Consider the following 92010-nt stretch of genomic DNA (forward strand, 5'->3'; position numbering starts at 1 on the left):
GCAGCAGGGTGCGGCCGGACACGCTCTTTTCAGGAACGATGGGCGCCGTGCCCTTGCGGATCGGCAGGACAGCCAGAATGCGCTCAATCATGGATCACCAACTCGCCCTTGCTGAGCAACATGCGGGGATAGCTGAACTTGTCGAGCAGCGGCAGTTCGTGGGTCGCGAGAATAATGGTGGTGCCCAGGGTGCGGTTGAGCTCGGCAAACAGGTGCACGAGGCGGCTCGAGAGGTCCGGATCGACATTGCCCGTGGGCTCGTCGGCCAGCAGCACCTTTGGGCGCGCAATCACGGCGCGGGCAATGGCGGCACGCTGTTTTTCGCCACCTGAAAGCAGCGATGGCGGCGCGTTCATGCGCTCGCCCAGGCCAACCCATTCGAGCAGTTCGGTGACGTTGGGTCGATATTCACTCTCGGCCTGCCCGAGCACGCGCAGCGGCAGGGCGACATTTTCAAAGGTCGTCAGGTGGTCGAGAAGACGAAATTCCTGAAACACGATCCCGATATGGCGTCGCATCTGCAGCAGCCGATCCTGGGTCAGATTGGTCACGTCCTCGCCGAACATGGTGACCTGGCCACGCGATGGTTTGAGCGACAGCAGCAACAGGCGCAGCAGGCTGGTTTTGCCTGCGCCCGATGGGCCGGTGAGGAAATGGAATGAGCCGGGTTCGACCGAAAAGGTCAGGTCTCGCAGAATTTCGGGACCATTGCCGTAACGCAGGCCGACATTGGAAAACTCGATCAAGAACGCTGGCTCCCCAATTAGTCCGCAACGACGCGAATCAAATGTTGCACGCATCATAACAGTCGGGCGCGCCACCACGGTCCTTACGTCGATGATAGGGGCACAAATGTGGTGGATTGCCGGGACGTGGCGGAGAGTTTGAGGAGTTTTAACCTAGCACCGCTACATTCGGGGACTGCCCATTCGTCTTTTTTTGTCTGGCTCAATGATCATTACCTGCCCACATTGCCAGACGAAGTACCAGGTGAGCTACGAAGCCATCGGGTCGGCTGGTCGAAAGGTGCAGTGCGCCCATTGCCAGCAGGCCTGGCAACAACGCCCCATGGCCCGGGATAAATCGACCGTCGACGAGATAAAAGCCTTCGAAGCCATCGTGGAAGATGGCCTCGATGAGGTGATGGAGCAGGAAGAGCGCGAGGTCGCCGCCGAGACGGCCAAGACCGTCAAGAAAACCGAGGCGCAGGAAAAATGGGATCAGGAAGTCGCGCGCGACACTGATTCGACCATTGCCGGTAAGGTTGATCCCGCCGTCATCCGCAATCGCCAGCGCGCTTTCAAGCAGCGCAAGGAAGCCATGGAGGCGCATCTGCCTCTGGCCCGCATGCGGCGCGGCCTGCGCTGGGTTGGCGCGCTGCTGCTGATTGGCGTGCTCGGCACAGCCTATTTCGGTCGGGTACAGGTGGTTGAGCAGTTCCCCGCCATGGCCGGTCTTTATCAATCGGTGGGCCTTGGCGTGAACGTCGTCGGCCTCGATTTTTCCGACGTGACGACGCTGCACACGACGCGCGACGGCAAGGACCTGCTGATCGTCTCGGCCCAGATCGTCGGGCTGATGCCCGATCCGGTGCATGTGCCGGCCGTGGTGGTGACGCTGCTCGGCGCCGATGGCAACAGCCTTTACGAGTGGAGCGTGGTGCCAGCCGTGCGCGATCTGATGGGGGGCGAGCGGGCGACGTTCAACACCCAGCTGGCGCTGCCGCCCGGACCTGCCGAACGCGTCCGCCTGAGTTTTGCCAATGGGCAGAAACAACGAACAACAACAACCGATGGTGCCGTTACGGCGAAAGCCGTCGATCCCGTGGCGCAGAGTGCGCCACCAGACCATTCTAGCCCGGAGCACCATTGATGGCCCGTATTCTGGTTGCCGAAGACGATCCATCGGTGCGCGCCTTCGTGGTGAGCGCCCTGACGATGAAAGGGCACGAAGTCGTCGCCGAAGAAGATGGCGGGCTCGCTGCCGAGACGGTCGACGCCGAGAACGGGCGTTTCGATCTGATGCTCAGCGACATCAAGATGCCCATCATGGATGGCATCGGGCTGGCGCTGCATGTCGCCGCCAAGTTCCCCGATATCATCATCGTGCTGATGACGGGCTTTGCCGACCAGCGTGAGCGCGCGCATGGGCTCGATGCGCTGATCTATGACGTGATCGTCAAGCCGTTCACGCTGATGGATCTGCTGACCAAAATCGACGATGCGCTTGAGGGTAAGCCCGTGGAAGTCGTGTCGCTCGGGCGGCAGGCGCGGGCGGGCGAGCAGTAGGGTTTTGCTGCTTTATGATGGCGCCATGGTGCCAAGGTCACAGAACGGTCCCCTCGCCCCTCAGGGGAGAGGGCTAGGGTGAGGGGTGAAGCCTCTCGGCTCCAGCACCACGCCTGACCCCCTCACCCGACCCTGCGGGTCGACCTCTCCCCTCAGGGGCGAGGTGAAAATCGCGCCGAATTTGAACCAAGATCTAGCGTCACACCCAGTCCGGAACGCTATCCAACCCAATCAACTCATCAATCGACTTGCGCGGCCGGATGACGTGGAATTTCTCCCCATCCACCAGCACTTCCGGGATCAGGGCCCGTGAATTGTAGGTCGATGCCATCACGGCGCCATAGGCGCCAGCGCTCATCACTGCCAGCAGGTCGCCTTCCTTGACGCCAGGCATGGTGCGGGCCTTGGCGAGGTAATCGCCCGTCTCGCAGACCGGGCCCACGATGTCGGCGGTGATCGGGGCAAGGTTGGAGTGATTGACCGGCACCACATCGTGGTGGGCTTCATAGAGCGTGGGGCGGATCAGATCGTTCATCGCCGCATCGACGATGACGAAATTGGTGCCGCCTTCCTTCACATATTCGACCTTGGTGACGAGGATGCCGGCATTGCCAACCAGCAGGCGGCCAGGCTCGATAACAAGCGTCACGCCGAGCTGGCCGACCTTGTCGCGCACAACAGCCGCATAGGCGGTGGGCAGCGGCGGCGCGGCTTCATCGACATTGTAGGGAATGCCAAGGCCGCCGCCGACATCGACGTGCTTGATATTGTGGCCATCGGCACGGAGCGAGGTGACCAGTTCGGCCATCAGGCCAAAGGCGTTGCCGAAGGGTTCGAGATCGGTGATCTGGCTGCCGATATGCATGTCGACGCCCACGGCCTCGACATTGGGCAACTCGGCGATGCGGCGGTAGACTTCGCGGGCGCGGGCATAGGGAATGCCGAACTTGTTCTCGGCCTTGCCGGTCGAAATCTTGGCATGGGTGCGGGCGTCGACGTCGGGGTTGATACGGACCGACACCTTGGCGGTCAGGCCCATATCGGCCGCAACCATCGACAGGCGTTCCAGCTCGGGTTCGCTCTCGACGTTAAAGCACTTGATGCCGACTTCGAGACCCCGGCGCATTTCGCCGATGGTCTTGGCGACGCCCGAAAACACGATCATCTCGGGCTTGATGCCAGCGGCCAGCGCGCGTTCCAGCTCGCCGCCAGATACAACGTCAGCGCCGGCACCTTCCGATGCCATGAGCTTAAGCACAGCCTGATTGGAATTGGCCTTCATCGCATAGGCCAGCAGCGTCGGGATGCCCTCAAACGCCGCCTTCACTACCCGTACGTGGCGGCGCAGCGTGGCGCTGGAATAGACATAAAACGGCGTGCCCACCTTGGCGGCGAGATCGTTGAGATTGACGTCCTCGGCAAACAGAGTGTCGCCGCGATGTTCGAAATGGTGGACCAAGGCAATTCCTTTCTTCCCCTCTCCCCTTGTGGGAGAGGGTGCCCGAAGGGCGGGTGAGGGGCTTTGTTTACCCCGGCCATTCGAGCGTAGCTCTCGTGGCCTTCTTGCCTAAAATTGCTCCACCGGAGCAATTTTTATGGCGCGAAGCCCCCTCATCCGGCGCTATCGCGCCACCTTCTCCCACGAGGGGAGAAGGGGACTCGGTGATCTAAACCGATGGCGCCAAAAACGAAAGCAAGACTTAGCGATCCGGCTCATAAGCGGCTTCAATGCGGTCGGCGACCAGCGATTGGAGCTCCCAAAGATGCGGATCGTGGATGCCCATCTCTTCGAGGTGGCTGACCGTCGCATAGAGATATTCGGCCATCGAGCCGCGCGAGCCGACGGCCTTGGCCAGTACGCTCGCCACGTCTTCCACCGACAGCCCCGAGACATAGCGCCCCGAATTGCGGTCGATGCAAAAGGTGATGGCACGGATGATGCGGTCGCCGCTTTTGACGTTGACCCAGCGCGGTGGAAAGGGCGAGGGCTTCCAGCCCATTTCGCGCTCGAACAGCTGGGTGAGTGACTCAGCGATCTTGCCGGGCGGCAGGCGATAGAGCACGCCATTGCAAGCGCCGCCGCGATCGAGCGCCAGCATCAGGCCGGGATTTTCGTCACTACCCCGAAAGCGGTTGTTCCAGCCCAGGCAAAACGAGCGGTGCCAGCCACGCACCAGGCCCTTGCGCATTTCCACATAGTCGCAGGCCGGTTTCCAGATCAGCGAACCATAGGCAAAGATCCAGACCTCTTCCTGCTCGGGTGTGGGGCCCAGAAATTCGGTAATGGTGCGGTCGTAGTCGGCTTGGGTCGATGGCTGCATGCCCTCGGGCGGCGGGGGCATATCCTCATCGGGATTGGGTGGCTGCAAATAGCCGACATGGCGCTCGGTGAGGCGCATCTGTCGGGATGGTCTGGGCATGCAGCGGTCTCCCTGGCGGCGCATGGCGCCGGATGAGGCATTGATCTGGACGTTGCAGCCAAATCAACGTGAAGGCCATTCGAGCATAGCTCTCATAGCCTTCTCATCTAAAATCGACCCAAGGGAAGGATTTTACCTCAAGCGACCGGTTTGCAGGTCATTCGACCCCGCCGTCGCCATGCCCGCCATGTTTCTTTTTACCCAGCGGCTTTGGCTCGTGTGCCTTGCCGGTCAGTGCGGTCTTCCAGCGGGCGGCCTGGGCCAGAACGTTGATTGGCGCGGTGCCGCCATAGGACTTGCGGGCGGCAACAGATGCCTCGACCGTCAGCACCTTGTGGACGCGGCTATCGATGCGCTCGTCGACCGACTTGAAGTCCTCGATGGTGAGGCCTTCCAGCCCGCAATTCTTCTTTTCGGCAACCGCCACGATCTGTCCGGTAATGTGGTGGGCGTCGCGGAAGGGGATGTTGAGCTCGCGCACCAGCCAGTCGGCAATGTCGGTGGCAGTCGAAAAGCCAGCCGCGGCCGAAACGCGCATGCGCTCGTGGTTCGCCGTCATGTCGCCGACCATGCCGGTCATCGCCGCCAGCGACAGCGACAGGGAATCGAGCGCGTCGAAGGCGACTTCCTTGTCTTCCTGCATATCCTTGGAATAGGCGAGCGGCAGGCCCTTCATCACGACGATCAGGCTGGTCAGTGCACCGACGATGCGGCCGATCTTGGCGCGCACCAGTTCGGCGGCGTCAGGATTGCGCTTCTGCGGCATGATCGAGCTGCCGGTGGTAAACTTGTCGGAGAGGCGCACAAAGCCGAACTGCGCCGAGCTCCAGATCACCATTTCCTCGGCAAAGCGCGACAGATGCATGGCGCAGATCGACGCGGCAGCCAGCGTTTCCAAAATGAAATCGCGATCTGACACGGCATCGAGCGAATTGGCGGTCGGGCGGTCAAAGCCCAGCTTTTCGGCCGTCATGTAGCGGTCGATGGGGTAGGGGGTGCCGGCAAGAGCAGCCGAGCCCAGCGGGCTTTCATTGAGGCGCTTGCGCGCATCAGCGAGGCGACCCGCATCGCGGCCAAGCATTTCGACATAGGCCAGCAGATGATGGCCAAAGGTCACCGGCTGGGCGCTTTGCAGATGCGTAAAGCCGGGCATGATGGTCTCGGCTTCTTCCTCGGCCTTGGTGACCAAAGCGAGCTGCAGCGTCTGAACCTGGATCACCAGCGTATCGATGGTGTCGCGGACATAGAGCTTGAAATCGGTCGCGACCTGATCGTTGCGCGAGCGTGCGGTATGCAGGCGCCCCGCAGCATCGCCGATCTTTTCGCGTAGGCGGGATTCGACATTCATGTGAATGTCTTCGAGCGCCCGCGAGAACGTGAAGGTGCCGCCCTCGATTTCGGCTAGCACCTCGTTTAGACCGGCAACAATGGCGTCGCGGTCTTCATGCGTCAGAATGCCCGTCTCGGCGAGCATTGTGGCATGGGCTATCGATCCTGCAATATCCTGGCGGAACAGGCGTTGATCGAATCCGATCGACGCGTTGATTTCCTCCATGATGGCGTCGGGTCCGGTAGCAAACCGTCCGCCCCACATCTTATTGCTCATCGAATACCTCGGAGAATGTCTATGACCGATACGCACGCGCCCCGCCCTGGAGCTTCGAGCCGCGTCCGGCTGGCGATTGTCCTGGGGTTGGCGGGATTGGGCGTAGCTATAGCGGCGTGGGTGTGGCTCGGCAATGCCAGTCAGGCCAAGGAATGCCCGGTCCAGGAACAAGCGGCGGCCCTGATCGACGCGGCGGCCAAGGGTGAACTGGCCGCACTCAACGGCACCGGTGAAGGGCGCGGCTACGCGACCATGGCGTTCAAGGATGCCGCTGGCACCGACATGACCATCGGCGATTTCAAGGGTAAGGCGCTGCTGGTCAATTTCTGGGCAAGCTGGTGCGTGCCATGTCGCGAAGAAATGCCGGCGCTCGATGCGCTCGCCACCAAATACAATTCCGACGCCTTCATGGTGCTGCCGATCAATCTCGACATCGGCAATAGCGGCAATGAAAAAGCGCAGGGTTTCCTCGACGAAAACGACTTCGCCAACCTGCCACTCTACGCCGATAACACCTTCGCCGCCTTCGAGCGCCTCAAGCAGCAGGCCGTCGCGGTTGGTCTGCCAGCCACACTGGTACTCGACGAAAATGGCTGCGAACTCGCGGTGCTGCAGGGCCCCGCCCATTGGGACACCCCCGATGGCGAAGCGGTCATCGAAGCCCTGATCGGCCTCAAGAGCTAAATCAGCCGATCCACTACGGCGCCGGTGTTGATCACTGGCGCCTCGGCTTCGCCCGTGGGGCTGAGGCCAGCTTCCTTGACCTGCTCGGCATTGCCGGCGACTTCGAGCTCCAGCCGCAATTGGGCGACTTTGGCCAATTGCGCGTCAAGGCCGGTGCCGGTGCGGTCAACGAGGCGATTGATCATGACCGATGGGGATATGCCGAGAGCGTTGCTCATCGTGCAATCTCCTCAGGCGAGCTTGTCGACCTTGGCGCCCTGCCCCGGAGGGGGAGCGGAAAGAGCCGTCTGCATCAGCACGTCGAGCGTTTCGGTCTGCATCTCGTGGGCTTTTTTGAACAGCACCATCTGCATATTGGTTTGCAGCTTGGCGGAGTTCATGGCCATCATTTGCATCGAGAGATCGGTATTCATGCCGGACCTCCTTTTGCTGACTGTCCACGCTCAACAATAGGGCGCGGATGTAAACAAAACCTTCGGAAATCGTGGCAATTTGGTGAAATGTGACTCCAGCTCAGCGCCCGCCAAACAGCGCCACTTCCCGCCGTTTGAAGGTTGCTGCCAGTATCACGCCGGCGATGAAGCCACCAATATGGGCCCACCAGGCTACAGGTTCATTCGATCCGATCAGCACGTAGAAGAACTGCGTCGCGACCCAAAAACCGAGCATCCAGAAAGCTGGCACCGGCAGCGGAATGGGGATGATGATGCGGGCCAGCACGAAGACGCGGGCATGCGGATAGAGCACGATATAGGCGCCCATGACCCCGGCTACTGCACCTGACGCGCCGATCAGCGGGCCATTGTCGTTGAAGTTGAACGCCATATGGGTGAGCGCGGCCAACACCGCACAGGCAACGTAAAACAGCAGATATTTGAAGTGCCCGAGCGCGTCCTCGATGTTGTCGCCAAACACCCAGAGGAACAGCATGTTGCTGAGCAGATGCAGCCAGTCGGCATGGAGAAACGCATAGGTGACCAGCGTTGCCCAATCGGGCAGCCATGGCACGGGCTGCGGGTAGACGTTGCGCACGACAATGGGGATCATGCCGAAGTCTATGGTGGCCTGATCGAAGGCGCCCGGCGGCAGCACCGCCTGCACGCAAAAGCACAGGATGGTGAGGCCGATCAGCCCATAATTGACGTAAGGAAACGCCACATGGCGCATCGGATTGGTGTCGTGCAGCGGCAGAAACATTAGGGGCCTAGCCGCCTTTCTTGACGTCACCGTAATTGCCCGGAACCCAGAGCAGGTCGCGCGCCCCATTGTTGTTGGCGACGCGGGCCAGCACGAACAGCATGTCGGAGAGGCGGTTGAGATAGCGCACCGCTTCGGGATTGGTGTCGGGTTCGACCGAGGCCAATTCTACCGTAATGCGCTCGGCGCGACGGGTTACCGTCCGCGCGACATGCAGCGCGGCCGACAGCGGCGTGCCGCCGGGCAAAACGAAGCTTTTGAGCGGGGCGAGATCGGCGTTGAAATGGTCGATCTGTTTTTCGAGAAAATCGGTCTGCACCGCACGAACGCGGAGCGACGGAAACTGGGCATCTGGATCATCGGTGCCGGGCGTTGCTAGGTCCGAGCCGACATCGAACAGATCGTTCTGGACGCGGCCAAGCAACATGTCGATGCGCGGCATGGATGTGGTCAGCAGGCGACACTGGCCGAGCAGCGCATTGGTTTCGTCCACCGTGCCATAGGCCTCGACGCGCAAGTCGAACTTTTGGCGTCGCGGGCCGCGCACCAGGCCGGTGGTGCCGTCATCGCCGGTCTTGGTGTAAATGCGGTTGAGCTTGACCATGGTTCGGGCTTAACCGCGACCGCCGCCGCCGAACAGGAACAGCGCGCCGAGCAATAGAATCAGTGCAACGGCCTGGCCCATGACGCGCAGGCGCATCAGCCTCTGGCTGGTATTGCCCGGACCGCCTTTGACCATGTTCCACAGGCCCATGCCCAGCACGATAACGACAAAGAGCAGGGCGAGAGCGATGGCGATATTAAGGGCGGTTTCCATGATGTCCTACCGTAGGGAGTGTTGCCCGTTGATATAGGTCGAGAGACCATCAGCCAACGCGTCATAAATGGCACGAATTCGGTGCGAGGTGAACAATTCCCTGTGTGTGGTCAGCCAGATCTCGAGTGGCGGTAGCTTGAGATCGAGCGGCAGGGCCACCAACCCGGGCGTCAGCGGCACAAGATTGGCCTGACCGAAGCCGATGCCGAGCCCTGCCTTGATCAATTCCCAGCCCTGCGTCTGATTGTCCGAACGCAGCGCGAAGGCATCGCGGGTGATGTCAAAGCCAAGGTTTTTGGCATGGGCGACGATGGCCTCGGAGCGGTCAAAACCGATCAGGTCATGTGTCCAGAGTTCGGCCGCCGTGGTCGGTCTGCCGCGCCGGGCGAGGTAACGCTCATGGGCGACGGCCACCAGCGGGATTTGCCCCAGATGGCGCGTCACCAGTTCCAGTTGGGTCGGGCGGAACATGCGCACGGCAATGTCGGCCTCGCGCAGCAGGAGGTTTTCGGCTGAGTCCGAGGGCACGCTTTCGATCGCGATACGTGGATGATGGGCGCGGACCGAGGTCAGGATGGTGGGGAGCACATAATTGGAAATCATCGTGCTGGCGGTGATGCGCACCGTGCCGCCGCTATCGTCCTGCGCGCCATCGGCCAGCATCGAGGCTTCGGCAAAAGCCGTGCGGGCGGCGGCGACCGGCTCATATAGACGCAGTGCGGTGGCGTTGGGCCGCAGGCCTGCCATGGTACGCTCGAACAGCGTGAGGCCGAGATAGGCTTCAAGCGCCTCGATATGGCGGCCAAGCGTCGGCTGGCTCAGGCCCAGCGCCCGCGCGGCGGCGGACAGCGATCCTTCGGCCACCACGGCCGCAAAACTGCGCCACAGAGTCCAGTCGGGTTCTTTATTCATAATTGAATGTCTGACCCCTGATTTTGGCGAATGGATATACGTTATCGTCGAGCGCAACATGATGTCCATCGAGAACAGGAGAACATCATGTCCAAGGGAAGCGTTACGGTTCTGGGAAGCAACGGCCATCTCGGCAATGCCGCGATGTGGGGTTTTCGCGACGCCGGCTGGTCCGTCACCGGCCTCGGACGCACCAATCGCCGCCCGGTGCCAGACACCGCATTCATCGCCGGTGATGCCGACGATATCGCGGTGGTTCGTGCCGCCATCGCCGATGCCGATGTGGTCGTTTACGGGTTGCATCTGCCTTACGACAAATGGGGCGCTGGTCGTGCCGAAGCCCAGCTTCAGGTGGTGATCGACGCCATGGCGGGCAGCGGCAAGACGCTGATGTTTCCTGGCACAATCTACAATTACAGCGCCGGTGACCGGACGCTGTCGCCGAGCCTGCGCCAGAAGGCCGAAGCGCCACGCGGCGATATCCGCATCACGCTCGAACGCATGCTCAAGGACGCGGCCCTGGCCGGGCAGTTTCAGACCATCATCTTGCGTGCCGGCGATTTCTACGGTCCGGGCAATCGCAGCGAATGGTTCGAACAAGCCATTTTGATGGATCAGGCCAAGGGCAAAGTGCATCACCTCGGCGATCTCAACCTGCGCCACAGCTGGGCCTATCTACCGGACCTCGGCAAGGCTTTCGCCATGCTGGCCGAGCGCCGGGCTGAGCTGGGCAGCTTTGAGAACTTCCACTTTGCCGGCAATTGGGTGTCGCATGGCCAGATGATGGCGGCGATCAATGCTGCGGTGGAGCACCCGCTCAAGGTCACGCCGATGGCGTGGTGGGTGCTGGGCGCCATGGGGCTGGTCAACCCGATGATGCGCGACATCTATCGCATGCGCTATCTGTGGCAGAACGAGATGGAGCTGGTCGACCCGCGCCTCGATGTCCTGCTGGGCGCAGGCTTTGCCACCCCGTTCGAAGATGCGGTGGCGGCAACAGTCACCGAACTGGTCGATAGCGCGGGCGCCAAGGCCGCCTGAAGGAGCAATTGAGATGACCCATTTTGTGCGGTGGCAGCGTGTTGAAGGTCTGCTGATATTGCTCGCCGGGCTGGTGATTGCCTGGCAGGTCGATAGCAGTCTGGCCTGGTGGGCGGCGTTGCTGCTGTTCTTTGCGCCAGACCTGAGCTTTCTAGGCTATGGCCTCGGCCCGAAGTTGGGCGGCGCGATCTACAATAGTGTTCACGTCTATGCGTTCGGCGTCATCGTGCTCGCCGCCGGCATGGTCCTCGCCATGCCATTCGTCGCGGCGATGGGCGCCCTCTGGTTCTCCCATTGCGGCTTTGACCGGGCGCTTGGCTATGGCCTCAAATCACCCGAGAGCTTTTCCGACACCCATCTCGGACGCATCGGCAAACACAAGCCTTAGAGCCCGACCGCGCGCCGCACATCGTCTGGCGTCCAACCCTTGGCTCGGAGATCCGTAAGGGTTTCCGAGCCTTTCGATTTGGCGAGCTTTTTGCCCTCGTCATCGAGGATCAGCTTGTGAAAATTGTAGATCGGCGAGGGCAGGCCAAGCAGCATTTGCAGCAGCGCATGGATATCGGTCGCCGCTTCCATGTCCCGGCCGCGCGTCACGTGGGTAATGGCTTGCGCCGCGTCGTCCACCACAACGCTCAGGTGATAGCTGGTCGGCGTGCCCTTGCGCTGCAGCACCACATCGCCCCAGCGTTCGGGCCGCGCGTGGCGGATTTGCGGGCGGTCGGTCACCAACGGGCCAACGACCGAAAATGTCAGCATGCCGACGCGGTCCATGGCGCGTTCCGTATCGAGGCGAAACTGCACCGGATCGCCGCGCTCCAGCCGCTCGATCTGCTCGCCGCGATCAAGATGGCGGCACGTGCCGGGATAGAGCGGCGCGCCGTCCGGGTCGCTGCCCTCGGCGCTCGCCGCAATATCGCTGCGTGAACAAAAGCACGGATAGAGCAGGTTTTCGTCGCGCAGCACATTGCCGGCTTCGGCATAGGCGTCGAGCCGGTCGGACTGCTGCATCACCGGTTGCGGCCAGTCGAGGCCCAGCCAATGCAGATCGTCAAAGATCGCCGTGACAAAATCGGGTTTACTGCGTTCGGCATCAATGTCTTCGATCCGCAGCAAAGCGGTGCCACCGAGCAGCTTTGCCGCGTTCCAGGTATAAAGCGCGGAATAGGCGTGGCCGAGATGCAGCCGCCCATTGGGGCTAGGCGCAAAGCGAAGGACAGAACTGGATGATGAATTTGGCACGAGGCGTTTCTACATGACTGGCCTGCTCGCGTCACCGCGTCTCGATAGCGTCGAAGCCATCGCCGCCCATATCGATCTGCTCGTCGGCATGGACCCGCGTCTCGCCACAGTCCGCGACCGGGCAGGGCCGGTGCAGCCGCGTATCACCCAGCCGGGCTTTGTTGGTATCGCCAAGGTGATCTGCGGCCAGCAATTGTCGGTTGCCAGCGCGCGGGCGATCTGGTCGCGCTATGAACTGCTGCCGGGTGCGCTCGATCCGGTGACCTATCTGGCGCTGAGCGAAGAAGACGTGCGGGCGACCGGGTTTTCCGGCGGCAAGTTCCGGACGGTGCGGGTGATCGCCGAGGCGATGGCGGCGGGGGACCTCGATTTCGACCACCTCGAAACGCTCCCTGCCGATGACGCCGTCGCCTATCTCGTCGCCCATAAAGGCATAGGGCCGTGGACGGCGCAGGTCTATCTGATGTTCTGTGCCGGCCATCCCGACGTCTTTCCGGCCGGCGATCTGGCTTTGCTCAAGGCCGTGCAGCATGGGCTCGGACTTGACGCGCGTCCAACCATCGCGGCAATGTCCGTTATTGCTGAATTCTGGTCGCCCTATCGCTCTGCGGCGGCATTACTCTTCTGGCGCTATTTTGCAGTTTTGCGAGACCGCGATGGCATTTTGCTATGAGGGCCGAAACGCGTGAGCGTTGTCGATAGAATTTACGAAGCCGCTTTTGTGCCCGAGATGTGGCCGAAGGCGCTCGCCGAAATTACCGACCTCAGCAGTTCTTCGTCTGGTGCGATGTTAATCGTCGACCGTCGGCTGCCCCCACTCTATTCGGCCACCGAAAATGTAACTGATACGCTGGAGGCCTTCGCACAGTCACCGGGCTGGTATGATAATTCGCGACTGCATAGAATTCAACGCAAGAATTATTCCGGTTTTCTTGAAGTCAGCGAGTTCTCGACCGAAGAAGAACGTCGGCTCGACAAGTCGCAGCAGCATATGGAAAGCCTGGGCATAAGCTGGCAAATCGGGTCTGCAGTGTTGATGCCGGGCGGTGAGACGGTGTTGTTCACCTTCGAACGCATGTTGGGCATGGCCCGATTTTCACCCGAGGATGTGGCGCTGTTTAACGATTTGCGACCGCATCTTGCCCGCGCCAGCCTGATGGCGGCGCGCCTTAAGCTCGAGCGCGCACAGGCCAGTGTCGATGCGATGGATGCGATGGGTGTTCCCGCCGCCGTGATCCTGCCGTCTGGCGTGGTCATCACGACAAATACGCTGTTCGAGCAACTGGGTGATGTGCTGCGGCCTGCAGCTTTCGGGCGCCTGATGGCGCGTGACCGGCAGGCCAACCGGCTGCTACAGGCGGCAATTCCCGGGGGTGATCAGGGTTTTGCACCGCAAACACGCTCCATCCCTATGCAACTTTATGACGGCGAAAGAGCTATCGTCGTCCATGTCATTCCCCTGCACCGCTCGGCCAGCGATGTGTTTGACCGGGGTGCCGCTTTGGTCGCCGTAACCGGATATTCTGTTGAGGGTAACACGCCCTCCGACGCCGTTTTGCGGGGCTTGTTCGACCTTTCTCCCGCCGAAGCAGGCATTGCTACCGATCTGTCCTCTGGTCAAGCCATCAAGGACATCGCCACCCAGCGCGGCGTCGCGGTCTCCACCGTACGCACCCATCTGGCGCAGATTTTCCGCAAGACGGGTACCAGCCAGCAGGGGCAGCTGATCGCACTGCTCAAAGGCATCAGCGGCTATCCAGTGCCCTAGCCGTCGTGTCCGGTGTGGCTCCCAAACCACAATCGGCCATTCCATCCATCTCCTCTCCATCAAATGAATGATGTGCCCATTGCACGCTTGCCCGAACCTGCTCCCCAAGCAAATCGGGAGAATGGCTGTGCGACTGAAGAATTTGGGTCTGGCGGGTGGGTTGGTGAGCGTGCTGGCGTTGGGCGGGAGCGCTGTGGCGCAGGAAACGACCGACTGGACCGGCTTTTATGCCGGCATTTTTGGCGGCTATGGTCTTGATAGCGACAGCTCGTCGGGTAGTTCCATTGGTCCGGCGAGCATCACAATTGGCGGCACTGCGCTAGACGGTTCGCTTGCGTCGTCCACTGGCCGTATTGATGGTATCTTCGGCGGGGCAACCGCCGGCTACAATTATCAGCACAACAACATCGTCTTCGGCGTCGAGGGCAATGTCGGCCTCGGACAGCTGGGGCAAACCAATAGCTCCGATCTATCAGTGAGCTTTGCGGGCGGCGGCAACTCCGTTTCACTCAATTCTTCGGAGCGGACGCAGTATGATATCAATTGGTATAGCAGTCTGGTCGGACGCTTAGGCCTGGCCCATGGCAGCTGGCTTTTCACTCTCAAGGGCGGTGTTGTGCTGGCTGATGCATCCGTCGATGCCACGTCACGTCTGATCGTCGAAGACCCCAACAATGTGATCGGTATCGCCCCCGGCATTGATGTTCCCGGCAGCTCGAATGCGTCACAGGTTCTGGTCGGTACGACTTTCGGCTTTGGTGCCGAAACCATGATCGCCGACAATGTCTCGATCGGGGCTGAATATGCCTATGTCGCACTGCCCGATCTGTCGGCGCCCTCGCCCGGCATTGGCGGGCTGCTCGGTGGCGGTGGTGGCTCGACCTTTGGCGGCGGCATTCACCAGATCAAGGCCAGCCTCAATTACCATTTCTGACTTAACTTGGCCCGGGAACGACCTCCATCCCGGGCCTTTCTTTGGCGTTGCGCCAACAAGTGTGCTAGCCCCAAGGCAGTTCAGAAATCTGCTGAGGTCCAGCTCAAGTGTCGATTAAACTCTCCGGCCCCATGTTGCCACCGGTTTCCGGTGGCGCACCCAAACAGGCCGTTGTGCTGCTGCATGGCTATGGCAGCGATGGCAATGATCTGATCGGCCTTGCGCCGCACTGGCAGGGTCTGCTGCCCGACGCAGTGTTTATTTCGCCTAATGCGCCCGAGCAGTGCCGCCAAATGGCATCGGGCTATCAGTGGTTCGACATTGCTTTTGAGGGCGACCGGCTGGCTAGCCGCCAGATCGGCGTCGTCAACGCGCGGCCCGTGCTGGTCGAATTTCTCAACGACCTCTGGAGCCAGAGCGGCATCACGCCGGACAACACCATTCTGGTCGGCTTCAGCCAGGGCGCCATGATGGCGCTGCATGTGGGACTGTCGCTCGAAACGCCGCTGATGGGCATTATCGCTTTTTCCGGCGCTTTCGTGCCGCCCGAAGGGTTTGGCGAAACGCTGATGGCCAAGAGCCCGGTCTGCCTCGTGCATGGCGATATGGACGGGGTGGTCGATCCCGAACTCAGTGCCGATGCCGATGTGGCACTGCGGCTGGCTGGCTACGATGTCAGCTACCACGTCAGCCCCGGTGTCGGGCACGGTATTGCGCCGGACGGGCTGGCTTTTGCCTCTGAGTTCATCACGCGAATTTCACATAAATAAGCCTTACGCCCCCGCTTCACAGCCCTGACACAAAGGGCCTAGTATAAGGGGGCTATGGACTTACTCGATTCCCGATCCGGGAGACTCTAGTGACCATCCACGTGTCGCCTGAGGCCTGTCCCGCGCTTGTGTTGAACGCCGATTTTCGGCCGCTCAGCTATTACCCGTTATCGCTCTGGTCGTGGCAGGACGCGATCAAGGCGGTGTGTCTCGATCGGGTCAATATCGTCAGTCTCTACGACACGGTCATCCACTCGCCCAGCTTCGAAATGCGGCTGCCCAGCGTCGTGTCGCTCAAGGATTATGTTAAGCCCGCGCGCCATCCGGCGTTCACCCGCTTTAACGTCTTCCTGCGCGATCACTTCCAGTGCCAATACTGCGGCGCCAAGGATGATCTGACCTTCGATCACGTCATTCCGCGCTCCAAGGGCGGGCTGACGACCTGGGATAATGTCGTGGCTGCCTGTGCGCCATGCAATCTGCGCAAGGCCAACCGGATGCCCAGCGAAATCCGCATGTTCCCGCATCAGGCACCGTATCACCCGACGGTGCATGACCTGCACAATAATGGCCGGGCCTTCCCGCCCAACCATCTGCATCAGAGTTGGCTCGATTACCTCTACTGGGATATCGAACTGGAGCCGTGATCCTTGCAGCTTTCGCGTCCAATAACTATTATTGGTGGCACTAGATCGTGGAGGCAGCAATGGCCATCAGCGCGGAACTGGGCGAAAATCTCGAAAAGGTCGTGGCCGACCTCGTCGAAAACGGCCGCTACAACTCCAAAAGCGAAGTGCTGCGCGAAGGCGTACGGCTCGTGCAGGAGCGCGAGGCGCGGTTCAAGGAATTGTCTGCCCTAATTCAAGAAGGCGAGGATGATATCGCCGCCGGCAGGGTGTACCCGGCTGATGAGGTTTTCGACCGAGTTCGAGAAGCTATTGCGAAAGTTGCGGCTGCAAAGAAAGCTTCGTGATGCGAGTGCAGATTTCAGGCGTCGCAGAGCGCGACCTTCTGAATATCGCCTTGTATATCGCTGCCGATAACCCTGAACGAGCCTTCAGTTTTGTCGATGAGTTGCAAGCGTCCTGCAGGGGCCTTGGGGACGGCCCGCTGCGTTTTGCGCTTATTCCCGGCTTTGAGAAGCGCGAATTTCGTCGGCGGACTCACGGCCGGTACGCCATCATCTACCGTGTCGAAGATGACGTGATCCGTGTCGTACGTATTCTATCATCTTCTATGGATCTGAAGTCGGTGCTCGACGACCACTAAACCCGCTTGCCCCGGCGCGTTTGGGCCCAGATCGAAATGCCCAACAGAACCACGATGGCAACCGAGATCAGTGCGTTGTAGCCGGCGAGTGAAATGCCGAGGAAACGGAACTGCACGACGTCGCAGCCGATGACCGGGGTCAGGTTGCTGAGCGCATTGAAGTCCATCATCTCGCCGACGCCAGTGCAGGCGGTTGGGCCGGGCCAGAAGCCCCATTCGACGCCCGCGTGGTAGCCGCCCATATAGGCGCCCCAGACGAAAATGGCGATGACGATGGCCATGGCCACATACCATACAGCCAATGGCAGACGGTTCCATAGTACCAGGATCGCGAGCAGGATCGGCAGGCCGTAATAATAAGACAGCCGCTGTTCGAGGCACAGTTCGCACGGCACCAGTCGGCCAATATATTGTGAGCCCAGTGCGCCCAGAATGGTGGCGAGGCCCAGGACAAAAGCGAGGCCTGCCGACTTCTTGTCGAGCGGCTGGAAAATCGATGCGGCCATGGTTTGGACTTTCAGATGACGCTGCAGTTCGGATGTGGATAGACCGCGATTGCGGCAAATTCCAGCGCTTAAACAGGCTGTGATCAATCACCCGCCAAGGTGATGCCAGCCGCCTGCCGCAGGGCAATGGCATTGTCTGGCGCGTGCAATTTGTCCTCGTGCACGAAGTAGGCAAAGACGTCCTTGCCGCCATCCGCCCAGCCTTTGACCGTTTTGGCCCAGTCGGCAATGTCGCCGGTCTGATAGCCTTGCCCATCACCGTGAGCGGGGCCCTGCAGGCGGCAATAGGCGAAATCGGCGGTCAGTTCGCGCGATGGATTTTCGGCGGTATCGGCGATGACGCGGGCCACATTGTGCTCGGCAAGCAGGGCCGCGACTTCAGGATTGTCGAAGCTGGCATTGCGCAGTTCGATCGCGTGCCGAATGACGCTGACCCCGGCCACGTCGAGATAGGGCGCCGACTTCAGCCGCGCATCGGACTTGCCGGCGAGCGCCACGTATTCGGACGTGGTCTTGGGCAGCAGGGCGAGGAAGCTCGCAAGCACGTCACGGTCATAGCTGACATTGGGCGGCAGTTGCCAGACGAAGGGTCCGAGCTTTGCGCCCAATGCCAGCGGACCCGAGGCAAAGAAATTGGCGAGCTCGATTTCGCAATTCTTGAGCCGCTTGATGTGGGTCACCAGTTGCGGGCCCTTGATCGAGAACACGAAGCCGTCGCGCGCTTCGCCGGCCCATTTGGCAAAGCTTTCCGGCTTCTGGTTGGCGCGGAAGGTGGCGTTGATTTCGATGCTGCCGAGGCGCGAACTGGCATAGGCCAGCTCTTTTTTCTGCACGAGGCCATCGGGATAAAAGCTGCCGCGCCAGGGTTCAAATACCCAACCGGCCGTTCCCGTGCGGATCGCGCCCGTCTTGCCCATGCGAAGGTCCTCAATGGCTGAAAATCTGCCGCAGTTGAGATCCTTTAATCGGCCAAGTCAATTACGGCCCCGCTTGATGCTGCAAGCGAGGCCGTGGAGGTTGATCGGTGTGACGCTAAGCCTAGAACTTATAGTTCAGGCCAGCGCGAACGACGCTGAAGCGGTGGGTCGCGTCGATGCCATTGAGGCCGCCGAGTGGGCCGGCATAGGTCTGGGTGCCGAGGTCGACATAGAGATATTCGGCCTTGAAGCTGATGTTTTCGGTGGCCTGGGCCTCAAGACCCGCGCCGACGGTCCAGCCCATATGGTTGGCCGATTCCGAAGTGGTCACATTGCCCGAGGTGACGCTCGAAGTGCCACGGCCAGCGGCAAAACCACCGGTGACATAGGGCATGACCTGACCAAAGGCGAAGCCGGCACGGCCACGGATGGTGCCGTAGAAGTCGATGCCCGACTTGAACGAACCGACATTGGCGATGTCTTCGCTATAGCCGATATTGGCCCACTGCAGGTCCGCTTCGGTGCCGAGCACGAAGCCGCCGAGATCGAGGTTGTAGCCAACCTGACCGCCGAGGCTGAAGCCGCCGCTATTGTTTTCGTGCTTTGGGCCGCCAGCGGATGGTTCACGCGTCAGCGTGCCCCAGCCGTAGCCGGCGTTCACGCCTGCGTAAAAGCCTGACCAGTTTGCGGCCGAGGTGGGGGAATAGATCGGGCTCGCGCCGCTGTTCCAGCCGAGGTCGGCCGCCTGCGCGCCAGTGGAGGCCAAAAGGATGGCGGAGAGCATGATGCCGAAACGCTTCATGGTAGTCCTCGTCTGCAATTAAGGAATAGATCGAATTTCCTGCAAAATGCGTCCGAAGAAATTAACACCGCGGTAAGGAACAAGGTTAACGCCATGTCCGTATGCATGGCTGCCGATCACAAATGCGCGGGACGGCCCAAAACAGGCAAATATGCCTAGAATTGCGGGATAATCGGGATCGTGCGGACGCGGGATCGCAAGCGTTGGTCAGCACACGATGTGGCAGGGCAGGGTTAGCGCAGAGGGTTAAAAACTCGGGCGCGGTCGCGGGAATGGGACAGTTCCAGCGGTCGCCGCAACGGGCAGGCCGGGGCGCAGGTCGACGGCAACTGCCGCTTCTGCGGTCGAAGCTGGGAAGGTCGGGTTGTGCGGTGGGCGCGGGCGCGGCAGGCTGACGCCGACGGCGAGACGACCCAGATCGGTCGCGACATAGGAATTGGCCGCGACGGTGTCGGTCAGGTAGCTCGGTTGGCCCTTGAGGCCCATCGGGAAAGCTGCTTCCTGCGCCGCGACATAGGTCTTGGCGTCCTTGCCACAGATCAGCGGGCGCATGTCGATTGGCGCGGCGCTTGGATTGTTGGCAAGCGACAACACGGTCTGGCCGGTTGGCCTTGCGTCACCCGAGAGGCCGCGCAGCACCAGTTCGGCGGCGCGCTCATTGCGATCGCGACCCGATGAGCCGCCCATGATCACGGCCATGAAGCGGCGGCCATTGCGCTCGACGGTGGCGACGAGATTGAGACCCGAGGCACAGACGAAACCGGTCTTCATGCCGGTGGTGCCGGCAAATCCGGCCAGCAGCTTGTTTTCCGATTCCAGCTTCTTGCCGTTGAGGATCACCGCGCTGGTGCCAAAGATCGGCATGTATTGCGGGAAATTCTGGCGGATATAGAGCGCCAGGATCGCCTGGTCTCGGGCCGAGGTGAACTGCTTGGGGTCATGCAGGCCGTTGGCATTGGTATAGTGCGTCGCCGTCAGGCCCATGCGCGCCGATACGTCATTCATCATCGCGACAAAGCTGGCCTCATCGCCGGCCACGGTTTCGGCAATGGCGATGGAGACGTCATTGGCCGATTTGACCAGCATGACATAGAGCGCGTCCTTCATGGTCAGCGCGCTGCCGACCGGCAGGCCGGACTTTGACGGCGCCTCGTTGAAGGCCTTGCGCGAGATGATCACCGGGGTGTCGAGCGTCACCTTGCCGAGCGCGATCTGCTCGAAGGTCACATAGGCGGTCATCATTTTGGTCAGCGATGCGGGGTGCCAGGGCTGGCCGGCATCCTGTGCGTAGAGCACTTCGAAGCTGTCCATATCGACCAGCAGCATCGGATTGGCGCGGGCAGGCGCAAGGCTCAGCAATGCCAAAACAATGACGAGGACAAGACGGCGGACAAACAACAAAATCGGACTGCTCCGGCAAGACTATCGGGATTGCGCCCCTCTTATCAGGGCGATTGTGGCATCTCAATGCAACGGGGGACAGGTGACAGGTTTTTGAACTCTGCTGACAGGATCTGTCGCGTCCGGGTCACAGATTGAGCCTCAACACGCGAGAAAAGACAAAATGACCACCTTCGTTACCATCCTTACCCACGACTATGCCGATTGGGAAACCGCTCTGATCAACGCAGCCGCGCGCTCCTACTATGGGATCGAGACCCGTTTCGCGACGCCGGGCGGCAAGCCGGTGATTTCGGCGGGCGGGCTCAACGTCACGCCCGATCTGGCGGTGGAAGACATTGACGTCAACGCCATCGACGTTCTGCTGGTCAATGGCGGCAATGCCTGGAGCAAGCCCGACGCTCCCGATGTGTCCAAGGTGCTGATTGCCGCACGCGATGCGGGCAAGACCGTGGCCGGCGTTTGCGACGGGACACTGGCGCTGGCCAGGGCCGGGCTGCTCGACGACGTCGCCCACACCTCCAACTCGGCGGAGAACCTGACGCCAACCGGGTATAAGGGCGCGGCGCTTTATCGTGACCAGCCCGATGCGGTGGTCGCCGGCAAGATCGTCACCGCGCCCGGTTCGGCGCCGGTGAGTTTCATGGGCGCCGTGATGGAAACGCTGGGCCTGCGCGACGACAATCTGAACTTTTACATCGGCCTTTATGGCGCCGAGCACAGGAAGGCCTGAGGCCTCGGAACGGCGATACACTTCAGCCCCCTAGGCACAGAAAGGAACTGTGGCTATATTTGTGCCTGAGTTACACGCTGAAAGCCGCGCCATGTCCCTGCACGATACCTCGAAATCTTCTAACTGCACCGCCATGTCCGATGTGCTCAACCGCATCGGCGACAAGTGGAGCGTGATGGTGGTGGGCATGCTGGGCCGCAATGGCACGCTGCGTTTCAACGAGCTCAAGCGCATGATCAACGGCGTGTCGCAGCGCATGCTGACGCTGACTTTGCGCAATCTGGAACGCGATGGTCTGGTCACGCGGACCATCTATCCAGAAGTGCCGCCGCGCGTTGAATATGGCCTGACCGAAATGGGCAAGACGCTCGACGGTCCGATCAGCAAGCTGTGGGACTGGTCCGCCGAAAACCACACTTCCATCATCGAAGCTCGCGCCATCTACGATGCGCGCGAGCACGCGGTGGCCGCTGCCGCCGAGCCGCGCAAGGTCGCCTACGCGCAGGGCTAGGCTCGTGTCGCTCTGGACACGATCTCAGTTGGCCGGGCACCTTTCAGCGCTGGGCCTTGAGCGAGGCGATGCGGTGCTGGTCCATGCCGGCTTGCGCGCGGTAGGCCCAATTCTGGGCGGCCCCGATGTGCTGATCGGCGCACTGGGCGATGTGGTCGGCAGTCAGGGCACGATCCTTGGCTATTGCGACTGGCAGGTCGACGCCTCGGCGCCTGAACTGCGCGCCGAAACCCCGCCATTTGATCCGCGCACCTCGCGTGCCATTCGCGACAATGGCGCCTTTCCCGAACTGCTGCGCACCACGCCCGGCGCCCGCCGCAGCGCCAGCCCCGGTGCCTCCTGCGCCGCCTTGGGCGAGCGGGCGGAGTGGTTCACCGCCGACCATGCGCTCGACTATGGCTACGGGCCGCAATCGCCCTTTGGCAAACTGGTCGCCGCTCATGGCAAGACGCTGATGCTGGGCGCGCCGCTCGACACCATGACGCTGCTGCATCATGCCGAGCATCTGGCCGATATTCCCGATAAACGCGTCCTGCGCTATGAAGCGCCGATCCTTGTCGACGGCCAAACGGTCTGGCGCTGGTTTGAGGAGTTCAACACCGGCGAGCCGGTGGTCGACGGGCTGGATGACGACTATTTCGAAGAGGTGGTCGAAGATTTCCTCACCACCGGCCAAGGCCGCCGCGGACTGATCGGCCATGCCCCAAGCGTTCTGGTGGACGCCCCGGCGGTCGTCGATTTTGCCGTCCGCTGGTTGGAACGAAGATTTGGGGGATAGGCCACCACTCCCCCAGCAAACACCATGCTGTCCTCGGACTTGATCCGAGGACCTCTCTTGGTCTGGCACCTGTTGGCAGTGGCCCTCGGATCAAGTCCGAGGGCAGCGCGGTGGGTGGGCGAGGTGAAGATCAGATCAGCGCAACGATCTTCTTTTTCTTCCAGACGAACTGATACCAGCTGGCCTGCAACACGAGCATCATGGTGAAGCTGGTGGCATAGGCGATCCAGATGCCGGTGAGGCCAAGGCTCGTCTTGCTCAGCATCACTGCGCCGGGCAGTTCGATCAGAAGGATACAGGCCAGCGACAGCACCATGGGTGCATAGACCGTGCCGCTGGCACGCATCATGCCCGAGAACACAACGCTCCAGCCAAAGCAGATCATGCTCCACAGCACCACATGCAGCAGCGTTTCGGTGAGCTGAACCACGGCCGGATCGGTGATGAACAGCGCCACCAGATGCTCGCTGAACAGGTAGGCCAGCAGCACCAGGCCGCCGGTGATGATCAGGTTCAGCGTCAGCGCGGTACGGGTAATGGCGCCGAGCTGGCCAACCTGACCGGCGCCGATCGCCTGTGCGCCAAAGATCGAGGCGGCAATGCCGATCGACATGGCCGGGAACTGGACATAGCTCATCACCTGTCCGAGGGCGCCATAGGCGGCGGTGGCGTTGGAGCCAAAGCCGTTGACCAGCCCGACAATGACAATGCCGGAAATCGACGAGATCACCATTTGCAGACCTGCCGGTACGCCCAGCTTGAGGATGAGGCCCAGCAGCTGGAAGTCCGGCCGCAGCATGGCGCCCAGCAGAACCCGGTCGGGCGCCAGCGGCATCTTGCGGGCGCGCATATAGAAAAAGAGGAACGTGAGAACACTGAGGAAGCCGGCGATAAACGCATAGGCGGCAGCATTGACGCCCAGTTGCGGCAGGCCGAACCATCCCTGGATCAGCGCAGGCGTCACCAGCAGGCTGACCACCATGGAGAGGATCAGCGAGAACAGTGGCGTCACCGTATCGCCGACGCCGCGCAGGACGGAGGTGACGACAAGGAAAATGAAAAAGCCCGGCATGCCGATTAGCACGATGCGGGCATAGCCCACCGACATGGCGCGGATGTTCTCTGGCGCGCCCAGCACGGTCAGGATCTGTTCGGTCCAGATGCCGCCGACCACAGCAACGATAAGGCCCAGCACGATGGTCGCGGCCAGCGTCGTGCCGGCGACCTTTTTGACCTTATCGACATTGCGGGCGCCCCAGGCCTGCCCGATCAGCACCGTCGAACCCGCCGACAGCCCGATGATAAAGCTCATCAGGAAGAACATGATCGGGAAGAAGGTCGCGGTCGCGGCCAGCGCTTCGACGCCAATCATCTGCCCGACATAGATCGAGTTCACGGTGCCCGAAAGCGCCTGCAGAATATTGGATGCCATAAGCGGCACGAGAAACAGGGAGAAGCGGCGCCAGAGCGGACTAGGCTGGGGAGGCATGTGAACATTCCAAGATACATCGACCAAACACGCATCACATCACAGGACCCGAAAGGCAGCGTGTGATCGGAAGCGACCGGCGCGCTGCGGGACCTGTTTACACACCAGATTTGGAATGCCGGCTGGACGGGCGCGGGAGGCATGGAAATGACACGCCCGAACCTCTACGCCTGAGCCCGAGGTGCGTCAATCTGACTTGGTTAGGAGGGGCAGCCATAGCATCAGTCGACACCCTCCCCCCTGCGGGGAGGGATCAAGGGTGGGGGTGATCACGCCGCCATCGCGTAGGCAGGGAGATACCCCCTGCCTGCTCGATCACGGACTTAGCGAAAGGCCATAGCCCATCACCCCAACAAATACCCGCCATCAGCACTTGTCATGGGCCTCGCCTGAATTCCCGATGCAAGTTTTCCGATCTGAGGCTATTGATCGGGCATGAGCACTCTCGCGCCCGCCTCCTATCGTTTCTCCGATCAGTTTTATGCTGGCGCCCGCGCCTGTATTCCGGTCTGCATTTCGGTCGCCGCCTATGGCGTGGTCTGGGGTGTGCTGGCGCGCGGCGCAGGGCTGAGCCTCTTCGAAGTCATCCTGATGAGCGGGCTGGTGTTTGCCGGTTCGGCACAGTTTGTGGCGCTCGATCTGTGGACCGCGACGCCGTCCAGCCTGCCCATCGGGCCGCTGATCCTTGCCGCCCTCATCGTCAACCTGCGCTACCTGCTGCTGACGGCGACGCTACGACCGCTATTCCGCCCCGACCAGCAGCTCAAGGGCGCGCTGATGATGGGCATTGTCTCGGACGAAACCTGGGCCATGACCGTCGGCGAGATGTCCAAGGGGCGCGGCACCATCGGCTTCCTGCTTGGCGGCGGCGTGCTGGCCTATTGCGTCTGGATGGCCACCACCGTCACCGGCCACGTGCTGGGTTCAGCTATCGATGACCCCACCAAATACGGCCTCGATTTTGCCTTCACCGCGACTTTCCTCGCCCTGCTTTTGGGCATGTGGAAGGGCAAGGGTGATCTGGTGCCGTGGATCGTGGCCGCGCTGGTCGCCATCGTCTCGGCCAAATATATCGAAGGCAGCTGGTACATTCTGATCGGCGGCATTGTCGGCAGTCTGGCCGGCGCCATCGCAGAAAGGCTGCGCCATGCTCACTAGTCCGGAAGCCCTGCTCGCCATTTTCGGCATGGCGCTGGTGACCTTTGCGGTCAAGGCCGGCGGCCTTCTGCTGGCCAATCGCCTGCCGCGCGAAGGCTTTGCCGCCTCGTGGCTGCGCCACATTCCCGGCGCCGTGCTGGCCTCGCTGGTTGCCCCGGCTCTGGTCACGGGTAGTGCCGCCGAAGTCATCGCCGCGGCGGTCACGGGGCTGGTGTTTGTGGTCAGCCGCAATCTCTTTGCCGCCATGGCATCGGGCGTGCTCGCGGTTTTTCTGGCCCGACTGGTGCTCTAGAAGCAAGACCCTGTTGCAGGAAAACGCGCGCTGGGTTAGAGACCAATCCGCGTGCCCCTCTGGCGGAATGGTAGACGCAGAGGACTCAAAATCCTCCGTCGCAAGACGTGCCGGTTCGAGTCCGGCGGGGGGCACCAATTCATCTCACATCGTTGATCTATGCCGTGGTGCCATCGCGCCGCGTCAGCACGGCCCGCGTATTGGGATAGAGCGCCAGCAATGACGCCTTGGCCCCTTCACCCGAGACGAAAATCGCCGTCGACAGCCCATCGGCCAACATGGCGCGCGGCGCGACCACGCTGACATCGAGCAGGCGCTTAGCGCTGCGTCCGCTGGCCGGATCAAAGATATGATGCAGGTCCGACCCCGGGAAATGCTGGCCATAACCACCGGATACGGCCATGGCTTCATTGCTGATGGCGATGGTGCGGTTGACCTCCAGCGCATTGAGCGGGTTCTTGAGGCCGATAGTCCAGGCGCCGCCCTCGGGTCGCCCGCCGATGGCGCGGGTTTCACCTACGTCGACCATGCTGTTGTCAAAGCCTTCCTGCTGCAACAGGTCGGCGATCCGGTCGGTGATATAGCCTTGCGCAATGCCGTTGAGCGTCACTGCCATGCCGGGCCTGGCAAAGCGCACCTGCCGGGGACCGATCTCAATCTGGCGATAATCGACCAGCGATCGTGCCCCATCGATGGCCAAGGCTGAGGGTCCCGAAATGGCGTTCGGTTGATTGCGAAAATGCTCGCTATAGAGCCGCCATAGCGGCTGCACGGTGGGATCGAAGGCGCCATTGCTGGCAGCAGCGATGTCGCGAGCGGCCTCAAGCACAGCCACCAGATCGGGCGAGGCGGTTGCAAGGCGACCATCCTGATTGAGCCGGGAGAGTTCGCTGTCGTGACGGAACAGGCTGAACACCAGTTCCAGGCGTTCGACCTCGCTGCGCATACGGGCAATGGTCGAGCGGGCAAAGGCGGCATTGGGGTTCCATAGCGTCAGGCTTGCCGGGCCGCCCAGCGACTCGCCATGCCAGGTCTGAAACGATGGCTGTTCGCCGAGCCTGCTGATCCCGGCAATGCCGAGTGGCAGGGCCAGCGTCGCCGCCAGCACCTTGATCGTTTGGCGGCGCGACCATTTCGACGGCGCGTTTTGGGAGATGGATGTTTCACTCATCACTTGGCCACCGCGCTGCGTGTGAACACCGGAACATTTGGACCCTGCGCGACGGCGGACCGTTCGCGCAATTTGCGCTGCTTGGCCAAGGGCGGGCAGCGGTGGTCGTCGTAATATTCCACCTGGCAGTCGAGGCATTGGAAGCACTCGGCCATGTTGATCTTGCCGGACGGCTCGATGGCACGCACCGGGCAACTGCGCTCGCACAGCTTGCACGGGCTGCCACATTCCGGCCGGCGCTTGAGCAGCGTCAGCAGGTGTAGCCGGTCAAGGATCGCCAGAGCGCCACCCAGCGGGCAGAGGAAGCGACAGAACGCCCGCTCGGTAAAGAGGCCGATGGAGAGCAGCACGACCGCGTAAAGCACATAGGGCAGGGCGCGGACGAAGTGGGTGGAAATGGCGGTCTTGAACGGCTCGATATCGGCGGCGACCGATCCTGCCGTTGGTGCCAGAAAGGCCAGCCCGACAACGAGAACGAAGGACGCATATTTACCCCACCACAGCTTGCTCTGCAGTTTGGCGCTCGGGTTCCATTGCGGCAGGCGCAGCAGTCGCGCGGTCTGGGCCAGCAGTTCCTGCAAAGCGCCGAAGGGGCAGAGCCAGCCGCAGAACACGCCGCGCCCGATCAGGACCAGCGAGATAGCCACATAGACCGAGATCATCACGATCAGCGGCTCGGCCAGATAGAAGCCGATATCGAGGTTCTGGAACGGCGCCTTGAGGTAGTTGATGACGTGAACGATGGACAGTTGGGCGCCAACGCCCCAGCCGAGCCAGACCAGCGTGAAAACCAAAAAGCCGTTGCGCACCCAACGGTGCAGAATGCGATGGCGCGTCAGAAATGGCTGCAGCGCAAAAATGGCGGTCAGGATCGTCAGCGCCAGCCCCAGGATCAGCACCTCGTTGCGGCTCTGCTCCCAGGCCTCCACCCAGGCCGGAACCGGGTCAGGCTCGGGCATGAGGATGTGCTTGGCGGGCAGAGAATAATCGAGCGGCGGCAGCACGACGGTTGTCGTGGCCCCCGTCGCATCGCGCGCGCGAACGAGGATTTCCACCCGCCAGGGTTCGAGAGGGTCAAAACCACTATCGGGCGGCAGCAGTACAAGGCCGCTGACCTTGCCGAAGGGCGATTGTGCTCGCATGAACCGCGTTTTGTCGAATTCAAAGGTCAGATCGCCCTGCCGGATGCGCAGGCGCTCAAGATGGCCACCGCTCGACTGGTTCTGAAAAGCGTAGCCGAGGAAATCATAGCGTCCGTTGGAGGACAGAAAGATGGCCTGAGTACCCTTTGGATAGTCGGCAAAAATCAGGTCATGACTACCGCGTCGAACGACGTTGCGTCCGATCATCGCTGGCGTGGCAAGGCCGGTATAGAGCTGCAGATAGGTATCGTCGGGTCCGCCCGTGGGCGGGATTTCGGGCATCGCGGCCCCGGCCTGCTGCATCACCTGAGCCAGATCGGCATTGGTGACGGTCATCGTGGTGATCGAGCCGTCTTCCAACAGTGCATCGAGGCTGGTTGGGATATAACTGTCGATATCGAGTGTCGGTTCGATGATCACCGGCCGGCCGAGCCGGGCGCTCAGCACCATACGCGCGCTGTCGCGGATGGCGTTGCGGAAGGCGCGGCCGGACGTCGTCGCCCCAGCGATAAACTCGGGTTTGGGCCCATCCGAAGCGCCGGTGCGCGATGACATGCCCGCCGTGGCGACCATGAATTTTTGCGTCAGGTTGGTGAGGCGCTCGTCCTCGATGATCAGCGGTTCGCGGTGGAAGAGGCTCACTGCGCCGGTGATCTGTCCCTCAAGGTTCACACCCGCAACGACATCGAACGGGGTGCCCGAATAGCCATGGGCGCGCACGACGTCGAGCGTCGAAAACACATAGCCGACCACCGCGTCGCCCTGATAGGCGGCCGCCGCCGGTGGTCCGCCATCGTCGAGAATTTCGATGCGGTCGGCGCCCGGAAAGACGGCGCGCAGCACTTCGGGCGTCACGCGCTCGGCGAGTGCGGGGGTATTTTCCACATAGTCGTATTCAACGGCATTGGCGAAGGATGCGGATAAAAACCATAGGCATAAAATAGCGCGGACAAAAAAAGCCGCCAGCGGGGCGACCTGCCCTTTAGGACTAAACAATTCAAACCTCTCCCCCCGTCGGACTTTGTCCTGACAGATGCACTAGGGCTACGCCTATTTTCTAGGCAGGGGAAGATGGCCGCGATCACGAACTGACCGATCGGTCAAACGCGCCCAGCTGGCGGGCTGCATGCAGGATAGATATGTGTGCAGTCGCCGCAATTGCGCTTGCTAAAATTTACAGCAAACGTCGATGATTACAGTTGTTCGTGGCGGTAGCTGCTGAAATCGGGGCGGCACGTCTTGTGGTGTACAATGCAGAGGCATGAATGAGTGATATTTCTCGGCCGCGCGCCGTGCGGTTCAAGGCAGACTTTGGTATTGGCGATACGATCGGGGCGATCGTGATCTGGATTGTCTTGAGCATCGTGACGCTGGGTCTCGCCCTCTTCGTATTCCCCTATTACCTCAACAAAGACGTACTCAATAAGACGCGCGTGCTCGATGCGGGTGGTCGCGAAATCGGGCGGCTCAATTGCCGGTTCAACCTCGCCTCCTCGATTGGTCACGTGATCATCTGGATCATTTTGATCCTCGTCACGCTGGGGCTAGCGTCGTTCTTTTATCTCTACCGCGTGCTGCGCGTGGTCATCAACGAGACCGAGATCGAGTATTTCGACCGCTAGCCCGTGGTGATGGTGAAGGCCATCACGTCGTCCTCAGTGCTTAGCGTGTAGCTGTGGCCCTGCTGGCGGCAGTAAAGCGGGATGTCGATCTTGGCCATCGGATCGGTGGCCAGCACAACGAGAACAGCGCCGGCGGGCAGACCCGCCAGGCGCTTTTCCATTTTGAGGACAGGCAGCGGGCATTTGAGCCCGCGCGCATCGATTGTTTCAGGCTCAGTTGCCAAGCACGAGCACCCAGTGAATGCCATAGCTCGAGCTTGGATTGAACGAGACGGCAACGCCGGCCTTGGTGGCATTGGCGTTAAGGCCAGCCGCGTCTGCCGGATTGTTGCGCCATCCCGAGAAGGTCTCGGCAAAGGTGGCGTAGCCGGCGCTGAGCTTCATCACGTTGAGGCCCTGTGGGGTCTTGGGTGGCGTGCCGGTCTGGGAATACTGGTTGGCGAGCGCCTGTGCGGTGCCGTCCAGCGCTGGGTCCGAGATCAGTGCTGGCAGGCCATTGGTGGCGCGGAACGCATTGATGATGCCGATGGCCTGCGCCCGATCAAGCGTTGCGCCCGGCTGGTCCATACGGGCCGAAAGGCCGGGCGACAGGGCAGTGGCGCTACTGCCGCCGCCACCACCGCCGCCCATGCTGCAGGCAGCAAGGGCTGCGCCCACGAGGATGACGGCGAGTGGCATAACGGCCGGCTTGAAGTGGCGCAAAACGGTCATGGATCTATCCTGAGTGAAAGGCAATTGTGGCGCACTAGGCGGCCAGCAAGGCCAAAAGATGGTTGCCCCTTGATAACCCAATAGCCCTGCCATCACCTTAACAGGCCGACGAATCATCGCTCACCGGGCCGTGATCGCCGACATTTGAAGACGTGAACAGGCAGGATATGCACACTTGCTGACGGTCATCGACGAAGCAGGACCAAATGAAGGCCAATGGCAATTGCTCGAAGAGGGCGACGCCCTTTTCCTCAACGCCTATTGCAGCCACAGCTTCATCGACTACGCGTTCCTGATGCAGTTGACCGCCGATGAGATCACACGCTTTCGGGCGTCCGGCCGGGATTATCTCACGACGTTGGCCTATGACGTGCACTGGACCGCGCCTATCGTGAAGGCCAGCAAATCACCCTACAAAAACCGCAACCTGACGCCGACCCGCGGGGGCGAAGTGGTGGCCGCGCTGAACGCGTGGGCGCAGCGCTAGCCGGGACATTTCCAGAGATGGGAAGGTGGTGATCTCGACGGGATTCGAACCCATGACCCCCGGATTAGGAATCCGGTGCTCTATCCTGCTGAGCTACGAGACCACTCGGGTTGATTAGCAAATGTGTGGTGCCAGCGAAAGCCCGCATGCGGCGCTGGGATGGGGGCAATTGGTCGAGGATAGGCGCGGCGCTGCCTAGTGCTCGCTGCGGCCGCGCAGTTTTTCGATGATCAGCATAAGTTCCACCTGCCGGTTGATGGCCAGCTTCTGGAAAATCCGCGACAGGTGGGTGCGGGCGGTTTCGTAGCCCATGTTGAGGCTGGTCGCGGTTTCGCGCAGGGGCAGGCCGGCGCCAACCGATGCGGCAACCAGTGCCTCGCTGCGGGTGAGGCCCAGCAGGCTGACCAGCTTTTCGGCGGGCACGGCGGGCCGATGCACCAGATCCTTGACGAGGATAATGGCGGCGGCATCGGCAAACACATCGACGCCGGTGCGGGGCAGGGCGATGACTTCCAGCAGCACCGCCGGCCGGCCCTCGGTGGTTAGCAGCACGGCGCCGCTGTCGGGCTGGCCAGATGGAGGTTTGGCAATGGCCTGTCGGATCAGATCTTGTAGCAGATTGTTGGCGCCGACATCGGTCGCCTGAAGGCGCCCGCCTCTGAAATAGGCCACGGGCGAAAGCGTGTTGATGGCTTGCGGAGAGGCCCAACTGATCTTGCTGTTGAAGTCGACAGTGAGCAATGCGCCGGAGGTCTGTTGCCACAGGCTGCGGGTCGCGCCCTCCACGGCTACCGAAACTTCACTGGCGACAGTAATGATCCGCCTGAGTTGCGGAAGCATCGCCTGCAGGGCAGGTGTATCGGCCCTGTCGAATGGCTCCTGGGTGGTACCGCGCACCAGGCTCAGCGCCCATCGTTGCCCATGCAATGTAAAGCCCACGGCGGCAAACCAAGGCATACCAATCTTGTAGAAGAACTCCTGGTAGTAGGGATGGGATTTTCGTTCTTCTTCGGTAGAGAGTTCGTGTTCGAAGAAAATACTGCGATGCTGCGATATCAGGGGCCAGGCGCGCTGGCCTCGTAGGTCTTTGAGGTGCCAGCCCTGCGCCACGAAGTCCTCGAACATGCCGCCAAGCGCGCCGCCAAGTGGAATGCCACGTTCGACCCCGGCTGGATCGTCTGTCATGATGAAGGCGCCTGCCGCGTTAAAGCTTGTGGCCACGGCATCCAGACCGGCCGACCATGGCGTTGATCGGACTGCTGCTTCAAACAGCAGATCGACGGCATATTCGATCGACCCGGTCACATCCCACCCACAAGTGTAGGCTCAGATCAATCGATTTGCATGCGATGAAGAGGCCACCATTCTTAAATGAATTTAACGTTGCTGCCCTATCGAGGCAACCAAGTCTGCGATCCGAAAAAGGAAAAATTTCCTCTGCATCCATTTTATCTCAACAAAGCAAGTCAGGTTGCGGTGCTGATTCGATTGGGCAACAAAAACTGCGGGTGAGATGATCTCTGCTTACTGGCGCGATTTTTGTGCGAATTCTGCATCAGAAACAAATTTATTGATTTCGACTGGAGCCACATCCTCGTTCATCATTTTTTGCCGTATTTGGGTGCATGGTGAACAAAATCTTTCCGGGGCCTGATTTGCTCAAGACCAGTCTCGTTCGCCTAGCGACCCTTGCGGCCCTGTCGTCCTCTGCGGTGGCAAGCCTGGCCTGCGAGCAATTGCGCATGGCGACGGGCGGGATTGTCGTGTCGGTGACCGATGGCGATACGGTCGAACTCGATGATGGCCGGATCGTCCGAATGATCGGCACGCAGGCCCCCAAGTTACCGCTGGGCCGTGATAATTTCGAAACTTGGCCCTTGGCGCCGGAGGCCAAAACCGCGCTTGAAGCGATGGCTTTGAACAAGCCGGTGCGGCTCGGTTTTGGGGGCGAGCAGATCGACCGCTATGGCCGCACACTGGCCCATGTCTTTGTCGAGGCGGCCGACGGCGAAATCTGGGCGCAGCGGGAGATGGTCGCCAAGGGTCTGGCGCGGGTCTATTCGTTCCCCGATAACCGCGCCTGTCTCGAATTGTTGTTCGCGGCGGAAGGGCGCGCCCGCCTCGCCAGACTTGGCATCTGGGCCGATCCCTATTACAGCGTTCGGTTAGCGGATGCGCCGGGCGACCTCCTCAGCCGGGCAGGACACTATGAACTTGTAGAAGGCCGGATACTGCTCGCCGAAAAGCGGGGCGGGCGGGTCTATCTCAATTTCGGCCGGTTCTGGAAGGAAGACTTCACGGCCGTGATCGAGGGAGCGGCCCTGCGCATCTTTACCGAGGCGGGAATCGACCCGCTGGTGTTAAACGGTGCTTTAGTGCGTATTCGCGGCTGGGTGGATGATCGGGATGGTCCACGCATCGAACTGACACATCCCGAGCAGATCGAGGTATTGGCGACACAATGACGGGCAAAGGGCAAATCGCCAAAGGATGGCGCATGGGTGTGCTGGCCGCATTGCTGCTGGCATTGAGCGCGTGCACGAGCCTGACCGGGTCGAACATCGCGGTCTCCAAGACTGGCGATAACCCGGCGCCGACTGTCGTGCCGGAAGGCACCGACCCGGAAGACGTGGTCATCGGTCGTCGCGAGCATCCGCGCATCATCGCGGCCTATGGTGGGGTGTATTCCGATCGTCCGGCCGAGATCATGGTCGCGCGTATTGTCGGGCGCCTGCTGGCCGCTGCCGATCAGCCCAATGCCCAGTTCCAGGTCACCATTCTCGATAGTTCCGAGGTCAACGCCTTCGCGCTGCCCGGCGGCTATATCTATGTCACGCGCGGTATTCTGGCGCTGGCGTCAGATACGAGCGAACTCGCGGCCGTGCTGGCGCACGAAATCGCTCACGTCACGCTGCGCCATGCGCGCGCCCGTACCGACCGCACCCGCACCACCCAGATCGTTGATCGCGTCATCACGGGCGTCTTTGGTGGCGATACCTCGACGGACGCGACCGCGAACCGCACGCGCCAGTCGATGGCTGCGTTCAGCCAGAACCAGGAGCTCGAAGCGGACCGCGAAGGCATCAAGTTTGCCGGCAAGGCAGGCTACGATCCGCGCGCTGCCGCACGGTTCCTGGGCGTCATGAGCCGGTTTGCCAGCTTCTCAGTGGGCGAAAATGGCGGCGAGGGCTTCCTGTCCTCCCACCCCACTACGCCCGCGCGCATCCAAAAGGCGCTCGACACCGCCAGCACCATGTTCGGCCAGTCACAGGTTGGCGAAACTGACCGCGATGGCTATCTGGCTTCGATCTCCGGCCTGACCTTCGGCGATAGCCCATCGCAGGGTTCGATTGTCGGCCGTCGCTTTATCCACACCGCGTCTAAGTTCACCTTCACGGTGCCCAACGGCTATACGCTGCAAAACTCGCAAAGCGCCGTTGTTGGTGTCGCTGGCGACGGCGAGGCTGTGCGCTTTGACAGCGCCGACGTGCAGTCAAACGTGTCGCTTGCTGACTATCTCAAGTCCGGGTGGATCGCGGGCCTCAAGGCCAATAGCGTCACGACGCAGAGCTTTAACGGCATCGAAATGGCGTCTGGCGTGGCGCAGACCGATCAGTGGTTCTTCCGCGTCTCGGTCATGCGGCTCGATGGTCAGGTCTACCGCTTCATCTTTGCCGCCAAGGCCGATAGCGCCCGCTTTGCCCAAGGTGCCGAAGCGACCCTCAAGAGCTTCCGCCGCACCGATGCGTCCGATCTCGGTCAGGTGCGCAAGGTTGCCGTGCGCGTCGTCACCGCCAAGGCTGGCGATACGGCTGACTCGTTGGCGCGCCAGATGGGCGGGCTCAATCGCGGTACCGAACTGTTCTACATCATCAACGACCTCTATCCCGGCGACCGCATCACGGCCGGCATGAAGTACAAGGTTGTGACGCTGCAATAGCGCACAGCACTGGATGGCATTCGGCTCGGATGAGCCGGATGCACATGGCAGAGCCCGTACCGCTTAATGCATCTTGGTGGTTTGTTCGGCGATGACCCGGCCAGCGCTGCCGGCGCCGCCATCGAGCAGGCCGACCACGTGCTCGCCCAAAATCGTGAAGCTGCCGATTGCCGCAACGGCGACGAGTGCTGCGAGCAGGCCATATTCAATGGCCGTCGCGCCTGACTCGTCGGCGAGGAAACCTCGAAGCTTACATCCCAGCATGCCCGTCCCCGCATCGCTCTGTCCTAGAGCAGGTCACACAAAGCGGCGACCAGTGGCTCATCGGCCGGTGGCATCGGGTAGTCGCGCAATTGTTGCGGACGGACCCATTTCAGGGCCGTATGTTCGCGCAACTGAGGCGTTCCCTGCCACTTTCGGCAGACGTAAAGTGGCATTAACAGGTGAAAATTCTCGTAAGAATGACTGGCGAATGATATCGGTGCCAGACACGCTGTCTTGGTGGTAATGCCCAGTTCTTCCTCGAGTTCGCGGATCAGTGCCGCCTCGGGAGACTCACCCGGCTCCACCTTGCCGCCGGGAAATTCCCACAGCCCTGCCAAAGACTTACCCTCGGGGCGCTGGGCGATCAGCACGCGGCGGTCGCTATCGACCAGGGCGCAGGCGACGACGAGAAGCAGTTTGTTCATGCGGCACCCGGAACGCGATAGCTGTAGTCATACTGATGGGCATAGCCGAGGCCTCTATAGAGCGCGATTGCCGCGGCATTGTCCGCCTGCACATTGAGCGCCGCCACGGTTGCGCCTTCGCGCTTGGCCCAGGCGAGCCCCGAATGCATCATCGCAGAAGCCAGGCCCTGGCGGCGACGGGTGCTGTCCGTGACGACATTGCCGGTCACGACGATGCCGTCGGCCACCGCCATAATGGACGTGGCCACAGCCTTGCCATCACGCGCCAGAACGACGCCAATGGCGGGCACGGTCAACGCGGCCAGCAGGTTCTTCAGCCCGGTCACCGTCGCCTCATCATAGCCGCTCAGCTTTTGCGAGGCGGCCACAAACTTCGGGTCGAGCACGGGCAGGAATTGTGCCTCTTTGTCCGCCTCGTGATCGCCAAGTTCCATGGCGAACTGGTGGCTCTGGTCAATCTCTACCCAACCGGATTCATCGAGCGTGGCATTGAGTTCGGGGCTCGACAGCGGCGTAATCCGGAACACCGGACGCAGCTTGCGGATCACCATCCAGGTGCTGGCCGAAATCACGCGCAAGTCGGCGTCTTCGAAATCATCGGGGTCAAGGCACTGAACCGAATTGGCGCGCTTGGTATAGCCGCCTGCCGCGCGCCGGATCCACGATCCGTCCCATCTTTCCTCAATGCCGGGCCAGGCCTTCAGCCCGGCCCGCTCAAAGGCCTCAACGCTGGGCAAGGCCATATCAGCTCCGATAGTCGCCATTGATGGTGATATAGCCATGCGTCAGATCGCAGGTGTAAACCGTTGCGCGACCATCGCCGAGCCCGAGCGACACGGTCAGCTCAAGATCCTCGCCCTTCATGTAGGCGGACGTGGCAGCTTCGTCGTAAACGGCGGCGCGTTCGCCGTCCTTGGCCACCAGCAGGTCGCCGAAGCGGATCGCCAGTTTATCGCGGTCAGCCGGTTCGCCGGCCTTGCCCACTGCCATCACGACGCGACCCCAATTGGCGTCTTCGCCGGCAATGGCGGTCTTGACCAGCGGGCTGTCGGCAATCGCCTTGGCGATGCGGAAGGCGCTGGCGTCGGAGGCTGCGCCTTCGACATGGATAGACACCTGCTTGGTGGCGCCTTCGCCGTCGCGCACGACCTGAATGGCCAACTCGAACAGCACGTCCTTGAGCGCTTCGCCAAAGATTCCGGCGCGCGGATCATCAAGGCTCTCGATCGGCTCAACACCGGCCTTGCCGGTGGCAAAAGCCAGCAGCGTATCGGAGGTCGAGGTGTCGCTATCGACGGTGATGGCGTTAAAGCTGGTCTGCACATGCTGGGACAGCAGCGCCTGCAGGACCGGGGCGGCGATTGGCATGTCGGTGACGACAAAGCTCAGCATCGTCGCCATGTCCGGCGCGATCATGCCGCTGCCCTTGGCAATGCCGTTGATCTTCACTTCGACGCCGTCGATGTCCAAAATGGCGCCCGACAGTTTCGGGAAGGTGTCGGTGGTCATGATGGCCTTGGCCGGGTCCATCCACGGGCCGTCGCCGAGACGGGTCGCCATGGTGTCGAGCACACCGGCAAACTTGCTGGCATCGAGCGGCTCGCCGATCACGCCGGTCGAGGCGAGGAAAATCTCTGACGGGGCGCAGCCCAGCGCCTTGGCGGCATAGTCTGCGGTCAGCTCGACGCTTTTCTGGCCCTTGGTGCCGGTAAAGGCATTGGCATTGCCCGAATTGACCACAAGGCCCCGCGCCTTGCCGCCCGGCAGGTTGGCTTTGCACCAGTCAACGGCCGCCGACGAGCACTTGGACTTGGTGACGACGCCTGCAGCGGTGGTGCCTTCATCGAAGGCCATCAGCAGCACGTCGGTACGGTTCTTGTACTTGATGCCGGCTTCAGCCGTCGCAAAGCGCACGCCGGCGATGGCGGGCAACTCCGGATAGGATTTGGGAGCAAGAGGAGAAACCGGAATAGCCATAGTGCCGAGCCTTTGAGGACGAGTTGACGATCCGGTTTGCCTCAAAGACATGTCAATGACAAGGCGAAGCAAAGCCCCGCGCCCACAAAGGCGTGGAGGCGGGGAGAGGAGAGCAGATGACACCTCGCAAAGCCCTCAGTCAGCATCCCCTCGCCCCTCAGGGGAGAGGGTAGCGCCGCCGGGCGCTCTTGCGACCAGGCAAAGCTAGGGTGAGGGGTGAGATGTCGCGACAGGTCACGGATTTGCAGTCCGCTGCACCACCCGGCCCCTCACCCGGCGCTGCGCGCCGACCTCTCCCCGGAGGGGCGAGGTGAGGTGCTGACTGAAAGGCTTTGCCCCACCATGTCATTAGCAATCCACCACGTCATTCCCGCGCAGGCGGGAATCCCATCTTCTCACGTGCACGGAAAAGGGAGATCCCCGCTTTCGCGGGGATGACGCCGAGGTTGGTGGCGACACAGTAAAATGCGCAACGCTCCACCCAAGAAAAAGGCCCCCGAACCTTACGTTCGGGGGCCCCAAAATTCTTACTGCGCGGCGCCGGCTTCAGTCTCGGTCTGGGCATCCACCGCAGCCTTGAGGGCGGCGTCCGGGATGTCGATCGTGACGTCGGCCATCAGGCGGGCGACGGTTTCGTCGAAGGTGGTCATCAGCAGCTGCTGCTGGAGCTGACCGGCGACCTGTTCGAAGGTCGGTGGGGTCGACTCACGCTTTTCTTCGAGCTTGATGACGTGCCAGCCAAACTGGGACTGCACCGGATCGGACACCTGGCCGACATCCTTGAGTGCGAAGGCTGCGGCTTCAAATGGCGCGACCATCATGCCCTTGCCGAAGAAGCCGAGATCGCCGCCATTGGCTGCGCCTGGATCGATCGACTTTTCCTTGGCGACGGTGGCGAAATCAGCGCCGCCATCGAGCTGGGCCTTGACGGCTTTGGCTTCTTCTTCGGTTGGCACGAGGATGTGGCTGGCGCGAATTTCTTCGGCTGGCTTAAAGTCTGCAACGAACTTGTCGTATTCGGCGCGCACGGCTTCCTCGGTCACCGCATTGGCAATGGCGTCGGCGAAATAGGCGCGGCGCAGCGAGCGATCTTCAAGATACTGCAGGCGCTGCTTGAACAGCGGCGTTGCGTCCATGCCGGCGTCCTTGCCGGCCTTGGCCATCACCTTCATGTCGATCAGAACGCGCAGCAGGAACGGCTTGCGCTGGTCGGGTGGCATCTGGCTGAGTTCCTGGGTCAGGTCCTCGGCCGCAAAGCCCAGATCAGCTTCGGTGATGGGCTGGCCACCAACGGTTGCCACGACGGTGTCTGGCGAAACGGGGGCAGGGGCGGCAGCTGCCGGAGCGGCCGCAGCAGGCGCCGCGTCCTGTGCGATGGCGGGCGCCAGCGCACCGGCTGCCAGCATAAGGGCAAGACCGCTCGCAGTCAGGGCGAGGCGCAACGGGGAAGAAATCATTAAATCAGTCTCCTTGGCCGGCGCCTTCTGGTGCGTCCTGGCTCGCTGGTGATCGGCACTGCGCGTCGCGCAAGTTTTCTCGCCTGCACTCACACGTCAACGGGGCCAAAATGTGCCGCGCCGCAATTGGCGAGCAACCAATGACAAGAAATCCCGTTCCTGCCGGGGTTTCCGGCGGGGCTTGCGAGGTGTGGCGCATTTCGTTGACGTTGACAAGACAAGGCCTCGCTCTTACATCTCACGCGCTTTTTCCCCCGCCCGCCGGGACAACAGAAATTCAAAGCCGGAAAGGCTTTCTCATCGCGTCGACGCGGCCGAACGGGCCTATCCGCACCTCCCCCGCCGCACCGCGATGAGTTCGTAATAAGGACCTGACATATGGCACTTGCTGCGCTCGCCCGGCGGATTTTCGGGTCTCCGTCCGACAGGCACGTCAAACGCTTCCACGGCAAAGTGGCCGCGATCAACGCGCTTGAGGCGGACCTGGAAAAGCTGACCGACGACCAGTTGCGGGCGCGGACCGCCGAGTTCAAGGATCAGCTCGCCAAGGGTGCTGATCTCGATGATTTGATCGTGCCCGCTTTCGCCACCGTCCGTGAAGCCAGCAAGCGCGTGCTCGGCATGCGCCACTTCGACGTGCAGCTGATCGGTGGCATGGTGCTCAACGATCGCTCGATTGCTGAAATGCGCACCGGCGAAGGCAAGACCCTCGTGGCAACGCTCGCTGTGTACCTCAATGCCCTGACGGGCCTTGGCGTTCACGTCGTCACCGTCAACGATTACCTGGCCCGCCGCGACGCCAGCTGGATGGGTCAGCTCTACAATTTCCTCGGCCTGAGCTATGGCATCATCGTCCATGGCCTCAGCGATGCTGAGCGTAAAGCTGCCTACGATGCCGACATCACCTACGGCACCAACAACGAATTCGGCTTCGACTATCTGCGCGACAACATGAAATATACGCGCGCCCAGATGGTGCAGCGCGGCCATGCTTTCGGCATCGTCGACGAAGTTGACTCGATCCTGATCGACGAAGCCCGCACGCCGCTGATCATTTCGGGTCCGTCCGATGACCGCAGCGAACTCTACCTCACCCTCGATGCGCTGATGCCGATGATCGGCGAAGACGATTTCGAGCTCGACGAAAAGCAGCGCGCCGCGACCTTCACCGATCAGGGTATCGAAAAGCTTGAAGCCAAGCTGGCTGAAGACGGTCTGCTCAAGGGCGATTCGCTCTATGACGTGGAAAACGTCGCGCTGGTGCACCATGCCAATTCGGCCCTGCGTGCCCACAAGCTGTTCCGCAAGGACAAGGATTACATCGTCCGCAATGACGAAGTGGTGATCATCGACGAATTTTCTGGCCGCATGATGCCGGGCCGCCGCTATTCGGAAGGTCTGCATCAGGCCCTCGAAGCCAAGGAGCGCGTCAAGATCCAGCCTGAAAACCAGACGCTGGCGTCGATCACCTTCCAGAACTATTTCCGCCTCTACAAAAAGCTGGCCGGCATGACCGGTACGGCGGCGACGGAAGCCGAAGAATTTGCCGACATCTACAAGCTCGACGTCGTCACCGTGCCGACCAATATGCCGATCCAGCGTCGGGATGACGAAGACGCCATCTTCCGCACCGCCGCCGAGAAGTTCGACGCGATTGCCGAGCTGATCAAGGATGCTCATGGCCGCGGCCAGCCGGTGCTGGTTGGCACCACCTCGATCGAAAAGAGCGAGATGCTGGCCGAAATTCTGCGCAGCAAGGGCGTTGGTGAAATGAACGTGCTCAATGCCAAGCAGCATGAGCTCGAAGCCTATATCGTGGCTGACGCGGGCCTGCCCGGCGCCATCACCATCGCCACCAACATGGCCGGCCGTGGTACCGACATTCAGCTCGGCGGTAATCTCGAAATGCGCATCGAGAAGGAAGCCACCGGCCTTGAAGGCGCCGAGCGCGACGCCAAGATCGCCGACATCAAGAAGACCATTGCCGAGCACAAGGCGCAGGCACTGGCTGCGGGTGGCCTGATGGTCATCGGCACCGAACGCCATGAATCGCGCCGTATCGACAACCAGCTGCGTGGCCGTTCCGGCCGTCAGGGCGATCCGGGCCACTCGGCCTTCTTCCTGTCGCTGCAGGACGACCTGATGCGCATCTTCCCGGTCGACAGCATGGATTCCATGCTCGGCAAGCTCGGTCTTGAGCAGGGCGAGTCGATCACCCATCCTTGGGTCACCAAGGCGATCGAACGCGCCCAGGGCAAGGTCGAAGCGCGCAACTTCGACATCCGCAAGAACATCCTCAAATACGACGACGTGATGAACGATCAGCGCAAGGTGATCTTCGAGCAGCGCATCGAAATGATGGATGCCGAAGACGTCAGCGAGACCGTCAGCGAAATGCGCCATGACGTGGTCGACAACATCGTCGGCAAGGCCATTCCACCGCGCTCCTATCCCGAGCAGTGGAATGTCGAGCAGCTCGAAGCTGCCGCCAAGACCTATCTCAATATCGACGTGCCGGTGAAGGACTGGGCTGCCGAAGAAGGCATCGACGCCGAAATCGTCACCGAGCGCCTGCTGGCTGCTGCCGATGCGCAGGTTGCCGACAAGGAAGCCCGTACGCTGGCAAAGTTCGCCGAAGCCGGCCAGCCGATGCCGACGATTATGCGCCAGATGGAAAAGAACATCCTGCTGCAGTCGATCGACGGTCTGTGGCGCGAGCATCTGGTGACGCTCGATCACCTGTCCAAGGTTGTGGGCTGGCGCGGTATCGCCCAGCGCGACCCGCTGACCGAATACAAGCAGGAAGCCTATGAGCTGTTCCAGACCCTTCTGGCCAGCATGCGCGAACTGGTGACGACCCAGATGAGCCATCTCGAGCTGCAGCCGCGCCCCGTCGCGCCGCCAATGCCCGATCTGAGTCGCCTGCAGGAAACCCATATCGACCCCCTGACCGGCGAGAACGACGCCGATGGCGGCGATACCATCGCCGACTCGCTGGGGGCCGTGGGCGGCGATCCATCGCTGCGGCCAATCGATCCGGCTTTGCTGGTCGGCGTCGCGCGCAACGCCCCATGCCCATGCGGCTCGGGCAAAAAGTTCAAACACTGCCACGGTGCGTTCTAAGCGCTTCGGCTCGATGAATACGAAAAGGCCCGGAGCAATCCGGGCCTTTTGTTTTTTGGGGCACACCCGCGTGGTTCGAGGCGCGTGAGGAACGCGCGCCTCACCATGAGGGTTACTGGAACACTTCACAGAGGATAGCCCTCATGGTGAGGCGGAAGCGCAGCGACCCTCGAACCACGAGGGCGGCCGACCGATCCGCTACTTCAATCCCCAATCCACCAGTCGACACCCTCCCCCTTGAGGGGAGGGATCAAGGGAGGGGGTGAGCCCCGCCCACCGCACTCTCGGACAAATACCCCCACCCTGCTCGATCACGGACTTAGCTAAAGCTAAGCCCTATCTCGCGTCCCTCCCCTCAAGGGGGAGGGTGGTCGACTGCGATACTGGTGGCAAAAAGAGGTAGTCAAACCACCACAGCGCTGTCCCCGGGCTCGACCCGAGGACCACGTCAAACCTGCGCTGTTCTGCGCGTGACCCTCAGGTCAAGCGGTGCGTATGGCGGGCACTAAGCCCTCAGCAGGTCACCCGGATTTCCGCAAACCCGGTCATGCCGTTCTCACCTGCTGAGACCACGCCGAGCATGCAGCTGGTGCCCGGCATGGCGATGGTGCCGCCGGCGGCGATCACAGTGCCGTCCTGCAGGGTGACGAAGCCGTTATCGACCGCTGCCATCTCGATGCTCGCGGCGACGCCGCAGATTGGATAGGCGTCGCCCGCCGAGATCAGGAAGCGCGTGCCCTGGGGCATGCAGTCGCCCTGAGAGGCCGCGGCGCTAGTTGGGGCGGCTTCGGGTGCTGCAATGGCTGGAAGGCTGCTGGTGGCCGCCGCTGGCGCTTCACGCCAGCTTTCCTCCAGCACCGACAGCCGGTTGGACAGATCCTGCAGGGCCGCGGTGTCGGTGGTCGATGGCGTGCCCTGTTGGCGGCCAAACAGTTCAAGGCTGAGTCGGATCTGGGCGATGTCGGTCGAGATGCGCACGATATCGCGCTGCGTCTGCGCATAGACCCAGGCGCTGGCGCCAATGGCGGCAACGCCCACCAGCCCGGCGACAAAGCTGAGCACAGTGGTTCCGGCGAGGCCGCGACGCTGCTTTTTGGGCATATCGAGCGCAGGTTTTGGCTCACTCTGGACCAATGGTGTTTCTTCCAAAGCGATCGTCTCCATCCTGTCCGGCACGCTTCACATCGTCGCCGATTGCGGCTCAGATATGGTCATGTCGGGCCTGCATTGCCTATCCATTGCAGCGCCCGTGCTGTGGCGGACTATACGCCACTTTGGGCGCGCGGTCGCCTATGGACGCTGGGGCGTCGGCATGGGCTGTGGCGCAGGCTGGCCGGACATGACGGGCGGGACATTGGCATCGGCATTGCCGCCGAAGACGCCACCGATATTGTTGAGGAAGCCGTTGACCGCCTGACCGCGGGCCTTGAGCGCTGCCTCTTCGGCGGCGAGCCGCGCGGCCTTTTGGGCTTCGCTTTCGACCGCCGAGACGAAGGCGGCTTCATCGGCCTGCTGCTTGGCGGTGAGGCTTGCATCCTTGGTAACAACGGGGCAGGGGCCGAGCGGGTTGAGCGCGCCGCCGCCGGGGGCGTTGAAGATGTATTGCAGGTTGCAGACATCCCAGGTTGGCGGGGCCTTGTTCAGCTCGAACAGGTCATAGCCTTCCTTGATGTTCTTCCAGAATGCCAGATGCGGGCTGGCGGACTGCTTGGCCATATTGGCCGCCGTCATGCGGAAGGGGAAAATCTGCAGCTGGAAGCTTGGATTGCCGCCCTTGAAGGTTTCGCGGGCCAGCCCGAAGATTTCGGCGATGCCGGCATCGGTCATGGCGTAGCAGCCCACCGATTTGCAATCGCCATGCACCATCAGGTTCGAGCCGCTGCGGCCATTGGCGCGGTCAAACTTATTGGGAAAGCCGGTGTTGAAGGCCAGGTAATAGGCCGATTTCGGGTTCATCAGGCCGGGCGAGATCGTGTAGAAACCCTCGGGGCTCTGGCGATCGCCTTCCTTGAATTTTGGACCGAGATCGCCCGAATAGGTGCAGATCTCATAGGTCTTGAACAGTTTGAAGGTACCGGCGCTGGTGCGCTTCCACACCTCGAGCGCCTGCTCCTGCTTGAAAATCCGGATGACCATGGCTTCGCCGGGGCCCGAGCCCATGCTGCGCAGACCCGACTGGATCGCGCTTGAGAGCGGCTGGTTGTGACGGTTGTCGCTGGTTTTGGGCAAGAACCCGCCGCAGGCCACCAGCCCGAAGGCCACCCACAGCAGAATGACGACGGAGCAAAATTTGCGAAGAAGTGTGACGGTCACGGTCGTGCGGCCCAGTGGACGAGAACAAGCGCTGACCCATAGGGGTCGATGGTTACCACAGCATGAGTTTTGGTGGTGAACGAAGCCTTACCACGGCGGAAAAATACCGGAAAGCTGGGGCAGATCACGCAAGTGTGTGGGTGGGGACAGAGCAAGAGTACCCCCACCTAACCTCCCCCTATCAGGGGGACTTCGAGCCGGCCGAAGGCAAAATCACGCCAGTGGCGTGATTTTAGGTGAGAAGGCCGTGAGGCCTATGGCCGAACGGCAGGAAGGGGTATCCCCCTCAAGCCCGAAGGCAGCGTCACGAATGGAGATGGACCGCGCCCTAAAGCACAGTCCCGATCGCCAGGAACTTCTCGCGGCGGTGTTCGCGCACTTCCAGACGTCCCTTGTTGTCGAAGTCCGACAGGAAGGTGGCGATGGCCGAGCGGGTCGAATCCATGATGGCTTCGTGGTGGCGATGGGCGCCGCCGGTTGGTTCGCCGATAATGCCGTCGATGACGCCAAAGCCGAGCAAGTCCTGCGCGGTGATCTTTTGGGCCGTCGCCATGTCCTGCGCCTTGGCGGCGTCGCGGAACAGGATCGAGGCGCCGGCTTCTGGCGAAATCACCGAATAGATGGCGTTTTCGAGCATCAGCACGCGGTTGGCTACAGCAATGGCAATCGCGCCACCCGAACCGCCTTCGCCGATGACGATAGCGATATTGGGCACGCCCAGCTCAAGGCACTTTTCGGTCGAGCGCGCGATGGCTTCGGCTTGCCCGCGTTCTTCGGCGCCGATGCCGGGATAGGCACCGGCGGTATCGACGAACGAGATCAGCGGAATGTTGAAGCGGTCGGCCATGTCCATGATGCGGACGGCCTTGCGGTAGCCTTCAGGGCTCGCCATGCCGAAATTGTGCTTGAGGCGCGTCTCGGTGGAGTTGCCCTTTTCCTGGCCGAGGATCGCGACAGACTGGCCGTTAAACCGGCCAAAGCCGGCCTGCAGGGCGGCATCTTCGCGATACTTGCGGTCGCCGGCCAGCGGCGTCCATTCGGTGATCAGCTTGCCGACATAGTCGGAAAAATGGGGACGCTGCGGATGGCGGGCGACCTGGGTCTTCTGCCACGGCGTGAGCTTTTTGTAGATCTCGACCAGCGCCTCGTCGGCGCGGCTGGAGAGCCGGTTGACTTCTTCGTCGATGCTGACGGCCTGGTCGGTTGATGCCATTGCCTTGAGCTCAGCGATCTTGCCTTCAAGATCGGCTACCGGCTTTTCGAAATCGAGATAAGACTGCATCCCACCTGCCTGCTCGAGCCTTCATGCGATGGAGATCGCCGGCTCATTGTTTATTTGCCGCAAAGCGCTTTGCAAAAACTGCTCCGCGCCTTGTCCTTGGGTCTATTGCATAAACCCTATCATATGGGCCGCTGCTGTTGCGCCCTAAAGTGGCCGGAAAGTGGCGATGGCGCAATGCGGAGTCAAGGGTAAGCGGGGATTCTGCTGCTTAAGTTAGGCCAAAGCTAACAGCTTGCTGCACCGTTTGTGCTACGCCCTCGTGGTTCGAGGCTCGTGAAGTACTCGCACCTCACCATGAGGGCTACGCTACACCGGGTGGTCCCAGTAACCCTCATGGTGAGGTGGGAGCGCAGCGACCCTCGAACCACGAGGGTGTGGCACGATCACCCCTCAGCCAGCGGATGATGCGTCTCCACCAGTGTGCGCAATTTCTCGTCCAGCACGTGGGTATATATCTGCGTCGTCGAAATGTCGGCATGCCCCAACAGCATCTGCACTACGCGCAGGTCTGCGCCCCCGGCCAAAAGGTGGCTGGCAAAGGCGTGGCGCAGCACGTGGGGGGCGATACGGCCCGAACTGATCCCGGCGCGGGCGGCCAGCCCCTTGAGGTCGCGGGCAAAAACCTGACGCGACAGATAGCCCTCGGCGCCGCTGGCCGGAAACAGGAACGGGCCGGGCTCAAGCGTTGCCACATAGGTCTTGATGGCGTCGCGGGCGCGGTCGTTGAGCGGCACGATGCGCTCCTTGTTGCCCTTGCCGAGCACGGTCAGGTAGCTGGTGTCGCGCATCACCGCCGAGCGGCGCAGGCTCACCAGTTCGCTGACGCGCAGGCCCGTGGCATAGAGCAGTTCGAGCAGCACATAGAGCCGCAGCGCACCGGCCTGTTTGGCAGCAGAAGCCTCGGCATTGGCTTCACCCTCGGCGGTCGTCAGCAGCCGATCGACCTCGGCAATCGACAGCACTTTCGGCAACGCCCGGCTGCTGCGGGGGCTGGCGACAATACGGGTCGGATCATCGGCGCGCATGCCATCGGCACAGAGGAATTTGTGAAACTGGCGGATCGCCGATAGCCGCCGCGCCGAGGATGACGATGACAGCCCTTCGGCATGCAGCCGGTCGAGATAGGCGTTGACCGTTTCGCGCTCACTGGTGAGCAGCGTCTGGTGCCGCCGCGTGACGAAACCGGCATAGTCGGTCAGGTCGCGCCGATAGGCGTCGATGGTGTTTTTGGCCGCACCGCGTTCGGCGCTCATCATTTCGAGGAACGCGCCGATCAAATGTCCGCCGCTCATGGCGTCACGGGGGCAGGTGCTGCTTCGGCTTCTTCGGCGGGCGCAGCCTGTCCGGGCAATGGCGCCTGGCCCCCGGCCAGGAGGTCACGCGTTGGAATACGCACCGTCACCTCCTTGGGCGTTGGCTCGACATAGGCGATCAGCGCGATCATGCCGGCGTAGAAAAGTCCGCCGAGGAAAAGCAGGGTGATGATAAGTCGGATCAGGGTGGGCATGACGCTCCCGCTTGCAGATTTCTTGCAATTTGCCAGCAAAAGGTTTCGTTTCCGTAGGCATAGTGTGACGGGCAGGCTTTGACTGCAAGTTCTTGACAGGCGAGAGCCGGACGGCTTGATAGCGCCAACACCGGATCATTCTGCTGCAAGTGGGAATGGTTCGATTCCTGATCTGTCGCGGTTTTCTGGCCAACTCGCCTGGAAACGCTGTGGGGAGCGCCTTTTGAACCGACCGGACGCGGCATCGCGACAGGCTCGCGCCGAACAGCTTGTCAGGCAACTTGCCGGCAGGCCGCTTGTACTCGTGGGCATGATGGGCGCGGGCAAGACGACCGTCGGTCGCCGCATTGCCGCAAGGCTGGAGCGCCATTTCCTCGACAGTGACGAGGAAATCGAAAAAGCGGCGCAGATGACCATTCCCGAAATTTTCGAGCAGCGCGGCGAGCCCGAATTTCGCATGGGCGAAACGCGGGTCATCGCCCGTGTGCTCAAGGAAGATGGCGTCGTGCTGGCCACCGGCGGCGGCGCATTCGTCAATCTCGAAACCCGGGCCTTGGTCAAGGACGAGGCGATTTCGGTCTGGCTCAAGGCCGAGATCGATATCCTGTTCGAGCGGGTGTCGCGCCGCTCCAACCGACCCTTGCTCAAGACCGCCAATCCCCGCGCCACGCTCGAAAAGCTGATCGAAGATCGCTATCCCATCTATGCCGAGGCCGATGTGACCGTGGTGTCGCGCGATGTGCCCCAGGATGTGGTGGCCAGCGACGTCATCGACGCCGTGCTCGCCTATCTCAAACGTCAGGACCGCTCCTAATGGCCGATATTGCCCACACCGTTCATGTCGCTCTGGGCGAGCGCGCCTATGACATTCTGATCGGTGACCGGCTGCTGGATGATGCGGGGGCAATTCTGGCCGAGCGCTTCCCCGGTCGCCGCTATGGCATCATCACCGACGAGATGGTGGCGCAGGCGCAATTGCCCCGCCTCATCAAATCGCTCGATGCCGCAGGCCTCGGTCATACCGAAATCATCCTGCCGGCCGGCGAAAGCACAAAGTCATGGGCCTTTCTCGGCCAGGCTGTCGAAGGCATTCTGGCCGCGCGGCTCGAACGCGGCGATCTCATCATCGCCTTGGGCGGTGGGGTGATCGGCGATCTCTCGGGCTTTGCAGCAGCGATCGCGCGACGCGGCATGGATTTCGTGCAGATGCCGACCTCGCTTCTGGCGCAGGTCGATAGCTCGGTCGGCGGCAAGACCGGCATCAATTCCCCGCATGGCAAGAACCTGATCGGCGCCTTCCATCAGCCCAAACTGGTGCTGGCCGACCTCTCCACCCTCGATACGCTCAGCCCGCGCCAGTTCGCTGCCGGCTATGCCGAAGTGGTCAAATATGGCCTGATCGACGATGAAGACTTCTTCTTCTGGCTCGAAGAGCATCAGGCCGAAATCTTCGCCGGTGGCCCGGCGCGCGGCGAAGCCATTGCCCGCTGCTGTGCCCACAAGGCGCGCGTCGTCATCGAAGACGAAAAAGAACTCGGCGTCCGCGCGCTACTCAATCTGGGCCACACGTTTGGCCATGCGCTCGAAAAAGACACCGGTTATTCGGACCGCCTGCTGCATGGCGAAGGCGTCGCCATCGGCATGGTGCTGGCCCACGGCTTTTCCGCCAAACTCGGCCTCGCCCCCAGTCAGGACACCGGCCGCATCGCCGCGCATCTGAAAAAGTCCGGCCTGCCCACCACACTGGCCGACATCCCCGGCACGCTCGGCTCAACCGAGACCCTGATGGCCGCCATCGCCCAGGACAAAAAAGTCACCCGCGGCGCGCTGACCTTCATTCTGACCTGTGGCATCGGACAGGCGTTTATCGAACGCAATGTCGATGGCGCGGCAGTCGCGGCATATCTGGATGAAATGCGGGGCTAAGCCTCTTCCCTCTCCCGCAAGGGGAGAAGGGAAGAGCTCACCCCGCCGCCCCCTTGAACGACGCGTCTCTGCGGCACATTTATGCTCTGCAACCCCATCTATCGATTGCGGGCCTCTTGTTCGGCATGGTCACGGCAACCCGCGCGCGTTAAAATGGTCCCTCGGTCGGCAGGACGTCGATGGCCAGGGCGTGAACCCGGCCTTTGAGGTCGGCATCGAGCACTTCATTGATCGCGCGGTGTTGCGCAACGCGGCTCATCCCGTCAAAATGACGGGTCGCGATTCTGACACGAAAATGGGTTTCACCACCCTCCCGCCATCCGGCATGACCGAAATGTTTGTTCGATTCGTCGATCACATCAAGGAATACGGGGGCAAATTTGTCGGTAAGCTTGGCGGTCAGGGTGTCTTTGACGCTCATGGCGGCGGGCCTTCCATCTGGTGTGGCACTTAACTAGGCGAGAATGAAACTGTCGTCCAAGATCTTTGATTCCATTCGCATCAAGCCTCGCAAGGAAGAAAAGCCTGCGCAGGTTGAGGACGTCTGTGACTGGGAAGGCTGCGTAAAGCCCGGTGAATACAAGGCGCCAAAGGGCGCAAAAGGCGCGGGGCAGTACCACCACTTCTGCCTCGAGCACGTTCGTCACTATAACACCTCGTTCAATTTCTTTGCCGACATGGACAAGGATGAACTCGAGGAAGCGCTGCATACGCCCCCCAAGGCCGAGGCGCGCTCAAGCTTTGCCACCGGCAATCCGGGCGTGCGCACCTCGCGTGCGGCGCGCACCGCTGCCTCCAGCCTGCGTCCCGGCGACAAGTATGGCGACCCGTTTGGCGTGTTCGCCAAGTACCGCCATCGCCAGGCCCAGACCCCGGCTGCCGAGCGCATCAAGCCGCTGCATGAGCCGGATCGCCGGGCGCTTGAAACGCTCGGTCTGGTCGGGCCCACCAAGTCCGATGACATCAAGAGCGCCTACAAGACGCTGGTCAAAATCCACCACCCCGACGCCAATGGCGGTGACAAATCATCGGAAGACCGCCTGCGCGCCATCATCGCAGCCTACTCCCACCTCAAGAAGGCGGGGTTTGTCGCGAAGTAGCGGTTCCTCACCTCTCCCTTTGGGGGAGAGGTCGACCCGAAGGGGCGGGTGAGGGGGCTTTCCCACTCACTGCATCCAGAAAAGGCCCCCTCACCCGTCGGCGGAGCCGCCGACCTATCCCCCGAGGGAGAGGTGAAGCGGAGGCTACCGCCACCGTCACAATGCTGCTATAGAGCCCGCGACTTTTCTGCCCTCCTGCCGCTAATTTTCCGCCAAGAGCTTTGCCATGACTGAGTACGCCAATCTGCCTGACACCGAATATTCGGCTCGGGAGCTGTTCGGCATCGACACCGATATGAAGGTGATGGGCTACAAAGAAGCCAACAGCCACGTGCCACCGATCGATCCGGATTACCTGTTCGACCGCAACACGACCCTGGCGATTCTGGCCGGCTTTCAGTACAACCGCCGCGTCATGGTGCAGGGCTATCACGGCACCGGCAAGTCGACGCATATCGAGCAGGTTGCGGCGCGCCTCAACTGGCCGCTGGTCCGCGTGAACCTCGACAGCCATGTGTCGCGTATCGATCTCGTCGGCAAGGACGCGATCGTGCTCAAGGACGGCAAGCAGATCACCGAATTCCGCGATGGCATCCTGCCATGGGCCGTGCAGAACAACGTCGCGCTGGTGTTTGACGAATATGACGCCGGTCGTCCAGACGTGATGTTCGTGATCCAGCGCGTGCTTGAAGTGGCGGGTCGGCTGACCTTGCTCGACCAGAACCGCGTGATCGTGCCCCATCCGGCGTTCCGGCTGTTCTCGACCACCAATACCATTGGTCTGGGCGATACGTCGGGCCTCTATCACGGCACCCAGCAGATCAACCAGGGTCAGATGGACCGCTGGAGCCTGGTCACGACGCTGAACTACCTGCCACACGACAAGGAAGTCGGCATCGTTCTGGCCAAGAACAAAGCCTATGGCGCCGACGAGAAGGGCAAGAAGCTCGTCTCCAACATGGTGCGTCTGGCTGACCTCACCCGTCAGGCTTTCATCAATGGCGATCTGTCGACCGTCATGAGCCCGCGTGCTGTCATCACCTGGGCCGAAAACACCCAGATTTTCGGTGGCGATATCGGCTTTGCCTTCCGGCTGACGTTTCTGAACAAATGCGACGAACTCGAGCGCCCCGTGGTTGCCGAATTCTACCAGCGCGTGTTCGGCGAAGATCTGCCTGAATCGTCGGCCAATCTGGCTGTATCGGTTTAAGTTAAAGGCCCCCTCACCCGGCCCTTCGGGCCGACCTCTCCCCCAAGGGAGAGGTGCAGGGGGTTCGGCGTTTCTCACCTCTCCCTTGGGGGAGAGGTCGCCGCGTAGCGGCGGGTGAGGGGGCCTTCCCCCAACCGACGAGCATCCAGATGGCACAACCACCGCGCAGCAAAGCCAATAAGCCAGACCAGACCCAGCTGTTCAAATCAGCCATGGGTGCGACGGTGCGCGCCATTGGTGGCAAGGCCGATCTTGAAGTGACCTTTACGGCTGATCGGCCGCTTTTGACCTCGGACAAGGCGCGTCTGGCCAATCTGCCGCGCCTGCCCACCAAGCGCGATATTGCCATTGCCCGCGGGCAGGGCGACGCCATGGCCATGCGTCTGGCCAGCCACGATCCCGATACCCACCGCAAGCGCTCGCCGATGGACCCCATCGCCCGCGCCGCGTTCGACGCGCTCGAACAGGCCCGTGTCGAGGCTCTGGGCTGCGTGCGCATGCCCGGCATGGTCGGCAATATCAGCGAAATGCTGGAAGACCGGCTGTTCCGCGCCAATTTTGCCGAGATCGACGACAAGGGCGATGCGCCGATCGCCGAGGCCCTTGGCCTGCTGTTGCGTGAAAAGCTCGCTGGCGTGCCGGTGCCACCATCGGGCCACGCGCTGGTTGATCTGTGGCGCAAGGAAATCGAAGACAAGGGCGGCAAGTCGCTCGATGATCTTCTGACCCGCTACGAAAATCAGGACGAGTTCAGCAAGGCCGCCAAGGCGCTGCTGCGCGATCTCAACCTTGTGCCCGAAAGCGAACTGGAAGACCCTGACGCGTCGGACGATGAGACCGACGAAAATCAGGAACCCGATCAGGGCGAAGCCTCCGACCAGTCGCCCGAACAGGGCGAGGGCGAGAACGACAGCGAGGATTCCGATCAGGACGAGCAGGCCGGCGAATCGGAAGAAACCGGCGATGTCGACGGCATTGAGTCCGACATGGCCGATACCGACGAGGACGCTGCGGCCGAAGCTGGCGAAGACGCACCCATGCCCCCACCGGGTAAGGATGGCGGCACCCAGCTCTCCAATCAGTTCAACTACAAGGTGTTCACCACCAAGTTCGACGAGATCGTCAAGGCGGCCGAACTCTGCCCGCCCGACGAGCTCGATCAGCTCCGTGCTCTGCTCGACAAGCAGTTGGAAAACCTGGCCGGCGCCGTGGCGCGGCTGGCCAACAAGCTGCAGCGTCGTTTGATGGCGAAGCAAAACCGCTCTTGGCAGTTCGATCTCGAAGAAGGCCTGCTCGATACGGCGCGTCTGACGCGTGTCGTCACCGACCCGATGCAGGCTCTGTCCTTCAAGGTCGAAAACGACACCGATTTCCGCGACACAGTCGTCACCTTGCTGATCGACAATTCCGGCTCGATGCGCGGCCGCCCGATCACCATTGCGGCGATCTGCGGCGACATTCTTGCGCGCACGCTGGAGCGTTGCGGCGTCAAGGTCGAGATCCTGGGTTTCACCACCCGCGCCTGGAAGGGGGGCAAGAGCCGCGAAGCCTGGCTCGAAGCGGGCCGTCCGGCCAATCCGGGCCGCGTCAACGATGTGCGCCACATCATCTACAAGGCTGCCGACGAGCCATGGCGTCATGCCCGCCGCAACCTCGGCCTGATGATGCGCGAAGGTCTGCTCAAGGAAAACATCGACGGCGAAGCGCTCGAATGGGCCCGTCGACGCCTGATGGCCCGTCCTGAAGCGCGCCGTATCCTCATGGTGATTTCCGATGGGGCGCCGGTCGATGACTCGACCCAGTCGGTCAATGCCGGCAATTATCTCGAAGCCCATCTCCGTCAGGTGATCGAGGACATCGAAACCCGCTCGCCCATCCAGCTGGTGGCGGTGGGCATTGGCCATGACGTGACGCGTTATTATCGCCGCGCCGTCACCCTGCTCGATGCCGAAGAACTGGCCGGAGCGCTGACCGACGAGCTGGCCTCGTTGTTTGACGAAGAAATGCCGGCTCAAGCACGGCGGCGGGGACGGGGATGACCCGGCTTCTCGCCGCAATCGCTGCGGCCTTGCTGGTGGGCGTCTCCGCCGCCAGCGCGGTCGAAGCGACGGTGAGTGCCACCCCAATCACCCGGTTCAAGGATAGCGACATCGACCAGAAGGTCGACAAGCTGATCTTTCGTGGCGGCATCGCCATGACCAGCCCCGATGACACTTTTGGAGGCCTCTCGGGCCTGACAGTCACCGGCCCCGACCAGCATGTCACCTTCGTCTCAGACCGGGGCAATTTCGTTGTCGGGCAACTGGCCTATGACGATGATGATCGCCTGTTCGGCTTTATCGGGGTGCGCATCGAGGCCATGCGCAATTCCAAGGGCGATGTGCTGCCCCGCCAATATGCCAAGGACGCCGAAAGCGTCGATACGGTCTATCGTGATGGCGTTCCCGTCGCCGTCCGCGTCGGCTTCGAGCACCTGACCCGCGTCGCCGACTTTGCGATCACCGATGGCATGCCCGGCGGTCCGGCGCGGGAAGTTGCCATCCCGCAATGGCTGACCGATCTGCGCACCAATGAATCACTGGAATCGGTCTGCATCGCACCGCCCGCTTCACCGGTTGCCGGCTCGACCCTGCTGCTGACCGAGGAATATCTCGACGAGGCCGGCAATCATCGCGGCTATCTGCTCGGCCAGAACGACAAGGGCCCGATCACCTATTTCAATAGCCCGGTGGTCAATCCCACCGAATGTGCCTTCCTGCCCAATGGCGATCTGCTGGTGTTGGAGCGCGGCATTTCCATGCTGAGCTTCGTGATGAACCTCCGCCGGGTTCCTGCCGCCGACGTGCGGCCGGGCAATCTGATGGTGGGCGAATTGCTGTTATCGGCCACCGGCGGCTCGATCGACAATATGGAAGCCATGACAGTCCACACTGCACCCAATGGCGAAATGCGGATTTTGATCGGCTCGGACAACAATTTCAACGATTGGCAGCGCAGCCTGCTGCTGGAATTTGCACTGCCGGAATAGGGGATACCCCCACCCAGCCCCCCCCTGATAGGGGGAGGAGCCCATCCGGCGTTTGCCAACAATCCAGCCCCAACCACCGCACAGATTCCTCCCCCTATCAGGGGGAGGCGAGGTGGGGGTATCCCAACAAAGAATCCTAAAGCCGTCCGGCCCCAAGCGCCGGCAGCGGCCTGATCCGCCCCATCAGCAGCCGATAGGGCGCCAGCAACAGCAGCGCCGCCAGGAACTTGACCATGAAGTCGCCAGAGGCCAGCGAGGTCCAGAGCGGCACTTCGGGCCCAACGCCCAGCCATGGCGCGGGGAAGCCCAGCGAGCCATCCTCCAGCCCGAAGAAATAGTCGACGCCGACCAGCGCGGGGGCGAAGGCCACCGAAAAGAAGATCGCGGTATCGATCATCGAACCAAACAGCGATGCAGCCAGCGGCGGCACAAACCAGGCCTTGGCGGCGCGCAGGCGCGAGAAGATCGAGATATCGAGCAACTGCCCAACGAGGAATGCTGCCGCCGAGGCCAGCGCGATGCGCTGGGTGGTCGCGGCGCCGCCCTCGGTGTTCCAGGGCAGCGGATTGGCGCTGAGATAGAAGGACAGCGCCAGACCCACCAGAAAGCCAACCAGCACCACCAGCCGCGCATTGCGCGGGCCGTCATAGCGGTTGGTGAGATCCGAGATCAGGAAGGCAAAGGGGAAGGTGAAGGCCCCCCAGGTCAGCAGGTCAGCCAGATTGACCGAGCCGATATGGGCCTGCAGTGGATAGAGAACCAGAATATTGGACGCGGCAACGACCACGACCATGGCGGCCACGGCCGCAATGAAACGAGCTAGCATCAGAATGCACCTCTGTTGGGCGCGATCCAGCAAAAGACCGGTGCGCCGTGTTTTGATCGGGGCAGGGGCGACCCTAACCACCAGACGTCACCCTCGGGCCAGACCCGAGGGCACTTTACTTGTTGTGCCACGCCCTCGTGGTTCGAGGGTCGCTGCGCTCCCGCCTCACCATGAGGTCTACTGGGAGCACATTTCTATCTGGAGCCCTTATGGTGAGGTGCGAGTTCTTACGAGCCTCGAACCACGAGGGCGTGCCCACCATGGTCCCCCCAAAAACAAAAACCGCGCGGACTTTTCGGCCCACGCGGCTAATTCTAGATCGGAAGGTTTCGCTTAGGCAGCAGCGAGGGCGGCGCGAATTTCCTTCTTGATGCCGGCAGCAAGTGGCGACAGCGTGTCGTCGCTCTGCTTGAGCAGGAATGCATCGAGGCCACCGCGGTGCTCGACCGAGCGCAGTGCTGCAGCAGAAATGCGCAGCTTGACCGAGCGGTTCAGAGCGTCCGAGATCAGCGTAACGTTCAGCAGGTTCGGGAGGAACCGGCGACGGGTGCGGTTGAGAGCGTGAGAAACGTTGTTCCCGGTCATTACGCCCTTACCAGTCAATTCGCAGCGACGTGCCATTTTCGATATCCTATTTGTGTAAAGGTCCTGCGTGGCAGAGAATTCCGCGACGGGCCTCGATTGTTATGAAATCTGGGGCGTCTTTAGAGAAAACGGGTGCTGCCGTCAAGGCAAAGCGGGCTCAAACGGCCGCGAGCGCCTTGCATGGGCCATAAGCCGCAGGCAATTTCAGACCAATAGCTGATTCGCGCCCCTCACCGCAGAGAGCCAAGCCTTGATCAAGTTTCGACTCATTCCCGTAGCCGCCCTGGCGGTGTTCCTGAGCCATCCGGCCAGCGCCGCCGAGGTGGACGCTACGGCTAAGTATGTCGTGACGCTGGGCGGCATCAATATCGCCAATATCAGCGTCGACCTCGACGACAATGGCAGCCGCTACGATCTGAACCTCTCGGCCAATGTGGCAGGGCTCGGAACGCTGGTTGCCAGCGGCACGGCCAAGGCCAGCTCATCCGGCCGCTCGGCCGGGCAGACGCTGGTGGCCGACACGTTCAATCTGCAGACCCGCGCCAATGGCGAGCTGTTTACCGTCGATGTCAGCTTTGCCGGGCGCGATGTGTCCTCGTTCAAGGTCGATCCGCCGATCATCGACAATTACGACCGCGTGCCGCTCGAGCGCCGCCACCTGACCGGCGTTGGCGATTTCCTCTCGGCCTTCGTGCTCAAGGGCACCGGGCTCGACAAGAGCCTCTGCCAGAAGCAGTCCAATATCTTTACCGGCGTCGAGCGCTTCAACATCGCCATGACCTATGCCGGCGAAGACAATGCCACCTCGCCTCGCACCGGCTATCAGGGGCCGGTCGTGCTGTGCACGGTCGACTACAATCCTGTCTCGGGGCACTTCACCAGCTCGGACATCACCAATTACCTGGCTGACAGCAACCGCATCATCATCTGGTATGCGCCGCTCGGCGACAGCGGCTACTTCATCCCCTATCGCGTGCTGCTGGGCACCAATATGGGCGATCTGTCGATGGTTCTGACCGGCCTGCGTAACTAGAGGCTCCGTCCCGGTTCGGGACGGTCAACGGGTTTATCCTCAATTTTGCCGCGCCATAGAGGCGCAAAGCGGGCCGGCAGTCGTTAACGACTGACCGGCCTTTGCTTTTTTGCGGCGCAACGGCTCGTTGAGGTTCGGCCAAAACGGCCCGAAATTTACCCTTTGTTCACCAAGGTAAAGCGATTTGGGCCCAATTGCTGGGCGTTGAGGCATCAGGCGATTGCACTAGTGGGTCGAGAGGTTCGAGCCACCACAGCTAGCCGTGAACAAACCCGCATTTGGCCCGTTCGCCCGATTCTGTCCCTGTTCGTTCTCGGTTTGGTCTGGGCGTTAACGGGCGAGGGATTGGAACGGAAAATTGTGTTGTTCCTGGACAGTGTTGGGTGGGGTATCCCACTACAAAGTCTGCAACCGCCCGATCACCCCATCCCGAACGGTAATCGCCTGCCGCAACACCGCCGGGCTGCCCGGGAAGGTCCCCGACACCTCAAACGTCACCACCGTCCGCTCGCCAACCGTCTCGGCGCCCTGCACTTTATATCGCGGCTGATAGCGCTGCTGCACACTGGCCAGCCATTCCCCGATCGCCCCCGCGCCGGTATGGACCTTGCCCTCGTCCTCAACCACGGCATCGTTCGCGAACAGATCGAGTGTCGTGCTGTGGCCCTCGGCGGCAAAATAGGCTTCGAGCGGAATGGGCAGGGCGGTGTTTTCTTGGCCGGGCATGATCGATCTTTCGTTGATTGATCGCCGATCCTTACCCCGCCTCATGCCGGATGCTGTCAGTAGCCGCGCTGTCCCAGTTCAGGACGGTCAATGCACAGCATCCTCAATTTTGCGATTTTTGCCCCAGCGTGGCTGCGCCTTCTGTCATGAACCCGACAAAAATCTTTGGCAAACAGGCGCTTACCTTTTGGTAACGAGTGGCTGATTCCAGCCAAAATTTATCTTTTGGTCATGCATCTGAACGGTTTTTCGAGTTTTCGCGGGTGAGGGGGCCGTGACTGCAGCTCACTTGTGCCCACGGCGACCGTCGCCCACCACCCCTAGCCGTGAACAAAGCGCGATTTTACCCATCGCGTCGATTCGGTGCTGCTTCGTTCATGGCTTGTTCGCAGCATTAACCATGCTAGAAAATGGGTCGCGAACATTGTCCTTTCTTGGGACAAGTTTTCCAGCCTCTCGCAACTGAGCCCCCGACCTCCTACATTGGCCGCAATGAATTTCGCGCCCCCCCAAACGGTCAAGGCAATCCTTGGCCCCACCAATACCGGCAAGACCTACTTTGCCATCGAGCGCATGCTGGCCCATCCCACCGGGATGATCGGCCTGCCTTTGCGCTTGCTGGCCCGCGAGGTCTATCAGCGCTGTGTCGAGCGGGTGGGCGAGGGGGCCGTGGCTTTGGTCACCGGCGAGGAGCGCATCATTCCGGCCAAGCCGCGTTTCTGGGTGTGCACCGTCGAAGCCATGCCGATGGATATTCGCGTTGATTGCATCGCCATCGACGAAATCCAGACCGCCACCGATTTCGACCGTGGCCATGTGTTCACCGACCGCGTCCTGCATGCCCGCGGCATGCATGAAACCCTGCTGCTGGGCGCCGCCACCATGGCGCCGATCATTCGGCGGCTGCTGCCCGATGCCGACATCGTCGATCGGCCGCGCTTTTCCCAGCTCACCTATTCGGGCTCAAAGAAAATCTCCCGCCAGCCGGCCCGCTCGGCCATCGTCGCTTTTTCGGCCCGCCAGGTTTACGCCATTGCCGAACTGATCCGCCGCGAGCGGGGTGGGGCGGCCGTGGTCATGGGCGCGCTATCGCCCCGCACCCGCAATGCGCAGGTCGAGCTTTACCAAAATGGCGATGTCGATTTTCTGGTGGCGACAGATGCCATCGGCATGGGGCTCAACCTTGATATCCACCACGTCGCCTTTGCCGATGACAGCAAGTTCGATGGCCATACCAGCCGTCCGCTGACCCCCGCCGAACTCGGCCAGATCGCCGGGCGCGCCGGTCGCCACGCGCGAAATGGCACCTTTGGGGTCACCGGCGGCACAGAGGGATTCGATGAGGAAATGGTCGTTGCGCTCGAAACGCACGACTTCGACCCCATCAAAGTGCTGCAATGGCGCAACAATCAGCTGGATTTCTCATCTATCGCTGCTTTGCAGCATAGCCTTGAAAAATCACCCGAGCATCGCAGCCTCACCAGGGTCCCCGTCGCCAAGGACCAGCATGCCCTCGAATTTGTCTCGCGCAATGAAGCGGGCAAGCTGGCACGCGGCCTTGATGGGGCCAGATTGCTCTGGGAATGCTGCCAAATCCCGGATTATCAGGGAATTTCGCCGGCCAATCACGGCGAAATCGTCACGCGGATTTACTCGGACTTAGTCAAAAAGGGTAAGGTCAACGCTGATTGGATTGCCGAGCAGGTGCGCTTTTGCGACAATGCGAGCGGCGATATCGACACTTTGAGCAACCGGATCAAGCAGATCCGAACATGGACCTTTGTCGCTAACCGCAAAAACTGGCTTGCAGACCCTTCACATTGGCGCGAAAAGACCCGAGACATTGAAGACCGCTTGAGCGATGCGCTACACGAGCGCCTTACCCAGCGGTTTGTCGACCGGCGCACCAGCGTGCTGCTTCGTCACCTGAAAGACAAACGTATGGCATCTCCCGAGATCAATGAGCGTGGCGAAGTGCGGCTGGAAGGCCATCTCATCGGCACGCTTGAAGGCTTCCGTTTCACAATCGCCCGCAATGACGGCGACGCTGACATCAAGGGGCTGCGTGCAGCCGCCGAACATGTCGTGGCCCCCGAAATCCATAACCGCGCCGACAGGCTTGCGGGCGCGCCGAACGAAGAGTTCGTGCTGGCCACCGATGGCCGGCTGCGTTGGAAGGGCGATATCGTCGCTGAGCTGATCGAGGGTGATGCGCTGTATCGCCCACGCATCCTGATGCTGGCCGATGAAACGCTGACCGGCACCGATCTCGAGCGCGTGCAGGATCGCCTCAGCCTCTGGCTGCGCCATCACATCAATACCGTGCTCGAAGGCGTCATGGCGCTTGAAGCGCCGACCGATCTCGAAGGCACCGCCCGCGGCATCGGCTACCAGCTTTATGAAAATCTGGGCCTGCTGCCCCGCAGCGCCATCGCCGACGAGGTCAAGAACCTTGATCAGGACGTGCGTGGCAAGCTGCGCAAGCTCGGCGTCAAGTTCGGCGCCTACCACGTCTATCTGCCGCTCTCGCTCAAGCCTGCGCCGCGCGAACTGGCTCTGATCCTGTTTGCCCTGCAGAATGGCGGCGTGCGCCAGCCGGGCGTCACCGATATCCCGCATATCGTTCTGTCGGGCCGCACCTCGTTTGTGGTCGATCCAGAAGTCGATACGCGCCTCTATGAGGTTGCGGGTTTCAAGGTTGCCGGCAAGCGCGCCGTGCGCGTCGATATCCTTGAGCGTCTGGCCGACATCATCCGTCCGCTGATCGCGCTTGATGCCGGTCGTCCCTATGCCGGCGAACTGCCGGTTGGCGCTGCCGAAGGCAATGGCTTCCGCGTGACTGTCGAAATGACCTCGCTGCTGGGTTGCTCGGGCGAAGATTTCGCCTCGATCCTCAATTCGCTTGGTTATCGCGTTAAACGCACGCCAAAGGTTGCCGCTCCTGCCGTGGCCGCCGAGGCAACTGCCGAAGCACCGGCACTCGAGGAAGTTCTGGCTGAAAATCCAGCCAGCACTGACGCTGTCGATGAAGCCCCGGTCGAAGCCGTCACCGCTGACGTTGCGCCGGCCATCGAAGCCGAGATTCCGGCAACCACGATTGTCGAAGCAACGCCCGATACGGCCGAGGCTGCGCCTGCTGCCGCTGCCGAACCAGAGTTTGACGAAGTGTGGTCGCCTGCCGGCAAGCGTCCGGACAACAAGCGCCACGACAGCCGTCGTCGTCCTGAAGGCGAAGTTCAGGCCAAGCGCCCCGAGCGCAACCAGCGCCCACAGGCGCCGCGTCGTCCCGAAGGCGAAGTGCAGGACCTTTCCAAGGCCCAGCATCTGCGTCCCAAGGCCGACAATCGCAACCGCCCCGACAACCGACGTCCTGCCGACCAGCAGGGCGAGCGCGCCAAGTTCGAGCGGCCACGCGAAGAGCGCAAGGAAAAGGCTTTCGATCCCGATAGCCCATTCGCCAAGCTGATGGCGCTCAAGGCGCCCAAGGGGCAGTAAGCGATTGGCAGGAACTCTCGAACCGGTCCGCAAAGAGCGGCTCGACAAGTTCCTGTTTTTCGCGCGGGCCATCAAGTCCCGCACCCTGGCGCAGAAATTCATCGAAAGCGGCGCAGTTCGCGTCAACTCCGAACGCACAGACCGCTCCGACCTCAAGGTCGGGGCGGGCGATGTGCTGACGATGAGCCTGCACAACCGCATCACGGTCTGGCGGATCCTGGACTGCGGCACCCGCCGCGGCCCCGCCCCCGAAGCCCAGGCTCTCTACGAGGACCTCTCCCCACCGGCCCTGCCCAAATCCGAACAATCCCCCTACGAAGCCGCCATCGCGCCACGCGGAGATGGCGCCGGCCGTCCAACGAAGAAAGAACGCCGCGACACGGATAAACTCCGCGGCGGGGACGAGTAGGGGCGGCCTACCACCCCAATTCAAACAACCACCACGCTGCCCTCGGGCTCGACCCGAGGGCCACTCGCCATAGCACACAACTCTTCGTTTTGGACGCGAGTGCGCCTTACACAATGCACCATGCCCGCTGATAGTGGCCCCCGGGTCGAGCCCGAGGGCAGCGCCGGATGCTGGGAACTGCATAGGGAGCTATCCAAAGCACCCAAAGTCTCTCGCGACTGCACTGAAACGTTTAGATCAACCCGCTTGGCCCCCCACCGCGCTGCCCTCGGGCTTGACCCGAGGGCCACCCTCAACTTTCACTGCGCCATGGCTTGGGTCTACATCATGGCAAATAGGCGCTTTGGCACGACCTATGTCGGTGCCACCAACGATCTCATGCGCCGGGTGTGGGAGCACAAGAACGACGTTGTTCCGAGCTTCACCCGAACCCACCAGTGCCACCTGCTCGTTTATTTCGAGGAGCACCAGTCGATCTATGACGCCATGCAGCGCGAGCACAACATCAAGCACTGGGTCCGTGCCTGGAAGGACGCGCTGATAGAGGCCGACAACCCCGAATGGAGCGATCTCTTTTACGGCATCGCGCCCGGCTGAGAATGGCCCTCGGGTCAAGCCCGAGGGCAGCGGTGGAGTTTGTGGTTTGCCTCTGCGCTCCGCCACCGCCTTTCAAAATACCCACCGCGCTGTCCTCGGGCTTGACCCGAGGACCTGTTTCAAGCTGCACAGCGTGTTTGGTCGGGAGGCGGTGTTGGCGTGGTACGATCAGCACCCCCCGCCTCAAACCTTGCAGCCTGCCGAAAAACGGTTTAGCACCGGACCGTTGAGACACTGCCGGACTGCCCACCTAGATGACCTATATCGTCACAGACAATTGCATCGCCTGTAAGTACACTGACTGCGTGGAAGTGTGTCCGGTGGACTGTTTCTACGAAGGCGAGAACATGCTGGTGATTCATCCGGACGAGTGTATCGACTGTGGTGTGTGCGAGCCTGAATGCCCGGCTGAGGCGATCAAGCCGGATACCGAGTCGGGGCTCGATGAGTGGTTGGCGCTCAATACCAAGTATGCCTCCATGTGGCCCAATTTGACCGAGCGGCGTGATCCGCTGCCCGAGGCCAAGGAAAAAGACGGCGAAGATGGCAAGCTGGCCAAGTACTTCTCCGCCGAAGCCGGCGAAGGCGACTGAGTGCTGTCTCTCTGCCCCTGATGGTTGCCAAACCCGTTGTCGGCGACTGTGGATAGGCTGTGGAGAGAGTTCGGAACGGATAAAACTATGGTTATGCCCCATTCCTGTCAGGTTTGGGGACGTGCTAGCGCGTCTTGATTCGTAGTTTTTGATTTTGCTGAAAATTTGTGCTATGGTCCGGCCATATGCAGTTCAGCTCGTCACCCAGCCCGTGCCGCAAGGCACAATTTTTTTGACAAAATCGCTAGTTGAGTTGGTCTCCGGGAAGCGGACCCGGAGGTCATGATGCTTGTTCTGCGCGCTGCGTCCCGTTCGGACGCATGTAACGAGTAGGAATGGACGGTCTTTCCCGCAAGGAACTGTCCATTTAGGGCGTCAACAAGGAGTTCCATGAATATGGTAGCCAAGAAGGTACAGACACGGCTTGGGTTCAAGACTGGCGAGTACGTTGTCTATCCGGCGCATGGCGTCGGTGTGATCGTCTCGATCGAGGAACAAGAAGTCGCCGGACTGACCCTTGAGTTGTTCGTCATCAGCTTCGAACAGGACAAGCTGACCCTGCGCGTGCCTGTCGCCAAGGTCAAGTCTGTTGGCATGCGCAAGCTTGCCGAAGAAGATCTGGTGACCCAGGCCCTGACCACCGTGACCGGCCGTGCCCGCGTCAAGCGCACCATGTGGTCGCGTCGCGCCCAGGAATACGAAGCAAAGATCAATTCCGGCGATCTGATCGCCATCTCCGAAGTCGTGCGCGATCTGTATCGCTCCGAAGAGCAGCCAGAGCAGTCCTATTCGGAACGCCAGCTGTTCGAGCAGGCGATGGACCGCATGAGCCGCGAAATCGGTGCCGTTAACAAGCTGACGCTGACCGAAGCCGTTCAGCTCATCGAGAAGAACCTGGCCAAGTCGCCAAAGCGCACCAAGGCAGATGCTGCCGAAAGCGACGAGGAAGCTGCCGCCTAAGGCGACCGGTTTTTCAAGAGAATCGAAGAGGGCTGGTGGCAACACCGGCCCTTTTTGTTGTCACGCGATGGCGTGCTCGATGCTAACAATGTGTTAGCCAATTTGATGGGGATGTGAAGATGAAACTCAGCGCCAGAAACCAGATCAAGGGCACCGTGGTCGAAGTCATCAAGGGCGCCACCACCAGCCATGTCCGCATCGATATCGGCGGCGGCAATGTCGTCACGGCCTCGATCACCAATGCTGCGGTGGATGAACTTGGACTGGTGGCGGGCAAGCCGGCCTATGCCGTGATCAAGGCCTCCGACGTGATGGTCGGCGTCGATTAATCTGAGACCTCATGGTGAGCCCGTCGAACCACGAGGTTGGGCACCCCGATCCCGCCACGCCCTCGTCCTTCGACAGGCTCAGGATGAGGGCTGCTGCGGGATGAGGCCTACTTTGGGTTGTTGTCAGTCAGACCCAAAACATCACCCAACCGCGTCGTCGCACTGCCCGGTTTCAGCGGCTTTTGCTGGCTTTCATGCGGCACCCAGCCCGATAGCCAGATAATCTCGAGCGTCGCGCGCACCCGCCCGTCCGGGTCAGCATCGCGCTCGGCATAGGCCTCAGCCGCCGCCGCCAGCAGCGCCCGCGTTGCCGGTTTTTTTGACCGATCCACCAGCGGGTTAGCCGCCCCGAAATCCTTGAGCTCCTGCATCAGTGCGAACGGATTGGGATAGCGCACCACGTGCGTTTCCACATCCGCCACCGGCAGCGCCAGCCCGGCCCGCTGCAACAGTGCCCCGCCATCGCGCACCTGGATCATTGGCGCCACCCGCGCCGATGCGCCGCCAAACACCAGCGCGTCAGCCGCCAGAAATGCCTCGCGCAATTCGGTCAGTGTTTCTCCGCCCAAGGCGGCAATCATCAACAGTCCGTCTGGCGCCAGCCGCGCCCGCAGCCGCGCCAGATAGCCAGGCACGTCATTGACCACTTGCAGATGCAGAATCGAGACAATGAGGTTGAAATTATCCCCCTCATTGCCCGGTATGCCATCATCGCGGGCAAAGGCAGCATGGCGCTCAAAGGAAATTTGCGCGCTGGCGCTGCGCAAAGTCTGCGGCAGCAGGTCCATATCGGGGCCAATGATCATGGCGCGGGGGAAATCGCGGATCAGCGCGCCGAGGCGATCTTCGAGATCGGCCAGGACCAGCTCGGTGACGAAGTCGCCCTTGGCGGGTCGCCGCGCCAGATGGGCGGTGACGAGGGCGGTATCGAAGATGGCGGGTGGCTGGCTCATATCGGTCTTGCGGCCATTGGGCGGTGTGGCAGTATAGCGCCTTATGGAGAGCGGCGAGGGGCTTGTCAAAACCGGGGCGTGGCGGCGGCGGCTGGGGGCGGGTATGCGCCAGCTTGGCGGCGCGCTGCTCGATCTGGCTTATCCCCCGGTATGCCTCAACTGCGACGCGCCGACGGCATCGCCTAACACCTTGTGTTCGCAGTGCTTTCGCGCCATGCGGCCAATCACGGCGCCACTTTGTCCCCGGCTTGGCATCCCGTTCGATGCGTCGCTCGGGCCGGATGCTCTTTCGGCCGAAGCGCTCGCCGATCCGCCGCCGTTCAACCGGGCGCGGGCTGCCGTAATCTATAATGAAGTGGCTCGCACGCTGGTGTCGCGCCTCAAATATGGTGACCGACCCGAGCTGGCCCAGTTCTGCGCGCGACTGATGGCCGGGGCAGGGCACGAGCTCTGGGCGGGCGACCCCGTGCTGGTGCCGGTGCCGCTGCACCCGACGCGGCAGCGCGAGCGGCGCTACAATCAATCTGCCGAACTCGCCCATGCCCTTGGTCGTCTCACCGGCCTCCAGGTCGACACAGCGCTGGTGCAACGCATCCGCAAGACGCGCCAGCAGGTGGGTCTCAGCGGGGATGGACGACAGCGGAACGTTGCCGGTGCCTTTGCCGTTCACCCCACAATGCTGGTGCGGCTCAAGGGCCGCCGGGTGGTGCTGATAGACGATGTCTATACCACCGGCGCCACGATCAAGGCGGTGACGCGCACACTGCTCAAGGGCGGTGCCGAGATTGTCGACGTCGTGACCTTCGCCCGCGTTGTCATTGGCGCTGACTTGCCCATATAAGAGACGAACACATTGGCTCCGCTGGAGAAATCTGATGGCAAGAATCGAAATCTACACGACCCCGACCTGCCCCTATTGCCACGCCGCCAAGGCGCTGCTGGCCGACAAGGGCGCCGACTATACCGAGATCACCGTGCTTGATCCTGACCTGCGCGAAAAGATGACCGAGCGCGCCAATGGCCGCCGCACCGTGCCGCAAATCTTCATCGGCGAGACCCATGTCGGCGGCTATGACGATATGGCCGCGCTCGACCGTCAGGGCGAACTCGACGCGCTGCTGGCCGGCTAATAGGCTACTGAAATATCGAAGTAGACCTCATGGTGAGCCTGTCGAACCACGAGGTCGTGGCCTCCATCCCAAAGGGCAATCCATTGAAAATCGCTGCTATCCAGATGCGCTCGGGGCTTGATCCTGATGCCAATATCGCCGCGCTCGAGCCCATGCTGGCCGAGGCGGTTGCGGCAGGCGCCAGCTATGTGCTGACACCTGAGGTAACGGTGATTTTTCCCGAGAACCGGGACCAGCTGGCCAGCGTTGCCGCGCCGTTCGAGGATCATCCGCAGCTGCGCCGCATTGGCGAACTGGCCAGGCACTACGGCATCCACATCCATATCGGCTCGCTCGCTGTGCCGCTGCCTGATGGACGCTTTGCCAATCGCTCGGTGCTGTTCGGGCCAGACGGCGCGATCGCGGCCACCTATGACAAGATCCACCTGTTCGACGCGACCATCGAAGGTCTCAACGCCTATCGCGAGAGCGCGACCTATGCCGGTGGCGAACAGGCGGTGACGGCCTCTGTCGGCGATTTCACGCTCGGCATGTCGATCTGCTACGACATGCGGTTCCCCAAGCTCTACAACGCCTTGGCCAATGCCGGCGCAACGCTGATTGCCGTCCCTGCCGCCTTCACCGTGCCGACGGGGCAGGCGCATTGGCACGTGCTGCTGCGCGCCCGCGCCATCGAAACCGGCTCTTATGTGATTGCGGCAGCGCAGGGCGGCCAGCATCCCAATGGCCGCGCCACCTACGGCCATTCGATCATCATCGACCCATGGGGCCGCGTCGTCGCCGAGCTGGGGCATGACGAGCCGGGTGTGCTGGTGGCAGAGATTTCTCCTGAACTGGTCACCGACGCGCGCGGCCGTATCCCCGCTCTTGCCAATGCGCGAAACTTTGCCTTGCCGGGGGCGTTGCAGGTCTAGGCTATCGGCCTATATCTAGAGGGCAATTGCCGCTCTCTTTGAGACAGTTATTCCGTGATCCAGTATTCGCTCCACTGCTCCAAAGGCCACCAGTACGACGCCTGGTTCAAGAACGCTGCGGCGTTCGACGAACAGCAGGCGCGCGGTATTGTGACCTGTGCGGTGTGTGGCGATGCAGATGTCGGTAAGGCGCTCATGGCACCCGCCGTGGCCCGGACCGACGGTGAAAGACTTTCCCTCAGCTCCTCCAGCCCTGACGCCATCAAGTTCCGAGAAATGCTGCGCGCCTATCGCCAGAAGGTAACCAGCGAAGCCGACTATGTCGGCGAACGCTTCGCTGAAGAAGCCCGCAAGATCCATTTCGATGAAGCCGAAGCCCGCGGCATCTATGGCCAGGCAACGCGCGACGAAGTTTCCGCGTTACTGGATGACGGCATCGAATTCCTGCCGCTGCCGGACGTTCCCGAAGAGCACAATTAACGCGGCTCCTCAAAGCCTATCAGACCTCATGGTGAGCCTGTCGAACCACGAGGTCGTGCCCCCCATCCGAGCGTCACTTTCGGCGCGACCAAACGGAGACATCACGATGACCACTCTCGATGCAGCCCTTTCGGGCACATTCGCCATTGGCGGCGACCTTGAGATCAACCGCCTGGGCTTTGGCGCCATGCGCATTACCGGTCCGGGTATCTGGGGCCCGCCTGACAATCCCGAAGAAGCCAAGGCCACCCTGCGTCGCCTGCCAGAGCTCAACGTCAACTTCGTCGATACCGCCGAAAGCTATGGTCCCTATGTCAGCGAAGACCTGATCGGCGAGGTGCTGGCGCCCTATTCCAAGGGCACCATCGTCGCCACCAAAAGCGGTCTGACGCGCACCGGTCCCGATGAATGGCACCAGCTGGCCCGCCCGGAATTCCTGCGCCAGGGCGCGATCCAGAGTCTGCGCCGCCTCAAGCTTGAGGTGATCGATCTGTGGCAGCTGCACCGTATCGAAACCCAGACGCCGCGCGCCGACCAGTTCGGCGCCATCGCCCAGATGCAAAAGGATGGCTTGATCCGTCATGTCGGGCTCAGCGAAGTCAGCGTCGACGACATCAAGGAAGCCAGCAAGTACTTCAAGGTGACGACGGTTCAGAACATGTACAACCTCGTCAGCCGCAAGGCCGAGGACGTGCTGAACTATTGCGAAGCCAATGGCATCGGCTTCATTCCGTGGCGCCCGATCGATGGCGGCAATCTCGCGGCAACCAGCGCTGAATTCCGCGCCATCGCTGACAAGCACAATGCCTCGCCAAGCCAGTTGGCGCTGGCCTGGATGCTCAAGCGCTCGCCCGTCATGCTGCCCATTCCCGGCACCGGCAAGGTCAAGCACCTCGAAGACAACGTCGCCGCTGCAGCCATCAAGCTGAGCGATGACGACTTCGCCACCCTCGACCGCGTCGGCAAGAAGGGCTGATCGCCGAACTGAACTGACCATATCGGGGCCGGCAGCGAACACGCTGTCGGCCTCTGCCGTTTCTTATCCCCGCGCCAGGTGCGCAGCGACCAAAGATCGTCGCTTGGGCAGGTCATCAATGTGGGGGAGGTTTAGGTCGGTCCGATGGGGAGGGTGGAATCCCCGCCATCGAACCTGACCAGTCAGCAGCCTTGGCAGACCGCTGGTGGCTGAGGGCCGTTTAACATGAAGTTTTGGCGGAAGCGATAGGCAAAGGTGCGGCTAGTTCGCTTGAAATGGCACTATCTGCTTTTTTGCCCCGTGAATGTGCTGGTGCCAGGCCTTGCGCGCTGCGAGCACGACTTCGCGGTCAAACGCCTGCCGCAGATTGTGCCGCCAGCGCGGCAACAGGAGTGCCATTTCGGTGCGCTGGCGGTCGGCGCGCACCGATTCCAGATCGCTGCTGTGCCGCACTTCGGTGCTCACCGTATTGTCGTATTGCACGACGAGCGCCGGATAGGACTGGCGAATGATCAGGTCCCTGGCTAGCCGGGTGAACGGCATGAACATGGCGCGGTCGGTCAGGTCGAGCAGCACTTCCTCGCCCTCGATCAGACGCTTGGCGGCCTTGCGATTGACGATATAGCCGGCAGATCCGCTCATCGGGCCGTAATAGCGGTGGAAGTTGAGCCCGCCGCTGGCTTGCTCTGGCTTTGGGTCCAGCCGCATCGGGCGCATGTCGGTTTCGATGCGCAGCAGATCGATCGGCGGCGCGCTTTGCTTCAGCTCGGCAAGAAACGCTGGCAGGCTGGTCGACAGCAGGGCGTCGTCTTCCAGAATCAGCGCGTGTTCGTCCGCCGTTTCCAAAAACCTCTGCAGCGTCAGGCGGTGGCTGAGGCTGCAGGATAGTTCAGGCGGTGTTTGCCAATGGGACGCCGTCTGGTCGCAATATTTCGCGATCAGGGCGGGGTTGATGGTTTGAGGTGTCACAGCTTCGACGCGTTCGGCGGTGAGGCCGAGCGTTTGCAACTGCTCTTCCATGGCCAGGCGCCGGTCAGGGCGGCTGGCCATATTGATGTAGTAAATGCGCAATTGCGGTTTAGCCGGTCAGTTCCAGAGCTTGTCGATGGCCTGCGTATCGCGCACGGCGCCGCGGGCGGCCGAGGTCGCAAACGCCGCATAGGCCTTGAGCGACGTGGTCACGTTGCGCTTGCGCGGATGCGCGGGCTTCCAGCCGAGCGCGTCCTGATCGTGGCGGCGCTGGACGAGTTCGTCATCGGTCACCAGAAGGGTGATCGTGCGGTTGGGGATGTCGATCTCGATGGTGTCGCCTTCACGCACCAGCCCAATGGTACCGCCTTCGGCCGCTTCCGGCGAAACGTGGCCGATGGAGAGGCCCGAGGTGCCGCCGGAGAACCGACCGTCGGTCAGCAGCGCGCAGGCTTTGCCGAGGCCCTTGGATTTCAGGTAGCTCGTTGGGTAGAGCATTTCCTGCATGCCGGGGCCGCCGCGTGGGCCTTCATAGCGGATGACGAGCACGTCGCCTTCCTTGATCTGGTTGGCCAGGATCGCCTTGACGGTATCGTCCTGGCTCTCGAACACGCGGGCCTTGCCGGTGAACTTGAGGATCGATTCATCGACGCCTGCGGTTTTGACGATGCAGCCGTCGATGGCGATATTGCCCTTGAGCACGGCGAGGCCGCCATCCTTGGAGAATGGGGATTCAGCAGAGCGGATGACGCCGTTCTGGCGGTCGAGATCGAGTTCGGTCCAGCGATTTGACTGCGAGAAGGCCTGCGTTGTGCGCACGCCACCGGGGGCGGCGAGATAGAAATTCCGCACGGCTTCGGAATTGGTGCGGGAAATGTCCCACTTGTCGATGGCATCGCCCATGGTGGCGGCGTGAACTGTAGGTTCGCTGCGGTTTATGAGACCGGCGCGATCAAGCTGACCGAGAATGGCGAAAATGCCACCGGCGCGGTGCACGTCTTCCATATGTACGTCGCTCTTGGCCGGCGCGACTTTGGACAGCACGGGAACCTTGAGGCTCAGTTTGTCGATGTCGTCCATGGTGAAGTCCACACCGCCTTCATAGGCTGCGGCCAGAATATGCAGCACGGTATTGGTCGAGCCGCCCATCGAAATATCGAGCGCCATGGCGTTTTCAAACGCGGCCTTAGTGGCGATCGAGCGTGGCAGCACGGACGCGTCGTCCTGCTCGTACCAGCGCTTGGTGATGTCGACGATCAGATGACCGGCTTCCTGGAACAGGCGCTTGCGATCGGAGTGTGTCGCCAGCGTCGAGCCATTGCCGGGCAGGCTGAGGCCAAGCGCTTCGGTGAGGCAATTCATCGAATTGGCGGTGAACATGCCCGAGCACGAGCCACAGGTGGGGCAGGCGGCTTCTTCGACGGCCTGCACTTCTTCGTCGGTATAGCTGTCGTCGGCGGCCATCACCATGGCGTCGACCAGGTCGAGCGCCTGCAGCTTGCCCTTGACCATGGCCTTGCCGGCTTCCATCGGACCGCCGGAGACGAAGATCACCGGAATGTTGATGCGCATGGCAGCGTTCAGCATGCCGGGGGTGATCTTGTCGCAATTGGAAATGCAGACCATGGCGTCGGCGCAATGCGCGTTGACCATGTATTCCACCGAGTCGGCGATCAGGTCGCGGCTGGGCAGCGAATAGAGCATGCCGTCATGGCCCATGGCGATGCCGTCATCGACCGCGATGGTGTTGAATTCCTTGGCGACGCCGCCAGCCGCTTCGATCTCGCGGGCCACGAGCTGGCCAAGGTCCTTGAGGTGAACGTGGCCGGGCACGAACTGGGTGAACGAGTTGACGACTGCAATAATCGGCTTGCCGAAATCGCCGTCCTTCATGCCCGTTGCGCGCCACAAACCGCGCGCGCCGGCCATGTTGCGACCGTGGGTGGTGGTACGTGAACGATATGCAGGCATGGCAAGGTCCTCGAAATTCGGTGCGCCAATTGGTTGAGCGCTGTTGATCTTCTTTAGACCTATTCCAGAGCGCGATCAATGCAAAACAGTACCGTACCGTACGGTACGGTTTGAGATGTTGGAGGGGTTTGGAGTTCTGGTTAGCGTCTGACCATTGGCAAGGAGGCCTCGCCCTCGCTGCTGCTTTTTACTGGTCTCTCCCGCAAAGGGCGGGAGCAATTCAGAGTTGGGGCACAAAAAGAAACTCCCGCTTTCGCGGGAGTTTGTGGTTTGCGCTATCAAATGCCGAGAGCCGGTAGCTCGCCCTAGAACTCGCTCCAGTCCTTCGACACAGCGGCATTGCCGTGGGTGAGATAGGAGCGGGCGGCGGTCTTGACGCGGGCCTGGAGGGCGCGGGCGTCGACCGGGGCGGGCTTGCCTTCGGCCGGGACAACGGCGAAGACGTCTACGATCCGGTCCAGTTCGTGGGCCTGTTCGTCGGTCTGCTCGATGGCGGCGTTGATCTGCTGCACCAGCGCCGCATTGTGCTGGGTCATCTGATCCATGGTGCGGACGGCGGTGCGCACTTCTTCGATGGCGCCGGCCTGGATGGAGCTGTCCTTGGCGATTTCGCTCATCAGGGCATTCGAGGAGCGGGCGGCGCTGAGCATGGATTCAAGCTTGGCCGCGGCGTCCGAGACCAGCTTGGAGCCGCTGCCCACCTCACGTGCCGATTTTTCGATCAGCGCCTTGATGTCGGCGGATGCTCCAGCGGCCGATTGCGCCAGACGACGGACTTCGACCGCCACCACGGCAAATCCCCTGCCGGCATCGCCTGCGCGCGCCGCTTCGACTGAAGCGTTGAGCGCCAAAAGGTTTGTCTGGAAGGCGATGTCGTCGATCAAGCCGGTAATGTTGGAAATCTTGCCTGAAGACTGGATGATGCGCTCCATCGCCTCGGTGGCCTGACGCATCACCTGACCGCCCTCTTCGGCGGTACCGGTTACGGTGGCGGCGACCTTTGAGGCCTGGCGGGCGCGATCAACATTGTCCATCACGTTGCTGGCCAGTTGTTCCATCGTCACCGAGGTCTGCTGGATGGCTTCAGCCTGTCGCGCGCTGCGCTCCGCCAGATCGTTGGTGCCGGACAGAATCTCGCCCGTCGCGCTCTTGAGCGAGGTCGAAGTGCCGCGCATCTGGCTGATTACATCGGCCATTTTGTCGGCAACGGCATTGGTGTCGGTGGCCAGGGTCGCGAAGGCGCCGTGATAGGTGCCGTCCATCCGCATGGTGAGATCGGCAGTAGCGATGGCCGACAGCACTTTGCCGGTTTCGGTCAGCCCTTTATCGACGGCGCTGACCAGCGTGTTAACCGAACAGGCCAGCGAGCGCAGGTCGCCTTCCGAAGTGATCGAATCCACGCGCTGGGTGAAATCACCATCCGCTGCGGCGTTGACGACCAGTTCAAAAGAGTTACGCAACTGAGCGACGGTGGCGTCGCGCTGGCGCTGGTAGTCGGTGGTGGCGTGCTGGATTTCGAGCGCCAGCCGCTCGGCGGTGGCGGCGCTTTCTTCAGCAAGGGCCGATTTGGTGTCGGCGAGGTCGATCATCTGCAGCGTATTGCGGGTCATCCACATCAGCGCCAGAGTTTCGATCGCGACGATGCCAACATGGAGGCTAAACCGGCCAAGGCCGCCGCCGCCATAATAGACCAGCTCGGACATGGCCATGCCCACCACCAGATGGTGAATGGCAATCAGCGCAGCGCCGAGCACGATGGCGCGGTTATCGTAGAGCAGTGCACAGATCGCCAGTGCCGCAAAGAACGCCATGTGCATGTCCGACTGCCAAGTATAGCCCTTGGAGGCGATCAGCAATGCCATGACCTGGGCCATCATCACCGAAACGGCGAGATAGCGGAACGTCGCCCCCTTGCGGTTGGCAAGGTAGGCGATGCACAGGGCGGCAAGGCCAGACACGGCAATCACCGTCGCGAGGCCAAACTCGCCCTGCAACAGGCGTTCACTGAGCGTAACGGCAATGGCGAGGCTGGCGGCTGTGGCGCCAACCGCATAGGTGGCCAGATTGCGGATGCTATCGAGGGTCATGAAACAGTACCTGACGGTAGCGCGACAGAGGCACAAAGGCCCCGCGCGGCGATAAAGAACAGCGCGCCAAGTTGGCGAGCGCGAGTTTGGAATTCTTCGTCGGGTGCATAGGCCACGACAATGTTGGATAGGGCCGTTGGGCCGACGACAAGGCCGCCTGCCTGCTGAACCACCGACCATGCGGCGAGTTCATCCGTGTTGGGGGGGAACACGATTGCCATTTCACCGCTGCGCGGTGGGGCCATGGTCGAAGCCAATGCCACTGATGCCGTCGCCAAAGCGAATAGCACAGCCGGCACCAGTGCACGCAGATCCCGAGGGATCGCGCTGGAGGGACGAGATACAGTCAAAAGAACACCGGGGGGGACGAGTTCAATAACCGTAAGTAATAAGTCTAACGTTCTTAACGATTAGATAAAAACACGGATCTGCAAGACCTTGCCCGGTCAGTTGTTGATACGGATAATGCCCCACTCGGCGCTGCTGCAGCTGTCGTCGGAGCAGACGAGGCTAGCCCAGAGCGCGCCGTTGGCAAAGCCGACGCCATCGCTGTTGACGATCAGGTCGGAAAAATCCTGGCTGCTGAGACCGGCCTGGGTTTCCGAGGAGACCAGTGCATCGAAATTGTCGACCAGATCCTGCGGGTCTTCGATTTCGTAGAGTTCGCCATTGGCCGCGATGTCGAGCGGGTAGAAGGCCAGATCGGCGATATTGGTCGGGTTGTCGAACAGGAACGCGTCCTGGATGCTGCCGAACAGTTCGCCAAACTCCTCGGACTGGCCGTGCAGGCTCTCGATCTGCGCCATCACGGCCTCTTCGCTCTGGGCGAAAGCGGGCAGGGTGAGGCTCGAAAGGGCGATAGCGGCTGCAGCGAACGAAACGAGGCGCATGATGGCTCCAGAACAGACTGGCCGCACATTATGCAAATGCCGCAAAAGCGATAGGGGGAATCAGCGGGCGGGGCGTTCGGCCATGACCATGTAGTTGATGCCCATATCCGACGAGCGTTTCCATTCGTCGGCCAGCGGGTGGAACACCACCCCGGTTTCCCCGATCACCTTGAGGCCATTGCGCGTCAGCAGCGTCTTGATTTCTTCGGGCGTCAAAAACTTGTTCCAGTCATGAGTGCCCTTGGGCAACCAGCGCAGAACCTGTTCAGCGGCAAACACGGCAAACATCTTGGCGCGCAGCGTGCGGTTGAGCGTCGCCGTCAGCGTCAGGCCACCGGGTTTGACCAGATCGGCGCAGCTTTTCATGTAGAGCGGCACATTATCGACATGCTCGACCACTTCCATGTTGAGCACCATGTCATAGCGTTCGCCGGCGGCGGCCAGCGCTTCGCTGGTGGTGGCGCGATAGTCGATATCGAGCCCGGATTTTTCGGCATGCAGTTTGGCGATGGCGATATTGCGCTCGGCTGCGTCAACGCCGGTCACCGTCGCGCCCAGCCGGGTCAGTGGCTCACACAACAACCCGCCGCCGCACCCGACATCCAGAATGGTCAGCCCCTCGAACGGGCGCATCGCCGTACCATCACGGCCAAAATGGGCCAGCAGATGTTCGCGGATATAGCCCAGACGCACCGGATTGAACTTGTGCAGCGGCTTGAACTTGCCCTTGGGGTCCCACCACTCCTCGGCCATCGCAGTAAACTTAGCGATCTCGGCATCATTGATGGTCGTGGCGGTCATAGCGGGCTCCGGTACTGCGCCATGTATCGCCCGGCAATTTGACTGGGGCAAGGCGCAGGCACGTCGCAGGAGAGCAGTGCGGTGGCAACACAGGATCCAGACTGGCTGAGTTTGGGCCCGGCTTCCCTGCGTCCCGCATCTGAAGCGACGCTCGAACGCACTTGACCATTTCGCCAAGCGTCGGTCAAACAGCGCTATGAGTACTATTCGATCCATCTGCGTTTATTGCGGTTCTTCCCCCGGCAATGACCCCGCTTATCTCAACGCGGGCGAGCAACTTGGCGCCGCAATTGCGGCAGCAAACATTAAACTGATCTTCGGAGGCGGCACGAACGGCATCATGGGTGCGGTCGCTCGCGGCGTGCTGCAGGCTGGCGGCGAGGTCGGGGCGATTATCCCGCGTTTCCTCACCACGCGGGAAACCACGCACGATGCGATGAAAATTTTTAACGATCTGACCATCGTCGAAACCATGCATGAGCGAAAGCAGTCCATGTTCGACCGCTCCGATGCGTTCGTTGCCTTGCCGGGCGGATTGGGGACTGTCGAAGAGATCATCGAGATCATGACATGGGCGCAGCTTGGCCAGCACAGGAAGCCAATCGTCTTCGCCAATGTCAAAAACTTCTGGGCGCCCATGCTTGGTATGATCGACCATATGGAGAGGGTTGGCTTCCTTCACAGCCGAAGCCTGATTCAGCCAATCGTTGTCGATGAGGTTGAAAACATCGTCGCGGCTATCCAAGCGGCAGCGGTGCCCGAAGCGACTGCCGAAGGCGTTTCCTCGGTCATCGAGAAGATGTAAACTGCCGGCTTCAAGGATCACGGGGGCTCTCCAACATCGGGGTTGTGGAGCTGCTTGACGCCGCGTCTTCGGCTTCCCCATTGATCGCGTCACCGCTTTGTCGTATGTCCCGGCCAAATTTGGAGCGTACCGCCGGGTTCGGTGGAGTTTCGGGGAATGAATTGGCCCGTATAGTCGTAAAGTTCGGTGGCACTTCGGTGGCCAGTGTTGAACGCATCCGCCAGGCTGCGCGCCATGTGAAGCGCGAAGTCGAAGCCGGCAATGAAGTTGCCGTGGTTGTGTCTGCCATGAGTGGCAAAACCAATGAGCTGGTCGGCTGGGTCAATGAAGCCAGCCCGCTCCACGATGCGCGCGAATACGACGCCGTCGTCGCCTCGGGCGAGCAGGTGACGGCGGGCCTGATGGCCATCGTCTTGAGCGAAATGGGCATCCAGTCGCGTTCGTTCGCGGGCTGGCAGGTGCCGATCCATACCGATGACTCCCATGGCGCAGCGCGGATCGTCGATATCGACCCAACCGAACTCGACAAGCGCATGAAGGATGGCTGGGTGCCGGTGATCACCGGTTTCCAGGGCATTTCCCCGCATGGCCGCGTCACGACGCTGGGTCGCGGTGGCTCCGATACGTCGGCGGTGGCGGTGGCAGCGGCGGTCAAGGCTGACCGTTGCGATATCTATACGGATGTGGACGGCGTTTACACCACCGACCCGCGCATCGTGCCCAAGGCGCAGCGCCTGACCAAGATTTCCTTTGAGGAAATGCTGGAAATGGCCTCGCTCGGCGCCAAGGTGCTGATGATTCGTTCGGTCGAAATGGCGATGGCGCATAAGGTGCGCCTGCTGGTTCGCTCGAGTTTTGATGATCCGGATGCGCCGCAGGTGGCGCCCGATGGAACGCCGGGGGTTCCCGGAACGCTCGTTTGCGATGAGGAAGAGATCATGGAAAAGCAGATCGTTTCGGGCGTGACGCTCGCCAAGGCAGAAGCCAAGATCACCCTGCGCGACGTCAAGGACAATCCCGGCGTTGCCGCGGCCATTTTTGGCACGCTGGCCGATCAGGGCATTATCGTCGACATGATCGTGCAGAATATTGCCGATGATGGCGCCACCACCGACATCACGTTTACGGTACCAGACAGCGAATATGACAAGGCTATCAAAACCTTGCAGAACGCCGGCGACCGTATCGAATATGCCCGCCTGTCCGGCTCCAAGGGCGGCGCAAAGGTCTCGGTTGTGGGCGTCGGCATGCGTAGCCACGCTGGCGTTGCATCGTCGATGTTCAAGGCTCTGGCCGACAAGGGCATCAATATTCAGCTGATCACGACCAGTGAAATCAAGACCTCAGTATTGATCGACGAGCAGTATGCCGAGCTTGCGGTTCGCGCTCTGCATACCTATTACGGTTTGGACAAGAAGGACGACTGAGGCCCCGATAAGGGGATTGGGGCCGCGTCCAGCACAGGGGGGCGGCTTTGCGGGTCGTCTGATGAGGGAATGGTCACGTCCATAGGCGGCCCACGGGTGCTGCTGCGGCAGTTGCGCGAGACGATGGCGGAGCCGCTGGCTTCGCAGGCTCGGCTCGACAAGATCGTGGGCCTGATTGCCGACAATATGCGAGCCGACGTGTGCTCGTTTTATGTCCTGCGCGATGACGGCGCGCTGGAGCTGTTCGCCTCCAAGGGCCTCGCGGCCGAAGCCGTCCACATGACCACATTGCGGCTGGGCGAAGGTCTGGTCGGCCTGATTGCTGCCGAAGCCGAGCCGCTGTCGCTTGACGACGCCCCCAGCCATCCCAGTTTTGCCTATCGTCCGGAAACGGGCGAAGACCGCTATAATTCTTTCCTTGGTGTTCCGGTGCTGCGTGCCGGGCAAACGCTGGGCGTTCTGGTGGTGCAGAACTCGGATCATCGCCATTACGGCGAGGATGAAACCGAGGCGATGCTGACTACGGCCACAATCCTGGCCGAGATGATCGCCACCTCGGATTTCGACAATCTGATCAAGCCGGGTTCCGATATCGATCTCAGGCGTCCCCGCATGTTTAACGGCGTCAGCTTCACCGAAGGAATTGCGCTCGGCACCGTGGTGCTGCACGACCCGCGTGTCGTGGTGTCCAATTTCATTGCCGAAGATACCGATGCCGAAAAGGTGCGGCTTGAGACGGCGCTCGAAAAGATGCGCGTGTCGATTGATGCCATGCTCGAGCATGGCGACATGCAGTCGACCTCCGATCACCGCGAGATCCTCGAAACCTATCGCATGTTCGCCAATGACCGGGGCTGGGTGCATCGGCTGACCGAGGCCATCGACAATGGTCTCAGCGCAGAAGCGGCTGTCGAGCGGGTGCAGAACGATACCCGCGCGCGCATGATGCGCCAGACCGATCCCTATATTCGCGACCGGCTGCACGATCTCGACGATCTGGCCAACCGGCTGCTGCGCGTTTTGACCGGCGACGGCCATGTGCTGGGCCGCAAGGAATTGCCCGATAACGCCATTCTGGTCGCCCGCAATATGGGCCCGGCGGAACTGCTCGAATATGACCGCACCAAGCTGCGCGGTCTGGTACTCGAAGAAGGCGGCAACACGGCGCACGTCGCCATCGTCGCGCGGTCGCTGGGCATGGTGGCGGTGGGGCAGGCGCAGTCGATCGTTTCGATGTGCGAAACCGGCGATGACATCATCATCGATGGCACGGCGGGGCTCGTCCATTTGCGGCCGACGCCCGATATCGAGCAGGCCTATGTCGACAAGGTCAAGGTTTCGGCCAAGCGTCGGGCGCATTATGCGGCCCTGCGCGATAAGCCCAGCATTACCAAGGACGGGGTGCAGATCACCCTGCTGCACAATTCGGGCCTGGTCGCCGATCTGCCGATGCTCGACGATACGGGCGCGGCGGGTGTCGGCCTGTTCCGCACCGAACTGCAGTTCATGATCGCCAGCAAACTGCCGCGCCTGCATGAACAGCAGGAGCTTTATGCCGAAGCCATGGCGATTGCCGGCGAGCGCCCCGTGGTGTTCCGCCTGCTCGATATTGGTGGCGACAAGGTGCTGCCTTATCAGCGCGCATCGGTCGAAGAAAACCCGGCCATGGGCTTCCGCTCGATCCGGCTTGGGCTGGAACGGCCGGGCCTGTTGCGCACGCAGATTCGCGCGCTGATCCTAGCGGCCAATGGTCGTCCGCTCAAGATTCTCGTGCCGATGGTCACCGAGACGTTTGAATTCACGCAGACCAAGATGGTCGTGCAGAAGGAAGTCGAGCGGTTGCGGCGGCAGGGCAAGACCTTGCCGAGCCGACTGGAACTGGGCGTGATGGTCGAAGTGCCATCGCTGCTGTTCGAGCTGGACCAGATTTTGCCCGAGGCTGATTTTGTCTCGATTGGCTCCAACGATCTGGTGCAGTTCCTCACCGCATCGGACCGCGCCAATCCACGCGTTGCCAAAAATTACGATCCCATCGGCATGCCGCGCCTGCGCGCCATCCGAATGATCGTGGACGCGGCCAAGCGCTACAATATCCCCATCACCATGTGTGGCGAACTGGCCGGCAAGCCGCTCGAAGCTTTGGCGCTGATGGCGGTGGGCATGACGCGCCTGTCGATGGGGCCGGGCTCGATTGGTCCGATCAAGGAACTGGTGCTCAATCTCGATCTCAGGCCCATCCAGCTAGCGGTGGGTGCCGCTTTGAGCGATGGCGCCGATGGCGTCACCATCCGCCAGTTGCTGCAGGAATGGATCGAAAAGCAGAACCTGCCGGTTTAGGGCTTTTCACCTCTCCCTTTGGGGGAGAGGTCGCCTCTTGAGGCGGGTGAGGGGGCCTTCCACACGCGCCCAACTCCCGAAAAGGCCCCCTCACCCGTCGGCGGAGCCTGTCTTCGTGCGCGAAAGCGACACGGAGGCCGTCGACCTCTCCCCCAAAGGGAGAGGTGAAGAGGCGCCGAACCCTTGCGATGTTGCGCCGTTATCCCTAAAGCGTGGCTGCTCCAGACTTGAAAGACGTATTCCATGGCATCTCTACCCCAGGACAAGCTCGACGCGCTTGAGACGCGGTTCCAGTATGTCGAGGCGGCGCTTTCGGGCGGGGCCGGACCGGATGAGTTCGTCAAATTTTCCAAGGAACACGCCGAGCTGGCGCCGGTAGTCGGCGAGATCCGCGCCTATAACAAGGCGCTGCGCGACCGCGCCGAGGCCGAGACGCTGCTCAAGAGCGGCGACAAGGAAATGGCCGAAATGGCCGCTGCTGAAATCGAAGAGCTCGATGAGCGCATCGATAGCCTGTTCCAGGCCGTGCGCATCCTGTTGCTGCCCAAGGATGAGGCCGACGAAAAGTCGATCATTCTCGAAATTCGTGGCGGCACGGGCGGCGACGAAGCCGCACTCTTCGCGGGCGATCTGTTCCGCATGTATGAGCGCTACGCCGCCGGCCATGGCTGGAAGGTCACCGTGATGGAAGAAAGCCCCGGCGAAATGGGTGGCTTCAAGGAAATCATCGCCAACGTTTCGGGCAAGGGCGTTTATGCCCGCATGAAGTTTGAATCCGGCGTGCACCGCGTGCAGCGCGTGCCGGCGACCGAGGGCTCGGGGCGCATCCATACCTCGGCGGCCACGGTTGCCGTGCTGCCGGAAGTCGAAGACATCGACATCGAAATCCGCACCGAAGACATTCGCATCGACACCATGCGCGCTTCGGGTGCCGGTGGTCAGCACGTCAACACCACGGACTCTGCGGTGCGTATCACTCATATTCCGTCTGGCCTTGTCGTGACCTCGGCGATGAAGTCCCAGCACCAGAACCGCGCGCAGGCGATGATCGTGCTGCGCTCGCGGCTTTATGAAATGCAGCGCGAAGAGCGCGACAGCGCCCGTTCGGCCGAGCGCAAGGGGCAGGTGGGGTCGGGCGATCGCTCCGAACGCATCCGCACCTACAATTTCCCGCAGGGCCGCGTCACCGATCACCGCATTAACCTCACGCTCTACAAGCTCGACAAGGTCATCGCCGGCGAAGCGCTGGACGAGTTGATCGAGGCGTTGATCACCACCAGCCAGGCGGAACAGCTCGCCGCGATGGAAACCTCCAACTGAGCCAGAAGCCAACCATCGGCGCACTCTGGCGCGGTTGGCGCGATGTGCTTGGGCGGCTCGGTTTTGACAGCGCGGCGCTCGACGCCAAGCTACTAACCGGCCATGCCCTCGGCCTCGGCACACTGCAACTGGCCACGCGTGAAAACGACCTTGTGGATGATGCGGCGGCCCAACGCGTCGCGGAACTCTTGCAGCGCCGCATGACCGGCGAGTCCGTCGCCCGCATCATCGGTGAGCGCGAATTTTACGGCCTGCCCTTCGCCCTCAATGCCGCCACGCTCGAACCGCGCCCCGAAACCGAATTGCTGGTCGATCTGGCGCGGGGTGTGCTTCCGGCCGGCGGTCACCTGCTCGATCTGGGCACCGGCAGCGGCTGCATCCCCATCGCCATCCTCGCCAACCAGCCCGATGCGACGGGTATTGCGGTTGATCTCAGCGGAGATGCGCTGATTGCGGCAAAGGCCAATGCGGAACGCAATGGCGTGGCGGAGCGGCTGACATTGCTGCAAGGCAGTTGGTTTGACGCGTTGGCTGAGCACCGGACAGCCCCCTCTCCCCTGAGGGGAGAGGGTTGGGGTGAGGGGTTCAATGCCGGTGCTAATGCTGAGAGTCTGAACCCCTTACCCGCCCCTTCGGGGCGACCTCTCCCCTCAGGGGAGAGGTGGGATCCAGCGCAAAAATTCAACCTCATCGTCTCCAACCCGCCCTACATCACCTCTGCCGTCGTCGAAACCCTTTCCCCCGAGGTCAAAGACTTCGACCCCCGCCTGGCGCTGGATGGTGGGCCCGACGGCCTTGCGCCCTATCGGATCATTGCGGCGCAGGCCAAAACCTGGCTCAAGCCCGGTGGCTGGCTGATGGTCGAGATCGGCTATGACCAGGGGGCGGCGGTCTGTGCTCTGTTTGTGGAAACAAATCTGGAAGATGTGGCGGTGCACCGTGATCTCAATGGTCTTGATCGTGTGGTAGTTGCGCACCACATCTAGTTGGTCTTCTGCACAGCCTGGTGAGGCACCGTAATTAGTGCTGGCAAAGGCGGGGCGAACAATATAGTTTGCTCCTAGCTGTCAACGGTGCTTCATGAGCGCCACGGCGACAAGCCACCCGACAATTCATTGGCTGCACGACGCAGCGCGGTTCCAGCAAAGGCTGGAATTACGCGGGATGGGTTCGGAGCGCCGTCCGACGGTTTCGGTCTTCATGAAGCCAGATAGAGCCGGATTGGGAAGCGTGTGTGCTTCGCTCCGGGGTTGGCCTGGTCAGGCAATGTGCCGATCCGCCAACAGTGTGACGCTTATTTTTCTAGAGTTAGATAAAGCGACCAGATGAGACCCAACAACCAGAATAACAAGAACCGGCAGCGCAGCCGCAATGGTGGACGCAAGCACGTCAACCCATTGTCACGCAGCTTCGAGAGCAATGGTCCGGACGTGAAGGTGCGTGGCAACGCGGCCCATATCGCCGAGAAATATCTCCAGCTGGCGCGCGATGCTCAGTCGAGCGGCGATTCCGTCATGGCTGAGAATTATCTCCAGCATGCCGAGCATTATTTCCGCATCGTTTCGAGTGCGCAGCAGGCCCAGAACGGCCAGCGCCCGGACGGTCAGGATGACGATTTCGACGACGATATGCCCGATATGAATTCGCGCTTCGCCTCGCCCCAGCCACAGGTGCAGCCGCAGCAGCAGTTCACCCAGGGCGAAGGCGACGATCAGGGCGAAGGCGAGCAGCCACGCCAGCAGCAGAACGAACAGCGTCAGCAGCGCCAGGACAATCAGGAAGCTGGCGAACGCCAGCCGCGCCGTGAGCGTCCCCGTCGTGAACGCTTCCGTCCTGAAGGCGAAGTGCAGCAGCAGGTCGTTCAGACCGAAGCCGTTGCCGCCCCTGCACCTGAAGCTGTCGAAGCGCCAGTCGAACAGGCTGTAGCCGTTGAAGCTGAAGGCGAAGCCAAAAAGCCACGTGAGCGCCGCCCACGCCGCCGTCGTCCCGCAGCGGGCGAGGCAGGTGCCGATCTGGCCGATGCCGATCAGCCAGACGTCGGCGAACTCCCGGCCTTCCTCACCGCCGGCACCACCAGCGCCGCTGAGTAAGTCAGATCCAAATTTTAAAAAGGCCGGGCAGCGATGTCCGGCCTTTTGTTTGTGGGCTGCGCAACCGACCCGTTGAAAGAGTGTTCACCGCCAGCCCTCCCCACCCGTCATTACCCGGCCTGTCCGGGTAATCCATCTCTCCACTGTCGCTGGCCGATGGATTGCCCGGACAAGCCGGGCAATGACGATCGATTGGTTGTTTCGCGTGATGGAGTTGCTCCGCATACAGCGCCACGCCCTCGTGGTTCGAGGCTCGTGAAGAACGCGCACCTCACCATGAGGGCGTGCCCGCACTCCCATCCCCCCCCAAAAAAACTTATCCCCCCACCCAAAACCACGCGCATACTCCATCCCGTTGCCCACGTCAGAGCCCAGTCATGACGAGTGATGGTCGTGGGAATTGCCGGGGAGGAGGGGTCGCCTTCCTCGTGCGGGTTGGAAACTCGGCAGCCGCGCCTGCAATAATGGTAGCGCCTGAACCGGACCTGTTCGAAATCCCGGTATGGTGGCGAGGCAGCAGTCTCACTCCCAATACTAGATCGAGGCTGATGCCTCGCCACCATCGCTCTATCTCGAAAACCGCAAGGCAGGCGGCGCTTTTGCACGCCCGGTAAAACGATATCGCCCGATGCGCCACGCGCCTCTTTTCGTGCGCGAAACACTTCCCATATATCTCCTTGTGATGGGGCAGCGCTGCCGAGCAGGCGTTTCATCGCACGACGCTTCCGCCGTTTGTCTGGCGCCTCCAATGGGCCGGGCTGCGGGCGAGACAAGGAGAGTTGAATTGAATATCGAGAAATACACCGAACGCGCTCGCGGCTTCATCCAGAGTGCGCAGACCATCGCGCTGGGCAAGGGCCACCAGCAATTCGCACCGATCCATTTGCTGAAGGTTTTGCTCGACGACGATCAGGGCATGGCCAATGGCTTGATCGAGCGCGCCGGGGGCGATCCCAAGGCAGCGCGGGCGGGCGTTGAAGCTGCCATTGCCAAAATTCCATCCGTCTCCGGTGACGGCAGCCAGCTGTATCTGAGCCGCGAATTGGCGCGTGTGTTCGACACGGCCGAAAGCGCCGCCCAGAAGGCCGGCGACAGCTATGTCACCGTCGAGCGCCTGCTCTTGGCGCTGGTTGTTGAAAAGGACACCGACGCAGGCAAGATCCTCAGTTCCGCCGGCGTCACGCCACAGGGGCTGAACTCTGCCATCGAAGCCATTCGCAAGGGGCGCAATGCCGACTCGGCGACGGCCGAAAACAGCTATGACGCGCTCAAGAAATATGCCCGCGACCTGACGCAGGATGTGCGCGAAGGCAAGCTCGACCCAGTGATCGGTCGTGACGAAGAAATTCGCCGCACCATTCAGGTTCTGTCGCGCCGCACCAAGAACAATCCCGTGCTGATCGGCGAACCCGGCGTCGGCAAGACCGCCATCGCCGAGGGCCTCGCTATCCGTATCGTCAATGGCGACGTGCCGGAATCGCTGAAAAACAAGTCGCTGCTGTCGCTCGACATGGGCGCGCTGATTGCCGGCGCGAAATATCGCGGCGAGTTTGAGGAGCGCCTCAAATCCGTCCTCAGCGAAGTTACGTCTTCGGATGGGCAGATCATTTTGTTCATCGACGAAATGCACACGCTGGTCGGTGCCGGCAAGGCCGATGGCGCGATGGACGCGTCCAATCTGCTCAAGCCTGCGCTGGCCCGTGGCGAGCTGCATTGCGTTGGCGCGACCACGCTCGACGAATATCGCAAGCATGTCGAAAAGGACCCGGCGCTGGCCCGTCGTTTCCAGCCGGTTTTTGTCGACGAGCCAACGGTGGAAGACACCATTTCGATCCTGCGCGGGCTCAAGGAAAAATACGAGCTGCATCACGGCATCCGGATTTCGGACTCGGCTTTGGTGAGCGCTGCGACCTTGTCGAACCGTTATATCACCGACCGCTTTCTGCCCGACAAGGCCATCGACCTGATGGACGAAGCGGCAGCGCGTCTGCGCATGGCGGTCGACAGCAAGCCTGAAGCTTTGGACGAACTTGATCGCCGCATCATGCAGCTCAAGATCGAGCGCGAAGCCTTGCGCAAGGAAGACGATGACGGCTCGCGCTCCCGGTTCGACCGGCTCGAAAATGAATTGGCCACGCTTGAAGAGCAGGCCCAGGTCATGTCGTCCAAATGGCTGTCGGAAAAGGAACGCCTGCAGGGTAGCCAGAAGCTCAAGGAAGCTTTGGACACCGCCCGCAGCCAGCTCGAAATCGCGCAGCGTCAGGGTGACCTGGCTAAGGCCGGCGAGCTTGCCTATGGCGTCATCCCCGAACTCGAAAAGAAGATCAAGACGGCAGAAGACGGCAATGGCGATGGCAAACCCGATCCGCTGATGGCCGCCGAAGTCGTGACGCCAAGCGATATTGCTCAGGTCGTGTCACGCTGGACGGGTATTCCCGTCGACCGGATGCTCGAAGGCGAGCGCGACAAGCTGCTCAAGATGGAAGAGACCCTCGGTGCGCGCGTCGTCGGGCAGTCCGAAGCCGTTGCGGCGGTGGCCAAAGCCGTGCGTCGCTCGCGGGCAGGCCTACAGGATCCGAACCGGCCGATCGGCTCGTTCATGTTCCTCGGGCCAACCGGCGTCGGCAAGACCGAGCTGACCAAGTCGCTGGCCCAGTTCCTGTTCGATGACGAGACCGCCATGGTGCGGCTCGACATGAGCGAGTTCATGGAAAAGCACTCGGTGGCCCGCCTGATCGGCGCGCCTCCCGGTTATGTCGGCTATGACGAAGGTGGTGTGCTGACCGAAGCCGTGCGGCGTCGGCCCTATCAGGTCGTGCTGTTTGACGAAATCGAGAAGGCGCATCCCGATGTCTTCAACATCCTGTTGCAGGTGCTCGATGATGGCCGGCTGACGGACGGGCAGGGGCGCACGGTCGATTTCCGCAATACCGTGATCATCCTGACCTCCAACCTTGGTTCGGAATATCTCGTCGACCTCAAGGATGGTGAGTCGGTCGAGCTGGTGCGCGGCAAGGTGCTCGATATGGTCAAGTCGTCCTTCCGCCCCGAGTTCCTGAACCGGATCGACGAAATCCTGCTGTTCCACCGGCTGGGCCGCGAACATATGGGTTCGATTGTCGATATCCAGTTCGGACGCCTGACGCATCTGCTCAAGGATCGCGACATCAAGCTAGAACTCACCCCCAAGGCCCGCGAATGGCTGGCCAATGAGGGGTATGATCCCGCCTATGGTGCCCGCCCGCTCAAGCGCGTCATTCAGCGCGAAGTGCAGGATGGTCTGGCCGACGAAATTCTCGCCGGTCAGGTCAGCGACGGCAGTCGCGTGCTGGTCGATGCCGATGATGAGGGCATCATCCTGCTCCCCGGCGGATCGGCGGAAGCTGACGCCGCTGCATAATTCAAAAGGCCGGTCGCAAGACCGGCCTTTTTTCTGTCAGTCCGCTGCGGCCAACCGGTCGAGCGCATCGGCAGCATCGGTGCTGCCGGCTTCTTCGGCCTGTTCGTACAGATCGGTAGCGCGCGCTTTATCCGCCGTCACGCCCTTGCCGTTTTCATACATGCCGCCCAGCAGATAGAGCCCGTAGGAACTGCCGGCGGTCGCCGCCTTGCCCATCCATTTGAGGGCTTTGTTGTAATCCTGTTTGACGCCAAGCCCTTCGGCATAGAGGTTGCCGATATTGGCCAGCGCCACAGTTGACCCCGCATCGGCCGCCTTGTGGTACCATCCCATGGCGAGGTCGTAGTTCTGGTCAAGGCCTTCGCCGGATTCGTAGCTGACCGCGAGATTGTTCATGCCGCCGGAATCGCCCTTTGCGGCAGCGCTCATGAACAGTTGCGCAGCGCGCTCGTCGTTTTCGGCAATGCCATTGCCGTCGGCATAGAGAATGCCGAGGTTCACTTGCGCGACGGCCATGCCCTGTTTGGCGGCGGCGCCATAAAGTTTGGCGGCGCGGGGCAGGTCTTTTGCCACGCCTTGGCCGCGCTCATAGCTGACGCCGAGGCTGTTTTGGCCCGGCGCAAACCCGGCGGCAGAGGAGGAGGCCAGCAATTCCACGCCGCGCTTTTCATCGACCGGCGTACCGCCAAGGCCATCGATCAGAATGTCGCCCAGCATTTGCTGGGCCAGCGGATTGCCCGCAGCGGCGGCCGGCTCGAGCAGCACGATGGCTTCGGCATATTCGCTGTAATAGAAATGGATCCGCGCCAGCCAAGCCTTGGCCTGATTGGAATCAGGGCTGGCTTGGATGGCCGTTTTACAGACGTCTTCGGCTCTATTGAGCTGAACATCCCGCATTTCAACGCCGGTGTCGTGATAGCCCTCTTCAAATGGGCTGGCCAGCAAGGCGCCACAATCGGCGACTTCATCGGCATTGGCCTGCAGCACACAAGTGGTGAGCAGCAATCCGGCAAGCAAAAGCACTTTGCGTGATTTGCCCAAGGGCAGATAATGCATCAAGTCACTCCCTCATCATTTGCCGGCCCCCGCTATGCGGCAGTTCTCGCAGGCCAGCCTATGCTGCCCCAACAAGACTTGCACCTGGGATGTGACGGATATATGGAAAGTGAACAGCGGAACATATAACGAACAAAGGGGTGCGCCGATGAGCGACCAGATTGACTATATCGAGTTTCCATCGACCGATAGGGCCGCCAGCAGCAGCTTCTTTAAGGCTGCGTTTGGCTGGGGCGCCGTCAGCTATGGTCCAGATTATGACGGGCTCACCGATGCGGGCGTCGACGGTGGCGTCGATCAGGCCCAAGATCGCGTCGCCAGCACCATGGCCATCGTTCGCACCGCCGACCTCGACGATGCCGAGCGCCGTGTGATCGCCGCCGGCGGCACCATCACCAAGGCGCAGTTTGATTTCCCGGGCGGTCGGCGGTTCCATTTCCGCGAACCCGGCGGCAATGAGTTGGCAGTTTGGACGGCGCACGAATAGGCTAGCCCTCGGACAGAACCGGAATCCCCATGAGCCAGGACATCGCCTCCCCCCAAAGCCGCCAATTCGTTTTGGTGGCAGCCATTCTTGCATCCAGCATGGCCTTCATCGACGGATCGGTGATTTCCATCGCCATCCCGGCCATTCGCGCCGACCTCGGCGCATCGCTGGCCGAGGCGCAGTGGGTCAGCAATGGCTACTTGCTGTTTCTGTCCGCGCTGATCCTGCTCGGGGGCGCCGCCGGCGACCGGTTCGGTCTGCGCAAGGTGTTCGGGCTGGGCATTGTCGCCTTTGTCGTCGCATCCATCGCCTGCGCCATCGCGCCGACGCCCTATATGCTGGTTGTCGCCCGCGCGGTGCAGGGCATCGGCGCGGCCTTCATGGTGCCGGGCAGCCTCGCCATCATCGCCAAAGCCTATCCGCGCGAAGAGCGGGGCAGGGCAATCGGCATTTGGGCGGCGGCGTCTTCGCTGACGTCCATCGCCGGCCCGATCATCGGTGGCTTCGTGCTGACCGCTCTGGGCGACTGGAGCTGGCGGCTGGTGTTTGCGGTCAACCTGCCGTTGGGGCTGGCCGCGCTGGCGCTGCTCTGGCTCAAGGTGGCCGCCGACAAGGCCGAACCCGGCCGCCGCCTCGATGTTGTCGGCGCCGTATTGGCGACCGTGTCGCTGATGCTGATTGCCTTTGGCCTCACCGGCGATGGCAGCGACAGCCTACCGCCGCTTTCACACACCATTCTTTGGTCGGGCGCTGGCCTCGTGGTCGGCGCTGCATTTCTGGTGTGGGAAGCTCGGAGCAACGCGCCGATGCTGCCGTTGCGGCTCTTTGCCAGCAAAGCCTTCTCGGGCGCCAACGCTTTGACCTTCGCGCTCTATTTCGCGCTGGGCGGCACCATGTTCTTCTTGCCCATGACCATGATCGGCGGCTGGGGTCAGTCCCCGGCCACAGTTTCGCTAGCGCTGCTGCCGCTCGGTATCGCGCTGACCATATTGTCGTCATTCAGCGGCAAATGGGCCGACCGGTTCGGCCCAGGACCACTGATCGCGCTTGGGTCACTGATTGTTGCCGCAGCCTTCACCGGCTTGGGCCTCACCGCGCCGCTCCACAATGTGTGGTTCGCTGTGCTGCCCTGCATCGTGCTGTTGGGGCTGGGCATGGGGCTCGTGGTGTCGCCGCTTTCAACCGCTGTCATGACATCGGTGGATGATAGCGACACCGGCGTGGCGTCCGGCGTCAACAATGCCGTGGCGCGTGTCGCCGGTCTCGTCGCCATTGCTCTACTGGGTGTGGTCGTCGCCTCGGTATTCGAACAGTCGCTGGGAAGCGCCGCAGAGCTACCGGTGTTTTTTGGCCTGCCGGCTCCGGGGCTCAACGCCGAGGACGAAGCCTTGCGGCTCGCGGCAACCGACGCGGCATTTGCCGCAGTCGCCTATGTCACCGCCGCACTGAGCGTCGTCTCGGCAATCGTTGCCTGGGTGACGCTTGAGCGCAAGTTGGGCTAGGGCGTCGCTGTCGCGCCAGCGGCCGTTGCCGCTTGAGCCACATTGACCGGCGCCGGGTCGCGTTTCATCAGATCGTTGATCTGGGCGATGGTCTGGTTGAACCGCGCCTCATACTGCTGGGGCAGCACGCTATCCTTGGGTAACTTGACGCTCAGCGGATCGACCAGATTGCCGTTGATCTTGATCTCAAAATGCAGGTGCGGGCCGGTCGACTGGCCCGTCGAGCCGACATAGCCGATCACCTGGCCCTGGCGGACCCGGCTGCCAACGCCCAGGCCGTCGGCATAGCGGGACATGTGGCCGTAGGCGGTCTCATAGCCGTTGACGTGCTTGATCTCGACCTTGTTGCCGTAGCCGGACTGCCATTTGTAATATTCGATGACGCCATCGCCTGCAGCATAGATCGGCGTGCCGCTGCGGGCGGCCAGATCGACGCCGGTATGGAGACGGCGGGTCTTGAAAATGGGATGGATGCGATAGCCAAAGCGCGAGCGTAGCGTACCGCCGCCCTCGAGCGGACGGCGTGTCAGGAAGCGTTTGCCGGTTTCGCCGTCTGGATCATAGAAGTCGATGACGCCGTCATCGGTGCCAAAGCGATAAAGTCGGCGCGTCGTGCTGCCCAATGTCAGGCCGACATAGAGCAGTTCGGTGCGGCCGGTCGCGTCTGGCGCGGATTCCAGGATTTCGATGGCATCGCCAGCCGCAATGCGCTTGGTCATGTCCACGTCATAGGCGAACATGCCGATGATGCGCTGGATGGTTGCGTCGTCGAGATCATGCTTGCGGCCGGTTTCCCAGATCGAGCGATAAACACTCGGCAGGTTGGCGACGTTGACCTCTTCGGTGTCTTCCTCCGGGAAAACGATTTCGGCCGGCGCCAGACCCAGAACGTATTGTCCCTTGTCGGTCAGCGCCACGGTGGCCCGATGCACGTCGGAATTGCTGCCGTTATCGTGCAGATAGATGCTCATCCGATAAGGGATAAGCGTGTTGGAGGTGCGCGACGGTCCAAACAGAATACGCAGACGCGCGCCAACCGGCAGTTCGGTCGATGGGAAGACGTTTTGCAGCGTCCCGTCGATGGCCTGGATCATCGCATCAGTAAAACCATTGCGGCGCAGCACTTCATTGAGCGGGGTGCGCTCTTTAACAGTCAGGATACGCTCGGACCGACCGAGCGAGGTTTCCGCTGCCACGGTCTTTTTGGGAACGATGGTCACATTCTCGGCGATACCGCCAAGTGTGCCATTGCCAGCAGTCATGCCAAGGTCACGCACCGTCGGGCCGAGGGCCGCATAGGCGAGAGTAGGCGTGGACTCGTCATCATAGAAAGTGGCTTCGACCACGGCCCGGACATATTCGGCGGCCGACTGATCGGAAATGGCGCGCGGCGGCACAAAGGTCATCGGCATGGCGGCGAGCTTGACCGCCACTTCGCCCTCAACCTCTGCACCATAGACATCTGTATTGATGTCGGCGGCGTTGGGGTTGGCCTCGATGGGCTGCGTCGCATTGAGAATGGCGACCGGATCATAGTCAGGCACGCCATCCGACAAAGATGTCGGTGCCGTTGCCAGCGTGGCGCGGATACGGATGAAGGGCTGGTTGCGGATCATGTCGCGGCCATCGACCGTTTCACGGATCGAGGCTTCAATAACCTCAAGATCGGAACGGGTGGCGGTGACAGGGCGCAGGCGGGATGATTTGGCGGCAAGATCGGTCGGGGTCAGCGCGTCGGCTTTTGGGCGCGAGATCTGCAGCGCTTCATAGGCAGTAGAGAAGGTGTCCTGTCCCTGGAAGGATACATAGAGAGCGGCACCCATCAGCAGCACGCTGGTGAGGCCTGTCATCACAGTACCGGTCAACCAGGCAAAGCTCAGCTCGCGGCCATGGGGAATTTCGCCATCGGTAGATTGTACCGTCAGGGCCGGGCTGTCTTCAAAGCCCGTGGCCTTGAGCAGTGCGGCATGGCGATTTCTCTGCGCTGCGTTCAACGCACCATCCTTTGATGTTTCACAACACTACCCATCAAGGGCAAGAGCCGGCACCTCTCTATATAAGAGGGCGACGCACCGGCACGCGTGCGCGGAGTCTATATCAATAGGTACAGCTGATCCAAAAAAAATGCGGCGAAACTGCGGGGAGGGGGCCCAATGAGCCAAATGAGAGGGTGATGGAGAGGGGCCGACACCGATCGGCGGCGAGCTCGTGCTCTATAAAGAGGGGTGGTGGAGCGCTTTGGGGCAAGCCATTGAACTGGAGGCAAAAAACACCATATTCGTCACTCCAGCGGGAAAGCCCTGTAATCCCTTGTGGTTTGGTCGAGTTTTCCACACCACGGCTTTGGCAAAATTGAGAAAATGACGGTTTTGTCTTTTTGGGGGTTCCCAATCTCAAAGTCTGCCCCTATAACCCGGTCATCGCTTCAGAGCGCGGCGCCAAACGGCGGCGGGCACCGAAGCAAGCCTCTGAAATAGCAAAGAAATTTGATGTTTCAGTTTTCAGTTTCTGGATCGCAAGAAGAAATTCTGAATGATCTGAAAAATGGAAAATAGGTTGTTGACAGACTTAGGTGTCTCGATTACAACCCGGCCACGTTGACGACGCTGAGAGATGAAATTCTCTCCCACAGTTCGACGTTT

The 92010-nt window shown here is 61.5% G+C and carries 94 protein-coding genes, 2 tRNA genes and 1 pseudogene (1 of these 97 only partly in view); 51 read left to right on the top strand and 46 right to left on the bottom strand.

Annotated features, from left to right (window positions below):
• A protein-coding gene (locus ABIE28_RS20585) for a cell division protein FtsX (protein WP_354066270.1) crosses the window boundary here: on the bottom strand, nucleotides 1-91 show its 5' end (the start). It extends 827 nt beyond the left edge of the window; the window shows 91 of its 918 coding nt (coding positions 1-91); the start codon lies at nucleotides 89-91; its stop codon lies off the left edge, out of view.
• On the bottom strand, nucleotides 84-746 hold the full coding sequence (gene ftsE / locus ABIE28_RS20590) for a cell division ATP-binding protein FtsE (protein WP_354066271.1): 663 nt from the start codon (nucleotides 744-746) through the stop codon (nucleotides 84-86). The genes ABIE28_RS20585 and ftsE overlap by 8 nt, the downstream gene beginning before the upstream one ends.
• A gap of 205 nt (nucleotides 747-951) precedes the next feature.
• Here ftsE and ABIE28_RS20595 point away from each other — a divergent pair.
• The 3 genes and pseudogenes from ABIE28_RS20595 to ABIE28_RS20605 form a co-directional block, all read left to right on the top strand.
• Nucleotides 952-1050: pseudogene (locus ABIE28_RS20595) on the top strand (zinc-ribbon domain-containing protein); the annotation flags it as partial.
• Between the two features lie 18 nt (nucleotides 1051-1068).
• Complete coding sequence (locus ABIE28_RS20600) at nucleotides 1069-1872, top strand: hypothetical protein (protein ID WP_354066491.1); 804 nt, start codon at nucleotides 1069-1071, stop codon at nucleotides 1870-1872.
• Nucleotides 1872-2288: a response regulator gene (locus ABIE28_RS20605; protein WP_354066272.1), complete on the top strand. Its 417-nt coding sequence runs from the start codon at nucleotides 1872-1874 to the stop codon at nucleotides 2286-2288. The genes ABIE28_RS20600 and ABIE28_RS20605 overlap by 1 nt, the downstream gene beginning before the upstream one ends.
• Before the next feature lie 199 nt (nucleotides 2289-2487).
• On the opposite strand, the gene lysA is transcribed toward ABIE28_RS20605, so the two are convergent.
• The 3 genes from lysA to argH form a co-directional block, all read right to left on the bottom strand.
• Complete coding sequence (gene lysA / locus ABIE28_RS20610; RefSeq protein ID WP_354066273.1) at nucleotides 2488-3747, bottom strand: diaminopimelate decarboxylase; 1260 nt, start codon at nucleotides 3745-3747, stop codon at nucleotides 2488-2490.
• A 241-nt stretch (nucleotides 3748-3988) separates the two neighbouring features.
• Entirely contained in the window at nucleotides 3989-4708 is a 720-nt protein-coding gene (locus ABIE28_RS20615; RefSeq protein WP_354066274.1) for a gamma-glutamylcyclotransferase, read from the bottom strand.
• 157 nt (nucleotides 4709-4865) lie between these two features.
• The gene (gene argH, locus ABIE28_RS20620) at nucleotides 4866-6314 is read right to left on the bottom strand and encodes an argininosuccinate lyase (protein WP_354066275.1); all 1449 of its coding nucleotides are present in this window, start codon (nucleotides 6312-6314) and stop codon (nucleotides 4866-4868) included.
• Nucleotides 6315-6335: 21 nt separating this feature from the next.
• On the opposite strand from argH, the gene ABIE28_RS20625 reads away from it, so the two are divergent.
• On the top strand, nucleotides 6336-6998 hold the full coding sequence (locus ABIE28_RS20625) for a TlpA family protein disulfide reductase (RefSeq protein WP_354066276.1): 663 nt from the start codon (nucleotides 6336-6338) through the stop codon (nucleotides 6996-6998).
• On the opposite strand, the gene ABIE28_RS20630 is transcribed toward ABIE28_RS20625, so the two are convergent.
• The 6 genes from ABIE28_RS20630 to ABIE28_RS20655 form a co-directional block, all read right to left on the bottom strand.
• Entirely contained in the window at nucleotides 6995-7216 is a 222-nt protein-coding gene (locus ABIE28_RS20630) for a hypothetical protein (RefSeq protein ID WP_354066277.1), read from the bottom strand. The genes ABIE28_RS20625 and ABIE28_RS20630 overlap by 4 nt on opposite strands.
• 12 nt (nucleotides 7217-7228) lie before the next feature.
• The gene (locus ABIE28_RS20635) at nucleotides 7229-7411 is read right to left on the bottom strand and encodes a putative motility protein (protein WP_354066278.1); all 183 of its coding nucleotides are present in this window, start codon (nucleotides 7409-7411) and stop codon (nucleotides 7229-7231) included.
• A 100-nt stretch (nucleotides 7412-7511) separates the two neighbouring features.
• Entirely contained in the window at nucleotides 7512-8195 is a 684-nt protein-coding gene (locus tag ABIE28_RS20640) for a rhomboid family intramembrane serine protease (RefSeq protein ID WP_354066279.1), read from the bottom strand.
• A 7-nt stretch (nucleotides 8196-8202) separates the two neighbouring features.
• Nucleotides 8203-8799, bottom strand: a complete 597-nt coding sequence (locus ABIE28_RS20645; protein WP_354066280.1) for a cob(I)yrinic acid a,c-diamide adenosyltransferase — start codon at nucleotides 8797-8799, stop codon at nucleotides 8203-8205.
• Between the two features lie 9 nt (nucleotides 8800-8808).
• Nucleotides 8809-9012 (bottom strand): twin transmembrane helix small protein, encoded by a 204-nt coding sequence (locus ABIE28_RS20650; protein ID WP_354066281.1) that lies wholly within the window; start codon nucleotides 9010-9012, stop codon nucleotides 8809-8811.
• Nucleotides 9013-9018: 6 nt separating this feature from the next.
• Nucleotides 9019-9924, bottom strand: coding sequence for a LysR family transcriptional regulator (locus tag ABIE28_RS20655; protein WP_354066282.1), 906 nt, complete (start codon nucleotides 9922-9924; stop codon nucleotides 9019-9021).
• Nucleotides 9925-10011: 87 nt separating this feature from the next.
• Between ABIE28_RS20655 and ABIE28_RS20660 the strand changes: the two genes are divergently transcribed.
• Nucleotides 10012-10965, top strand: coding sequence for an NAD-dependent epimerase/dehydratase family protein (locus ABIE28_RS20660; protein WP_354066283.1), 954 nt, complete (start codon nucleotides 10012-10014; stop codon nucleotides 10963-10965).
• 13 nt (nucleotides 10966-10978) lie between these two features.
• Nucleotides 10979-11353, top strand: a complete 375-nt coding sequence (locus ABIE28_RS20665) for a DUF4260 domain-containing protein (RefSeq protein ID WP_354066284.1) — start codon at nucleotides 10979-10981, stop codon at nucleotides 11351-11353.
• On the opposite strand, the gene gluQRS is transcribed toward ABIE28_RS20665, so the two are convergent.
• Nucleotides 11350-12207 (bottom strand): tRNA glutamyl-Q(34) synthetase GluQRS, encoded by an 858-nt coding sequence (gene gluQRS, locus ABIE28_RS20670; protein ID WP_354066285.1) that lies wholly within the window; start codon nucleotides 12205-12207, stop codon nucleotides 11350-11352. The two genes, ABIE28_RS20665 and gluQRS, sit on opposite strands and share 4 nt — an antisense overlap.
• 13 nt (nucleotides 12208-12220) lie before the next feature.
• Between gluQRS and ABIE28_RS20675 the strand changes: the two genes are divergently transcribed.
• The 7 genes from ABIE28_RS20675 to ABIE28_RS20705 all read left to right on the top strand — a co-directional run bounded on the left by ABIE28_RS20675 (nucleotide 12221) and on the right by ABIE28_RS20705 (nucleotide 16948).
• Nucleotides 12221-12880: a DNA-3-methyladenine glycosylase family protein gene (locus ABIE28_RS20675; RefSeq protein WP_354066286.1), complete on the top strand. Its 660-nt coding sequence runs from the start codon at nucleotides 12221-12223 to the stop codon at nucleotides 12878-12880.
• 12 nt (nucleotides 12881-12892) lie between these two features.
• Nucleotides 12893-13975 (top strand): helix-turn-helix transcriptional regulator, encoded by a 1083-nt coding sequence (locus ABIE28_RS20680; protein ID WP_354066287.1) that lies wholly within the window; start codon nucleotides 12893-12895, stop codon nucleotides 13973-13975.
• A 127-nt stretch (nucleotides 13976-14102) separates the two neighbouring features.
• On the top strand, nucleotides 14103-14909 hold the full coding sequence (locus ABIE28_RS20685) for an outer membrane protein (RefSeq protein ID WP_354066288.1): 807 nt from the start codon (nucleotides 14103-14105) through the stop codon (nucleotides 14907-14909).
• Between the two features lie 107 nt (nucleotides 14910-15016).
• Nucleotides 15017-15679, top strand: coding sequence for an alpha/beta hydrolase (locus ABIE28_RS20690; RefSeq protein WP_354066289.1), 663 nt, complete (start codon nucleotides 15017-15019; stop codon nucleotides 15677-15679).
• Nucleotides 15680-15768: 89 nt separating this feature from the next.
• Complete coding sequence (locus tag ABIE28_RS20695; RefSeq protein WP_354066290.1) at nucleotides 15769-16326, top strand: HNH endonuclease; 558 nt, start codon at nucleotides 15769-15771, stop codon at nucleotides 16324-16326.
• Between the two features lie 59 nt (nucleotides 16327-16385).
• The gene (locus tag ABIE28_RS20700) at nucleotides 16386-16652 is read left to right on the top strand and encodes a type II toxin-antitoxin system ParD family antitoxin (protein ID WP_354066291.1); all 267 of its coding nucleotides are present in this window, start codon (nucleotides 16386-16388) and stop codon (nucleotides 16650-16652) included.
• The gene (locus ABIE28_RS20705; RefSeq protein ID WP_354066292.1) at nucleotides 16652-16948 is read left to right on the top strand and encodes a type II toxin-antitoxin system RelE/ParE family toxin; all 297 of its coding nucleotides are present in this window, start codon (nucleotides 16652-16654) and stop codon (nucleotides 16946-16948) included. The genes ABIE28_RS20700 and ABIE28_RS20705 overlap by 1 nt, the downstream gene beginning before the upstream one ends.
• Here ABIE28_RS20705 and ABIE28_RS20710 read toward each other — a convergent pair.
• The 4 genes from ABIE28_RS20710 to ABIE28_RS20725 all read right to left on the bottom strand — a co-directional run bounded on the left by ABIE28_RS20710 (nucleotide 16945) and on the right by ABIE28_RS20725 (nucleotide 20574).
• Nucleotides 16945-17454, bottom strand: coding sequence for a disulfide bond formation protein B (locus ABIE28_RS20710; protein ID WP_354066293.1), 510 nt, complete (start codon nucleotides 17452-17454; stop codon nucleotides 16945-16947). The two genes, ABIE28_RS20705 and ABIE28_RS20710, sit on opposite strands and share 4 nt — an antisense overlap.
• An 83-nt stretch (nucleotides 17455-17537) precedes the next feature.
• Nucleotides 17538-18371: a DUF72 domain-containing protein gene (locus ABIE28_RS20715; RefSeq protein WP_354066294.1), complete on the bottom strand. Its 834-nt coding sequence runs from the start codon at nucleotides 18369-18371 to the stop codon at nucleotides 17538-17540.
• Nucleotides 18372-18492: 121 nt separating this feature from the next.
• The gene (locus ABIE28_RS20720) at nucleotides 18493-19173 is read right to left on the bottom strand and encodes an outer membrane protein (protein WP_354066295.1); all 681 of its coding nucleotides are present in this window, start codon (nucleotides 19171-19173) and stop codon (nucleotides 18493-18495) included.
• A 246-nt stretch (nucleotides 19174-19419) separates the two neighbouring features.
• The gene (locus ABIE28_RS20725) at nucleotides 19420-20574 is read right to left on the bottom strand and encodes a D-alanyl-D-alanine carboxypeptidase family protein (RefSeq protein ID WP_354066296.1); all 1155 of its coding nucleotides are present in this window, start codon (nucleotides 20572-20574) and stop codon (nucleotides 19420-19422) included.
• Between the two features lie 163 nt (nucleotides 20575-20737).
• Between ABIE28_RS20725 and ABIE28_RS20730 the strand changes: the two genes are divergently transcribed.
• From ABIE28_RS20730 to aac(3), 3 genes are all read left to right on the top strand, one after another.
• The gene (locus ABIE28_RS20730) at nucleotides 20738-21307 is read left to right on the top strand and encodes a DJ-1/PfpI family protein (RefSeq protein WP_354066297.1); all 570 of its coding nucleotides are present in this window, start codon (nucleotides 20738-20740) and stop codon (nucleotides 21305-21307) included.
• Nucleotides 21308-21398: 91 nt separating this feature from the next.
• The gene (locus ABIE28_RS20735) at nucleotides 21399-21818 is read left to right on the top strand and encodes a winged helix-turn-helix transcriptional regulator (protein ID WP_354066298.1); all 420 of its coding nucleotides are present in this window, start codon (nucleotides 21399-21401) and stop codon (nucleotides 21816-21818) included.
• Between the two features lie 4 nt (nucleotides 21819-21822).
• Entirely contained in the window at nucleotides 21823-22596 is a 774-nt protein-coding gene (aac(3), locus tag ABIE28_RS20740) for an aminoglycoside 3-N-acetyltransferase (RefSeq protein ID WP_354066299.1), read from the top strand.
• Between the two features lie 130 nt (nucleotides 22597-22726).
• Here the strand turns inward: aac(3) and ABIE28_RS20745 are convergent, their stop codons facing one another.
• Nucleotides 22727-24085 (bottom strand): MATE family efflux transporter, encoded by a 1359-nt coding sequence (locus ABIE28_RS20745; protein WP_354066300.1) that lies wholly within the window; start codon nucleotides 24083-24085, stop codon nucleotides 22727-22729.
• A gap of 435 nt (nucleotides 24086-24520) precedes the next feature.
• Between ABIE28_RS20745 and ABIE28_RS20750 the strand changes: the two genes are divergently transcribed.
• From ABIE28_RS20750 to ABIE28_RS20760, 3 genes are all read left to right on the top strand, one after another.
• Nucleotides 24521-25243, top strand: a complete 723-nt coding sequence (locus ABIE28_RS20750) for an AzlC family ABC transporter permease (protein ID WP_354066301.1) — start codon at nucleotides 24521-24523, stop codon at nucleotides 25241-25243.
• On the top strand, nucleotides 25233-25535 hold the full coding sequence (locus ABIE28_RS20755; protein ID WP_354066302.1) for an AzlD family protein: 303 nt from the start codon (nucleotides 25233-25235) through the stop codon (nucleotides 25533-25535). Before ABIE28_RS20750 ends, ABIE28_RS20755 begins: the two co-directional genes overlap by 11 nt.
• Nucleotides 25536-25588: 53 nt before the next feature.
• Nucleotides 25589-25672 (top strand) — tRNA-Leu (locus tag ABIE28_RS20760).
• Between the two features lie 20 nt (nucleotides 25673-25692).
• Here ABIE28_RS20760 and ABIE28_RS20765 read toward each other — a convergent pair.
• Both ABIE28_RS20765 and ABIE28_RS20770 read right to left on the bottom strand, forming a co-directional pair.
• Nucleotides 25693-26706: an FAD:protein FMN transferase gene (locus ABIE28_RS20765; RefSeq protein WP_354066303.1), complete on the bottom strand. Its 1014-nt coding sequence runs from the start codon at nucleotides 26704-26706 to the stop codon at nucleotides 25693-25695.
• Nucleotides 26706-28844, bottom strand: coding sequence for a 4Fe-4S binding protein (locus ABIE28_RS20770; protein ID WP_354066304.1), 2139 nt, complete (start codon nucleotides 28842-28844; stop codon nucleotides 26706-26708). The genes ABIE28_RS20765 and ABIE28_RS20770 overlap by 1 nt, the downstream gene beginning before the upstream one ends.
• Before the next feature lie 269 nt (nucleotides 28845-29113).
• Here ABIE28_RS20770 and ABIE28_RS20775 point away from each other — a divergent pair, with 269 nt between their 5' ends.
• The gene (locus ABIE28_RS20775; protein ID WP_354066305.1) at nucleotides 29114-29470 is read left to right on the top strand and encodes a DUF6693 family protein; all 357 of its coding nucleotides are present in this window, start codon (nucleotides 29114-29116) and stop codon (nucleotides 29468-29470) included.
• Here ABIE28_RS20775 and ABIE28_RS20780 read toward each other — a convergent pair.
• Nucleotides 29467-29694 (bottom strand): sulfurtransferase TusA family protein, encoded by a 228-nt coding sequence (locus ABIE28_RS20780; protein WP_354066306.1) that lies wholly within the window; start codon nucleotides 29692-29694, stop codon nucleotides 29467-29469. The genes ABIE28_RS20775 and ABIE28_RS20780 overlap by 4 nt on opposite strands.
• On the bottom strand, nucleotides 29684-30181 hold the full coding sequence (locus ABIE28_RS20785; protein WP_354066307.1) for a CAP domain-containing protein: 498 nt from the start codon (nucleotides 30179-30181) through the stop codon (nucleotides 29684-29686). Before ABIE28_RS20785 ends, ABIE28_RS20780 begins: the two co-directional genes overlap by 11 nt.
• Nucleotides 30182-30356: 175 nt before the next feature.
• On the opposite strand from ABIE28_RS20785, the gene ABIE28_RS20790 reads away from it, so the two are divergent.
• The gene (locus ABIE28_RS20790; RefSeq protein ID WP_354066308.1) at nucleotides 30357-30668 is read left to right on the top strand and encodes a hypothetical protein; all 312 of its coding nucleotides are present in this window, start codon (nucleotides 30357-30359) and stop codon (nucleotides 30666-30668) included.
• Between the two features lie 26 nt (nucleotides 30669-30694).
• Here ABIE28_RS20790 and ABIE28_RS20795 read toward each other — a convergent pair.
• Together ABIE28_RS20795 and ABIE28_RS20800 are read right to left on the bottom strand one after the other, a co-directional pair.
• A tRNA-Arg gene (locus ABIE28_RS20795) sits at nucleotides 30695-30771 on the bottom strand.
• Between the two features lie 92 nt (nucleotides 30772-30863).
• On the bottom strand, nucleotides 30864-31973 hold the full coding sequence (locus ABIE28_RS20800; protein WP_354066309.1) for a helix-turn-helix transcriptional regulator: 1110 nt from the start codon (nucleotides 31971-31973) through the stop codon (nucleotides 30864-30866).
• A 350-nt stretch (nucleotides 31974-32323) separates the two neighbouring features.
• On the opposite strand from ABIE28_RS20800, the gene ABIE28_RS20805 reads away from it, so the two are divergent.
• Both ABIE28_RS20805 and ABIE28_RS20810 read left to right on the top strand, forming a co-directional pair.
• Nucleotides 32324-33133: a thermonuclease family protein gene (locus ABIE28_RS20805; protein ID WP_354066310.1), complete on the top strand. Its 810-nt coding sequence runs from the start codon at nucleotides 32324-32326 to the stop codon at nucleotides 33131-33133.
• Between the two features lie 32 nt (nucleotides 33134-33165).
• Nucleotides 33166-34608, top strand: a complete 1443-nt coding sequence (locus ABIE28_RS20810) for a M48 family metalloprotease (RefSeq protein WP_354066311.1) — start codon at nucleotides 33166-33168, stop codon at nucleotides 34606-34608.
• Nucleotides 34609-34671: 63 nt separating this feature from the next.
• Here the strand turns inward: ABIE28_RS20810 and ABIE28_RS20815 are convergent, their stop codons facing one another.
• The 5 genes from ABIE28_RS20815 to ABIE28_RS20835 all read right to left on the bottom strand — a co-directional run bounded on the left by ABIE28_RS20815 (nucleotide 34672) and on the right by ABIE28_RS20835 (nucleotide 38731).
• Nucleotides 34672-34872 (bottom strand): Flp family type IVb pilin, encoded by a 201-nt coding sequence (locus ABIE28_RS20815; protein WP_354066312.1) that lies wholly within the window; start codon nucleotides 34870-34872, stop codon nucleotides 34672-34674.
• Between the two features lie 23 nt (nucleotides 34873-34895).
• On the bottom strand, nucleotides 34896-35297 hold the full coding sequence (locus tag ABIE28_RS20820; protein WP_354066313.1) for a (deoxy)nucleoside triphosphate pyrophosphohydrolase: 402 nt from the start codon (nucleotides 35295-35297) through the stop codon (nucleotides 34896-34898).
• Nucleotides 35294-36040: a GNAT family N-acetyltransferase gene (locus ABIE28_RS20825; protein WP_354066314.1), complete on the bottom strand. Its 747-nt coding sequence runs from the start codon at nucleotides 36038-36040 to the stop codon at nucleotides 35294-35296. The genes ABIE28_RS20820 and ABIE28_RS20825 overlap by 4 nt, the downstream gene beginning before the upstream one ends.
• A 1-nt stretch (nucleotide 36041) precedes the next feature.
• Nucleotides 36042-37274, bottom strand: a complete 1233-nt coding sequence (argJ, locus tag ABIE28_RS20830) for a bifunctional glutamate N-acetyltransferase/amino-acid acetyltransferase ArgJ (RefSeq protein WP_354066315.1) — start codon at nucleotides 37272-37274, stop codon at nucleotides 36042-36044.
• A gap of 527 nt (nucleotides 37275-37801) precedes the next feature.
• Entirely contained in the window at nucleotides 37802-38731 is a 930-nt protein-coding gene (locus ABIE28_RS20835) for a peptidylprolyl isomerase (RefSeq protein ID WP_354066316.1), read from the bottom strand.
• Nucleotides 38732-39109: 378 nt separating this feature from the next.
• Between ABIE28_RS20835 and secA the strand changes: the two genes are divergently transcribed.
• On the top strand, nucleotides 39110-41854 hold the full coding sequence (gene secA / locus ABIE28_RS20840) for a preprotein translocase subunit SecA (RefSeq protein ID WP_354066317.1): 2745 nt from the start codon (nucleotides 39110-39112) through the stop codon (nucleotides 41852-41854).
• Nucleotides 41855-42367: 513 nt separating this feature from the next.
• Here secA and ABIE28_RS20845 read toward each other — a convergent pair.
• The 5 genes from ABIE28_RS20845 to ABIE28_RS20865 all read right to left on the bottom strand — a co-directional run bounded on the left by ABIE28_RS20845 (nucleotide 42368) and on the right by ABIE28_RS20865 (nucleotide 46956).
• Nucleotides 42368-43003 (bottom strand): hypothetical protein, encoded by a 636-nt coding sequence (locus tag ABIE28_RS20845; protein WP_354066318.1) that lies wholly within the window; start codon nucleotides 43001-43003, stop codon nucleotides 42368-42370.
• A 141-nt stretch (nucleotides 43004-43144) separates the two neighbouring features.
• The gene (locus ABIE28_RS20850) at nucleotides 43145-44167 is read right to left on the bottom strand and encodes a L,D-transpeptidase family protein (RefSeq protein WP_354066319.1); all 1023 of its coding nucleotides are present in this window, start codon (nucleotides 44165-44167) and stop codon (nucleotides 43145-43147) included.
• 328 nt (nucleotides 44168-44495) lie between these two features.
• Nucleotides 44496-45449 (bottom strand): acetyl-CoA carboxylase carboxyltransferase subunit alpha, encoded by a 954-nt coding sequence (locus ABIE28_RS20855; RefSeq protein ID WP_354066320.1) that lies wholly within the window; start codon nucleotides 45447-45449, stop codon nucleotides 44496-44498.
• Nucleotides 45450-45832: 383 nt separating this feature from the next.
• Complete coding sequence (gene xerD / locus ABIE28_RS20860) at nucleotides 45833-46741, bottom strand: site-specific tyrosine recombinase XerD (RefSeq protein WP_354066321.1); 909 nt, start codon at nucleotides 46739-46741, stop codon at nucleotides 45833-45835.
• Nucleotides 46738-46956 carry a hypothetical protein gene (locus tag ABIE28_RS20865; RefSeq protein ID WP_354066322.1) on the bottom strand — a complete coding sequence of 73 codons (219 nt, stop codon included), beginning with the start codon at nucleotides 46954-46956 and terminating at the stop codon, nucleotides 46738-46740. The genes xerD and ABIE28_RS20865 overlap by 4 nt, the downstream gene beginning before the upstream one ends.
• Nucleotides 46957-47179: 223 nt before the next feature.
• Here ABIE28_RS20865 and ABIE28_RS20870 point away from each other — a divergent pair, with 223 nt between their 5' ends.
• The gene (locus ABIE28_RS20870) at nucleotides 47180-47770 is read left to right on the top strand and encodes a shikimate kinase (protein WP_354066323.1); all 591 of its coding nucleotides are present in this window, start codon (nucleotides 47180-47182) and stop codon (nucleotides 47768-47770) included.
• The gene (gene aroB, locus ABIE28_RS20875) at nucleotides 47770-48882 is read left to right on the top strand and encodes a 3-dehydroquinate synthase (RefSeq protein WP_354066324.1); all 1113 of its coding nucleotides are present in this window, start codon (nucleotides 47770-47772) and stop codon (nucleotides 48880-48882) included. Before ABIE28_RS20870 ends, aroB begins: the two co-directional genes overlap by 1 nt.
• 148 nt (nucleotides 48883-49030) lie before the next feature.
• On the opposite strand, the gene ABIE28_RS20880 is transcribed toward aroB, so the two are convergent.
• Complete coding sequence (locus ABIE28_RS20880) at nucleotides 49031-49303, bottom strand: BolA family protein (protein WP_354066325.1); 273 nt, start codon at nucleotides 49301-49303, stop codon at nucleotides 49031-49033.
• Between the two features lie 43 nt (nucleotides 49304-49346).
• On the opposite strand from ABIE28_RS20880, the gene ABIE28_RS20885 reads away from it, so the two are divergent.
• The 4 genes from ABIE28_RS20885 (at nucleotide 49347) to ABIE28_RS20900 (ending at nucleotide 54220) form a co-directional block, all read left to right on the top strand.
• Complete coding sequence (locus ABIE28_RS20885; RefSeq protein WP_354066326.1) at nucleotides 49347-49982, top strand: J domain-containing protein; 636 nt, start codon at nucleotides 49347-49349, stop codon at nucleotides 49980-49982.
• Between the two features lie 226 nt (nucleotides 49983-50208).
• Nucleotides 50209-51192 (top strand): cobaltochelatase subunit CobS, encoded by a 984-nt coding sequence (cobS, locus tag ABIE28_RS20890; RefSeq protein WP_354066327.1) that lies wholly within the window; start codon nucleotides 50209-50211, stop codon nucleotides 51190-51192.
• 149 nt (nucleotides 51193-51341) lie between these two features.
• Nucleotides 51342-53231: a cobaltochelatase subunit CobT gene (gene cobT, locus ABIE28_RS20895; protein ID WP_354066328.1), complete on the top strand. Its 1890-nt coding sequence runs from the start codon at nucleotides 51342-51344 to the stop codon at nucleotides 53229-53231.
• Nucleotides 53228-54220, top strand: a complete 993-nt coding sequence (locus tag ABIE28_RS20900; RefSeq protein WP_354066329.1) for an esterase-like activity of phytase family protein — start codon at nucleotides 53228-53230, stop codon at nucleotides 54218-54220. Before cobT ends, ABIE28_RS20900 begins: the two co-directional genes overlap by 4 nt.
• Nucleotides 54221-54356: 136 nt before the next feature.
• On the opposite strand, the gene ABIE28_RS20905 is transcribed toward ABIE28_RS20900, so the two are convergent.
• Together ABIE28_RS20905 and rpmB are read right to left on the bottom strand one after the other, a co-directional pair.
• Entirely contained in the window at nucleotides 54357-55046 is a 690-nt protein-coding gene (locus tag ABIE28_RS20905; protein ID WP_354066330.1) for a queuosine precursor transporter, read from the bottom strand.
• A gap of 333 nt (nucleotides 55047-55379) precedes the next feature.
• Complete coding sequence (rpmB, locus tag ABIE28_RS20910; protein ID WP_354066331.1) at nucleotides 55380-55667, bottom strand: 50S ribosomal protein L28; 288 nt, start codon at nucleotides 55665-55667, stop codon at nucleotides 55380-55382.
• A 214-nt stretch (nucleotides 55668-55881) separates the two neighbouring features.
• On the opposite strand from rpmB, the gene ABIE28_RS20915 reads away from it, so the two are divergent.
• Nucleotides 55882-56664: a DUF3108 domain-containing protein gene (locus ABIE28_RS20915; RefSeq protein ID WP_354066332.1), complete on the top strand. Its 783-nt coding sequence runs from the start codon at nucleotides 55882-55884 to the stop codon at nucleotides 56662-56664.
• Between the two features lie 396 nt (nucleotides 56665-57060).
• On the opposite strand, the gene ABIE28_RS20920 is transcribed toward ABIE28_RS20915, so the two are convergent.
• Nucleotides 57061-57390 (bottom strand): nuclear transport factor 2 family protein, encoded by a 330-nt coding sequence (locus tag ABIE28_RS20920; RefSeq protein ID WP_354066333.1) that lies wholly within the window; start codon nucleotides 57388-57390, stop codon nucleotides 57061-57063.
• 492 nt (nucleotides 57391-57882) lie between these two features.
• On the opposite strand from ABIE28_RS20920, the gene ABIE28_RS20925 reads away from it, so the two are divergent.
• The 6 genes from ABIE28_RS20925 to ABIE28_RS20950 all read left to right on the top strand — a co-directional run bounded on the left by ABIE28_RS20925 (nucleotide 57883) and on the right by ABIE28_RS20950 (nucleotide 63773).
• On the top strand, nucleotides 57883-60885 hold the full coding sequence (locus tag ABIE28_RS20925; RefSeq protein WP_354066334.1) for a helicase-related protein: 3003 nt from the start codon (nucleotides 57883-57885) through the stop codon (nucleotides 60883-60885).
• A gap of 4 nt (nucleotides 60886-60889) precedes the next feature.
• The gene (locus tag ABIE28_RS20930) at nucleotides 60890-61294 is read left to right on the top strand and encodes an RNA-binding S4 domain-containing protein (RefSeq protein ID WP_354066335.1); all 405 of its coding nucleotides are present in this window, start codon (nucleotides 60890-60892) and stop codon (nucleotides 61292-61294) included.
• Between the two features lie 309 nt (nucleotides 61295-61603).
• The gene (locus tag ABIE28_RS20935) at nucleotides 61604-61891 is read left to right on the top strand and encodes a GIY-YIG nuclease family protein (protein ID WP_354066336.1); all 288 of its coding nucleotides are present in this window, start codon (nucleotides 61604-61606) and stop codon (nucleotides 61889-61891) included.
• 254 nt (nucleotides 61892-62145) lie between these two features.
• Nucleotides 62146-62484 carry a ferredoxin FdxA gene (gene fdxA, locus ABIE28_RS20940; protein WP_354066337.1) on the top strand — a complete coding sequence of 113 codons (339 nt, stop codon included), beginning with the start codon at nucleotides 62146-62148 and terminating at the stop codon, nucleotides 62482-62484.
• Nucleotides 62485-62874: 390 nt separating this feature from the next.
• Nucleotides 62875-63444, top strand: coding sequence for a CarD family transcriptional regulator (locus tag ABIE28_RS20945; RefSeq protein WP_502913418.1), 570 nt, complete (start codon nucleotides 62875-62877; stop codon nucleotides 63442-63444).
• A 119-nt stretch (nucleotides 63445-63563) separates the two neighbouring features.
• The gene (locus ABIE28_RS20950; protein WP_354066339.1) at nucleotides 63564-63773 is read left to right on the top strand and encodes a TOBE domain-containing protein; all 210 of its coding nucleotides are present in this window, start codon (nucleotides 63564-63566) and stop codon (nucleotides 63771-63773) included.
• Between the two features lie 107 nt (nucleotides 63774-63880).
• Here the strand turns inward: ABIE28_RS20950 and ABIE28_RS20955 are convergent, their stop codons facing one another.
• Nucleotides 63881-64726 (bottom strand): class I SAM-dependent methyltransferase, encoded by an 846-nt coding sequence (locus ABIE28_RS20955; RefSeq protein ID WP_354066340.1) that lies wholly within the window; start codon nucleotides 64724-64726, stop codon nucleotides 63881-63883.
• Nucleotides 64727-64829: 103 nt separating this feature from the next.
• On the opposite strand from ABIE28_RS20955, the gene ABIE28_RS20960 reads away from it, so the two are divergent.
• From ABIE28_RS20960 to ABIE28_RS20980, 5 genes are all read left to right on the top strand, one after another.
• Nucleotides 64830-65567 (top strand): ComF family protein, encoded by a 738-nt coding sequence (locus ABIE28_RS20960; protein ID WP_354066341.1) that lies wholly within the window; start codon nucleotides 64830-64832, stop codon nucleotides 65565-65567.
• Nucleotides 65568-65601: 34 nt separating this feature from the next.
• Nucleotides 65602-65856 (top strand): glutaredoxin 3, encoded by a 255-nt coding sequence (grxC, locus tag ABIE28_RS20965; protein WP_354066342.1) that lies wholly within the window; start codon nucleotides 65602-65604, stop codon nucleotides 65854-65856.
• Between the two features lie 29 nt (nucleotides 65857-65885).
• Nucleotides 65886-66770, top strand: a complete 885-nt coding sequence (locus ABIE28_RS20970) for a carbon-nitrogen hydrolase family protein (protein ID WP_354066343.1) — start codon at nucleotides 65886-65888, stop codon at nucleotides 66768-66770.
• Nucleotides 66771-66824: 54 nt separating this feature from the next.
• Entirely contained in the window at nucleotides 66825-67250 is a 426-nt protein-coding gene (locus tag ABIE28_RS20975) for a DUF1178 family protein (RefSeq protein ID WP_354066344.1), read from the top strand.
• Between the two features lie 106 nt (nucleotides 67251-67356).
• Nucleotides 67357-68226: an aldo/keto reductase gene (locus tag ABIE28_RS20980; RefSeq protein ID WP_354066345.1), complete on the top strand. Its 870-nt coding sequence runs from the start codon at nucleotides 67357-67359 to the stop codon at nucleotides 68224-68226.
• 261 nt (nucleotides 68227-68487) lie between these two features.
• Here the strand turns inward: ABIE28_RS20980 and ABIE28_RS20985 are convergent, their stop codons facing one another.
• The 6 genes from ABIE28_RS20985 to ubiG form a co-directional block, all read right to left on the bottom strand.
• The gene (locus tag ABIE28_RS20985; RefSeq protein WP_354066346.1) at nucleotides 68488-69297 is read right to left on the bottom strand and encodes a glycosyltransferase family 25 protein; all 810 of its coding nucleotides are present in this window, start codon (nucleotides 69295-69297) and stop codon (nucleotides 68488-68490) included.
• A gap of 15 nt (nucleotides 69298-69312) precedes the next feature.
• Nucleotides 69313-71166, bottom strand: coding sequence for a dihydroxy-acid dehydratase (gene ilvD / locus ABIE28_RS20990; RefSeq protein WP_354066347.1), 1854 nt, complete (start codon nucleotides 71164-71166; stop codon nucleotides 69313-69315).
• 305 nt (nucleotides 71167-71471) lie between these two features.
• Nucleotides 71472-73253 carry a methyl-accepting chemotaxis protein gene (locus ABIE28_RS20995; RefSeq protein WP_354066348.1) on the bottom strand — a complete coding sequence of 594 codons (1782 nt, stop codon included), beginning with the start codon at nucleotides 73251-73253 and terminating at the stop codon, nucleotides 71472-71474.
• Entirely contained in the window at nucleotides 73250-73474 is a 225-nt protein-coding gene (locus ABIE28_RS21000) for a hypothetical protein (RefSeq protein ID WP_354066349.1), read from the bottom strand. The genes ABIE28_RS20995 and ABIE28_RS21000 overlap by 4 nt, the downstream gene beginning before the upstream one ends.
• Nucleotides 73475-73699: 225 nt before the next feature.
• Nucleotides 73700-74143, bottom strand: a complete 444-nt coding sequence (locus ABIE28_RS21005; RefSeq protein ID WP_354066350.1) for a hypothetical protein — start codon at nucleotides 74141-74143, stop codon at nucleotides 73700-73702.
• 60 nt (nucleotides 74144-74203) lie between these two features.
• A complete protein-coding gene (gene ubiG, locus ABIE28_RS21010) occupies nucleotides 74204-74944 on the bottom strand; it encodes a bifunctional 2-polyprenyl-6-hydroxyphenol methylase/3-demethylubiquinol 3-O-methyltransferase UbiG (protein ID WP_354066351.1) in 741 nt (246 codons plus the stop codon).
• Between the two features lie 196 nt (nucleotides 74945-75140).
• Here ubiG and ABIE28_RS21015 point away from each other — a divergent pair, with 196 nt between their 5' ends.
• The 7 genes from ABIE28_RS21015 (at nucleotide 75141) to clpB (ending at nucleotide 86323) form a co-directional block, all read left to right on the top strand.
• The gene (locus tag ABIE28_RS21015; protein ID WP_354066352.1) at nucleotides 75141-75749 is read left to right on the top strand and encodes an LOG family protein; all 609 of its coding nucleotides are present in this window, start codon (nucleotides 75141-75143) and stop codon (nucleotides 75747-75749) included.
• A gap of 161 nt (nucleotides 75750-75910) precedes the next feature.
• Nucleotides 75911-77176 carry an aspartate kinase gene (locus ABIE28_RS21020; RefSeq protein ID WP_354066353.1) on the top strand — a complete coding sequence of 422 codons (1266 nt, stop codon included), beginning with the start codon at nucleotides 75911-75913 and terminating at the stop codon, nucleotides 77174-77176.
• A 69-nt stretch (nucleotides 77177-77245) separates the two neighbouring features.
• Entirely contained in the window at nucleotides 77246-79513 is a 2268-nt protein-coding gene (ptsP, locus tag ABIE28_RS21025; RefSeq protein WP_354066354.1) for a phosphoenolpyruvate--protein phosphotransferase, read from the top strand.
• A gap of 243 nt (nucleotides 79514-79756) precedes the next feature.
• A complete protein-coding gene (prfA, locus tag ABIE28_RS21030; protein WP_354066355.1) occupies nucleotides 79757-80833 on the top strand; it encodes a peptide chain release factor 1 in 1077 nt (358 codons plus the stop codon).
• A gap of 14 nt (nucleotides 80834-80847) precedes the next feature.
• Nucleotides 80848-81819: a N5-glutamine methyltransferase family protein gene (locus ABIE28_RS21035; RefSeq protein ID WP_354066488.1), complete on the top strand. Its 972-nt coding sequence runs from the start codon at nucleotides 80848-80850 to the stop codon at nucleotides 81817-81819.
• A 339-nt stretch (nucleotides 81820-82158) separates the two neighbouring features.
• The gene (locus ABIE28_RS21040) at nucleotides 82159-82923 is read left to right on the top strand and encodes a DUF4167 domain-containing protein (RefSeq protein WP_354066356.1); all 765 of its coding nucleotides are present in this window, start codon (nucleotides 82159-82161) and stop codon (nucleotides 82921-82923) included.
• Nucleotides 82924-83707: 784 nt separating this feature from the next.
• Nucleotides 83708-86323, top strand: a complete 2616-nt coding sequence (clpB, locus tag ABIE28_RS21045) for an ATP-dependent chaperone ClpB (RefSeq protein WP_354066357.1) — start codon at nucleotides 83708-83710, stop codon at nucleotides 86321-86323.
• 36 nt (nucleotides 86324-86359) lie between these two features.
• Here the strand turns inward: clpB and ABIE28_RS21050 are convergent, their stop codons facing one another.
• Nucleotides 86360-87379, bottom strand: a complete 1020-nt coding sequence (locus tag ABIE28_RS21050) for a tetratricopeptide repeat protein (RefSeq protein ID WP_354066358.1) — start codon at nucleotides 87377-87379, stop codon at nucleotides 86360-86362.
• 148 nt (nucleotides 87380-87527) lie between these two features.
• Here ABIE28_RS21050 and ABIE28_RS21055 point away from each other — a divergent pair, with 148 nt between their 5' ends.
• Both ABIE28_RS21055 and ABIE28_RS21060 read left to right on the top strand, forming a co-directional pair.
• The gene (locus ABIE28_RS21055; RefSeq protein ID WP_354066359.1) at nucleotides 87528-87866 is read left to right on the top strand and encodes a VOC family protein; all 339 of its coding nucleotides are present in this window, start codon (nucleotides 87528-87530) and stop codon (nucleotides 87864-87866) included.
• A 29-nt stretch (nucleotides 87867-87895) separates the two neighbouring features.
• Nucleotides 87896-89368 (top strand): MFS transporter, encoded by a 1473-nt coding sequence (locus ABIE28_RS21060; RefSeq protein WP_354066360.1) that lies wholly within the window; start codon nucleotides 87896-87898, stop codon nucleotides 89366-89368.
• Here ABIE28_RS21060 and ABIE28_RS21065 read toward each other — a convergent pair.
• Nucleotides 89365-91362: a M23 family metallopeptidase gene (locus ABIE28_RS21065; RefSeq protein WP_354066361.1), complete on the bottom strand. Its 1998-nt coding sequence runs from the start codon at nucleotides 91360-91362 to the stop codon at nucleotides 89365-89367. The genes ABIE28_RS21060 and ABIE28_RS21065 overlap by 4 nt on opposite strands.
• Between the last annotated feature and the right edge of the window lie 648 nt (nucleotides 91363-92010).

This window comes from Devosia sp. 2618 (assembly GCF_040546815.1).
Lineage (GTDB): Bacteria > Pseudomonadota > Alphaproteobacteria > Rhizobiales > Devosiaceae > Devosia.

What these genes read in the sequence shown, in the direction of transcription:
- ABIE28_RS20970 (WP_354066343.1), top strand. Translation starts at nt 65,886, where the DNA reads ATGGTGAGCCTGTCGAACCACGAGGTCGTGGCCTCCATCCCAAAGGGC.
- ABIE28_RS21060 (WP_354066360.1), top strand. Translation starts at nt 87,896, where the DNA reads ATGAGCCAGGACATCGCCTCCCCCCAAAGCCGCCAATTCGTTTTGGTG.
- ABIE28_RS20600 (WP_354066491.1), top strand. Translation starts at nt 1,069, where the DNA reads ATGGCCCGGGATAAATCGACCGTCGACGAGATAAAAGCCTTCGAAGCC.
- ABIE28_RS20655 (WP_354066282.1), bottom strand. Translation starts at nt 9,924, where the DNA reads ATGAATAAAGAACCCGACTGGACTCTGTGGCGCAGTTTTGCGGCCGTG.
- ABIE28_RS21015 (WP_354066352.1), top strand. Translation starts at nt 75,141, where the DNA reads ATGAGTACTATTCGATCCATCTGCGTTTATTGCGGTTCTTCCCCCGGC.
- cobS (WP_354066327.1), top strand. Translation starts at nt 50,209, where the DNA reads ATGACTGAGTACGCCAATCTGCCTGACACCGAATATTCGGCTCGGGAG.
- ABIE28_RS20755 (WP_354066302.1), top strand. Translation starts at nt 25,233, where the DNA reads ATGCTCACTAGTCCGGAAGCCCTGCTCGCCATTTTCGGCATGGCGCTG.
- ABIE28_RS21040 (WP_354066356.1), top strand. Translation starts at nt 82,159, where the DNA reads ATGAGACCCAACAACCAGAATAACAAGAACCGGCAGCGCAGCCGCAAT.
- ABIE28_RS20900 (WP_354066329.1), top strand. Translation starts at nt 53,228, where the DNA reads ATGACCCGGCTTCTCGCCGCAATCGCTGCGGCCTTGCTGGTGGGCGTC.
- secA (WP_354066317.1), top strand. Translation starts at nt 39,110, where the DNA reads ATGGCACTTGCTGCGCTCGCCCGGCGGATTTTCGGGTCTCCGTCCGAC.
- ABIE28_RS20605 (WP_354066272.1), top strand. Translation starts at nt 1,872, where the DNA reads ATGGCCCGTATTCTGGTTGCCGAAGACGATCCATCGGTGCGCGCCTTC.
- ABIE28_RS20825 (WP_354066314.1), bottom strand. Translation starts at nt 36,040, where the DNA reads ATGGCCTTGCCCAGCGTTGAGGCCTTTGAGCGGGCCGGGCTGAAGGCC.
- ABIE28_RS20980 (WP_354066345.1), top strand. Translation starts at nt 67,357, where the DNA reads ATGACCACTCTCGATGCAGCCCTTTCGGGCACATTCGCCATTGGCGGC.
- ABIE28_RS21055 (WP_354066359.1), top strand. Translation starts at nt 87,528, where the DNA reads ATGAGCGACCAGATTGACTATATCGAGTTTCCATCGACCGATAGGGCC.
- ABIE28_RS20920 (WP_354066333.1), bottom strand. Translation starts at nt 57,390, where the DNA reads ATGCCCGGCCAAGAAAACACCGCCCTGCCCATTCCGCTCGAAGCCTAT.
- argH (WP_354066275.1), bottom strand. Translation starts at nt 6,314, where the DNA reads ATGAGCAATAAGATGTGGGGCGGACGGTTTGCTACCGGACCCGACGCC.
- ABIE28_RS20765 (WP_354066303.1), bottom strand. Translation starts at nt 26,706, where the DNA reads ATGAGTGAAACATCCATCTCCCAAAACGCGCCGTCGAAATGGTCGCGC.
- ABIE28_RS20650 (WP_354066281.1), bottom strand. Translation starts at nt 9,012, where the DNA reads ATGGAAACCGCCCTTAATATCGCCATCGCTCTCGCCCTGCTCTTTGTC.
- ABIE28_RS20730 (WP_354066297.1), top strand. Translation starts at nt 20,738, where the DNA reads ATGACCACCTTCGTTACCATCCTTACCCACGACTATGCCGATTGGGAA.
- ABIE28_RS20785 (WP_354066307.1), bottom strand. Translation starts at nt 30,181, where the DNA reads ATGACCGTTTTGCGCCACTTCAAGCCGGCCGTTATGCCACTCGCCGTC.
- ABIE28_RS20745 (WP_354066300.1), bottom strand. Translation starts at nt 24,085, where the DNA reads ATGCCTCCCCAGCCTAGTCCGCTCTGGCGCCGCTTCTCCCTGTTTCTC.
- rpmB (WP_354066331.1), bottom strand. Translation starts at nt 55,667, where the DNA reads ATGGCACGTCGCTGCGAATTGACTGGTAAGGGCGTAATGACCGGGAAC.
- ABIE28_RS20675 (WP_354066286.1), top strand. Translation starts at nt 12,221, where the DNA reads ATGACTGGCCTGCTCGCGTCACCGCGTCTCGATAGCGTCGAAGCCATC.
- ABIE28_RS20880 (WP_354066325.1), bottom strand. Translation starts at nt 49,303, where the DNA reads ATGAGCGTCAAAGACACCCTGACCGCCAAGCTTACCGACAAATTTGCC.
- ABIE28_RS20960 (WP_354066341.1), top strand. Translation starts at nt 64,830, where the DNA reads ATGCGCCAGCTTGGCGGCGCGCTGCTCGATCTGGCTTATCCCCCGGTA.
- ABIE28_RS20615 (WP_354066274.1), bottom strand. Translation starts at nt 4,708, where the DNA reads ATGCCCAGACCATCCCGACAGATGCGCCTCACCGAGCGCCATGTCGGC.
- ABIE28_RS20995 (WP_354066348.1), bottom strand. Translation starts at nt 73,253, where the DNA reads ATGACCCTCGATAGCATCCGCAATCTGGCCACCTATGCGGTTGGCGCC.
- ABIE28_RS21000 (WP_354066349.1), bottom strand. Translation starts at nt 73,474, where the DNA reads ATGGCAATCGTGTTCCCCCCCAACACGGATGAACTCGCCGCATGGTCG.
- ptsP (WP_354066354.1), top strand. Translation starts at nt 77,246, where the DNA reads ATGGTCACGTCCATAGGCGGCCCACGGGTGCTGCTGCGGCAGTTGCGC.
- ABIE28_RS20710 (WP_354066293.1), bottom strand. Translation starts at nt 17,454, where the DNA reads ATGGCCGCATCGATTTTCCAGCCGCTCGACAAGAAGTCGGCAGGCCTC.
- ABIE28_RS20815 (WP_354066312.1), bottom strand. Translation starts at nt 34,872, where the DNA reads ATGCTGGGATGTAAGCTTCGAGGTTTCCTCGCCGACGAGTCAGGCGCG.
- ilvD (WP_354066347.1), bottom strand. Translation starts at nt 71,166, where the DNA reads ATGCCTGCATATCGTTCACGTACCACCACCCACGGTCGCAACATGGCC.
- ABIE28_RS21005 (WP_354066350.1), bottom strand. Translation starts at nt 74,143, where the DNA reads ATGCGCCTCGTTTCGTTCGCTGCAGCCGCTATCGCCCTTTCGAGCCTC.
- xerD (WP_354066321.1), bottom strand. Translation starts at nt 46,741, where the DNA reads ATGAGCGGCGGACATTTGATCGGCGCGTTCCTCGAAATGATGAGCGCC.
- cobT (WP_354066328.1), top strand. Translation starts at nt 51,342, where the DNA reads ATGGCACAACCACCGCGCAGCAAAGCCAATAAGCCAGACCAGACCCAG.
- ABIE28_RS20750 (WP_354066301.1), top strand. Translation starts at nt 24,521, where the DNA reads ATGAGCACTCTCGCGCCCGCCTCCTATCGTTTCTCCGATCAGTTTTAT.
- ABIE28_RS20865 (WP_354066322.1), bottom strand. Translation starts at nt 46,956, where the DNA reads ATGCCCACCCTGATCCGACTTATCATCACCCTGCTTTTCCTCGGCGGA.
- ABIE28_RS20950 (WP_354066339.1), top strand. Translation starts at nt 63,564, where the DNA reads ATGAAACTCAGCGCCAGAAACCAGATCAAGGGCACCGTGGTCGAAGTC.
- ubiG (WP_354066351.1), bottom strand. Translation starts at nt 74,944, where the DNA reads ATGACCGCCACGACCATCAATGATGCCGAGATCGCTAAGTTTACTGCG.
- ABIE28_RS20885 (WP_354066326.1), top strand. Translation starts at nt 49,347, where the DNA reads ATGAAACTGTCGTCCAAGATCTTTGATTCCATTCGCATCAAGCCTCGC.
- ABIE28_RS20905 (WP_354066330.1), bottom strand. Translation starts at nt 55,046, where the DNA reads ATGCTAGCTCGTTTCATTGCGGCCGTGGCCGCCATGGTCGTGGTCGTT.
- ABIE28_RS20735 (WP_354066298.1), top strand. Translation starts at nt 21,399, where the DNA reads ATGTCCCTGCACGATACCTCGAAATCTTCTAACTGCACCGCCATGTCC.
- fdxA (WP_354066337.1), top strand. Translation starts at nt 62,146, where the DNA reads ATGACCTATATCGTCACAGACAATTGCATCGCCTGTAAGTACACTGAC.
- ABIE28_RS20720 (WP_354066295.1), bottom strand. Translation starts at nt 19,173, where the DNA reads ATGAAGCGTTTCGGCATCATGCTCTCCGCCATCCTTTTGGCCTCCACT.
- grxC (WP_354066342.1), top strand. Translation starts at nt 65,602, where the DNA reads ATGGCAAGAATCGAAATCTACACGACCCCGACCTGCCCCTATTGCCAC.
- ABIE28_RS20665 (WP_354066284.1), top strand. Translation starts at nt 10,979, where the DNA reads ATGACCCATTTTGTGCGGTGGCAGCGTGTTGAAGGTCTGCTGATATTG.
- ABIE28_RS20640 (WP_354066279.1), bottom strand. Translation starts at nt 8,195, where the DNA reads ATGTTTCTGCCGCTGCACGACACCAATCCGATGCGCCATGTGGCGTTT.
- ABIE28_RS20855 (WP_354066320.1), bottom strand. Translation starts at nt 45,449, where the DNA reads ATGCAGTCTTATCTCGATTTCGAAAAGCCGGTAGCCGATCTTGAAGGC.
- ABIE28_RS20700 (WP_354066291.1), top strand. Translation starts at nt 16,386, where the DNA reads ATGGCCATCAGCGCGGAACTGGGCGAAAATCTCGAAAAGGTCGTGGCC.
- ABIE28_RS20625 (WP_354066276.1), top strand. Translation starts at nt 6,336, where the DNA reads ATGACCGATACGCACGCGCCCCGCCCTGGAGCTTCGAGCCGCGTCCGG.
- ABIE28_RS20775 (WP_354066305.1), top strand. Translation starts at nt 29,114, where the DNA reads ATGAGTGATATTTCTCGGCCGCGCGCCGTGCGGTTCAAGGCAGACTTT.
- ABIE28_RS20835 (WP_354066316.1), bottom strand. Translation starts at nt 38,731, where the DNA reads ATGATTTCTTCCCCGTTGCGCCTCGCCCTGACTGCGAGCGGTCTTGCC.
- ABIE28_RS20935 (WP_354066336.1), top strand. Translation starts at nt 61,604, where the DNA reads ATGGCTTGGGTCTACATCATGGCAAATAGGCGCTTTGGCACGACCTAT.
- ABIE28_RS20945 (WP_502913418.1), top strand. Translation starts at nt 62,875, where the DNA reads ATGAATATGGTAGCCAAGAAGGTACAGACACGGCTTGGGTTCAAGACT.
- ABIE28_RS20635 (WP_354066278.1), bottom strand. Translation starts at nt 7,411, where the DNA reads ATGAATACCGATCTCTCGATGCAAATGATGGCCATGAACTCCGCCAAG.
- ABIE28_RS20955 (WP_354066340.1), bottom strand. Translation starts at nt 64,726, where the DNA reads ATGAGCCAGCCACCCGCCATCTTCGATACCGCCCTCGTCACCGCCCAT.
- aroB (WP_354066324.1), top strand. Translation starts at nt 47,770, where the DNA reads ATGGCCGATATTGCCCACACCGTTCATGTCGCTCTGGGCGAGCGCGCC.
- ABIE28_RS20715 (WP_354066294.1), bottom strand. Translation starts at nt 18,371, where the DNA reads ATGGGCAAGACGGGCGCGATCCGCACGGGAACGGCCGGTTGGGTATTT.
- ABIE28_RS20630 (WP_354066277.1), bottom strand. Translation starts at nt 7,216, where the DNA reads ATGAGCAACGCTCTCGGCATATCCCCATCGGTCATGATCAATCGCCTC.
- ABIE28_RS20925 (WP_354066334.1), top strand. Translation starts at nt 57,883, where the DNA reads ATGAATTTCGCGCCCCCCCAAACGGTCAAGGCAATCCTTGGCCCCACC.
- ABIE28_RS20705 (WP_354066292.1), top strand. Translation starts at nt 16,652, where the DNA reads ATGCGAGTGCAGATTTCAGGCGTCGCAGAGCGCGACCTTCTGAATATC.
- ABIE28_RS20810 (WP_354066311.1), top strand. Translation starts at nt 33,166, where the DNA reads ATGGGTGTGCTGGCCGCATTGCTGCTGGCATTGAGCGCGTGCACGAGC.
- ABIE28_RS20660 (WP_354066283.1), top strand. Translation starts at nt 10,012, where the DNA reads ATGTCCAAGGGAAGCGTTACGGTTCTGGGAAGCAACGGCCATCTCGGC.
- ABIE28_RS20645 (WP_354066280.1), bottom strand. Translation starts at nt 8,799, where the DNA reads ATGGTCAAGCTCAACCGCATTTACACCAAGACCGGCGATGACGGCACC.
- prfA (WP_354066355.1), top strand. Translation starts at nt 79,757, where the DNA reads ATGGCATCTCTACCCCAGGACAAGCTCGACGCGCTTGAGACGCGGTTC.
- ABIE28_RS20820 (WP_354066313.1), bottom strand. Translation starts at nt 35,297, where the DNA reads ATGAACAAACTGCTTCTCGTCGTCGCCTGCGCCCTGGTCGATAGCGAC.
- argJ (WP_354066315.1), bottom strand. Translation starts at nt 37,274, where the DNA reads ATGGCTATTCCGGTTTCTCCTCTTGCTCCCAAATCCTATCCGGAGTTG.
- ABIE28_RS21050 (WP_354066358.1), bottom strand. Translation starts at nt 87,379, where the DNA reads ATGCATTATCTGCCCTTGGGCAAATCACGCAAAGTGCTTTTGCTTGCC.